This window comes from Flagellimonas lutaonensis (assembly GCF_000963865.1).
Classification (GTDB): Bacteria; Bacteroidota; Bacteroidia; order Flavobacteriales; family Flavobacteriaceae; genus Flagellimonas_A; species Flagellimonas_A lutaonensis.
On the sequence record NZ_CP011071.1, the window covers coordinates 747,552 to 862,894 of the forward strand.

A 115,343-nucleotide genomic window follows, 5' to 3' on the forward strand; every position below is an offset into this window, starting at 1 on the left:
ATTTTGCCGAGAATACCGTGCCCGGCGCCACAGTGGAAGTATTGGACAGCGACATTGCCCTTATCACAGATGAATCTGGCAACTTTCAAATAAATCAGGTTCCAAGAAATGGTACACTGAAAGTCCGTTTTTTAGGATATATCACAAAGTATATTCCCGTTGAGGATTTGGTGGGAAAAGGAGGTTGCCCTGAGATCATACTCGCACAGAACTTTGAAAAACTTGACGAAGTCATTGTCTATGAATTTCTTACCTCAGGAATCGTCAAGGAAAACGATGCCAGTATTACCCTGAACACGGGCGAATTGGGTATTCTTCCAGGGTTGATAGAACCCGATGTTTTGCAGACCGTACAGGCATTGCCCGGGATCAAAAGCATTGATGAAACGGTTTCAGACATCAACGTTCGTGGCGGCACCAACGACCAGAACCTTATTCTCTGGAACGGGATCAAAATGTACCAATCAGGGCACTTTTTCGGATTGATCTCCGCTTTCAATCCCTATTTGACCGATCAAGTCACCATTTATAAAAACGGTACCCCCGCCCGCTATGGCGATGGGGTCAGCAGTGTCATCAGCATGTGGACGAAAAATGATATCGATGGGGAGTTCTTCGGTGGAGCGGGGTTCAACCTCATCAGCGGCGATGTGTATGGGCAGTTTCCCATCAACGACCGAATGGCCTTTCAACTCTCGGCACGCCGTTCGACCACTGATTTTTTAGACACCCCCATTTACAACAGTTTTGAGAGTCGCGCCTTTCAAAACAGTGAGGTCAAAAACCAACAAAACCAGTCGGTCGACAGGGAATTTGACAGAGATATCACCTTTTTCTTCTGGGATGTCTCAGGAAAATTCCTCTATGACATCAACGATGACCACAAGCTACGCTTGAGCTTTATAGGTATCGACAACTACTTGCTCTTTACGGAAACCAATCGTGAGACCGATCAAACCTCGCAGAGTTTTTTAGACCAGATCAACATTTCTGGAGGCCTTCAAATGCAAAACCAGTGGACAGACAAACTGTCTACCAATCTCAATGTATATTATACACAATACCAACTAGAGGCACTGGGGGTCTCGCCCGATCCACGACAACAATTGACGCAACGAAACCGGATCATTGAAAGCTCGATCAAAATAAGCAGCCTCTATGAACTTTCAGAAGCCCTGACCTGGGGCAATGGCTATCAGTTTCTAGAGACCGGCATTAGAAATTTTACCAGGGTCACATCACCTCAGTTCGAAAGCAACATCAAGGGTGTCATAAGGGTACATGCGCCCTATTCTGAAATTACCTATCGTTCATTTGAAGATACTTTTGTGGCAAGCACGGGGGTTCGGGCAAACCACATTGCCAACTTGGGCACTTTCTCTAAATTGATTTTCGAGCCGAGGCTGAATTTGAATTTTAGGGTAGCAAATTATGTAAGGGCAGAGGTTTTGGGCGAATTTAAAAGCCAGTACACCAATCAGGTAATCGACCTTGAGCAAAATTTTCTCGGGGTTGAAAAAAGGCGTTGGGTGCTATCAGATGAAAGTACTTTGCCAGTTACCCAAAGCAAACAGGGTTCCATAGGATTGAATTATGCCAAGAATTCGCTGTATATAGGTCTGGAAGCCTTTTACAAGCAAGTTGATGGCATCAGTACCATAACCCAAGGTTTTCAAAACGAGAACCAATTTGATGGTGAAATCGGCAGTTATGAAGTCAAAGGGCTCGAATTCCTTATCAACAAAAAAGGCGACCATTACAGTACTTGGTTGAGCTATACCTACAACAAGAACGACTATACTTTTGAGGATATCGACCCGAATACCTTTCCGAACAACCTTGATGTGCGCCACGCGGTGACTGTTGCAGGCACCTACGACATCAACAACCTAAAACTGGGCGTGGGGCTCAACTACCGCACCGGCAAGCCCTATACCGAGCCTGACGAGCAAAATCCTTTGATTCCATTGGCATTTCCTGCAGAAATCAATTACCAGTCGCCGAACAGTAGCCGTTTGCCCGAATATTTTCGGTTGGATGCCTCGGCCACCTACAGTTTTGACCTCAGCAGAAGAATCAAGGCCAATGCAGGAGTATCGTTGTTGAACCTAACCGATAGGGAAAATGTCTTGAACCGCTATTATCAGGTCTCTGATGACAACGAGGTAGAACAGGTGGACAACATATCGTTGGGATTGACCCCAAATTTCAGTTTCAGGGTGCGTTTTTGATCTTTTACCCCCAAGTTTGTGAAAAGATGGAAAGCCCAGCAGACAATAGATTAGGCCAATATGCTCTCATGGCCCGAATCTTTTACAAAAAGACATGAGCTTGCTGTTTTTTCGGTCATTTCTTCAACAAATGCAATCTTGAAGTGCTCGTCCATACCAAAGATGTTCAAATCGGCCTTGGGGGCGTTCCCCACAATTTCTTTAAAATTGCCCACGTGCACCTCTATCAGGGTATCAGGCAATCGTGCAAGGTTTATCAACGATTTGAGAAAGTTCTTGGCGTTTTCTTCCTCATCTGCATCTGAAATTACGGTTATGATACGAATGCGCGCATCCCAATTCTTTTTTAGTTTATAGGCAATCAAGATAGAAAGATCCAAACTGCCGATATCCCAACCAAGTTCCCAATTGCCCCTTCTGTCACTTACCCATACGTTGATAACATTTCGTTGCCCCAAAAGGGCGGTCGGGTGTGCCGAGAACAACAAGATTCCCAGTTCTAAACGGATGCACTCTTTGATCACAGGGCGAATCTCCATTTCGTAATCATCGTGTTGTTGCAGGTTCAAAAACACGATGTTGGGCCTAAAAAAGGCACCTCGCAGCGCTTGGTTGCCATAATTGACACCCTTGGCAAAATCATCGCTGTAGATGACCGTCCACGACGAAAAAACACCTTTTTGACGAAATGCCTCAGAAACCGAGGACAATTCATTTATAAAAGCGTCATTTTCGGTATAGGGCTCAATGCCCAACAACTTTATGGATCCCTTTGGCGCGGCTATGTTCCTCAGAAACTGAAAATTGCCTTTTGCACCGTTGATATCGCGCACCGGCACCATTAGGTTTGGTTTCCAGGCCCGTTGTTGCATATTTTTCATGCCCCATGTATGTTTTGCGGCCCATTCGGCAAAAGAGACGAACAAACCTGACCGCACATCTTCAAATGGGGTCTCTAGGTTTTGCCGAGACAAAAACCAGTACACCACAAATACAATTACAATGGAAACCAGACTAATGGTCGGATTGATAATGAACATCGCCATGACCGAAGATAGCAGCCCCACCCAGGGTATCCATTTGTTCACCTTGAAAATGGGGCGGTAACTGATCAACCCCAACCGTTGCTCAATGATCACCACAATATTGATCATGGCATAGGTTATCAAAAAGAACAAGGTCACCAATGGGGCCACGGCATTGAGTTCGCGCAACAGCATAGTGGCAAATATCATGATGCCCGTAACGATCATGGCATTGCGCGGCTGCTCATTGGCACTTTGCCCCGCTAGAAACTTCGAATAGGGCAATACCTTATGCTCACCCATGGCAAAAAGAATACGGGAAGACCCCACAATAGAGGCCAAGGCCGATGAAAATGTAGCGCCCAATATACCGGCAATCACCAACGGCTCAAAATAAGACTTCTCAATAATGATATTATAGTTGGATATCAATTCTTCTTCGGACGCAGAGCGTGCCAACCAATAGGCCAATAGCATATAGATCACAAAGCTCACGCCAATGGCCCATAAGGTGCCCTGCGGAATACTCTTTTTGGGGTTCTTCAACTCGCCCGACATATTGGCCCCGGCCATGATACCCGTGGCAGCCGGAAAAAAGACGGCAAACACCACCCAAAAATCGGTGCCCGCAAAATTGTTCTCGGGCAATCCTTTAAAAGTGCCCCATCTGATGGCCTCTTCGGTCGGTATGTTCATAGACCCGTGATAAGCGGCCATGACAATCGAAATCAACGACAAGACGATAATTGCCATGATGATGAACTGGGTCTTTATCGCCAAATCTGCGCTGATATAGGCGATGCCGAACAAGAGGGCAAAGGCGATTAAATCGACCAAAAAGGGGTCGTGCCCGGGAAAGATGCCCAACCAGCCCTCTCTAAAACCAAAAATATACATGGTAACCGCCAACCCTTGCGAGATGTATCGTGGAATGCCAAGACTACCTCCGACCTCCAATCCAAGTGCCTGTGAAATGATGGCATACGCACCCCCTGCCCCAATTCGAATGTTGGTGGTAATCGCAGACATTGAAAGTGCCGTACACAAGGTGATCAAAAAAGAAATGACGATAATGAACCAAGCTCCCAAAAGCCCGGCGTTGCCAACGACCCAGCCCATTCGCAAATACATAATGACCCCTAAGATGGTCAAGAGGGTTGGCGTAAATACACCGCCGAAGGTTCCGAATTTTTTCAGATTTGATTTTTGCGTTTGCATGGCTATGACCAAATGGCCCTTACAAGATAGCCGATCTGGACCATTGTACTATAAAAAAGATAGATTGCCAGTCTACATCCGCTCAGGAACCTCAATTCCCAAAAGTTTAAAAGCCGATTGGATGACCTCGCCCACTTTCTTTGACAACAGGATCCTAAAAATTCTTTTGCTGTCATCGGTTTCGCCCAATATGGAAACCTGTTGGTAAAACGAATTGAACTCCTTCACCAAATCATAGGTATAGTTGGCTATCAGGGCAGGACTGTAGTTCTCTGCCGCCAATTGCACGGTTTCAGGAAACTGCTGTAGCTGTTTCAAGAGTTCTTTCTCTTTTTCGTGCAACTCTAAAGAGGTCTCGACAGCCCTTGGTCCAATATGCTCGGCTTTTCGGAGAATGGACTGTATTCGGGCATAGGTATACTGGATAAAAGGCCCGGTATTTCCCTGAAAATCGACCGACTCCTCAGGATTGAACAAAATGCGCTTCTTGGGATCTACCTTTAGGATAAAATACTTCAGGGCCCCCAGTCCGATGGTATGGTATAGCCGTTTCTTTTCTTCCTCGGAATAGCCTTCCAATTTGCCCAGTTCGCTTGAAATCTCCTCGGCGGTCTGCTCCATATCAGAGATTAGGTCATCTGCATCGACCACCGTGCCCTCTCGGCTCTTCATCTTTCCCGAGGGCAGATCGACCATTCCATAGCTCAGGTGGTAGAGTTTTTCTGCCCACGAATAGCCCAGTTTCTTCAAAATGATGAACAGCACCCTAAAATGGTAGTCTTGCTCGTTGCCCACGGTATAGACCATACCGTTGATGTCAGGAAAGTCTTTTACCCGTTGGATGGCGGTACCGATATCTTGTGTCATATAGACCGCAGTGCCATCGGCACGAAGTACAATCTTTTCGTCAAGGCCCTCATCGGTAAGATCGATCCAAACACTGCCATCATCCTTTCTATAAAAGACCCCTTTTTTAAGGCCTTCTTCAATAACGTCTTTTCCCAACAAATAGGTATCGCTCTCATAGTACAGCTTGTCAAAATCGACCCCCAGGTTTTGGTAGGTTTCGTTAAAGCCTTCGTACACCCAGTCGTTCATTTTCTTCCAGAGGGCCACAGTGTCTTGATCGCCCGCTTCCCACTTGCGCAGCATTTCTTGGGCTTCCAATAAAATGGGGGCTTCCTTTTCGGCGACTGCCTTTTCTTTTCCTTCGGAAACCAATTCCAAGACCTGTTCCTTATAGGCCCTGTCAAAGGCAACATAGTACTTACCGACCAAATGATCGCCCTTTGTCCCGGAAGATTCAGGTGTTTCACCCTTGCCGAACTTTTGCCAGGCAACCATACTTTTACAGATATGGATGCCGCGATCGTTGATGATCTGTGTTTTGTAGACCTTGTGGCCGGCAGCCTTCAATATCTCCGCGACCGAATACCCCAACAGGTTGTTGCGAATGTGCCCCAAGTGAAGGGGTTTGTTTGTATTGGGAGACGAGTACTCGACCATTATGGCATCTTTGGAAGCTGGTGCCGTAAACCCAAAATCGGCAATCTTCTGAATTTGGTTGAAAAAGTCAAGGTAATGGGCATCACTGATTACAAGGTTCAAAAATCCCTTGACAACATTGAACTTCGACACCTCGGCAACGTTTTTCTGAAGATACTCACCGATACGGGTTCCAATCTCAACCGGGTTGCCTTTTACAACCCGTAACATCGGAAAGACCACTACGGTCAGATCACCCTCAAAATCTTTACGGGTGGGTTGAAATTCCACTGATGGCAATTGGGTCCCGTACAGTTCTTTTACTGCATATCTTACCTTTTCTTCAATAACCTTTTGAATATCCATCAAAATGCCTTTATAAGCCTGCAAAACTACATTTTTTATCCCTTTTATAATAAGATTAAGAAACTGATATGGCGATTTTAGTACCTTTATTTTATGCTTTTGAACGTATCGTATACCGATAAAAAGATTGCCAAAAAAATCGATGCAGCGGTTGGCAAACCCTTTACCCTAAAACAGCGCTTAAAAATGGGCGGTATCGGTTCGCCAAAGCTTGAGATTGTCAAAGCGAGTATCGAAATCAGAAATCTTTTGATATTGGACAACAATCGAGACTGCTGCAACATCGAGATGCGCCCAAAAGGCATTATTGTCGGTTTTCGTTCATTGCTCGAATCATATGCCCTGGTGATACCCTATTACAAACTGTCTATCTACAAAGGTGACTTTGCCGTTTATTCCATCTTTAAAGACCATTATTTCATAAAAGTGCGTTCAGACACCAAGGCCATTCAAAAATTCTTCAAAAAAATATTGGACTACAAGGCAGACAACGCACCAACTTCGATTGATGACCTTTAACATGTTCAGAAAACAACCGCAAATAGAGGTAAAGCCAACTGAAACGGATAAAAAGATAATAATTGCCGGGTGGCTATTGACAGCTGTCCACCTGATCACAGTATTGTCGTTTTATGCAACCTTGCCAAAAACCATCCCAATTCATTTTAACCTTATGGGAGAGCCAGATGCCTATGGTCACAAGAGTACCTTATGGATAATTCCGGTGCTAAACCTCATTCTATATTACGGTATGACACAACTTGTGACCAAGCTCAAACCCTGGAAATTCAATTATCCCGTAAGAGTAACCGAGAAAAATGCCCCAAGGTTATACGGAATGAACATTCGAATGATGGTCTTGGTAAACTTGGGCATTTCGGCACTGTTCTTTGTTGTTACGTTGCACACCATTGCCGTGGCCAAATCGTTTGACCTTCTGAACCTGGGTTGGCTAATATTGGTTTTATTGGCCACTTTGACCCTGATGCCTTTTTGGTACATACTTAAAATGTTCAAACTCCCAAAAGAGTGAAGATACTTCTAACCGGTGCAAACGGCTATATCGGCATGCGCCTGTTGCCACAATTGTTGCAACAGGGGCACGAGGTGGTATGCGCTGTGCGCGACCGAAATCGTCTTTCAATCGACAAAGAGACCAAAGAGAAAGTAAGCGTCATCGAAATTGATTTTTTAGCGGATGTGCAAGAGAATCCGATTCCAAAAAACATTGACGCCGCCTACTATCTGATCCACTCCATGACCTCATCAGTTTCCGATTTCGATGAAAAAGAAGCCCGGGCAGCCAAAAAGTTCAATGATTTTTTGGGTCAAACCAATGTAAAACAAGTCATTTACCTAAGTGGCATTGTAAACGAGGAGAAGCTGTCGAAACATCTTTCCTCACGAAAAAATGTGGAAGAGATACTGTACAAAGGCCCTTTTGACCTGACCGTACTTCGGGCCGGTATTATCGTCGGTTCTGGCAGTTCATCATTTGAGATCATTCGCGACCTGTGCGAAAAGCTTCCGGTTATGATTACCCCTAAATGGGTGTTGACCAAAACCCAGCCCATTGCCATAAGGGATGTCATTAATTTTTTGACCGGCGTGCTCGGCAATAAAAAAACCTACAACCAATCTTTTGACATCGGTGGGCCCGATGTACTCACCTACAAAGAGATGCTCGAGCAATATGCAAAGGTTCGTGGGTTCAAGAACTCTATTATCACCGTGCCCGTAATGACTCCCAAACTATCATCTTACTGGCTATATTTTGTCACCTCTACCTCCTATAAATTGGCCGTAAACCTTGTTGACAGTATGAAGATGGAAGTAGTGGCCAAAGATAATCGGCTACAGGAACTTTTGAACCTTAAGACCCATACGTACCAAGAGGCCATTGAAATGGCCTTCAAAAAGATAGAGCAAAATTTGGTGGTCAGTAGCTGGAAAGACAGTATTGCCAGCGGCCAGGTCAAAAATGAACTTGAAAGATATATTCAAGTGCCAAAATATGGAGTGCTGAAAGATGAGCAAAAGATAAAGGTCGATAGCGCTGAGCGGGTAATGGACAATATTTGGAGAATTGGTGGGGAAAACGGCTGGTATTATGGTAACTGGCTTTGGAAAATTAGGGGGCTGCTCGACAAACTGAACGGAGGTGTTGGGCTGCGCCGGGGCCGCACGCATCCTGAAAAGCTATTTCCGGGCGATGCACTCGATTTTTGGCGCGTGCTCTTGGCCGATAAAAAGAAAAAACGACTGTTGCTATATGCAGAGATGCGGTTGCCAGGCGAAGCTTGGCTCGAATTTCGAATCGATGAAGCGAATGTATTGCACCAGGTAGCCACCTTTCGCCCAAAAGGTTTGAAAGGCCGCTTGTATTGGTACAGCATCCTCCCCTTCCACTATTTCATTTTTGGGGGAATGATCAGAAATATTGCAAAAAAGTGAGTACCGGCCCAAAGATTGAAACAAATCATATGGTTTTTCGTCATATACTTTCAGGGCAGGCAACCTTTTTCAGCCAGAAATCGTCTAAGACATATAAGATCCCAGCATGACAAATCCATTAAAAACCATTGGTTTTTCTTTTCTGTTAATGACCTGTGCCACGGTATCGGCCCAAACCATAACCTCTAAGGTAGTCGACAAAAAAACGGGCAAGCCCGTACCCTACGCCACGGTCGAGTATGGCGAAAACCAGGGGGTCATCACCAACGAAGAAGGACTTTTTAGTTTTGTTCTTGATGGTTCCTTTCAATTCGCCGATTCGGTCTACGTTTCGTCCATGGGTTATGCAAAGACGGGATTTAGCCTTGAACAACTACAAGACAGTATAGTCTTTGTCAAGCCCAAGGCAATTGAACTAAGTGGCGTCTATGTATTCGACAAACAGCTCGAAGCCGAGGAAATCGTGGAAAAAATGATTGAACGGCTTCCAAAAAATGTGAACAACGAACCTGTAAGGCAGCGCTATTTTCTACGCCAATCGGTTCTGGGAAACATACAAAAGGTTGATTTTGGTTTTGAGAAATCGACCATCGCAGAACTCAATAAAGAGCTGATCGATAGTATTGCCAGAGCCATACCGAGACACTCGCACCATTACACCGAAACCTTGGGCGATTTTCTTAAAACCTCTGACAGCTATAAAATCAACGTGCTAAAGGCTGCCGAACTGTACGACAAGAAGGATGTAAACTCCTTTGAAGACCTTGGAAAACGTATGGAGGCCATGTTCAAAAAAAATGTGAAGCCAGATTCTTATCTAAAAATCAAATCTGGCATCTTTAGCCAAAAAGTACAGGTCGAGGAAATTCTTGAGGAGGCCGATGCCGAAGAAGCCGAAATAGTTGAAAAAGAGATACAGCGTGATACCACCTCAGGACTTGTCGATAGCCAAAAGTGGATTTTTGATGAACTGCTCGGTGAGGTCTACCATGAAGAGGACACCAAACTCGACCTGATCGACAAAACCCGTAAATACGAGTTTGAACTAGTGGGCTATGCCGATATAGACGACATGGGGGTGTACGTTGTCGACTTCCGACCAAAAGGAAATGCCGACTTCAAGGGCCGCCTATACATCAATATAGATGACTTTGCCGTAATGCGCATCGACTTTGAAAACTTGAAGAACCTGCGAAACTTTAGGCTGTTGGGCATCTTTTATCGCGAAACCCTGTATAAGGGCACCATGCGTTTTGCCAAATTGCCGAATGGACGGTATGAGCTCAAGTTTGCCGATTTTAGCTTTGGGCGGTGGTTTCGTTTGGACCGGCCTTTGGATGTCATCGAAAAGAACAAAAATGTGAAAGGCCGCAGAAAACAGAACGAGCTTCGGCTAAATGTCGATTTTCGAATGCAGAACATAAACAAATGGGAGCTGGTGGTTTTTGAAAACCGGTTGATCGATAAATCTGAATTTGAATCTTTCACTGAAGACAAAAGTGTAAAGGCAACCTACCTGCCAAGCTACAATCCGGAATTCTGGAAGGGATACAATATTATGGAGCCCAATCAGGCCATTCGTGAGTTCAAGGCCGCTGAGGCCGAGTAGAACTGCCTTACTCCTTTGCGAGTTTCTTCCATTCCATCCATTTGGTGTGGGCAAGTCGTTTGTTCCCTTGGCCGTCCAACAGGCCATTGTCACGCCAAACCTTAAAAATGTCCGGTGGGTTCGGTGTACTGTTATACAGCAGGTCGTAGTCGCGATAAACGAACCATAGCACAAACTCGGCCCCAAGATCATTGGCCTGCCCAAAGAGTTTGCCCACATATTGTGCTTGCCAGTCTTCGGTGCCCCTTATATTGATTCCCAAATTTTCGATGACCAGGTCTTCTGCGCAAAAGCCAGTTTCTGAAATGGCAAAGGGCTTGGCAGTGTCAAGGTTCCTGAAATCTCGCAACCAATCGTCGGCAAATAGTTCAGGGTTCGCATCCCTGGCAACATCCCCATAGAATAAAAAAGGATAGGTGCTGACTGCAATAAAATCAGAATATTCAAGCAACATGGCGGTAAGCTCTAAAAGCTTGGCCTTTGAATTGTTGAACGACTGGTCTTGCACCGTCAAAAATATGGGAAGCCCGGGGTAATCTGCCTTTAGTGTGGTATAAACGGTGTCTGCCAAGGTCAAAAACCGCCCAAAAGCGGTATCATTTTTTCTAAAGGCCGCATTGGCTTCAATGGCATACGCAAAATAGTCGGGCCGTACCTCATCAATGATTCTACGGCAATAGTTGATATAAGCCGACACCACATCGGGGTCATCGAACATTTTATCTTGCCAAAAAGCCGGAAGGGGTTGATGCGAACCGTTGTCATTCCAGTACCGGGCAAGGTTTTCTCGGGTCTGGTCCGTTGGTGTGGCCGTCAGCAAAATTTTAGTGTTGGGCCCCAAACCTGTTCTGGTAGCGCTCAACGTATTCTGTACCTCTGGCGGAAAAGGCAAATCGTTCAAGGCCTCGTGCCAGGGTACACCGTGGTCGAGATGGTTCAAAAAAATGTCGCCATCAGCAATGACGTTATGATAGGTCTCTTGGTGAGCCGCCAAGCTGTCGTCGTAAGGAAAGGCCGTAAAGCCCATGTAAAAAGTGCGGGGCTTGGCATCAATGTTGGGAGAAGCACCATCATCTTTGGAACATGACAACAATACCAGCAGCAATAATAGTAAACAATTGGTTCTCATAGCCTTCCACTTCCAAAATCATAACGCAGCGAAGGCATTTGATATTGCCTACGCCCTTGGCAGGAAAACCTCTGCCATCATACACCTAGCAGAACCGCCCCCGCAGGTCTCAATGGTATCCAACGGGCTGTGTATAATGCCGCAATGCTTTTCAATGGCCTTTACCTGGTCGTCACGCAAGCTCTTATAGGCCTGGGTACTCATGACCATAAACCTTTGGTCATTGGCACCGATGACCTGCAACATGTTGCCTGCAAAATGGTGCATCTGCTCTTCAGTTATCTCAATTATTTCCCTACCGTCTTTTTTGATATGGTCAACTACGTTTTTCCGCTCTTTTTTGTCGTCGATACTATCTAGGCAGATGACGACAAAAGTTTCGGCCATGGCCATCATTACATTGGTATGGTAAATGGGTAGCCGTTGGCCGTCAACCGTTTGCTTGGCGGTAAAAATAACCGGGAAGCAATCGAAATCTTCGCAAAACTCTATAAATAGGTCTTCATGCGCCCTTTCCGATAAGGCACAATAGGCTTTTTGGTTGACACGGTCCATCAAAATACTTCCGGTACCTTCCAAAAACAGTCCGTCTTTTTCGGCCGAGGTGTAATCAATGACATTGTCTATGCGAAAGCCTTTTTCCTCCAGAATGTCAAAAAGGTCCTCACGCCGTTCGCGCCTTCTGTTTACGGCAAACATGGGGTAGATAACAACCGTACCGTTATCATGGAAAGACACCCAGTTGTTCGGAAAAATCGAATCGGGCGTATCGGTTTCCACCTTGTCATCTACCACTATTACGTTAACCCCCTTCCGGCGTAGGGTTTCGGCAAAGTTGTCGAACTCTTCTTGTGCCCGCTCGTTGATTTTTTGGTTTTGGATATCCAAATCCTCCATGAAATAATTGTTGACCGCCGTCTGCTCGTTCATACGAAAATTGACGGGTCTGATCATCAAAATGGTATCGGTTATCTGCATCTTTTCAATTGAATTCCCTTTTGGGCAGGTTCGTGGCCCTAACCCATAAGGTATGTTATTCGTTACGCTTTTCTCTAATCAATGGTAATGTACTGCACCTCAGTAAGCCTTCCTGCTTGGCAATTTCGGCATAGGGAACCTCTTCGACCGTAAAACCTTGGTCTCGGAGCCAATTGTTCAACCTTGTAAAACCCTTTTCAGAAACGACGACCTCTGGTGAAATAGAGAAGACATTGCTGAACATTTGGTACATTTCGTCTTTGGTTATCTCGAAAATATTGTCCCGACCAAAGAAATCGACCAACCAATTATATTCTTCTTCCACCAAGAAACCGTTTTTATGTAGAATGGCCTTGTTCTTTCCAACGGGTTGAAAACAGCAATCCAAATGTAGGGCATTCTCTCTTGGATCGGTATTGGATTTACGGAGTTCGAACGATTTTACCGTTTTCTCTGGAAATTGGTCTTTCAAGTATTCTACCGCCGCCGCATTGGTTCGGGCCGTTATAAAATCGGGGTAGTCAGGGGCGGTGTACGTACCCACAAAAATATAGTCGTGCCAGGGCATGACATCGCCGCCTTCAATATGTACCTCTTCAGGCGGCCGTATCACCTTATCGGGATCAATTAGGTCAAGCATATGCCGAATAGCCCCAAATTCCTTTTCACGATCGGGCAAAATGTTGGCATGAAACAATTTGTCTTCAATGACAAACGCGATGTCCCTTGAAAAAATTTGGTTGCAATCTTTCAATACGGTTGGTCTAAATACCTGAACCCCATGCTTCTTTAAAACTGCAGCAAAGGCCTCCATTTCTTTGACCATATCGGCCTCTTTCGGGTAAGTGCCCGCCAAAATATGTTCCAACGATTTGGGATCGTAGGCGTCTTCTGGCCTCGGCACGGGACCACAGCTCTCGGCAGTGCCCAATACCACTGCTTTCAACGGTGCTGTTTCGTCTGTTATATGCAACTTTAGCATAAGCTGTCGAACTTTGCGCAAATATAGAAATTGTAGGTGGTCAAAAAACAAAAAGCCCGTTGCTTTGTTCAAGAACGGGCTTCATCCACAATGTGGTTTTTTACCTTTTGCTCAAAGGAACAAACGGTCTAAGGTTTTCACCGATATAGACCTGTCTTGGCCTACCGATGGGCTCTTTTCGAAGGCGCATTTCACGCCATTGTGCGATCCAGCCCGGCAAGCGCCCCAGTGCGAACATCACGGTGAACATATCGACCGGAATGCCCATTGCCCGATAGATGATTCCCGAATAGAAATCAACATTCGGATATAGCTTCCGCTTTACGAAATAGTCATCTTCCAAGGCCTCTTTCTCAAGACCTTTGGCGATTTCAAGAATGGGGTCTTCAATACCCAGATCACCAAGCACCTCGTCTGCGGCCTTTTTGATGATACGGGCCCGTGGATCGAAATTTTTATAAACCCTATGGCCGAAGCCCATGAGTCTAAAGGGATCGTTCTTGTCTTTGGCCTTTGCCATATATTTTTTGGTGTCGCCCCCATCTTCTTGAATGGCCTGCAACATCTCTAAAACGGCTTGGTTGGCACCCCCGTGCAAGGGGCCCCAAAGTGCCGAGATACCGGCAGAAAGGGAAGCAAACAATCCGGCATGTGAAGAACCCACGATACGCACCGTGGAAGTAGAGCAGTTCTGCTCATGGTCGGCATGCAAGATCAATAGTTTGTCAAGGGCATCGATCACCACTTTGTTCTTGGTATACTCTTTGTTCGGCCTTTTGAACATCATCTTGTGGATGTTCTCGACATACCCAAGGGAATCATCGCCATAATCGAGTGGCAAGCCCATTTTCTTGCGCATGGTCCATGCCACCAATACGGGAAATTTGGCCAAGATGCGCACTATTGATCGGTACATGGCCTCTTCTGAAGACACATCGACCGAAGTGGGGTTAAAGGCCACCAGGGCACTGGTCAAAGAAGATAGTACCCCCATGGGGTGGGCCGACTTCGGAAAGCCATCCAATATCTTTTTCATTTCCTCATCGACATGCGATTCGGCCTTGATGTCTTGATCAAACTTTTCAAGCTGTTCTTTGTTTGGAAGCTCACCAAAGATCAAAAGATAGGCAACCTCTAAAAAATCGGCTTTCTCGGCCAGTTCTTCGATAGGATACCCGCGATACCTCAAAATTCCCTTCTCCCCATCCAAAAAGGTAATGGCGCTTTCGCACGAGCCGGTGTTCTTGTAGCCTGGGTCGAGGGTAATCATGCTACTTGATGAACGTAGTGTCTTGATATCAATTGCCAATTCATTCTCTGTACCTTTTACAACAGGAAACTCGTAGCGGTTTCCATCATATTCGAGTATCGCTTTATCTGACATTTTTTAGGTTGAATAGTTAATTATTTCGAACCCGAAAATTACGAAAAAGCAAGGGCTTTAACAATTTTACAAAGCCATTTAAGTATAATTTAAGACCGCTGATAATAAAAAGAAAACTTCTTAAAGTTTATAGAGCAGTTGGTAATATTTATCGACGGATTTCTTCCAAGTGAACCGCTTTCTTTTGGCATTCGTTTTTATCTTTTTCCAAGTTGTCGGGTCATTTTTCCAGATATCGAGCGCTTGGTCCAATGCTACCAACATATTCGCCAATTTTTCATCAAAGGTGGTGCCATCAAAACTGAAACCTGTCTTCATGTGTTCAACAGTATCTTTCAGCCCTCCGGTATGATGCACCAAACATGGTGTGCCGTTTCTCATAGCCAACATTTGACTGATTCCGCATGGCTCAAAAAGACTGGGCATTACATAGAGGTCAGATTCGAGGTACATCGAATCGATGAGGCTCTCAGATTGCCCGTTGGTAAAGATGAAGTTTTGGTGCTTGTAGCTCATCTCTCGAAAAAGTTCTTCATATTCAGGGGCTCCGGTACCGAGTAATATAAAGATGCCATCAACCGTTTTCAAGTGCTCCAATATTTCTTCAAAGGTCTCTGGCGATCTTTTGAAAAAGTAAAACTTCTGTTCGGTCAGCCGGGCAACGCTTGAGGCTATGAACTTTGGACGATTACCCACATATTGCATGATTTTCTCTCCCGTATGGGCCAAAAAATCGGCTTTGTATTTTTTTGACTCTTCTTGTAACCACTTGAAAATGGCCTTCACCGTGTTTCGGTAAATATGGCCTTTTGCCTCAGTGTTGACGTTCTTGTAGTTGCATCCATTAAGAATACCGTACAACCGACCTTCTTTATCGACTTGTTGCAAATCTTTTTCCAACCCTTCTCCCCCAATGAATTCAGGGGGCGAGCTGGGCAATAAAATATCTTCTTTATAAGAAGGCGAAACCGTATGCACGGCATCGGCCAACCGAATGCCCACAGCCATTAGATTGATACAGTCTTGGTAACGTGGATCTTTCAAACCCGCATAATCAATCGGTATGTCTGGAAACCAATTTTGGAGGGAGGAGTAATTGTCGGCAAACGGTCGTATGCCCTGAATGGCCAAGTTGTGGATGCTATAGACAAACCTTATCTTCTTCAGGTCTTCATAGTCTTTATGGTATTTTCTAAGAAACAGTACCAAACTCGAGTGCCAATCATGCAAGTGAACCACGTTCAGTTCTCCAAAGGCTTTCACCTTAATGGCCTCTGCTACCGCCGAACAAAACACCACATATTTTACAAAATCTGTAAAAAAGGGCTCGGTCGGGTCATCATGATAAATATGGGCAATGCCGCCTGCTTCAATCTCTGGATGGTGAATTACATAATGATGGATATTCGGAAACTCCCTTTTGGGCGGCACCTCGTATAATTCGGCCTTGTACTTTTGTCCTCGCAGGCCAAAATATAGGGTTGTCATTAACGTACCGTTTTGGTGAAGCCTACCATAAGAAGGCACCACCACATGAACGCGGTCTCCACGCTCAGCTATCTGCCTGGGCACATCACGAACCACATCACCCATGCCCCCTGCCTTGCAGTTGGGTATGGCATCATTTTCAGCGGCAACAAATAAGAAGTTGTTCATTCTCGGTGTCTGAATCTTTGGTTTTCTTAAAGTACTCAAACTATTGAACAAAAAAAAGCCTTTCTGGTGTTAGAAAGGCTTTGTTCATGTAATGAAAGGGTTATTTTTTCACCTTAAAGGCCTTCTCTTGTGGATAGTAGGCCACATCACCCAATTCCTCTTCGATTCGCAGTAATTGGTTGTACTTGGCCATACGGTCGCTACGGGAAGCCGAACCAGTCTTTATTTGGCCTGTGTTCAATGCCACTGCCAAATCGGCTATGGTATTGTCTTCTGTTTCGCCCGATCGGTGCGACATTACAGAGGTATAACCTGCATTCTTGGCCATGTTGACCGCAGCAATGGTCTCTGTCAACGTGCCAATTTGGTTCACCTTGATCAAAATAGAGTTGGCAATGCCGTTTTCAATGCCCCGTGATAAACGCTCTACATTGGTCACAAACAGGTCATCGCCCACCAATTGTACACTGTCGCCCACTTTTTCTGTCAATAACTTCCAACCATCCCAGTCATTTTCATCCATACCATCCTCGATGGAAATGATGGGATATTTCGAGCAAAGTTCAGCAAGGTACTCGGCCTGTTCTTTTGACGTTCTAACCGCCCCTTTATCCCCCTCGAATTTTGTGTAGTCATATTTTCCATCCACATAAAACTCCGCAGCGGCACAATCTAGGGCAATCATCACCTCTTCTCCCATTTTGTACCCTGCTTTTTCGACCGCTTTTGAAATTGTGTCCAGGGCATCTTCGGTGCCATCAAGGGTAGGTGCAAAACCACCTTCATCGCCAACTGCTGTGCTCAGCCCCCTGTCATGCAATACTTTCTTCAGATTGTGAAAAATCTCGGTTCCCATTTGCATGGCATGGCTAAAGTCTTTTGCCTTTACCGGCATTACCATAAATTCTTGAAAGGCAATGGGTGCATCGGAGTGCGACCCACCGTTGATAATGTTCATCATGGGTACTGGCAGCGTATTGGCACTCACTCCACCAACATAACGGTACAGGGGCATGTTCAATTCATTGGCGGCCGCTTTCGCCACGGCCAACGAAACGCCCAAAATAGCATTGGCGCCCAATTTCGATTTATTGGGGGTGCCATCCAAGGCAATCATGGTCTCATCAATATGGTTCTGCTCAAAAACTGAAACGCCCACCAACTCTTCCGCTATTACGGTATTGACATTCTCGACCGCTTTTTTGACTCCTTTTCCCATAAAATCATTCCCGCCATCGCGAAGCTCGACCGCCTCGTGCTCACCTGTTGAGGCACCTGATGGTACGGCAGCTCTTCCCAAGACCCCATTTTCGGTGATGACATCGACCTCAACGGTCGGGTTGCCCCGTGAATCTAGAATCTGCCTTGCGTGAATATTGATGATGATGCTCATTTTGCTGTTGTTTACGTTTACATTTGAATGCCACGAAGATACAAAAGGCCTCGTTTTTCACTCTATGATAATGCTCATAAAACGCTGAAAATACCCAAAAAATGAACTATAACGTTTTAGTTTTGGCTGGCCTTGATCGCTTCAAAAAATTGGTCGAACAGATAATCCGCGTCATGCGGCCCAGGGCTCGCTTCGGGGTGGTACTGTACCGAAAACACATTTTTGTATTTCATTTTAATGCCCGCTACGGTCTGGTCGTTTAAGTGGGTGTGCGTGATCTCAAGATCGGGGTGTGCCTCAGCTTCTTCCCTATTGATGGCAAAACCATGGTTTTGTGAAGTAATTTCACCCTTACCGGTCATCAAATTCAAGATAGGGTGATTGATGCCCCTGTGCCCGTGGTGCATTTTATAGGTCGATACCCCATTGGCCAAGGCCAGAACCTGATGGCCCAAACAGATACCGAACAAGGGTTTGTTGGTCTTCAGGATTTCTTTGGTGGTGTTGATGGCATCTTTTAGTGGTGAAGGGTCGCCCGGACCGTTGGAAATGAAGTACCCATCGGGGTCAAATGCCTGCATTTCTTCAATGGATGCATTGTATGGAAATACCTTGATGTAGGCATCCCTTTTGGCAAGATTTCTAAGAATATTTTTTTTGATGCCTATATCGAGTGCAGAGATTCGGTACTTGGCCTTTTCGTCACCATAAAAATAGGGCTCTTTGGTAGACACCTTTGACGCGAGTTCAAGGCCTTTCATACTAGGCACCTTTTTCAATTCTTCCTTTAATTTTGAGATATCGTCCACTTCGGTAGAAATCAGGGCGTTCATGGCACCGTTGTCTCGAATATAGCTGACCAGGGCACGGGTATCGACATCTGAAATGGCCAGTAGTCCGTTGTCGTTCAAAAAATCTTCCAAACTCTTATCAGCAGCAGGACGGGAATAATTGTAGCTGAAATTTTTACAGATCAATCCCGCAATCTTTATGGAGTCTGACTCGACCTCATCGACATGGGTACCGTAGTTGCCGATATGGGCATTGGTGGTTACCATCAACTGGCCAAAATACGAAGGGTCGGTAAAAATTTCTTGATAACCGGTCATGCCCGTATTGAAACAGACCTCGCCAAAGGCGGTTCCTTCTTTGTTGCCTACGGCCTTGCCATAAAAAATGGTGCCATCTTCTAACAGTACGAGCGCTTTTTTTCTTTCTTGGTATTTCATTTCTGCATCAAAATTTTACAAAAAAACATAAAAAAAGGATACGTTTTTGGCGTATCCTTTTTTCGTTATCAAAATATTCTTCAACATCTTATTCCTCTGAATCGTCCGTTTTGGTAGTTTCAGTTGCCGGGGCCACTGTTTCAGCCTTCTTTCCGCCACCTCTTCTACTTCTTCTGGTAGATTTCTTCTTGGGCTTACCAGCATTGTAAAGCTCATTGAAATCGACCAACTCGATCATGGCCATATCGGCGTTATCGCCCAATCGGTTGCCAAGCTTTATGATCCTGGTATAACCGCCCGGCCTATCACCCACTTTTTCAGCTACCGTACTGAACAGTTCGGTTACCGCATGTTTGTTTCTCAGGTTACTGAAAACAACACGACGATTGTGGGTGCCTTTCTCTGCAGTCTGGTTGTTCGAAACTTTTGATTTGGTGATCAAAGGTTCAACAAACTGCTTCAATGCCTTGGCCTTGGCTACAGTGGTATTGATTCGCTTGTGCTCAATTAGAGAACAGGCCATGTTGGCCAACATTGCTTTTCTATGGGCGGCCGTTCTTCCTAAGTGATTGAACTTTTTTCCGTGTCTCATTTTTCTAAGTTATCATCTTGCTACCAAATCCTGACAGATCCCGATAGCTATCGGAACAGGAGAGCAAAATATGATTATTAATTAAATTTATGATGTTAGATTTACGAGTTACGATTTGCTATTATTGCCTCAGAAATCTAAAATCCCTTAATCTTTATCTAATTTATACTTGCTAAGGTCCATGCCAAATTGCAACCCCTTGTTGATGACCAATTCTTCCAACTCGGTCAACGATTTTTTACCAAAGTTTCTGAACTTCATCAAATCGTTTTTGTTGAAAGATACCAAATCGCCCAAAGTATCGACCTCTGCTGCCTTCAAGCAATTAAGGGCACGAACCGAAAGGTCCATGTCGACCAATTTGGTCTTCAGCAACTGGCGCATGTGCAATGACTCCTCATCATAAGTCTCTGTCTGTGCAATTTCATCAGCTTCAAGGGTGATGCGCTCATCAGAGAACAGCATAAAGTGGTGTATCAAAACTTTTGCAGCCTCTGTCAAGGCGTCTTTTGGGTGGATCGAGCCATCGGTTGCTATCTCGAAAACCAATTTTTCGTAATCGGTCTTCTGCTCTACCCTAAAGTTCTCGATGCTGTACTTGACATTCTTCACTGGGGTAAATACCGAGTCGACCGCTATAGTGCCCAATGGGGCGTTTGACTTTTTGTTCTCTTCTGCAGGTACGTAGCCACGACCTTTTTCTATGACCACCTCAAGGTTTATAGCAACCTTAGGATCCATATTGCAGATGACCAAATCAGGATTCAACACTTGGTAACCTGAAATGAACTTTTGAAAATCACCAGCTGTCAATTGCTCTTTACCGCTTACGGAAACAGCTACGGTTTCACTTTCTACATCATCAATCTGTCGTTTGAACCGCACTTGTTTAAGGTTCAGGATAATTTCGGTTACGTCTTCAACAACACCGGGAATTACTGAAAACTCGTGCTCAACACCGTCGATTCGCACCGAGGTAATCGCAAAGCCTTCCAATGAGGAAAGCAACACCCGTCGAAGTGCATTGCCGACGGTAAGACCATAACCAGGCTCCAAGGGGCGAAATTCAAATTTCCCCTCGAAATCTGTTGAGTCTATCATTATAACTTTATCGGGCTTCTGAAAATTAAGTAATGCCATAATAGGATCCGTGTTGTATTATTTAGAGTATAACTCGACGATTAATTGTTCTTTGATGTTCTCAGGAATCTGGATTCTTTCAGGAACAGATACGAACGTTCCTTCCATTTTCTCAGAGTTCCAGGTAATCCATTCATAGACAGAACTATTGGCTTCCAAAGAGCTCTGGATTGACTGAACAGATTTAGACTTTTCGCGAACACCTACAACGTCACCGGGCTTAACTGAATAGGATGGAATGTTGACCACCTCTCCGTTAACGGTGATATGCCTGTGCGACACAAGCTGTCTTGCACCCCTTCTCGAGGGCGACAATCCCATTCTGTAAACTATGTTGTCCAATCGAGATTCGCACAGTTGCAACAGTACCTCACCGGTAACACCTTCACGTCGCTTTGCCTCTGCAAAAAGATTTCTAAACTGTCTTTCGAGTATGCCATAGGTGTACTTGGCCTTTTGCTTTTCCATCAACTGGATTGCATACTCTGATTTTTTACCTCGGCGACGGTTGTTACCGTGCTGGCCGGGAGGGTAGTTCTTTTTTTCGAATGACTTGTCGTCTCCGAAAATCGCTTCACCGAACTTACGTGCGATCTTTGTTTTTGGTCCTGTGTATCTTGCCATCTTCTTAGTTTTTGAAAGTGCGATTATGAATTAAGGCTTATCCTTCGATAATCTTCACTGCACCTTCCTTAGATATCCGCCTGCGGCGGACAGGTTATCAATAAATAAATTAAACTCTTCTTCTTTTTGGAGGTCTGCACCCGTTGTGTGGTAGTGGGGTAACATCGATGATCTCAGTCACCTCAATACCTGAGTTGTGAATGGTACGAATGGCAGATTCCCTACCATTGCCTGGACCTTTCACATACACCTTTACCTTTCTTAGACCTGCTTCATGTGCGGTTTTTGCACATTCTTCAGCGGCAATCTGGGCAGCATAGGGAGTATTCTTTTTAGAACCCCTGAAACCCATTTTACCGGCCGATGACCAAGCGATCACATCGCCCTTTTTGTTGGTCAAAGAAATGATGATATTGTTGAATGAAGCCGTGATATGTGCCTCACCGGTAGCGTCAACGACTACCTTTCTTTTCTTTGCTGTCTTGGTGTTTGCTTTTGCCATAATGCCCTAGCTATTATTTAGTCGCCTTTTTCTTGTTGGCAACCGTTTTACGCTTTCCTTTTCTTGTTCTGGAGTTGTTCTTGGTACGTTGACCTCTTAATGGCAGACCAGATCTGTGGCGGATGCCCCTGTAACATCCAATATCCATCAAACGTTTGATGTTCAATTGGGTCTCAGAGCGCAGCTCTCCTTCGATAGTATATGCTGAAACGGCCTCACGTATTCGACCGATCTCATCATCGTTCCAATCAGCTACTTTGGTGTCTTCGCTTACTTGGGCCTTTTCCAAAATCTCTTTTGCCCTGCTTTTACCAATACCGTAAATGTAAGTGAGCGAAATTACGCCACGCTTTTGTTTGGGTATGTCAACCCCTGCGATTCTTGCCATAATTACCCTTGTCTTTGTTTAAATCTAGGATTCTTTTTGTTGATCACGTACAATCTGCCCTTTCTTCGAACAATCTTGCACTCTGCACTTCTTTTCTTTACTGATGCTCTAACTTTCATAGCTTAGTATCTATACGTAATTCTTGCTTTGGTCAAATCATATGGGCTCATCTCTAACTTTACCTTGTCACCCGGAAGCAACTTGATGTAGTGCATCCGCATTTTGCCCGAAATATGAGCCGTTACAATATGACCGTTCTCCAATTCTACACGAAACATTGCATTTGACAATGCTTCGATGATTGTTCCGTCTTGTTCTATTGGCGGCTGTTTTGCCATTGTTCAGTTTTTAGTTTCAAGTTATAAGTTAGTTGTTATTCAATTTTTGATTTCAAAAACTACCATTTCTAACTTCTGACCTCTAACTTCTAACTTCTTCTTATGCTACTTTTCTGTTTTTACCGGTTTTCATCAAACCATCGTAATGCCTGTTCAACAGGTACGAATTTACTTGCTGTACAGTATCAATGGCCACACCCACCATAATCAACAAAGAGGTGCCGCCATAGAACAGGGCCCAGCCCGGTTGCACGTCCATCAATTTCACCACCACAGCGGGCAACACCGCCAAGGCCGCCAAAAATATGGATCCCGGAAACGTGATCAACGACATTATCTTGTCAAGATAGTCTCCAGTTTCCTTTCCGGGACGAATACCTGGAATAAACCCACCGCTCCTTTTTAAATCATCGGCCATTTTGTTCGTTGGAACGGTTATGGCCGTGTAGAAATAGGTAAATATGATGATCAATACCGCGAACAAGATGTTATAGGCCAACCCGAAGATATCGGCAAATTGGACCTCCATCCATTGTCCTACGGCAGTATTGTTAAATGTTTTGCCCAGCAAACTAGGAGCAAACATGATCGCTTGCGCAAAAATGATGGGCATTACCCCAGAAGCATTCAGCTTCAAGGGAATATATTGACGGGAGCCCATAATGTTTTTTTCGTATCCACCAGAAGCGGTTCTTCTCGCGTACTGCACCGGAATTCGGCGCACCGCCATCACCAACAACACACTGGCCAAAATCACCAAGAACCATATGATCAACTCGATTAGAATGAACATAAGCCCACCGGTATTGTTTGTGGTTCTAGAAATAAATTCTTGTACAAACGATTGCGGCATGGTGGCAATGATACCGATCATGATCAAGAGCGAAATACCGTTGCCGATACCTCTGTCGGTGATTTTCTCGCCCAGCCACATGGCGAACACACAACCGGTTACCAGAATTATGACCGCCGGAATGATAAAATCCAACCCTTTGCCCAGCACAAACGCACTATTGGGTACACCCAAGGCTTCCAGACCATATAGGTAGGCAGGTGCCTGAACGATACAGATACCGATGGTAAGCCATCGGGTAATCTGGTTTTTGGTCTTTCGGCCACTCTCGCCTTCCTTATCCAGCTTTTGTAGATAGGGAATGGCAATACTCATCAACTGTACCACAATCGATGCGGAAATATAGGGCATGATACCCAAGGCAAAAACCGAAGCGTTGGCAAAGGCCCCTCCGGTAAATGCGTTCAAAATGCCCAAAATACCCTGTTCGGTATTCGAGGTCAGTTCTGCCAATTGAGATGTGTCAATACCTGGAAGCACTACTTGTGCACCGAAACGGTACACCAACAATAGGCCCAAAGTAACGAGAATTCGTTGCCTTAGTTCATCAATTTTCCAGATATTCGATATGGTCTCAATAAATTTCTTCATGTACTCTTTCTTAAAGCGTGATGGCTTCTCCTCCTGCTTTTTCTATGGCCCCTTTTGCCGAAGCGCTGAACTTATGGGCCGAAACCTTAAGTTTGGCCTTTAGTTCGCCACCTCCCAAAATCTTTACCAAATCCTTCTTCTTGGCCAATCCGTTTTCGATCAAGGTATCAAAGGTCACTTCGTCCTTGATTCCTCTTTCATCAACCAAGTACTGTAGCCTATCAAGGTTGATGCCTTGATATTCTTTTCGGTTGATGTTGTTGAAACCGAATTTGGGTACCCGGCGCTGTAGGGGCATCTGGCCACCTTCAAAGCCAATCTTCTTAGAATAACCTGATCTTGATTTTGCACCTTTGTGGCCACGTGTGGCGGTACCGCCTTTACCAGAACCTTCGCCCCGGCCTATGCGCTTGCCTTTTCTATTTCGTGAACCTTCAGCTGGTTTAAGATTGCTCAAATCCATTTTTACCGATCGTTTAGGCTTCCTCAGTGGAAACCAAGTGTTTTACTTTATTTACCATTCCAAGGATATTGGGCGTGTCTTCATGCTCGACCACCTGGCCAATCCTTCTCAGCCCCAACGCCTCCAACGTTCTTTTTTGGTCTTTTGGCCTTTTAATGGCACTCTTTACCTGTTTTACCTTGATCTTAGCCATTTCCTTCTATATTATCCTTTGAATACTTTCTCTAAACTGATTCCCCTTTGCTTGGCCACCGTACCGGCATCTCTCAATTGCAATAGAGCATCAAATGTGGCTTTCACAACGTTGTGGGGGTTTGATGAGCCTTGGGACTTTGACAACACGTCATGTACCCCTACCGCTTCCAAAACGGCACGTACGGCGCCACCGGCTATAACCCCGGTACCTTCTGATGCTGGTTTGATATATACCCTTGCACCCCCATACTTACCTTTTTGCTCATGGGGTATGGTGCCTTTGTTTATCGGAATTCTGACCAAGTTCTTTTTGGCATCTTCGACAGCTTTGGCAATGGCCGTGGCAACTTCTTTCGATTTGCCAAGCCCGTGGCCCACAACACCATTTTCATCTCCCACTACAACAATGGCTGAAAAACCGAATGCACGGCCACCTTTGGTCACTTTCGTGACACGTTGCACACCAACAAGGCGGTCTTTCAATTCTAAACCTCCTGGTTTTACTATTTCTACGTTCTTGTATTTCTGGTACATATTGATTTAGAATTTAAGTCCTGCTTCCCTGGCACCTTCGGCCAATGATTTTACCCTACCGTGATAAAGGTTTCCGCCGCGGTCAAAGGCTGCGGTCTCAATACCAGCCTTTTTGGCTTTCTCGGCAATTGCTTTTCCAACTGCATGGGCGATTTCCGTCTTGGTTCCCTTTGCCTTTATGTCTTTGTCCCTTGATGAGGCAGCTACCAATGTAACCCCTTTATTATCATCTATCAACTGGGCGTAGATTTCTTTGTTGCTTCGGAAAACAGACAGGCGTGGCCTGGTCTCGGTACCAAAGGAGACCTTTCTGATCCTTCTGCGGATACGCAACTTTCTTTCGCTCTTAGATAATGCCATAATCTTATATTATTAAGCTGATTTACCTGCTTTTCTTCTGATTTGCTCGCCGACAAACTTGATTCCTTTTCCTTTGTAGGGCTCGGGCTTACGGAAAGAGCGGATTTTCGCCGCCACCTGTCCGACCAACTGTTTGTCGTGCGATGTCAATTTTACGATAGGGTTCTTACCTTTTTCTGAAGTGGTCTCTATTTTCACCTCAGGGGCAATATCCATTACGATATTGTGCGAGAAGCCCAAGGCAAGGTCCAGTTTTTGGCCTTGGTGGCTGGCTCGGTAACCAACACCCACAAGCTCCAATTCTTTGGTCCATCCCTTTGAGACTCCTTCGACCATGTTTACGATCAATGATCTGTACAGGCCGTGTTTCGCTTTGTGCTCTTTTGAGTCAGAAGGCCTTGTAACCACAATGGTGCCCTCTTCGCTCTTTACCTCGACACCCGAAAACTCTTGTTTCAGCTCACCCAATTTACCTTTTACAGTGATTACGTTGTCGTTGATCTCAACGGTAACACCTTCTGGAATCGCAATCGGATTATTACCTATTCTAGACATTTTTCTTTTGCTTAACTCTTAATTAATATACGTAACACAGTACCTCACCGCCCACATTCGCTTTTTGGGCCTGCTTGCCGGTCATTACCCCATGCGAGGTAGATACAATGGCTATGCCCAAACCGTTCAATACCCGTGGCAGCTTGTCTGAGGCTGAATATTTTCTTAGACCGGGCTTACTTACCCTCTCTAAATTCTTAATTACGGGCTCTTTGGTGACCTTATCGTACTTCAAGGCAATTTTAATGTTGCCTTGGGGACCTTCATCTTCAAACTTATAGCTCAAGATATAGCCTTGGTCGAACAATATCTTGGTCATTTCCTTTTTCAAGTTGGATGCCGGAATATTGACCACCCTATGACCAGCCATGCTGGCATTTCTTATTCGGGTCAAATAATCTGAAATTGGATCTGTTACCATCTTTTACTCTTAATTTTTATTACCAACTTGCTTTTTTAACACCAGGAATCAATCCTTTATTCGCCATTTCGCGAAACATGACCCTTGAAATACCGAAAGTTCTCATGTAGCCCCTTGGCCTACCGGTAAGCTTACAACGGTTTCTCATGCGTACCGGAGAAGCGTTCTTTGGCAATTTCTGCAATGCCTCATAATCGCCGGCCTCTTTCAAAGCTTTACGCTTTTCTGCATATTTGGCTACCATTTTTGCCCTTTTTCTTTCGCGGGCTTTCATTGATTCTTTGGCCATATTAATTCTTTTTAAAGGGTAACCCCAGTTCGGTTAACAATGATTTTGCTTCTTTGTCTGTCTCGGCACTTGTCACAAAGGTGATGTCCATACCGTTAATCCTGTTTATCCTGTCAATGTTTATTTCAGGAAAGATTATCTGTTCGGTAATTCCAAGGTTGTAATTGCCCCTACCATCAAAACCTGTGGCCCTTACACCCTGAAAATCGCGTACCCGCGGAAGCGCCGTTGTGATCAATCGGTCTAAAAACTCGTACATCCGCTCACCACGCAAGGTTACTTTGGCACCGATCGGCATACCTTTTCTGAGTTTGAAAGACGCAACGTCTTTCTTTGACATAGTGGCAATGGCCTTTTGACCGGTGATCATGGTCAGCTCATCCACAGCGTGGTCAATGAGCTTTTTATCAGCAACGGCGGCACCGACACCACGGCTTATAACAATCTTCTTAAGCCTTGGAACCTGCATTACGTTCTTGTAACCAAACTCCTCTGAAAGCGCTTTGACCACACGCTCATTGTACTCTTTCTTTAATCTTGGAATGTAGCCCATAACTATATTAATTCTCCAGATTTTTTTGAAACCCTAACTTTTTTGCCATCCCTTTCCTCAAAGCCAACCCTAGTGGCCTCACCCGATTTTGGGTCGATAAGGGCAAGGTTGGAAATATGTATGGGTGCCTCTTTTTTTGTAATGCCACCTTGCGGATTTTGGGCACTGGGCTTCTCATGTTTTGAGACCATGTTGACCCCCTCAATGATGGCTTTGTTCTTTTCACGGTCAACCCTCATCACTTTTCCTTCGGTGCCCTTGTGGTCACCAGCAATGACTTTTACCGTATCTCCTGTTTTTATCTTCAGTTTCATGATCTTACAAATTATAGCACCTCAGGGGCCAGTGAAACTATTTTCATAAACTGTTTGTCTCGCAACTCTCTAGCCACAGGACCAAATACCCTGGTACCCCTCATCTCACCCGTTGGGTTCAGCAGTACACAGGCATTGTCGTCAAACCGTATGTAAGAACCGTCGGGCCTTCTGACCTCTTTCTTGGTTCTAACCACGACTGCTGTAGACACAGCACCTTTTTTGATCGTACCGTTCGGAGCGGCCTCTTTTACGGTAACAACAATCTTGTCGCCCAAAGAAGCGTATCTTCTTTTTGTTCCTCCAAGCACGCGGATGGTCAGTACTTCTTTAGCACCGGTATTGTCCGCAACCTTTAATCTAGACTCTTGCTGTAACATAATTATTTAGCTCTTTCAAGAATTTCTACCAACCTCCAGCATTTGGTCTTGCTCAAGGGGCGGGTCTCCATGATTCTAACGGTATCGCCTTCGTTGCAATCGTTCTTCTCATCGTGGGCAACGTACTTCTTCGTCTTGAGGACGAACTTTCCGTACATAGGGTGCTTTACCCTTTTCACCTCTGATACAACAATGGACTTTTCCATTTTGTTGCTGGTGACCACGCCTATTCTTTCTTTTCTTAAATTTCTATTCTTATTCTCTTCCATAAGGCAGAAACCGTTATTGTAATTCCCTTTTTGTTAATTCAGTCGCCAACCTCGCCACCGTTCTTCTTGTTTTTCTGATCTGCAACGGATTTTCCAATGGTGTCACAGTGTGTGCCATTTTCAAATCGGCATATTCTTTTTTCAACTCAGCCAATTTCTGCTGAAGTTCTTCCACCGATAATTCTTTTATTTCAGCTTGTTTCATAATTGTTATCAGTTTAGACTACCCAGCGTAATCTCTGGCTACTATAAATTTTGTTTTCACAGGAAGCTTTTGGGCGGCCAAACGAAGTGCTTCTTTGGCAACATCCATTGGTACACCAGCCACTTCGAACATGATTCTTCCAGGCTTTACAACGGCCACCCAGTATTCCGGGGCACCCTTACCCTTACCCATACGAACCTCCAAGGGCTTCTTGGTTATGGGTTTGTCTGGAAAAATCTTGATCCACAATTGCCCTTGCCTCTTCATATAACGGGTAGCAGCGATACGAGCCGCCTCGATCTGACGAGACGTAATGAAATGGGAATCAAGCGATTTGATACCGAACATTCCGTTCGAGAGTTGGTGACCTCGTTGCGAAATGCCTTTCATTCTACCCTTCTGGGCCTTACGAAATTTTGTTCTTTTCGGCTGTAACATCTTACCTAATCTTTATCTATTACTTTCTACGACGTTGCCTTTTGGCTCCATCTTGCTTACCTCCCTTACCTTGTCCTTTTGATAGCCCTACCAAAGGTGACAGTTCTCTTTTGCCATAGACTTCACCTTTCATTATCCATACCTTGATGCCCAACCTACCGTAGGTGGTGTGGGCCTCGGCCAAAGCATAGTCAATATCGGCCCTAAAAGTCGACAAGGGTATTCTACCATCTTTGTACGACTCTGAACGTGCCATCTCAGCACCGTTCAAACGACCCGAAATCTGGATTTTGATACCTTCGGCATTCATTCTCATGGCTGCCGCGATGGCCATTTTAATGGCCCTTCTGTACGAGATTCGGCTCTCAATCTGACGGGCGATACTGGCTGCCACCAAATTGGCATCCAACTCAGGCCGCTTTATTTCGTGGATGTTGATCTGCACCTCTTTATTGGTGATCTTCTTCAACTCCTCCTTCAACTTGTCCACTTCTTGACCGCCCTTACCGATAATGATACCGGGCCTTGCCGTGGTAATGGTAATGGTGATCAGTTTAAGGGTTCTCTCAATAATTACACGAGAAACACTAGCCTTGGCCAATCGAGCGTTGATGTACTTTCTTATTTTGTCATCCTCGGCCAATTTGTCTCCATAATCGTTGCCTCCATACCAGTTGGATTCCCATCCCCTGATAATTCCTAAACGATTTCCTATCGGATTGGTTTTTTGTCCCATATTATAATCTAGCTTTCTACATTATTGTTAGAACCCAAGACCAACGTCACGTGGTTTGAGCGTTTTCTTATTCTGTGGGCCCGGCCTTGTGGCGCAGGTCTCAATCTTTTCAGCATTGTACCACCGTCGACCCGAATCTCTTTGATGAATAGGTCGGCGTCTTCGATGTTGGCATCTTCGTTCTTGGCTTCCCAATTGGCGATAGCAGACATCAAAAGCTTTTCAAGCCTTCTTGATGCCTCTTTCTGGTTGAATCGAAGAATGGCCAATGCCATCTCAATTTTTTTGCCCCTGATCAAATCAGCCACCAAACGCATTTTTCGGGGAGACGTTGGACAGTTGTTCAACTTGGCAAAAGCCAAATTTTTCTTTTCTGCCTTCAATCTTTCAGCCATTTCTCTTTTTCGAACTCCCATAGCTTACTTACTTTTTTCCTTTGTTTTTAGCACCAGCATGCCCCCTAAAAGAGCGTGTTGGCGAAAATTCGCCCAATTTATGGCCCACCATGTTCTCGGTCACATAGACAGGAACAAACTGACGGCCATTGTGCACCGCAATTGTCTGGCCCACGAAATCGGGGGTTATCATTGAAGCCCTTGACCAGGTTTTGATGACGGTCTTTTTGCCCGACTCAATGTTCTGTTGGACTTTCTTCTCTAAACTGTGGTGAACGTATGGTCCCTTTTTTAATGAACGTGCCATTTACTATGTTTTATTTCTTTCTACGTTCTACGATATATCTATTGCTGTCTTTGGTCTTCGAACGGGTTCTGAAGCCTTTGGCCGGAATTCCGTTTCTTGATCTTGGGTGACCACCAGAGGCGCGTCCTTCACCACCACCCATTGGGTGATCGACGGGGTTCATGGCCACTGGCCTTGTTCTTGGGCGCCTGCCCAACCATCTGCTGCGACCTGCCTTACCAGAAACCAACAATTGGTGGTCTGAGTTTGATACGGCACCAACGGTAGCCATACAAGTGGCCAGTATCATTCGGGTCTCGCCCGACGGTAGTTTAACGGTCACAAACTTGCCGTCTTTCGCCATAAGTTGTGCAAAGGTACCAGCACTTCTGGCCATGACCGCACCTTGACCCGGGCGTAGCTCTATACAAGATATGATGGTGCCCAGTGGAACCTGGCTCAACGGCATGGCATTGCCAATTTCTGGCGTGGCCTTTTCGCCGGCCATTACCTTTTGGCCTACTTGAAGACCGTTTTGGGCAACGATGTACCGCTTTTCGCCGTCTTTATACTCGACCAATGCAATGAACGCAGTTCTATTGGGATCGTACTGTATCGATTTTACCTCGGCCTCAATGCCTTGCTTGTCACGCTTGAAATCGATGATACGATACCTTCTTTTGTGACCGCCACCTCTATGGCGCATGGTCATCTTACCTTGACTGTTTCGACCCCCTGTCTTTTTTAACGGAGCGAGCAAGCTCTTCTCCGGCTTATCAGCAGTAATCGCGTCAAATCCGTTTACTACTCTAAAACGCTGACCAGGGGTTATGGGTTTTAATTTTCTAACTGACATTACCCTTACTTATATGTTACTATAAAAATCTATGATATCACCTTCTGCCACATCAACAATGGCTTTTTTCATGGCATTTGTCTTGCCATGTTGGATACCCGTTTTTGTGTACCGTGTTCTTCTTTTGGGCCCGTAATTCATGGTTCGCACCTTTTCAACAGAAACACCATAGGTAGCCTCGACCGCTTCTTTTATCTGCAACTTGTTGGCCTGCGGGTCAACATAGAAACCATAGCGATTAAAAAGTTCGCTGTCAGCAGTCATTTTTTCGGTTATGATGGGTCTTATTAACACACTCATCTTGTCTCTATTTACTTAGGTTCGACTGAATTCCTTCTACCGCGCTTTCAACCAATACAAGACTGTTTGCATTCAAAATCTTGTAAGTATTTAATTCTGAGCTTGTTACAACCTCAGAACGCTCGAAATTACGCGACGACAAATATACGTTATTATTCGTACCGCCCAATACGATCAAAGACTTTTTGTTTTCTAGCCCCAAGGACTTTAAAATCTGAACAAAATCTTTGGTTTTTGGGGTTTCAAGATTAAAGTCTTCGACCACCAAAAGCTCTTTTTGCCTAGACTTGAGGCTCAAGGCAGATTTTCTTGCCAATCGCTTCACATTCTTATTCAGCTTTTGACCGTAACTGCGCGGCCTTGGACCGAAGATACGCCCACCGCCCTTAAAAATGGGAGACTTTATGCTACCGGCCCTAGCGGTACCGGTACCTTTTTGTTTCTTGATCTTTCTAGTACTTCCGGCAATTTCGGCACGCTCTTTCGATTTGTGCGTACCCTGCCTTTGGTGGGCCAAATATTGCTTCACATCCAAATAAATGGCATGCTCGTTGGGCTCTATGGCGAAAACGTCGTCAGAAAGGTCTACCTTTCTACCGGTTTCTTTTCCCTTGATGTCTAATACTGCTACCTTCATTATTGCCACCTTTGAATAGTTACATATGAATTTTTATGGCCCGGCACACAACCTTTTACAACCAAAAGATTTTTTTCAGGAACCACTTTAAGTACCCTAAGGTTCTGTACGGTAACTCTTTCGTTGCCCATTCGGCCTGCCATTCTCATCCCTTTGAAAACTCTTGATGGATCAGAACCTGCACCGATGGAACCGGGCGCACGCAAACGGTTGTGCTGACCGTGGGTAGCCTGCCCGACACCGGCAAAACCGTGCCTTTTGACAACCCCTTGAAAGCCCTTTCCTTTTGAAGTGCCGACCACGTCGACAAATTCGTCTTCATCAAAAATGTCGACACTCACAGTATCGCCCAACTTATATTCACCTTCAAAACCTCGGAATTCAACGACTTTCTTTTTGGGCGAAGCACCTGCCTTTTTAAAATGGCCCATCTCGGCCTTGTTAGCACGTTTTTCTGCCTTGTCATCGAAACCGAGCTGAAGGGCACTGTACCCGTCTACCTCTTCGGTTCTGACTTGGGTAACCACGCATGGGCCAGCTTCTATGACGGTACACGGAATGTTCTTTCCGTTCTCGTCAAAAATGCTGGTCATGCCGATTTTTCTTCCTATTAACCCAGACATATTTATTAGTATTAATTGTTCTTTTCTTGTTGACCAGTAACCTGGCAAAAAAATAGGGTCAAGAAAAGCCTCTGACCCCAGATTTTTTTCTTTCTCCCGTTTTTCCTTCGCTCGCAGCTCCGGACATGTCTTGCCTTTTTTCTAAAAGGCGTGCAAATTTACACTTTTATCTCGACTTCTACACCACTTGGAAGCTCTAATTTCATCAAAGCATCGATGGTTTTTGAAGACGAGCTATATATATCCAACAATCGCTTGTAGGAACTTAGTTGAAATTGCTCTCTTGATTTTTTGTTCACGTGGGGTGAACGCAAAACTGTGAAAATTTTCTTGTGCGTCGGCAATGGAATCGGACCCGTTACCACAGCACCCGTTGTTTTTACCGTCTTCACGATTTTTTCAGCAGACTTGTCTACCAAGTTGTGGTCGTACGACTTCAGTTTTATTCTAATCTTTTGGCTCATCTTCTGAAATTTAAACGGTTGTCACTCCTTTAGCGGCCTTAATCACTTCTTCTGCAATGTTCGGAGGCGTTTCGGCATAATGCGAAAACTCCATGGTAGAGGTCGCACGACCCGAAGAAAGGGTCCTCAACGAGGTTACATAGCCAAACATTTCGGCCAAAGGAACTTCTGCCTTAATAACCTTAGAACCGGCACGATCGTCCATATTGTTGACCTGGCCCCTTCTACGGTTCAAATCGCCCACAATGTCACCCATGTTCTCTTCAGGGGTAAGCACTTCCAACTTCATAATGGGCTCCATAAGTACGGCCCGCGCTTTTTTGGCGGCCTCTTTGTAACCTAACTTTGCAGCCAACTCAAAAGATAGCGAGTCTGAATCCACGGGGTGGAAAGACCCATCTTTCAAGGTAACCTTCATGCTATCCATCTCAAAACCGGCCAATGGACCATTCTTCATGGCCTCCTTAAATCCTTTCTCAACAGATGGAATGTATTCTTTCGGAATGTTACCACCCTTGATCTCGTTGACGAACTCAAGACCTTGCTTACCTTCTTCGGCAGGCTCCATGGTAAATACAATATCGGCAAATTTACCGCGACCACCCGTTTGCTTTTTGTAGACCTCTCTGTGGTCTGCCGCAGTGGTTATGGCCTCTTTGTACTCAACCTGTGGCTGACCTTGGTTGACCTCAACCTTAAACTCACGCTTCAAACGGTCAACGATAATATCGAGGTGAAGCTCGCCCATACCGGAAATAATGGTCTGGCCCGATGCTTCATCAGTCTTCACTTGGAAGGTTGGATCCTCTTCGGCCAATTTTGAAAGGGCCATACCCAATTTATCGACATCCGCCTTGGTCTTGGGCTCAACAGCGATACCGATTACCGGATCAGGGAAAATCATACTTTCCAAAACAATCGGATGCTTTTCATCAGAAAGGGTATCCCCTGTTTTGATGTCTTTAAAACCAACCGCAGCACCGATGTCTCCAGCAGAAATAGAGTCAATGGCATTCTGCTTGTTCGAATGCATCTGATAAATTCTAGAGATACGCTCTTTGTTGCCTGTTCGGTTGTTCAATACATACGAACCGGCGTCAAGCTTACCTGAATATGCCCGGAAAAATGCCAATCTACCAACGAATGGGTCAGTGGCAATCTTAAAGGCCAAGGCTGCAAATGGTTCTTTTGGATCAGGTTTTCTTGCGATTTCCTCTCCGGTAGAAGGGTGCGTTCCAACAATCGCATCTTTGTCCAATGGCGATGGCAAGTACCTGCACACGGCATCCAACAAAAACTGCACGCCCTTGTTCTTGAAGGCAGAACCACAGATCATGGGTATGATGCTCATATCCATTACAGCGGCACGAAGCGCAGCGTGGATTTCATCTTCTGTGATGGAGTCTTCATCTTCGAAGAACTTCTCCATCAGGTTTTCATCATATTCGGCAACAGCCTCGATAAGGTTCGCACGATATTTCTTTACCTCATCTTGCATATCGGCAGGAATATCGATTACGTCGAAGGTAGAACCATAGTTCTCTTCGTGCCATACGATGGCCCTGTTCTTCACCAAATCAACAATCCCTTTAAAATCAGCCTCATCACCAATTGGCAAGACGATTGGAACTGCATTTGACTTCAACATATCTTTTACCTGCTGGCAAACGGCCAAAAAGTTGGAACCTTGGCGATCCATTTTGTTTACAAAGCCCATTCTTGGCACCTTGTAGTTATCAGCCAAGCGCCAGTTGGTCTCTGATTGGGGCTCTACGCCATCAACGGCGCTGAAAAGAAACACCAATCCGTCCAACACCCTTAGTGAACGGTTTACCTCTACGGTAAAGTCAACGTGGCCGGGGGTGTCGATTATATTGAAGTGGTATGGTTTTGAATCGTTTGTGAGCTGCCCGTTCTGGGTAGGAAAGTTCCAGGTACAGGTGGTTGCCGCAGAGGTAATGGTAATACCGCGCTCTTGCTCTTGCTCCATCCAGTCCATTGTAGCAGCACCATCGTGCACCTCACCAATTTTGTGGCTGACCCCTGTATAGAAAAGTATACGTTCTGTAGTGGTGGTCTTACCAGCATCAATGTGGGCCGCAATGCCTATATTTCTTGTATAACTTAAATCTCTTGCCATTTTTGTTCTAGAATCTAAAGTGAGAGAATGCTTTGTTGGCTTCTGCCATTTTATGGGTATCAACCCTTTTCTTAACGGCTGCGCCCTCTTCTTTTGCCGCAGCCAAAATCTCTGATGCCAACTTTTGGGCCATTGATTTCTCGTTTCGCTTGCGGGCAAAAGTTATCAACCACTTCATTGCAGTCGAGATTTTACGATCTGGTCGAATTTGCATGGGAATCTGGAATGTGGCGCCCCCTACACGACGGCTTCTCACCTCAACATGGGGCATTACATTTGAAAGGGCATCCTTCCAAATCTCCAATCCTGATTTTTCATCATCGGTCTTTTTTTCTTCCACGATATCGATGGCATCGTAAAAGATTTTGAAGGCCAATGATTTTTTACCGTCCCACATCATCATGTTGACGAATCGGGTCACTAGCTGGTCGTTGAACCTGGGATCTGGCAACAACGGCCTTTTCTTTGCCTGTCTTTTTCTCATTTCTTGCTAATAAATCAATTACTTTTTGGGCTGTTTTGCTCCGTACTTCGACCTACGCTGTGTTCTACCCGCAACACCTGCTGTGTCAAGGGCGCCACGCACGATATGATACCGAACACCTGGCAAATCTTTCACCCTTCCGCCCCTTACCAATACTATCGAGTGCTCTTGCAGATTGTGCCCCTCACCGGGAATGTAGGCGTTCACCTCTTTGCCATTGGTCAACCTAACCCTAGCCACTTTTCGCATGGCCGAGTTTGGTTTTTTTGGCGTGGTGGTGTACACACGGGTGCACACACCTCTTCGCTGTGGGCAAGAATCCAAAGCAGCCGATTTACTCTTCTTGGTAATTGTGGCCCTTCCTTTTCTTACTAATTGTGAAATTGTTGGCATTAAATTCTCTTGTTAAAAATCAAAAAACCCTCTTTTTGAGGGGTGCAAATGTAGTGATATTTCACAATAATTCAAATACTTGAAAAATTATTTTGGTAGAGGCAGGCAAGGCCTGGGCTGAAAAGCCATTTTTTATGCTTTCAATGAATCCGCCGAAACAACCAAGAAAACAATGGACATGCCAGATCGAAAAACACTGCTTGCAGCGATCAAATCTTGGCTTTTAGGCCACAATGTGTTTAAATGTGGCAACATCAAAGTGCATTTGCATAAGCGACCAACTTTACCATGTCATCAATATTGGAGAGACTTAATCGGTTTTCTTTGATAAACCGTTTAACCGCCCGCTCATTATTTTTGCCAAAGATTTCAAGTAGCTGGTTTTTTTGGGGCTTGGTAAAAGTTGGCACGCCATCAGCCAATTTGATGTAGAACTGCTCGTCGTCAACAAATCGGTGCGGAAAAGAACCTTGTAGAAATGTTTTCGCCTGCTTCGCCTCTTTGAAGATTTTTGCATGCTTAACATAAAATGAATAGAACGGCCCCTCAAAATATCTGAACAAGTATCCTTCTGATAGGGATCCATCCTTATTCTGATATTCAAGGTACACGACCCTCTGCCCTTTTATCTCACAAGAGATTGCTGGGCTTTTGTAAAATGCCTGCAGTTGGCGCGAGGCACTCCGTTTGATCTCAATCTCATCATTATAGGCATCATATCGCATCGGAAAGTTTTGATACTCCTCGTTCAGGTAATACACCGTTCCATTGTTAAATTCAACATCCAAATAAACCGAGCCTTCAATATCATCTAGGCTTATCGAGCGTTCTTGGCCAAGAGTCGAGGTTTTACGCCGCAACTCATTAAACCATTCTATGGCATGGGGATTGTTGCCCAAAGAACCTTCACCGGTTTTCAGCGCCGCCAACCTTGACCGGGTAAAAACACCCCCCTCACCTTGCGGATAGCAATAAATGACCAAAAGAAAAACCAGAAAGAACAACTTGTTTTTAACCAAGACCTTATACCTTATATTATGTACTACTTAAACAGGCATTGTAACAATAACCCAAAACAAGTAAATAACAATATTTTGAACAAAACGTACTTCTGAATCGGGATTTTTTCTCTTTTTAAGAAAAAGCAAAAAAAAATGACCTTCTTTTTGGCAAAAACATTGCGCAATTCACAATTTTTCCCTCTTTCGAGAACAACCGTCAAATGTGAAATTTTATTAAAATTAGTTTGGATTATTAACATGAAATTATGATTTTAGCGGCTAGCTAATTCAAATAATTTTAAAATGAGAACAAAACTTAATGGATTGTTAACGCTGTTATTGGCGTTCTTTGTGCACCTTTCTTTTGCGCAAGACAAGACGATTACAGGTACGGTGACAGACCAAAACGGCCTGCCGCTCCCTGGGGTGAACATCGTCGTTGAAGGAACGTCAACTGGTACGCAAACAGATTTTGATGGAAACTACTCGATTTCCGCCAGTACTGGCCAAACACTATTGTTTACGTACATCGGCCAAAAAGATGAAAGACGCACCGTTGGCGCAGGAAATGTGATCAATGTGCAAATGTCGGAAGATGCCCAGGCATTGGAAGAAGTGGTCGTAACGGCCCAAGGTATCAAACGTGAAAAGAAGGCCTTAGGATATGCGGTTACCTCTGTGGGTTCCGAGCAACTGGAGCAACGGGCCGAAGGTGATGTTGCCAGGGTACTCGCTGGTAAGGCCGCCGGTGTACAGATTACCGCTGCCGGTGGTGCCTCGGGTTCTGGTACAAACGTGACCATCAGGGGTCTAAGCTCCTTCAGTGGTAGCAACCAGGCGCTCTTTATTGTAGACGGGGTTCCTTTCAGTAATGACACCAACGCGCCCGGAAACTTTATTTCAGGCAATACAGGGTCGTCCCGTTTCTTGGACCTTGACCCGAACAACATTGCCAGTGTGGAGGTTTTGAAAGGTTTGGCAGCCGCCACCCTTTACGGTACACAGGGTAAGAACGGGGTCATCTTGATTACCACCAAGGCCGGTGCTGCTGGCAGCGGGGCAAAAAAGACCGAGATTACCGTGAGCCAGTCTGTCTTTACCAACGAAATGGCTTCTATACCTGATTATCAAGACAAATATGGTAACGGTTTTGACCAGTCTTTCGGATGGTTCTTCAGTAACTGGGGACCAAGTTTTGACCGTGATGGTGTATCAGGTTGGGGCAACCAATCAGCCATTGATGACAATGGTACGTTGGAGCACCCATATTCTACTACGTCAGTAGCCTCAACAAGAGCTGCTTTCCCAGAACTTCAAGGGGCAAGATATCCATGGAGACCATATGATTCTGTAGAGGAATTTTTCCGCCCAGGTGTGGTTACCAATACCTCTGTGAATGTTGCTGGTTCAACTGCCGATGGGTCGACCAACTATAACTTCAACCTTGGTTACTTGGACGATGAAGGTTTTACACCGGGCAACTCTTTAAACAGGTTGAATGTTTCTATGGGTGGCCGTTCACAACTTTCCAACAAGTTTACCATTAGTGGAACCATGAACTATGCAAGAACCGACTATCGTACACCTCCCATCGCATCAAGTAGGGGTAACGGTACAGATGGTCTTTCCGTTTATGGCAACGTATTGTTTACACCACGAAGTGTTGACTTGATGGGGCTTCCGTTTGAGAACCCAATCGACGGCTCAAGTGTTTACTACCGTAACGGTAATGACATCATCAACCCACGTTGGACCGCCAAAAACGTTACCTACCGACAGTTGACCAACCGTTTTTACTGGAACGCGCAGTTGAGCTATGAAATCAATGAGAACCTGAACCTCAACTGGAGGTCTGGTCTAGATTTCTACAACGAGCGCAACATTAACGGTTCAAACAAAGGGGGGGTAGAATTTACCAATGCCATTTTTGGTTTCTATCAAACATATGACAACAACAATACGATCTGGGAGCATTTCCTTTCTTTGAACGGTAATTACGATCTTTCAGAAAAACTGGGAATGACCTTCACGGTCGGTGCCACTTCAAGACAGGATTTCTTTGATAGACAAGGAGTCAACAGTACCGGCCAGATAGTATTTGGCATCAAGCGCCACTTCAACTTTGAAAACCAGACACCCATTCAGTTCTCCCAGAAGCGTAACATTGTCGGTATCTTGGGTCAAGCTACCTTGGATTACGACAATATGCTATTCTTGAACGTATCTGCCAGAACAGACTGGGTTTCTAACTTGACTTCAGAGAACAATAGCAAAACCTATCCCGGTGTCAGCTTGTCTTTCTTGCCTACAGCGGCCTTTGACGGTCTTCAGAGCGAGAATGGGATCAATTTCTTGAAATTGAGGGCTAGCTACGGTACTTCGGCTACCTTTCCTACCGGATATCCTACTGTCAACGTAGTAGAGCAAACCACCCAAAGGTTCGTAGATGCCCAGGGCAACTTGATGACTGCCAACCAAATCGACAACTTTAGGGCCAATCCTGATTTGAAGCCTGAGCTGTTGGAGGAATATGAATTCGGTATCGAATCGCGTCTTTGGAAAAACAGAATTTCTTTGGATTTCACCTACTTTAACAGGGTGACCAACGATTTGATCGTTACCGAGCCATTGTCGCCATCAACCGGTTTCTCTTTCACCCAAAGCAACGTTGGTGAAATACAGAACAAAGGATTTGAAGCGGATTTGGGAGTTGATATTTTTAAAGGAGAAAACTTCAGTTGGAACTCAAGGGTCAACTTCTTTACCAACAATGAGACCGTTACAGAACAAGAGCAAGATTTCATTGCCTACGCCGGTTCATTGGCGGTTGGCGGAGGCCTTTTCAGGGGTTCAAACGCCGCTATTGAAGGTGAATCTTTGGGTGCTATTGTAGGTACGGCGATTGGAAGGGATGAAAACGGTAATTTCTTGGTAAATGACGCAGGAAACTATGTAGTGGTTGAGCAAGACAATGACGGAAATGTACCCGTTATTGGAGACGCTATTCCTGATTATACCATGAACTTCATCAATACCTTGCGCTACAAGAACTGGAACCTGAACTTTCAGGTAAACCATGTCAAGGGTGGTGACATCCTTTCGAGTACGGTTGCCGTGCTGTTGGGTAGAGGTTTGATTGTTGAGACCCAAGACAGGGAAAACACCTATATTTTGCCAGGTGTTAACCAAACAACTGGAGAAGTCAACAACAAGCAGATAAACAACTCGACTTATTTCTTCAGTAACCTGTTGTTCGGTCCAACAGAGACTAGAATCTATGACGCCTCTGTAATCCGCTTACAAGAAGTTTCTTTGGGCTATACCTTCCCATCGAAGTTGCTCGAAAAGACCCCATTTGGTTCTTTGAGCATCACAGCCCAGGGCTTCAACCTATGGTATGATGCCTACAACACCCCAGATGGTGCAAACTTTGACCCGAATGTTCAGGGTGTGGGTATCGGTAACGGACGAGGATTCGACTTCATCAACGGGCCTAGTTCCAGAAGGTACGGTGTCAGTGTAAAGGCTTCATTCTAATAAAAAATTGTTAATGGATAATATCATGAAAAACATTTTTAAATACATAACAGTTGTTTTTATCGCAGGTGGGCTTTTTACCGCCTGTGAGACAACGGACTTGGACTTAAGGGTAAGTCCGAACGACCTAGCGGCAGACCAGGCAGACCCTAACCTGCTGCTCAACTCGATCCAACTGGCATACGGCACTAATATGCAAACTATCAGTGACCGTGGTGCCGAATTGACACGGATCGATTACATGTTTGGTAGAAACTACTTCAACAACTATCCCGGTAACACCTTTGACGGTATTTGGTCAAGAACCTACAGTAGTGGGGGTAATGGTGTAGGGGATGGTGTCAGTGTAGGTATTTCTACCAACGTGGCTGCCCTTGAGGATATCAACGCAAACAGTGAAGTGGATTATTCATTTCATGTTGGCGTGGGCAAGACCCTTCAGGCACACATGCTGTTCCTTTTAGTGGATTATATCGGAACGGCCGCTTGGAGCCAGGCATTGAACCCTTCTGAATTTCCCGCTCCCACTTTGGACAGTGGAGAGGAAATCTACAACGTGGCATTTGGCCTTTTGGATGAGGCCGAGAGCCTTTTGGCCTCGAATCCTCCAACACAAGGTGCCCAGGATATTTTCTATGAAGGGGATGCCTCTAAATGGGTAAAATTGATCAACACTTTGAGGTTGCGCGCATACAAGAACACTGGAAACACTTCAGCGTTCAACAACATTATCGCAGGCGGCAACTTTATTTCTAGCAATGAGGATGATTTCCAATTGCAATATGGTACAAGTGAATTACAACCTGATTCACGTCACCCAGACTATGCTGCTGATTATACGCCTTCTGGAGCCAACATTTACCAGTCAAACTGGTTGATGGAGACCATGCTAGACTACGGTGACCCAAGAATCCGTTACTACTTCTATCGTCAGGTGGATGCCACACCAGGTGCTGATGCTCCTGCAGATGAGGAAACCTTGGCCTGCTCATTGGTAGTACCTCCACAGCACTACCAAGATGGTGGTTTCACTTATTGTAGTGTGCCCAATGGTTATTGGGGTCGTTCTCACGGTAACGACGAAGGTACACCTCCTGACAACTTCCTGAGAGCTGCAGTTGGTGTTTACCCAGCAGGTGGGCGTTTCGATGACAATAGTTTTGATGTAGTAGGTTTAGGTCTTGGTGGCGGTGGTGCCGGTATTGAGCCCATCATCTTGGCTTCTTATGTTGATTTCTGGAGAGGTGAGATGGCTGCCAACGACACCGAGCGTGCCAACTTCTTGAGGGCGGGTCTTGAAAAGCATATCGCAAAAGTCCAATCGTTCGGATCTTTGGATAGTTCTGCTGATCTATCATTTGCACCTACAGCTGCAGAGGTTACGGCTTATATCGATGGTATTGTGAGCGACTTCAATGCTGCTACTGGTGATGACAAGGAGAACATCTTTGCGGAGCAATACTTCATCACCCTATACGGCGGTGCTACTGAAGCGTACAACTATTACAGAAAAACGGGATATCCTACTACCTTGCTTCCAAACTGGGAGCCAGATCCAGGACCTTTCCCACGTACGTTCTTGTTGCCACAGAACGAGGTCATTACGAATCCAAACTTGACCCAGAGGTCAGATTTGACAACACAGGTTTTTTGGGACACCAACCCTCCAAGTCCCACCTTCCCTCCAGCAAACTAAAAAATGATTAATGATGAAAAAGTTTGCTAAATATTTATTAGGAACCACATTGCTTGGAGCACTTTTGGTGTTCTCAGGATGTGAAGATGGGGATAAGGTCTTCGATGAAATACAAGCCAATGTTCAGAGAGGAGCCGTTTTAAGAACTATAAACCTCATTTCAAACGAACTGCCAATCGGGCAAGCCGATGCAGGATTTGAAGTGGAACTGGAAGTACAAGACCAAGAAAACGGAAACCTTGTACAGACAGTTGAGGTATATGTTGGTTTCAGGGACAATACTGAGGAAGTAGGACCTGGAACGAATGTAGAGGAATCACTATTCGACACTGTTGATAGCTCAACCTTTACTATAGGGGAGTTTGGTCTTCCGAGATTTAGTTACGCCATTACCCTGGCAGAGATGCTTTCTTTTGTGGGACGGAGTGAGTCTGATATCACGGGTGGTGATCAATTTGAAATCCGTTTCGAATTGGTTTTGACAGATGGACGTCGCTTTTCGTTCGCGGACAATTCAGGTACGCTAACAGGTTCGTTCTTTAGTTCGCCATTTTTGTATACCCCTACGGTGGTTTGTCCGATTGGAGAAGACCAATTTGTGGGAGACTATGTAGTCAACCAAGTGGTACCCGGAATATTCGCTTCCAACACTTGGGGGGATGGCACGACGGTAACGCTCATGATTGGGGAAACCTCCACACAAAGAGTTTTCGAAGCCGTATATCTTCCAGATTTCGGTATTGGAAATGGACCTAGAGCTTTTGCTTTTGATCTGGTATGTGGTTCTGTCAATCCTCTCCCTGGTCAGGCATCAGGTCTTCAATGTAGTGCAGGTATCACGTTAGGCCCTCCAGTTGAAGCTGCGCCAGGAACATATGACCCTGCAGATGACAGCGTCTTCAATATTGTGCTCAGAGACGATGAAAGCGATGATTGTGGCGGTGGTGTTGATGCAGAGGTTCGATTGACTAAACTTTAATAAGCAGTGATGAAAGAACCTTTTGATATCATTCAAAGAGTTTCTAGTCATAGCTAAGTTAACGATAAAACCACCTGCTATGTCGGGTGGTTTTATTGCAACTGACCTAAGTGTCTCAAAATGGCTAATAACAAAAAAGAAAAATTATCTTATGAAAATCTTTAGTAAAATACTCTCATTTATGGTGTTGTTCTTCTTCATCTCTTCTTGTGAAGAAGGAGACAAGGTCTTTGATGAGATTCAAGCCAACGTACAGCGGGGTGCGGTCTTAAGAACCATAAATGTTATATCCAACGAGATTCCTATCGGCAACAATGATTCAAATTTCAGTGTAGAAGTTGAAATTCAGGATCAAGAAAATGGTAAACTCGTGCAAGCAGTTGAAGTATATATCGGTTTTAGGGACAATACCGTTGCAGACGGTGAAACAGATTTGGATACCGAAGAGGTTCTAGTTGAAATCCTCGACCCTTCAACCTTTTCAATAGGTGAATTTGGTTTGCCCAGAACAACTTATACCATCACCCTACCAGAAATGGTTGCCGCACTTCCCATCTCTAACGACGACGTTGATGGATCTGACCAGTTTACCATTCGTTTTGAGCTGGTATTAGTGGATGGAAGAAGGTATTCTTTTGCCGACAACTCCGGCACATTGACAGGTTCGTTCTTTAGTTCACCATTTCTCTACACAGCCACTGTAGTATGCCCACCCAAACCACCTACACCAGGGGTTTGGACTGTGGAAATGCAAGATGCATTTGGCGATGGATGGCAACCAACCACTGCTGATGGTGGCGGCCCAGGCCTTGTTGTTACATTAAGTGATGGCACCGTTTATGAGATTGGCCTTTGCACGCCCTATGAAGATCCGGGGTATGATTGTACAGATGGGGCCAGTTCTGGTACTACCACATTTACTGTTCCTGCCGGATTAACGGAAGCTGCTGATTTTAATTTCAGGGGTGATTTTTGGGGTGAGATATCCTTTCAAATCATCACACCAAATGGAAATACGGTTGCAGACATTCCTGCAGGTACCGAGGCTGGCAGCATTGCCATTGATTACTGTAAAGACTAATTGAAGATTGGATTATAATTTTAATAGAGAAAAAGCCACCTTTCATAGGTGGCTTTTTTTATTCACCCTGTTAAAAAACTTCATTATACATCAATAAAATCAAGTATTCTTGTTAATCACAAAAGTTCGTAATAATTTGTGGGGCATTTTCGGCCACATACTAATTTTAATGCTTATAGAACATGTTTCGGAATAAATATCTTTTTTGCCTATTGTCGGTCTTTGCAGTCATTGCCTGTAAACAAAAGACAGCGGAGGTAGTGGACGAAGAAAAAAAAGACCGGATTGTTGAAAAGAAACAAATCTTCAAAAAATTGGAAGCCAATAGTACTGGCGTTAATTTTGAAAACAACATCACCGAAAACCTTGAAACCCTTGAAAATCTTTTCAATTTTGACTATTTCTACAACGGTGCAGGCGTTGGTGTTGAAGATATCAACAACGATGGTCTTTTGGATATCTTTTTTTGTGGCAACCAAGTACCGAACAGATTGTACTTGAACAAGGGTAATTTACAATTTGAAGACATAACAGAAACGGCCGGCATCAACCAAGGAAAGATTTGGTCCAATGGAGTGGCCTTTGTCGACATTAATAACGATGGGTGGATGGATATCTATGTCTCACAAGGTGGTCCCAATAATAGGCCAAATCGAAAGAACCTGCTATTTATCAATCAAAAAAACAATACTTTTCTAGAAAACGCAGATGAGTATGGACTAGCTGATATGGGTATCAGTACGCAATCGGCATTTTTCGACTATGACCGGGATGGTGACCTCGATTGCATCGTAATGAACGAAAATGAGTATTATGGGGTTGACCCTATTAATCTGTATCGGATGGTCGAGGGTAACCTAGAGGCACAATATTTCAATTCTTCCCATTTCTATAGAAACGACAACGGTCGTTTTGTCCATGTGACCAAAGAGGTCGGCATACAACGGCCTATTTTTGGATTGGGCCTTGCCATAAGTGACATAAACAACGATGGTTGGCTAGACTTTTACATTGCCAGTGATTACTACATTCCTGATGCCTTGTTCATCAACGAAAAGGGTGTTTTTGTCGATAAGATCAAAGAGTACACCAACCAGATTTCCTTTTACGGAATGGGTATTGACATTGCCGATGTCAACAACGATTCCAAGCAAGATATTTTCGTGCTCGATATGGCTTCAAGCGACCATAAGCGCTCAAAGACACTAATGGCATCTATGAGCACCGACCGTTTTGATTACCTGGTAAATAAGGCCAACTTCCATTACCAATATATGTACAATTCATTTCAGCTAAATATTGGTAACAATAAGTTCAATAATATCGCCCAAATGACCAAAACGGCCAATACCGATTGGAGTTGGTCAGTGCTAATGACAGATTTTGATCTTGACCAAGACAAGGATATTTATGTTACCAACGGATATAGGCGCTATGCCCTCGACAATGATGTTCAGAACAAGGTTTTTGAGGCCCGCATGAAATATGGTAAGAATGTACCTCTGGAAATAAAAAAACAACTTTATTATGACATGCCCTCTGAAAAATTGCAGAACATCCTGTATGAAAACCAAGGTAATCTAAAATTTGTAGACCGTGCTTCAGAATGGGGTCTGGAGGATTTTACTTTTAGCAACGGGGCTGCACAGGCAGACCTTGACAATGATGGTGATTACGATTTAGTGGTCAACAACATCGATGATAAAGCTCTGGTATATCAAAATGTTTCGGTCGAAAGAAACGAGGGCAACTACTTAAAGATAAAACTGAAGGGAGTAAATTCTGAGCCCTTTGCAAAGGTTTCCATCAAATATGGTGGTAAAGAACAGTACATTGAAAGTCGTAGGATCAAAGGCTACCGGTCATCACACGACAACTCAATCATTTTCGGGCTTGGAAACACAGAAAAAGTTGATACGCTGAAGGTTGAATGGAACAATGGCAGCGCCGAAATACGGTATGATATCCCTAAAAATTCCGTCATTACCTTAGACATTGTAAATGCGAAACCATTGAAGCCTGAGGCAGACAAAGTTATACCGTTCTTTAAGGAAAGTGCGGTGCTTGGCCAACCCATAGTTCACAAAGAAAATCCTTACGATGATTTTGAAGAAGAAATTCTTTTGCCCTACAAACAATCAACACTTGGTCCATTTATGAGTAAGGGCGATTTTAATGGCGATGGCCTAGAAGATGTTTTTATCGGCGGCGCGTCAGGCCAAGCGGGCCAATTACTTAAAAACATAGGCAGTGGTTTTGTGGCCGTGGCTTCAAAAGCATTGGATGATGACAAGGGCCATGAGGATATGGAGTCGGTATTCTTTGACTTCGACAATGATGGAGACCTAGATCTCTTCGTGGTAAGTGGCGGCAACGAATTCGATGAAAATTCCTCTTTCTTTACCGACCGGCTTTACATAAATGATGGCAAAGGCAACTTTACAAAGGCAAAGCAACCTGAGCTTGAAAAATATCCGAAAAATGGCAAAACAGTAACCCCCATAGATTTCGATAATGACGGAGACCTTGATTTGCTTGTTGGAAATCGAGTCATCCCAAGAAATTACCCGAAATTCCAACCCTCTACAATTTTCGAGAACAAAAAAGGCCGCTTGGTCGATGTAACCGAAAAAGTTGCTCCTGAATTAGCCAATTTTGGCATTATCAATGACTTTGTGGCCACCGATTTCGATAATGACGGGCAACAAGATTTTATTGCCGTGGGTGAATGGACAGGAATAGGCCTTTTCAAAAACCAAAATGGAAGCTTTCAGAACGTGGCAAAGGAAAAAGGCCTTGGCGAAGAGCGTGGCTGGTGGTTCTCCATTGCACAGACCGATGTGAACAATGATGGTCTCAAAGATTACGTGGTCGGCAATGTAGGCCTAAACATCAAATTCAAGGCCAACAAGAAAAAACCGTTCAAGGTGTTTGCAGACGATTTTGATGGAAATGGCACAAATGATATTGTTCTGAGTAAAGAATATAATGGCGCATACGTGCCCGTAAGAGGCCGTGAGTGTTCTTCACAACAAATGCCCTTTATCAAAGAAAAATTCGAAACCTACAACGAGTTTGCCAATGCAACCTTGGTAGACATTTATGGTGAAGACCTGTCGAACGCGTTTCAAAGTGAAGCCACAGAGTTTAATTCAATTGTTTTGGTGAACAGGGGTAGTGGCGATTTTGAAAAAATACTACTGCCGGTTGAAGCGCAAATGTTCCCTATTCTTTCAATTGATATTTATGATTTGAACGGTGACGGTTTTGAAGATTGCGTAATTGCCGGCAACCTATATGAAACAGAAGTCGAGACACCCCGTCTGGATGCGTTTTCAGGCTTGGCCCTGCTATCAAACCAAGAAAATGGCTATCAGGCGCTCACATATGAAGAAACAGGGCTTTACCTAGATGGCAACACAAAAGATGCCCTTTTTGTAGATTTGAACGGCACAAAGCATCTGTTGGTATCTAAAAACAATGATAGAGCGCAATCTTTTGTCTACCAACCCTAGATTGAAGGTCGTCGGCCATATGGGTTTTTAAGCTAATTATAACACATAATTTCACGATTTATTTAGGCAAATGGCTATTTTCGTGAAAATTTAAATTCTTATGAAAAAAACACATTTCCTGTTAGCACTACTATCTGTTTCAGCCCTTGTCGTAAATGGACAAACATCGGGACAAGTTGCCTCTTACACGGCAACAGGGGCAGATGGAGGCTTTACCGATGCCGCCTTGCAATACGTTACCGGTTCAATTTCTGGCGCAAAAGAAAAACTCTCCTATGAAAATAGAAGTGATATACAAGGTAGCCCATATACCTCCAATGCTTTTCAGTACACAACTTTATTCTATGACGGTGAGCCGGTGCAAAATATTTATTACCGATACAACGCCTACAACGAGGAAATAGAGATAAAGCAAAAAAACCTTGAAAACGAGCCTATCAGGGCTTTGGGAAAAGACAAGAAGATTTCAATCTTGGTAAATGGCCAACCTTTGAGTTTCAAGACATTTATTGACAAAAAGGGCAATACCTTAAATGGTTACCTGGTGACCTTGGTAGAAGGCGAAGAATATACGTTGTACAAACGTATAAACGTTAAGTTTACAGAAGGTCAAAAAGCCCAAAACTCTTTTGTCAAAGCAATTCCCGCTAAATTTTCAAAGTTTACGGAATATTACGTCGAGGCTAAAGGCATAAACCGAATAGACGAGATACAGCTCAAGAATAAAAAGCTATTGAAGCTTCTGCCCCCTGACAAAAAAGAAAATTTGGCTGGATATTTAAAGCAAAACAATCTTAATATTAAAGAAGAGCAAGATCTTAGACAGGTGTTTATGTACTTGAATAGCTAAATTTTGCTTAATAACATTCTAAAAACCCACTTCTTCAAGTGGGTTTTTTTGTAATTTGATTACAATGGTAAATTCTGAACAGATATATGGTATACATGCCGTAATGGAAGCCATAAAGGCCGACGAACCCATCAACAAGGTCTACCTGCAGAAAGGCCTGAAAGGTGGCCTGTTCAAGAGCCTTGAAACCTTGGCTCGAAAAAAACGGTTGATGGTCTCGTATGTGCCCATCGAAAGGCTCAACAAACTCACTAAAAACAACCATCAGGGTGCCGTGGCCCTGATATCACCCGTTGCCTTCCAAAATTTTGAAGATACTGTTGAAAAAATCCTGCAAAAACAAGAACTGCCATTCTTTCTTCTCTTGGATGGTATTTCCGATGTTCGAAACTTCGGGGCCATCATCAGAACCGCCGAATGTTGTGGAGTAGACGCCATTGTGGTGCCCAAAAACAACTCTGCCCCTATTAATGCCGATGCGGTAAAGACCTCAGCCGGCGCCGCCTTCAAAATTCCGATCACCAAGGTCGACCATTTAAAAGATGCCATATTCTACCTGCAATCATCCGGAGTGGAAATCGTTGCTGCCACCGAAAAGGCTGATACCTTTGTCTACGATGTTCCACTGAATAGGGCCTGTGCGGTCATTATGGGTTCAGAGGGTAGCGGAATATCACCCTCGCTGTTGAAGTTGGCGGATCACACTGCCAAATTGCCCATGTTGGGCGAAATAGAGTCGCTGAATGTATCGGTGGCCTGTGGGGTGTTTCTTTATGAGGTTGTGCGGCAGCGAAAGGGCTAGTCGTCCCTCTTTTTATACTGATAGTTGATTTTTGCCCCATCCCCTTCTACATCGGGTTTTCTTTCTATGAAATTTCCGTGTTCATCAAAATGCTTCATAAACTCATCTTCCTCCTCGTTATAATCTTCACGCTCCCATACATACCTCTTTTCAACGGGAACCTTTGTTCTTACCACCAAGGCCAAGAACAGCCCTGTTAAAAATCCTGAAAGATGTCCTTCCCAAGAAATTCCATCCTTTATCGAAAAAATATACCAAAGCATTCCTCCATAAATAAAGACAACCGTCAAAGACAGGGCAATCAATCGGTAATACTTGGCAAAGATTCCTTTAAAAAAAATAAAGCTTGCCAGTACGTAGATGATTCCGCTTGCCCCAATATGGTATGATGGCCGTCCGATGAGCCAAGTGAGCAACCCTGAAAGCAGCCCCCCGACCAACAATACCCAAACTGCCTCTCTCCTATAAAAATAGAACAGAAACGCCGTCAGCAATATCAGGGGCAACGTATTGTTGTATAGATGTTCTACCGAGCCATGGATGAACGGACTTAAAAGAACGCCCCGCAACCCCTTTAAGGTTCTCGGATATACCCCGTAATCGTTAAAATTGACCCCAAACCGAACCTCGAACCAGAACACCGACCAAATGGCCAGGGCCGCCAGAAGGGGTGCCAACAACACGGCATTTGAAAACTTAAATTGACTTGGTGTGGCCATATGCTTGTTACCTTGCAATTTAGTATCCAAAATTTTAAAATGGCACAAATTGTCAGGCCCTTTTGTCCTATTTTTATGCAATGAGTGAACCTTTGGCAGAAAGAATCAGACCGAAAACACTGGATGAATACATTAGCCAACAGCATTTGGTAGGCCCCACGGGGGCCCTATACAACCAAATAAAAAAAGGCATGGTGCCTTCTTTGATATTTTGGGGGCCGCCCGGTACGGGCAAGACTACTTTGGCCCAAATAATCGCAAATGAAAGTGGCCGTCCCTTCTATACCTTGAGTGCCATTAGCAGCGGAGTCAAAGAGGTGCGCGAGGTTATTGCCAAAGCGAAACAGAGCGACGGACTGTTCACTTCAAAAAACCCCATTTTATTCATCGATGAAATACACCGGTTCAGCAAATCACAACAAGACTCGCTTTTGGGGGCTGTTGAAAAAGGATGGGTAACGCTTATTGGCGCAACGACCGAAAATCCGAGTTTTGAAGTGATTCCCGCCCTGTTGTCACGATGTCAGGTATACATACTCAATGCCTTCGGAAAAGAAGATCTAGAAGCCCTATTGCTGCGTGCCATAAGAGAAGATGCACTGTTAAAAGCAAAAAAAATAACCCTTAACGAAACCGAGGCCCTACTGCGCCTTTCTGGAGGAGATGGTAGAAAGCTGCTGAACATCTTCGAACTCATTGTAAACTCTGAGGAAAGTGATCAAGTGATCATCACCAATACACTTGTACAGCAGAAAGTCCAGAAAAATACGGTGCTGTATGACAAGGCCGGGGGACAACATTATGATATCATATCGGCATTCATCAAGTCGATCAGGGGCAGCGACCCAAATGCCGCCGTATATTGGCTGGCCCGCATGATCGAGGGGGGCGAAGATGTAAAGTTCATTGCCCGTAGAATGGTCATTTTAGCCTCGGAAGATATCGGAAATGCGAACCCAACGGCCCTGGTACTGGCCAATGCCACTTTTCAAAGCGTCAATATTATCGGGTATCCAGAGGCGCGGATCATTTTGAGCCAGTGTGCCACCTATCTGGCCAGTTCACCAAAAAGCAACGCCAGCTACCTGGCCATTGGCAATGCGCAGCAAAAAGTACGTGAAACAGGTGACCTGCCCGTGCCCTTGCACATAAGAAACGCCCCCACCAAATTAATGAAAGACTTGGGCTATGGCAAAGAATATGCCTATGCCCATGACTATGAGGATAATTTTGTTCAATCAGAATTCTTACCCGAAGAACTATCAGGAACAACATTTTATAAACCCGGAAACAATCCTAGAGAAAACGCCTTTAGGGAATTTTTAAAAAAGCACTGGAAAGACAAGTACGATTTCTAAAATTTAATGTTCAACTCTTTCATCACATCTTGGTCATCGTCTTCATACTGCAAGAACCACTTGCCATCTTTTTTGAATACAATGCCGTTTTTGTCGTCATCGACCACCAAATAAACATCTGGCACCGATGTTTTTTGAAGTTTATAGCGAACCTTAGGGGTGGTATCAACCAATTGATATCCCTTTTCAATCGGCTGGGCATATAGAATATCTGCTTTTGAGGCGCTTTTGCCGGTATTTGATCCGGCCGTATCTTTTTTTACCATCGTTGAGGCCACTGGTTCTTTAGACTTGTATAGCTGCTCTTCTATGGTCGACTTTTGCTCGACAACCTGAGAAGATTTGTTCTCAAGGTCTTTGGCTGCTTCTTTCTCCAAACTTTTTACATCATTGTCAAAGTTAAGTGTTACCGCATCGGTACCTTCCTTTTTCTCTTTTGGTACATAATTGTGCGTCATTCCCTTTAAAGAAGCAAAAGCACCTCTGATGGCCTCCTCATAAGAAGCCCGGTATTCTTTTAGCTTGCTACGGCCCTGAGCCGTTTGAAATATGAGATTGTTCTCACAGTCTTCAAAAGCAAGGGTGGTTCGTGTAACAAAAAGGTTTGAATCATCCCAAAGCCGTACCCAAAGGCCCAGACATCTGTCGCGGTTCAAGTCATCGGGGAAATCGCCCTCATACACCACATTGAACCCCTGTTGGTCAAAGAGATACTTGACCAAGGTGCTAGTGGCATGCTGGTTCTCGTTTTTAAAGGCCGCAAATTTTTTGGGTACGACTATGTATTTGTAGTCACTGAACTGGGCAAAAGCCATTGCGCCACCCATTAAAAAAACCATTAAAACCAATGCAATGTTCCTCATGTTGAAACGATAATCAATTATCGTTCCAAGATATGATATTAAATCCGAATTGAAAAGATGCGTAGTGGCTGTCGGCCACATTTCGGTAGCCCAACAAATTATCGGCCAATATGTAAAAATTTACCGGCCCGGCCTGCAGATTAAGCCCCAAGCCAATATTGGAAAAAGAATACTTGTCAACCGTATAGGTCGTTTTCAGGGCCAGCACATTGCCCAGCCTTCTTTGATAGAAGGCCGTTAAGGCCGCCTGTGGACCCTTGGGGCGATTGATAACAAACAAATGGCCACCGACACTGTTCACATAATCAAAAAAATCTCTTGCGTTTACGGCATCATACCCGCAATAACATGGCGCCCCGCCCGAATTGCCTTCTCCAAAATTATAGCGTATCGAGGCATTCAGCTTTATTGGTCGTAAGGAAACAAAACTGTTTTGGTCCGTGCCAAAGGGTACCAGGCGCTCTAAGTCGTCGACCAGTTCTTGCCAAAGGTCATTGTTGCCCTGAAAAAGGTCTTCGGGCAAAATGATCTCAATACCCTCATTGGTTGCAGCCCCGTTAAGGGTATAGTTCTCAAGTCCGTTGCTATGGTATATAAAGCCCACGTCCAATATGCTTCCGGTCAAGAAAGTATTTTCGTTCAGCTGATAGGTAAATCCAAAATCGGCACCCAAGCCAAGGTTGCCGCCAAAAAAAGAGCGCCCCAGCAACCATTTCTGTAAATCTTTTTGTGTAGTGTTGTTGTCTTCATCCAGTATATCTATCAGTTCTTTAAAGCCCGATGTCTGCAATTCAAGTTCTGCCACCAAGGTGTTCTCCAAAATATTATCATCGCCGGGAGTGGTAACAAAGTAGCCAGAATTCCTTTTTGATTTAAACTCAAACACACTTGAATAAATCTTGGCACGCACCCCGAGGTTCAGTTTGTCGCTCATCTTGCGGTTTACCCCAAAGTGAAAAACGTTCACCGCCTCGCCCTGTAATGTCAGATGCCCTAGGTCAAACCGTCTGTTCAAATTATTGGCATTTCCCTCAAAGGCCAAAATCGCCAGATCTTTTGGCCAAAAAACGCTGGTAAAACCCTCGCCGTACATTCCAAAAGAGTAATAGTCGTCAGGTCTGTTCGCGCTTCTGAACCCCCCATAAAAAACCTCTATCTGTCCACTACCACTAAACTCGTCCCTTGGGCTCATGCTATATAGCGCCCTGTCGCGCACTTTCGTGGTGAAATCAATTCCGTCGTTGGCAAAAAGGTCGTTCACTGTTATACCGCTGCTACCGGCCTGAAAACCGATACCTGACAACACCGGTATGCCCACATGCCACTTGTAAGGAGTCTTGACACCTGGGTTCAACATCAATGATTGGGGAATTTCATAAAAGTCGTAGAGCAGTTGTTTGTTCTGCGCCGAGAGAAAAGCAGTGCCAAGAAGGCAGACCAAGATCAACAGTTTCCATTTCTTCATTTGAGGCGAAACCTAAATTCGGCGCTTGACCGGAGTATGATTTTTGGGTCGGGTTGCGAAGAGGTACTGCTGTTGTCACTTTGATTGATCGCCCCTACCCTTATATTTGTAGTATTTCTGAGAATATCGAGACTTCTCCCCCCATTGCCATAGGCAATTTGCCTTTCAAGCAAGGGAGCCGGATCGGCCTCTATGGTAAATGCCTCTGTATCGAGCACATTGCCCCCTTCATCCAAAAACTCAACGGTTATATCAATTTCTTTGCTTGTGGTATTCTCAACTTGGTAAGTAATGACGCCTTCAAGCACCCGTTCGGCCACAAACTCTTCGTTAAAGGCCTCGAAAGTAAATACCTCGGAGTAAAAACTGCCGCTGCTTGCCAAATTGATGGTGCTTTCATCAGACTCGAGATAAAAGATACTGGTGGCAAGTGTAGGGGTAACGCTCAGGTCGTCGAATTGGTCAAAGTTCTGCTCTTCAGAGCAGCCCACCACAAAAACCAGTGCCGAGATGGCAATTCCCAAACCAAAGACCCATTTCTTCATTTTGTATAGCAATTTTATTAGTAAACAACCAATGACCGTTGTACCCTACTATAACTCTACAAAATGCTTTTTATTTCACTCAAATGGGTGATGATCTTGCAAAAATCGTGGTTTGAATCTTGGGTGGGATTGAAGTGCAACGTATGGAAACCCACTGCTTGGGCCCCTAGAATGTCGGCCTCTAGATTGTCGCCGACCATCAGGCTGTTTTCTGGGGCCACCCTCGTTTTCGCCAAGGCCAGTTCAAAAATTCTCGGATGTGGCTTTTTGACCCCCGCCATCTCTGAATTTATAATGGCCTCGAAATAATGCAATATCTTGGCGTTTTTTAGTTTTTTGTGCTGAATTTCCCCAAAACCATTGGTAATGATGTGGAGCCTGTAATTGGGCCTCAAATAGTCCAACACCTCTTTTGTATGCGGAATGATGTGGTTAAAACTTGACAGGTAGCGTATATAATCATCTGACAAACGGTCGATCATTGAGCGGTCTATGGACATCCCAAGCGTATCAAATGTCTTTTTCAGCCGTTGGTAGCGTAGTTCCTCTTTGGTGACCTTTTCTTCACGGTACAGCTTCCAATATTCAAAATTGATGGGTACATAAACTTGCAAGAACATAGGAAGCGAAACATGGATGCCATTTTGAAGAAATATCTTTTCAAAGGTCAGCGCAGAGTTTCTTTCAAAATCCCACAGGGTATGGTCAAGATCAAAAAAAATATCGGTCACCTGCCCATTAAACATAATAGCGCTTTAAAAAGTTTTGGTACAGCTGGATCCAGTCAATCTGCTGTTTGCTTCCCAATAGTTCATTGGAAAATACCGTGATAAACTCCCCGTTCACAGTTTTGACCTGACGGTACATACCATCGACTTTCTCAAGGGCATCTGCGATGCTTTTATATCCCGTAAGGGCATAATCATGTACGGCAAACGGGTGTACCTTCAGCGGTTGCTGTTCTTCTAGGTTAATATCGTAAAAATAGAAAGGAGTGCAGGTGCCGGCGCGAAAGCCCAATTCGTGGGTGTAGCCCATGCTAAAATCATCGGTGAACTCTGCCTCTATCAAATTGCGATAGGTCGTAGGCACATTCACCTTGTTGTACCGTAGCCGAGAATAGTTTACGGGCCTGTTTATAAGCTTTGCCAACCGTTTCTTCTCTGTTTTTAACAACTCTAGATTACCGCCGGCATGAAAAGAGGTGCTCAATGCCACCACGCTGTAATCGGCAATGGCCTTTATCAGGTACCGAAATTTGTTATTGTTGGGCGAGATGTTCTTGTCATGGGTCGAATACTCGGCAAACTGAAAGAAAAACATGGTCTTTACCGGATATTTTTTGTGCAGTTCGATCAAGAGCGAAAAGTTGTCGTATGGGTCTTTTCTTAGACCCAACAGTACCATAAACCGCTGTGCCACCCTGCGCAGCCTAAACTTGCCCAGATCGAACAATAGGCCGCCCAAACTTCGGGCAAGGCCCCTTAGCGCAAAACTGTGCGAGGTGGTCACATTGATAATGGAGGTATAGCGATAGGCCCTGGTCTTTCGCTTGATATCGGGAAAACGCTGTTGGAGTACCCCAAACAATTTGTTTGCCCAAAGATTTACCACCGGCAACTCTAAAAAACCGTTTTTGTAAGCGAGGCTTTCTTTAGCCGGAAACCGGCCCAGGTCATCCTTCACGTGGGGCAGGTATTCTTCATAACGGCTCAAGAGAAAGAAACTCGCCGAAAAAATATCGAAGGGTATCGCACTCATGTCACCTGCTTCAAAAAAACAGGGCAGGCCATCCCAATCGCCCATGCGGATATCAAAATCGTTGATTCCCTGTTCGAAAAGCAAATCGTTGCTACGTACAAAAAATTCGTTCTGCAGGGGTTTTTTGGTATAGGTGATCTTAGGGCCCTTATGCTTTATAAAATCCTCTACCTTGGTGGTAAAGCCAATGTCCACGCCCAATATCTCCCTAAAAATATGCCGCATGGTATAGCGAAAGCGGGCCGTTATCTTATGGGTATAGATGAGCAACATAGGCTGTAAATATCAAGTTTCAAAACCCAAATTCCAAATAAGGCCATTCGTTTACCCCCGATTGGTCATAGAAGTTGTTCGTCGGCAAAGCTTAAATATGCTTTTTGGGCAATGATCAAATGGTCAAGCACTTTGATGTCCAATGCTTGGGCGGCACTCTTCAGCTTTTGGGTGATTGTTTTGTCGGCCTTGCTGGGAACAAGGGTACCCGAAGGGTGGTTGTGCGCCAAAATCAATGCCACGGCCCCCAGCTCAAGGGCCTGTTTCATCACAAGGCGAACATCGACCAAAGTACCTGTGATGCCCCCTTTGCTCAATTGGCCCTTATGTACCACCTTATTGGAGTTGTTGAGATACAGAATCCAGAACTCCTCGTGCTCCAACTCGCCTATCAAGGGCTGCAAAAGCTCAAAAGCATCCCCACTTGAGGCAATCTTGGTAATCTGTTGACCCGCCTCCCTTCGGCGACGTCGTCCGATCTCTAGGGCGGCGGCAATGGTCACGGCCTTTGCCTCTCCAATTCCCTTGAACTGCATCAGCTGTTTCACCGATAGCCGGCCCAAATCGTTCAAGTTGTTGCCGACCGAAGCCAAAATGCGCTTTGAAAGCTCAACAGCACTTTCGTTTTTGGAGCCCGAACCGATCAAAATAGCGATAAGCTCGGCATCTGACAACACCGAACGCCCCTTTTGTACCAATTTTTCCCTGGGTTTATCGTCATCGGCCCAGTCTTTGATGGACAAAGATGCCTTTTCTTCTTGCATGTTATAAATATAGCATTTTGGGCCCAACCATTTGTTGAGGATATGTGCCCATCGAATTCGCCTTTTTCGTATTTTGGGAATTCTGTTAAACCGAAGCCGATGAAATCACTTTTCGACAAAGAAGCGTACGAAGAAATTGTAGCGCGCATTGATAGTCTGTCACCTGACTCGCAACGGCAATGGGGTAAAATGAGCGTGGGACAAATGGCTTGGCACTGCCAGTTTCCACTGAAGATAGCCATCAAGAACGAAGACAAGGGCGTGCGCGGCAACCCTCTGGTTCGCTGGTTCTTTAAAAAATCGCTCTACAACGACAGGCCTTGGCGAAAGAACCTGCCCACCGCCCCCGCTTTAAAGGCAAAACAGGAAAAGGACTTTGAGACAGAAGTGAAAAAATTGAAAGAATTGGTAAAACAGTGCCATGATATCGGCAACCGTACCGAGTGGAACCCCCATCCCCTATTTGGGCGGTTTACCCCAGAGCAATGGGGACAGTTGCAGTACAAGCATCTTGACCACCACCTTCGGCAGTTTGGGGTATAGATATGGCCAACAACTACTAAAAACAAGTGTTCGCGCCCAAGGCCCGTAAAGGCCCCGGTAAGTGCTTTGGGCATTGTTGACCTACATTGCCATGGTTTATACCATTACGCTTTTTACTTGCCCAAAATCCAATCCGCCATAATTGCCAGAGCTCATCAACAAAAAATTGGCCGGTTCTTTGGCCTGTGAAAACAACCATTCCCTAAACGAACCTGCATCGGTAAAGACCTGCAGATCCTTCCTTTGAAAGGCATCGGATATCTGCTGTTCGGTCACCTGCTCCAACCCTTTGATCTCGACAGCCTCTGGTGAATAGTAGACTACCGCATAATCAGCGGTATCCAAGGCGCCTCGGTATTCTTTTAAGAATTCGGCATTGAGACTGCTATAGGTATGCAGTTCTAAACAGGCCACCAACTTACGGTCGGGATATTGTTCTTTTACCGCCCTGGTGGTAGCGGCCACTTTGCTCGGCGAATGGGCAAAATCTTTGAACACCACCGCATAATCTGACTCAGCTATTTTTTCAAGGCGCTTTGAGGCTCCTTTGAACGAGGCAATGGCCTCGTAAAAATCGGCCTCATCGACCCCCATGTTCTGGCAGATCCACTTGGCCCCTGCCAAATTGTTCAAATTATGCGCACCAAAAACCGCAATGGGCAATGGGCCCTCGGGAGTTTCAAGATAGGTGGTGCCCCCATCGACAAAATAATCGGGCGTGCCATAGGGCAGTTTGCGTATGCTGTTCTCCGATGCCTCGACCACTTTCTTGACCTCTTCGTCTTCTTCGTTATAGGCAATGCTTCCGCCCTCAACGATACTATCGACAAAAATCTTGAACTGCTCCACGTAGCCCTCATAGGTAGGGAACACATTGATATGGTCCCAGGCAATACCGCTCAGCAAGGCGATGTTCGGGCGATACAGGTGAAACTTGGGCCGACGATCAATGGGCGACGAAAGGTATTCATCTCCCTCCAAGACAATAAAATCGTTCTCTTTGGTAAGGTGTACCATACGGTCAAAACCTTCCAATTGTGCCCCAACCATATAATCGACCGCTATGCCATGGTAGTCGAGCACGTGTAAGATCATTGAGGTAATGGTGGTCTTGCCGTGGCTGCCACCTATCACCACCCTGGTCTTTTCTTTTGATTGCTCGTACAAAAACTCAGGATATGAATAAATTTTCAGTCCCAATTCCTGCGCCCTTAAAAGTTCGGGGTTGTCAGGTTTGGCATGCATGCCTAAGATAACGGCATCGAGATTTGCGGTGATTTTGTCTGGAAACCACCCAAATTCTTGGGGAAGCAGCCCCTTGTCGGCCAAGCGGCTTTTTGAAGGCTCATAAATGATATCGTCGCTTCCGGTTATCTCGTATCCTTTGTGTTGCAGGGCCAACGCCAAATTGTGCATGGCGCTGCCCCCAATGGCGATAAAATGAACTTTCATAATGGAATGTGTGGTTCAAAGATAGCCTTATTTTTTACTACCTTAAACCCGTGAAACAGAACATTGAAATATTTGAAACAGCCTTTGTAACTGCCGACTTTAGGGCCACAGACGTTGCCCTGAGCAAAGATCGCTATGCACATTTATGGCCGAGCGAGGGCACCAAAATATACCGCAAGGCGTATGTTGATTCCGTTTCACGGCACGAGCAGTTTGCACACTGTTTGCGCAACCGGTATTTCCTCGAGGCCATTGAGAACCTGTTCAACGAGCAAAAAATCGAGCTGCTCATCAATTTTGGGTGCGGCTTTAGCATGTACCCCTTTCTGTTGCCCAAAACCATGGCCCATATCGAAATTGACATGCCTCATTCGATAAATTACAAAAAGGAGAAAATAGCGGATTGGTGTGCATCAAAAAAACTGCCTGACAGAAACATATCCTTTCTGGAAGCCGATTTCACATCAAATTACGAACCGCAGTTACTAGAAAAAATAGCATCCATAAAGGAAAACAAACGTTCGTTCATATTTCTGGAAGGCGTGTTGTTTTTTATCGGCAGACCAGAAACTGAACGCCTTTTCAAACTCTTTTCAACGATTCAGGGCACTGACGAGTATGTCGGCAGTGTTTCGTTTCAAAAGGAAATCGAATCACGCACGGCCTTCAAAAAACTCATTCAATTCACTGAAGAACGATTGGTGGCCAACGAAAAGTTCTGCTATCAGACCGTGGAAGACCGTTATTATTTGAACTTGGACGACTATGCGATGGTCGACCACCAAAATACGTTCACGGTCGCCAATAAATATGCCCCTGCCACAATACTTGACCCCGATGAGGTATTGGACGAACATTTTTACGTCTTAAAGAAAAAATAATATGCCAAATTACAATCTAACCGATATCGAATCACGTGAGATCATGCCCGGTTATCACGGCAAAATGGTACACGCCAATAGCATGAGCTGGGTTTTTTGGGATGTAGATAAAGGTGCCGAAGTACCCGAACACCAACATGTAAATGAACAGATTATGCATGTGGTCGATGGTACGTTCGAATTTACGTTGGATGGAAAAACGGCCGTGTACCGAAAAGGCGACGTAATCGTTATTCCGCCAAACGTACCGCATGCCGGAAAGGCCCTTACCAAATGCAAGTTGATGGATGTTTTTTGCCCAGTAAGGGAGGAGTATAGATAGGTTTAGGTATTAGGTTTTAAAAAATATTGTTTTGAAAATTAGTTTGAAGGGAAAAAAAGCCCTGGTGGGCGGAAGCAGCCGCGGTATTGGCCGTGCCGTGGCCGAGCAATTGGCAGAAAGCGGTGCCGGTGTGACCCTAATGGCCAGCAGTGAAGATACCTTGAAAAAAGTGGTTGCCAACCTGCCCACAAACCAAGGCCAAGAACATTCATATTTGGTGGTTGATTTCACGGATTTTAACGCCTATAGTGAGCGAATTTCCAATTTCTTTGAAAAGAACTCTGTGGACATTTTGGTCAATAATACCCAAGGGCCAGCATCGGGAGGTGCCTTGGAGAAAACTGTGGAAGATTACCAGCAGGCCTTTGACCTGTTGTTCAAATCTGTAGTGTTTACAACCCAATTGGCAATCAAGGGCATGCAACAGAACAACTGGGGCCGCATTATCAATGTCGCCTCGGTATCCGTCAAAGAACCCCTTAACTATTTGGCACTCTCAAATTCTATTCGGGCGGCGGTGGTGACATGGGCCAAAAGTTTGGCCTTTGACATAGGCAAGAACGGAATTACCATAAACAATGTGCTCACGGGTTATTTTGATACCGATCGGATTGCCCAGCTCAATGCCAAAAAAGCCGAAAAAATGGGAATCGACACGGCAGCAGTACGTGCTGCAATGGAAGAACAAGTACCCATGAAGCGTATTGGCGACCCCAAAGAATATGGTTATTTGGCGGCGTTCTTGGCCTCTGAAAATGCCGGTTATATTACCGGCACCAATATACCCTTGGATGGTGGCCTATTGAAATCTCTTTAGCAATTACACAAATTACATTATTTCCATTAGAATACATTTTAAAATATGTAATTCATAATTTATACGTAATTTTATTGTTCACTTAACAACAATTACCTATGAATTCAAAAGTTTTTTTGGTAGTACGCATTCTATTGGGATTGATGCTACTGGTCTTCGGCCTGAACAAGTTTTTCCAATTTTTGCCAATGGGCGAAATGCCCGAAGCGGCAGGCAATTATTTTGCGGCTTTGTCGAGCACCCACACCATGACTTTGGTGGCCATTGTAGAAGTATTGGCGGGCCTCGCCCTGATACTGAATAAGTTTGGAGCCTTGATGTCTTTGATATTGATGAGTGTTTCAGTCAATGCTGTGTTGTTTCACATGGCCTTGGCCCCTGAGGGATTGCCACCCGCATTGGCCCTTTTGGTGTTGAACCTCTTGGCCTTGGTGGGCTATAAAGACAAATACAGAGACCTGCTCAAAGGGTAACGGGCACACCCCATTTATAAACGCTAAAAGGCTGCCCGATAAAGTTGTTACCCTACGGGAAAACGGTTTACCCTAAAACCCAATGGCTGAATGCAACTGCCCAAACCGACAATAGAATTGATTTTTCGGGCGGCTTTTATATGCTCATCCTATCTTTAAATTCATAGGACTGTCGACGGGAGACTTCAATTTCCTCGCCATTTTTCATCATCAACTTTAATTTGCCATTGAACCATGGCACCACCTCTTGAATAAAATTGATGTTGACGATCTGTTGCCTGTTCGCCCTAAAAAAAGAAGGTTCTGGTAATTTTTCCTCGATTTGGTTCAGCGATTTATAGAGCAGCGGTTTCTCATTACCAAAGTATACGCGGGTGTAGTTCCCCACAATTTCAAAATGGGAAATATCGCCTATCTTGACCAACCAACATTGGTCTCCCTCTTTAATAAAAATTTGGCTTCCCTCATTCAATTTTGGTTGCCCTTTCTCACTCTCGAGTCTGCCCTCAAGTTTGGCCTTGGCCTTCTCAATCGCTTGTGAAAACCGTTTTTTGTTAATGGGTTTCAAAAGATAATCAAGTGCGTTGTACTCAAAAGACTTAATGGCATATTCATCAAATGCGGTGGTAAAAATAGTGATGGGTACATCATCGAGCATTTCTAGCAGGGCAAAGCCATCTTTTTCCGGCATGTTGATGTCTAAAAACAATAGATCTGGCGCTTCTTTTTGTATTAGATCATACCCCATATCCACATTTTCGGCTTCCCCAACAAGTTCTATTTCTTGATATTCCGTGATAAGCTCTTTCAGCTCATTACGTGCCAATCGCGAATCTTCCACTATTACGGCACGGATCTTCATGGCAGGGGAATCTTTATGTCGGCGACTACTTCTTCTTTTTCTTCATAAATAGTAAAAGCGGCCTTTTCACCGTACAAGAGTTTTAGCCGCTGTTTGATGTTGCTAAGGCCCAATTCTGTTGAATTCTTAGAAATCTGCAACCTACCGGTATTCTTTACCCGAATCAAAAGTTGGTTGTGAGCTTTCTTTATTTCAAGCTCTATTTTGCCTCCTTGCTTCAAATTGGAAATACCATGCTTTGCCGCATTTTCGACCAACAATTGAATGATCATGGGCGGAATTTGAAGTGAAAGGGTATCGCTCTCGATGTTCTTTACAAATTCAAGCCTGTCCTCGAACTGTATCTTTGAAAGAGCGATGTAATTATCGACCATTTCTACCTCTTCTTCAACAGCAATGGCATTTACATCGTTCTTGGTAAGCGAATAGCGTAGCATTTCTGAAAGCTTGGTGAGCATTTCACGCGACTTCTCAACATCTTCCAACATCAACCCCCTGATATTGTTCAGGCTATTGAACATAAAATGTGGATTTATCTGGCCTTTTAGGGTATTGAGTTGGGCCTGCTTTAAGTTGGTATTGAGTTCTAACCGTTCTATTCGATTGGCGTTCATTTTCAGCAATAGCTTTACAATCAGATAGCAGACCGTCCAGACGCCGATCAAGAAAAGGGAGTTGACAATCAGTATCCAAACATTGTCGTACACCTCTAGAACATTTCTTTCAAGTTCGGTAAGCTCAGGGCCAAACTCAATATAGAGGTAGCCAAATACAAAGTTCAGAAAAGCGAACAAGGCAGAGGTGATCAGAAAAGCCCCTGATATTTTGATCAGTTCCTTTACCCCGAACGTATCAAAGAAGACATTCTTTTTAAGGTACCAACGTAATAATGAGGTTGAAAAAATACCAATAAATATTCCGGTAACCACCGAATACGTAACGAACTCGGCGCTGAACTTTTTTAAAACCAAAAAGGACACCGAGTTGATAAAGCCCCAGCCGAAAAGCTGTAGGGCCCAAAAAAGGGTATTTCTTCGTTTGTCTGAAAGATTCATATAACTGCGATGCTGCCCGAACGATGTGCGGCACTCGCCCCGGTCAAATTTCTTAATGGGTTCATTACAACCAAAGGTAGATAAGTTTTACCAATGAAAACCCAAACCCAAAGGCCAAAACCACAACTGACAGGATGACGACCATCGACTTCGTGCTGGTCGGGTTTTTAAGGATACAGCTGAGCGTTATTTTTTCCTTTTTAAAAGACAAAAACAAGACTACCGGAGCCAATAGCACCAGTAAGGTGGCAAACAGCAATTTGCCATTTTGAAACTGCGCTGCCACCAAAGAGACCAATAAGGTGGCCCCAGCAATCAAAAGCGCATTTCGTATACTTAACCGCATGGTCAATTGTTTAGAGGTTCGATTTCGCCGTTTTCTTGTCGTGCAATAACACGGTACCTGTCAAAGTAAGGCCTACATAGAGCGGAAAAAAATAGTTCGTGAGACTCATGTCTTTAAGGGCCCCAATAATCGAGAAAACGATTGCTGTTAACCCTATGGCCAATACCGTTAATTTCGTGCTGCCTAAATTCTTCATACCTGTCGTTTTAATGATTGATTTTTTGTTCTTCACCTCTTAAAATAAAACGGTGATCAAAATGTTCACTACAAATTTTACCACTGCTATCATATCGGTAGTCTTTAAAAGATTGATGCAACAAATGTAGCGTGCCAAGGCGCTAGCAGAAAGAAGATTATGACCAACGGTCATTTCTAGATACCGAACGGTAAAAAACGTTTGACCTGTTGAAACTACTATTAATTTTTAGGCGGGAATTTCGAGAAAACCTTGTTCACAATGGCCCTTAGCTTCTCTTCACGTTCGTAGGGAGAGGCTTCGTCGTTGTAACCGCTTTCAGAAACTGCCTGCCAAAAGAGCGTGTTCTTCTGAAAATCGACAAAATCGAACTGTATTCGACGTTCCAGTGCAGAACTGCCCAAGGGCACACCCACAGAAATGCCGCCCCCAACATTTCGCCCGGTACCCCCAACACCCACGCCTACCGTGTTACTGGGTGCCTTTCGATACTCTGAACTGATGATGTTGACCAAAAAATCAGGTTCTTCGGAAAGCAAAAAACCCTTTGCCTGTAAGGTTGAGTCCAAGATTTTCAACAATCGCCTTTCGTCGAGTTGGCTCAGACCTGTTTCCATATCATCGAAATAGTTGTAGGTGGAATAGTTCGAAAAATCGGTCGCCTTATCATAGTCATAGGTAACCCGCCCCCCAGCACAAGAGAACAATGCAAGCACTGCAATCAAACAAAATAACTTTTTCATAGCGGTCGATGTATCTTAAAAGTACTAAATATTCCGAAGAACACCTCATAGGGCAAATGCTTTATTCGTTCAAAAGCACCCAAAGTTTGTCTTTCAATTCTTGAAGGCCCTTTTGTGCCACCGAAGATATAAACAGGTACGGCACACCGCTAAGGTCTTTGTCCAATTCTTGACGTATTTCGTGTATCAACTCTTCGTCGAGCATATCGCTCTTTGAAATGGCCACAAGGCGTTTTTTGTGCAACAGTTCGGGGTTGTACCTTCTGAGCTCGTCCAATAAGATTTCATACTCCCTTGATATGTCGGCACTGTCGGCAGGTATCAAAAACAATAGCGTGGCATTACGCTCTATGTGCCGTAAAAAGTAATGGCCAAGGCCTTTGCCCTCGGCAGCGCCTTCAATAATACCGGGAATGTCGGCCATGACAAAACTTCTAAAGTCACGGTACTTAACAATGCCCAAATTTGGTTTGAGGGTGGTAAACTCGTAATCGGCAATTTTGGGCTTCGCCGAGGTCATCACCGATAAGAGGGTCGATTTGCCTGCATTGGGGAAACCCACTAGGCCCACATCGGCCAAAACCTTTAGTTCCAGGGTAAGCTGCTTTTCTTCTCCGGGCAGGCCTGGTTGGGCATAGCGCGGGGTCTGGTTGGTCGAAGATTTAAAGTGCCAGTTGCCACGGCCACCCAAACCGCCCTCTAGCACAATCTTTTCTTCGCCATCTTCCGTAATCTCGAAGAGCACTTGGTTGGTCTCGGTGTCGCGCACCACAGTGCCCAAGGGCACCTCAAGGTACACATCCTCGCCCTTGGCACCGGTGCTGCGCTGCTTGCCACCATGTTCACCATGGCCGGCCTTAAAATGTTTTTGAAACTTGTAATGGACCAGCGTCCACAGGTTTTTGTTGCCACGTACTATTACGTGGCCGCCACGGCCGCCATCACCGCCATCAGGGCCACCCTTGTCAACGTATTTTTCACGGCGCAAGTGGGCTGAACCTTGCCCCCCTTTGCCAGAGGCTACATGCACCTTTACATAATCGACAAAATTGCCTTCGGTCACTTTTAACGTTTACAGGTTTATTGGTTAAGGGTTTATATGTGGTTGCATAGAGAAGTGCACAAAACTTTCATTGGGATTATACGGAGATGGAACACCGCTTACAGCTGTACACTTGCTCCTTTGAACATATAAACGTCCAAAATTTATACTTCTTTAACTCTGAACCTTCAGCACCCCTTCTATCACCTCTCCCAAACGCTCGGTAATCTCAGAGATTTCCCCAATGCCATTGACAGCGTAAAACTTGCCCTGCTTTTGGTAATATTCTTTGAGTGGGGCGGTCTTTTCGTTGTATTCATCGAATCGGTTGCGAATCTTGGCCTCGTCTTGGTCGTCTGAACGGCCACTATCTTTACCGCGCTCCAACAAACGTGCCACCAATACATCGTCGTCGGCTTCCAATGCGATGGTAGCGTCAACCTTCATATCTCTCGACTCCAAAAAGTTGTCGAGCGCCTCGGCCTGGGCAACGGTACGCGGAAATCCGTCGAATATGAATCCTTCTGCATCCCCATTCTTTTCCACTTCGGCCTTGAGCATCTCAATGGTCACCTCATCGGGTACCAACTCGCCCCTATCAATATACGACTGGGCCAATTTGCCCAGCTCGGTACCGTTCTTCATATTGTAGCGGAACACATCGCCCGTAGAGATATGCTTGAGATTGTATTTTTCCTTCAAGAAACCCGCCTGTGTTCCCTTACCTGCTCCAGGCTTCCCAAAAAGCACTAGGTTAATCATATTATCTTGGTTTAGTTGATATACTTGCCTTAAATTTCTGCCCAGTTCGTTATAATCAAGCCCATAGCCCACGATAAAGCGGTTGGGTATTTCAATGCCCACATAATCGATGTTGTACTCGCCGTTGTACACTTCTGACTTGTAGAACAGCGAGGCAATCTTGAACTCTTTTACGTTCGAATTTGAAAAAAGATGCACCAGTTGTTGCAAGGTACGTCCCGTGTCTATGATATCTTCGAGAATGATCACGCTGCGCCCTTCCATATCGCCAGAAACGTCCAATAGGGTCTCAACGATACCCGTTGAGGTCAGGCCTTGGTACGAGCTCAATTTCACAAAGGTAACCTCGCAATCATACGGGTATTGCTTCAAAAAATCGGATACGAACATGAAGGCCCCGTTGAGCACGCCAACAAAAATGGGCACCTCATCTTCATAGTCACGGGCCACCTCTTCGGCCACCTTTTTGACCGCCTTTAGAATGGTAGCCTCATCCAAAAAAGGCTTGAACTGTTTATCGTGCAATTTGATCACCTGCGCTCGATTGAATTGGGTTGCCAAAGATAACATTTTAAAGACTTCTTTTTTAAGGGGTTTTCGGCACATTTTCTGAATTCGCCGTATTTTAGCAACCATTCTCTAGCAAACGATTGATGGATTACTTTTCTTCGGATTTTAAGCTCGGTATTTTGGGCGGAGGGCAACTGGGCAAGATGTTGCTCTACGAAACGCGTAAATGGGATATTTACACCAAAGTGATGGATGCCTCGCCACAAGCCCCCTGTAAGATTGCCTGCAACGAATTTGTGTTGGGCGACCTTATGGATTTTGATGCCGTACTTGCCTTTGGAAAGGATGTTGACGTATTGACCATAGAAATTGAAAATGTGAATGTCGATGCGCTTGAAAAGTTGGAAGAAGAGGGTGTCAAGGTGTACCCGCCCCCTAAAGCATTGCGTACCATTCAGAACAAGGCCCAGCAAAAACTGTTCTATGTGGACAATAACATACCGACGGCCAATTTTTCACGTTTTGCCTACGCCAGTGAAATAAAGGACAGTGTCGAAAATGGCGGATTGGAATTTCCCTTCGTGTGGAAAAGCGCCCAATTCGGTTACGACGGGCAGGGCGTAAAAATAGTGCGTAAAACGGATGACCTTGATGGGTTGCCACCGGGTGAGTGCATCACCGAAAAGATGGTCGATTTTAAGAATGAATTGGCCGTGATCGTGGCCAAGAGCAGTTCGGGCGAGGTAAAGACCTATCCCGTGGTTGAAATGGAGTTCCACCCAGAGGCCAATCAGGTAGAGTACGTCATTTGCCCTGCGAGAATCGATGAAAAGGTCGCGCAAAAGGCCCAACAGGTTGCCCTGAAGGTGTCTGAACATATTGGTCATGTCGGCCTGTTGGCCGTTGAGCTTTTTCAAACACTAGACGATACGATTTTGGTCAACGAAGTGGCTCCCCGCCCACATAATAGTGGACACTACAGTATAGAGGCCAGCTACACCAACCAATTTGAACAGCATATCAGGGCTATTTTGGGCTTGCCCTTGGGCAAGACCGATAGCAAGGTGGCCGGGGTCATGGTCAACTTGGTGGGCGCCGAAGGGCATCAAGGTGACGTGGTCTATGAAAATATCCAGGAGATTTTGGCCATGGAAGGGGTAACGCCCCATATCTATGGAAAAAAGCAGACCCGGCCTTTTCGAAAAATGGGCCATGTGACCATTGTCAATCAAAACATGGGCAAAGCCAGGGAAATGGCGCAAAAAGTCAAAGAAAAAATAAGCGTAATTTCAAAATGACAGTAACCAATCCCGATAGTTTTCGGGACCAAATTCCAATTGTTTATTTGGATTTTGGGATTTAAAATTTTGAATTTCATGAAGAAAGTAGCCGTTATCATGGGCAGCACCAGTGACCTGCCGGTCATGCAAGATGCCGTAGATGTTTTAAAAGAATTTGGCATTGAGGTCGATATCGATATTGTCTCGGCCCACCGCACTCCTGAAAAAATGGTCGATTTTGGTAAAAATGCCCATAAAAACGGTTATGCCGTCATCATTGCCGGTGCCGGTGGCGCAGCACACCTGCCGGGCATGGTTGCCTCGTTGTCTCCCCTGCCCGTAATCGGGGTGCCCGTAAAAAGCTCTAATTCCATTGATGGGTGGGATTCCGTGCTGTCCATCCTGCAGATGCCCGGGGGCGTACCGGTGGCCACGGTGGCACTGAACGGTGCCAAAAATGCAGGCATATTGGCGGCACAGATCATGGGCAGTTCAGATGCTTCCATCCAACAAAAAGTTGTTTCCTACAAAGAACGTTTGAAAGAAAAAGTCATCAAAGGAGCTGACGAAATACGAGGTACAAAGTTATAGTTACGAAGTACAAGAAGTGCAAATGAAATCTTTAACAAAGATTTTTTCCAGTAAGCTTTAAATTGTCAAAAACAGGTCGATAAAATCGGAGCACAGTCGGAACCTTTAACCTTTAACCTTTAACCTTTAACCTTTAACCTTTAACCTTTAACCTTTAACAAAGTAAGCATAACATCGTAGTATGTCTCAAACTGTCAAAAACAATCCACTGCTAGAACCTTTCGACACCGCCCCCTTTTCAAAAATCAAGAACGAGCATTTTAAACCTGCCTTTTTGCAGGCCATTGATGATGCCCGGGCAGAAGTCGAAGCCATAACGGCCAATGAAGAACCCCCGACCTTTGCGAACACCATTGAGGCCCTTGAATTTTCAGGTCAACAACTCGATCGTATCTCTAGTATCTTTTTTAACCTGAATTCGGCAGAGACCAACGATGAAATACAAAAAATCGCCCAAGAGGTTTCGCCCTTGCTCTCTGAGTTCAACAACGATATCACCCTGAACGAAGAATTGTTCAAAAGAATAAAAACAGTTTACGAACAAAGCGATGCGCTAGATCTGACGGTCGAGCAGAGAACGCTATTGGACAAAAAATACAAGAGCTTTAGCCGTAACGGCGCCAATCTTTCGAACGAGAAAAAGAAGCGCCTACGGGAAATCGATGCCGAGCTTGCCAAATTGAAATTGAAATTTGGTGAAAATGTACTTGCCGAGACCAACAAATTTGAAATGCACCTCACAGACAAATCGGATCTCGACGGACTGCCAGAAGGCGAAAAGGAAGCCGCCAGACAATTGGCAAAATCAAAAGGCAAGGAAGAAGGTTGGCTGGTAACGCTTGACTACCCAAGCTACATACCCTTTATGAAATACGCCAAGAACCGAGAATTGCGAAAAAAACTGGCACTGGCCTTTGGCAGTAGATGCTTTCATAATGACGAACTCGACAACCAAGAAAATGTGTTGAAAATAGCCCGTTTACGGCATGAGCGCGCCCAACTGCTGGGCTATGAGACCCATGCCCATTTTGTTCTTGAGGAACGTATGGCCGAGAAACCTGAAAAAGTAACCGGTTTTTTAAACGAACTGCTCGAAAAAGCCAAACCAGCCGCAACACGAGAATTTGAAGAACTGACTGCGTTTGCCAAAGAACTTGATGACATAGAACAATTACAGAAGTGGGACAGTGCCTATTACTCTGAAAAATTAAAACAGAAACTGTTTGACCTCGATGACGAAAAACTAAAGCCATACTTCAAACTTGAAAATGTTATCGAAGGGGTTTTTAAGGTGGCCGAAAAACTGTTTGGACTCAGGTTCAAGGAGGTTTTCAATGTTGACAAGTACCATGAAGAGGTCAAGACCTATGAAGTCTATGGCGAAAACGGTGAGTTCATCTCGCTTTTCTATGCCGATTTTCACCCACGCCCCGGTAAACGTGGGGGCGCATGGATGACCTCGTACAAACCCCAATATCAAAAAGATGGCCAAAATGTGCGTCCACATATTTCGAACGTCTGCAATTTTACGCGCTCTACGCCCAGTAAGCCCTCACTGTTGACCTTTAATGAGGTTACCACCCTTTTCCATGAATTTGGGCACGGTCTGCACGGTATGTTGGCCAATACCACCTACCCCAGCCTGTCGGGCACTTCGGTCTATTGGGATTTTGTGGAACTGCCCAGTCAGATAATGGAAAACTGGTGCTACGAAAAAGAGGCGTTACAACTATTTGCAACGCATTATGAGACCGGTGAACCCATTCCGATGGAATTGATACAGAAAATAAAGGAATCTGCCACCTTTCAACAGGGCATGCAGACCCTTCGCCAGTTGGGCTTCGGCTTTTTGGATATGGCATGGCACGGTGCCGACCCCACAGGGGTGAACAATGTCAAAGCCCATGAAACAAAAGCCTTTGGGGGGACACAGTTGTTTCCCGACACCCCCGAGACCTGTATGAGCACCTCCTTTTCACATATCTTTCAAGGGGGGTATTCCTCAGGTTACTACAGCTACAAATGGGCCGAGGTACTTGATGCCGATGCCTTTGCCTATTTTAAGGAAAAGGGAATATTCAACACAACCGTGGCCAACAAGTTCAAAGAACACATTCTCTCAAAAGGGGGCACTGAAAAGCCAATGGTATTGTACAAAAGGTTCCGTGGGGCCGAGCCCAAGTTAGAGGCCCTGCTTGAAAGGGCCGGATTGTTGAAAAAATCTGCTTAATACTTAGAGAAGCTGGTTTTAGCCGAAACTGTTCATCGACAGCATGGTCGCTGACCAAACAATGGCACAAGAAAGAAAAATACCCAGGGCATTTGCCCAAAAAGCTTTGTTTTTTTGCATGCCGAACAAATAGGCCGCTATACTTCCGGCATAGACACCGGTACCCGGTATGGGCAACATCACAAAAAATACAAGTCCCCAGAAACCATATTTCTGAATTTTATCCCCTGAACCTGTTTTGGCCCGCTTGGCAACAAATACCGCTGATTTTTTATAAAAACGCCAGCGCAGAAGGCCACGGTTCAATTTTTCAAGAAAAAATACCATAAAGGGAAAGACCAGAAGATTTGCCACAAAGCACACTATAAAGACCAAGTAGCTGTTAACACCGTTATAGAGCCCATACGGAATACCCACCTTTGCCTCACCAAAAGGCGAGAGGCTCCATAAAAAAGCAATAAGTACATCCAGTGCCAACAAAATAGTGGTTTTAAATTGCGAAATTATCCAAAGTGGCAGAATACACGGCAATTGAAAATCATAAATGTTACTTAAAACCATTTTTACCGAACATAGAGCAATACTGAATTCACTATTTTTACACGTTTTTCCAAACCCGATGGCAGCACATAAACTTCATCCTGAAAACTGGGTCGACCAATATGCCGACTACCTGTTCAATTATGCGGTAGCGCGGGTAAACGATGCTGAGATTGCCAAAGATCTGGTGCAGGAAACCTTTTTTGCAGGTCTAAAATCTGCCAAAAACTATAAGGGTGATGCCGCTGAACGCACATGGTTGATCGCCATACTCAAACGCAAGGTCATAGACCATTACCGAAAGATCAACTCCAAAAAGGGAAAGGCCGAGGTAAAGGTCAATTACAGTGCACAGAGCGATTCTGAGGGCGATTGGCTCGAAGAGCGGGTTGCCGACCCTTTTGGGCAAGGGGGCGATGGTGCGATCGAAAACGAAGAGTTGGGGCTGGCCATACAAGAATGTATCACCAAATTGCCAAAAAAACAGGCCCTGGTCTTCAAAATGAAAACGGTTCAGGGCATGGAAACCGAAGATATCTGTAATGAATTGGGTATAAATCCGTCAAATTTGTGGGTGATGATCCATAGAGCCAGAACGGCTTTGATGGGGTGTTTGAACGAAAATTGGTTTTAGCTATGATGATATCATGTGATGAGGCGGCCCATATTTGCAACAAAACGCAATACAAAGATGCCTCTTTATGGGAAAAGATCAAACTTAGGCTACATGTTGTGGTCTGTGCCACTTGTGCAAAATTTGCAAAGAAAAACAGGCAACTGACCAGTCTTTGCGAAAAGGCAAACCTTCATGTGCTATCGCAACCAGAGAAAGATCAGATGAAGAAAAGACTTGAAAAAGAATACTAGTACCGCCCGATAACCAATATCACCACTAACCAGAATAAGGGTATCGCCTCTACCCAAAATGCAGCGAAATACCGCGACTGCTCTTCTTTCGTTCTGTACATGGCCCAAATAAGCGCCAGAGCGACCAAAAACCTGCCCACCAATTCAAATTGGGCAACATCATCCTTTAGCAAAGTCAACAAAAAATACAGCGCGGTCAACACGTACCCGAGTTTTCTTGTCTTTTCAACCCCAAGTCTTTGTGGAACGGTCTTCATGGCAGGATGATCGTACCGCATATCACGAACCTCAAAGGGCAACATCAGCACCAAAACCATTAGAAAACGTTGCACCAACAATATAATGGCATCCCAACCAATCGCAAGGTCTGCGTCAAGTATTGGCAGCAACACGGTAAAGCCCGTCCACACCAACGCTACAACAACAATTTTCAGCACCCCCAAACTTCTCAAATTGTTCGAATTGGGCCACATTGGAAGCGCATAAAGTGCGGCCAAAACCGTTAAAACGGCAATAGCCCCCATGAGTACAAACGAAATATGGAGGGCACTATAGACCAGTATCCCGAAGCACACAAAACTGAAGCCTTGAATCAAACGGTGGTAGGGGTTCGATACGACCAAATATTTGTCTGCCTCAACCCCATACTTTACAAAATTATAGCAGACAATGGTGCTCATAAGTATAAATAGTGCCAAAAAGGAATTGCCCTGAACGCCCAAAATGTCCATGGTCACAAAATATAGGGCCCATACCGAAACGGCCACATGAACACTGGCATCCAGATAAAAATCGAACAGGGCTTTCAGGTACTTCACCCCACAAAGGTAACGGAAGTGGCTCTTGGTTAAATCCCATCAAAAAAATTGTATGCCCAGCAGCCAAATTAGGCCAATAATCATCAAATTAATGCCTAATTTTGTGCAACTTTTTTGATAGCTCATGAATACTGAAAAATTTGCCCTGCGCCATATTGGCATTCGTGAAAAAGACCTTGACAAGATGTTGGAAACAGTTGGGGTCGATTCTCTTGAACAGTTGATTTTTGAAACCATCCCAGATGATATTCGCCTCAAGCAAGACCTGAAACTGCCAAAGGCCATCAGCGAGCACGAGTTTCTAGATCATCTTCAAAAACTGGCTGCCAAGAACAAAGTATTCAAGAGTTACATCGGCTTGGGCTACCACGAGAGCATTACACCTTCGGTCATCAAGCGAAATATTTTGGAAAATCCGGGTTGGTACACAGCCTACACCCCGTACCAAGCAGAAATTGCACAGGGGAGGCTCGAGGCCCTTTTAAACTTCCAGACCATGGTCTGCGATCTAACGGGCATGGAAGTGGCCAATGCTTCCCTATTGGACGAAAGCACGGCTGCTGCCGAGGCCATGACCATGTTGTTCGACCTACGCTCGCGCCAGCAGAAAAAAGAGGGGATAGTCAAATTTTTTGTTTCCGAAGAAACCCTGCCTCAGACTTTGGCCCTATTGCAGACACGGTCGACCCCTTTGGACATCGAGTTGGTCATCGGCAATCATGAAGAGTTTGATTTTTCAGACGATTTCTTCGGGGTCCTTGTACAGTATCCCGGCAAGTATGGTCAAGTGAACGATTACGCTGAATTTGTCAATAAAGCCCAAGAAAGCAACATTAAAGTGGCCGTTGCCGCCGACATTCTAAGCCTGGTATTACTGACCCCTCCCGGGGAATGGGGCGCAGATGTAGTGGTGGGCACCACACAGCGCTTTGGCATACCATTGGGCTATGGCGGGCCACACGCTGCTTTTTTTGCTACCAAAGATACCTACAAGAGAAACATACCGGGTAGAATTATAGGTCTCACCAAAGATACCGATGGCAACCCTGCCCTTAGAATGGCACTACAGACGCGCGAACAGCATATCAAAAGAGACAAGGCCACCTCGAACATCTGCACGGCCCAAGTGCTATTGGCGGTCATGGCAGGCATGTATGCCGTATACCACGGCCCCAAGGGGCTACAATTTATTGCCAACAAAGTACACAACAATGCAAAACTGTTGTCGTCGCACTTAACGGAAATGGGCTACACGCAACAGAACACCTGTTTTTTTGATACACTTTTGATTACGGTAGACGACAACAGGGCCATCAAAGAAAAAGCTGAAAACCTCGAGATAAACTTCCATTATATTGATCGAGACAAGGTCTCAATAGCCATCAACGAGGCCACCAGCACAGCGGATTTACAAAAAATTGCGGCCTGTTTTGGCAGCACCAATGGTTTCGGAAAACCGGCAGAGGGTAAAACCCTTCAAATAATTTCGGGGCCACTACTACGGAAAATTCCTTTTCTAGAACACGAAGTCTTCAATTCGTACCATTCCGAGACCGAATTGATGCGCTACATTAAAAAATTGGAGCGGAAAGATTTGGCGTTGAACCATTCGATGATATCGTTGGGCAGCTGCACCATGAAACTGAATGCCGCCTCTGAAATGTTGCCCCTGAGTTGGAACAATTGGGCCAACCTGCACCCCTTCGTTCCTATAGAACAAGCTGAGGGGTATCAAATCATGTTAAAGGAACTTGAAGAATACCTCAACGAGATTACCGGTTTTGCCGCTACCTCGTTGCAGCCGAATTCGGGCGCCCAAGGCGAGTATGCCGGATTGATGACCATTCGGGCGTACCACGAGTCGCGGGGCGAAGGCCATCGAAACATCTGTATCATTCCTGCCTCGGCCCACGGTACCAATCCCGCTTCAGCGGTCATGGCCGGAATGAAGGTAGTGGTCACCAAAACCGACGAAAAGGGCAACATTGATGTTGCCGACCTAGAAGACAAGGTAAAACTGTATTCAGAAAACCTTGCTGCATTAATGGTCACCTACCCCTCTACCCATGGCGTTTTTGAATCTTCTATCAAGCACATTACAAAGTTGATTCACGACCATGGTGGACAGGTTTATATGGATGGGGCCAATATGAACGCCCAAGTTGGATTGACCAATCCGGCCACCATTGGTGCCGATGTGTGCCATTTGAATTTGCACAAGACCTTTGCCATACCGCATGGCGGTGGCGGACCCGGCGTGGGGCCCATCTGCGTGGCCGAACAGTTGAAGCCTTTTCTGCCTACGAATCCTGTGGTGGCCACCGGTGGTGAAAAAGGTATAACCGCAATTTCTGCAGCCCCTTGGGGCAGTGCTTTGGTATGCCTGATCTCATATGGCTATATCAAAATGTTGGGGGCCAAAGGGGTCACCGAAGCCACTAAAATTGCCATTCTCAATGCCAACTATATCAAAGAAAGGCTGAAGGGGAAATTCGATGTGCTCTACTCAGGTGAAAAGGGAAGAGCGGCCCACGAAATGATTCTTGATTGCAGGCCCTTTAAACAACATGGAATCGAGGTCACCGATATTGCAAAGAGGCTGATGGATTATGGTTTCCATGCACCCACCGTATCGTTCCCTGTGGCAGGCACCCTGATGATAGAACCTACCGAAAGTGAGAGTTTGGCCGAACTGGACAGGTTCTGCGATGCCATGCTGGCCATTCGAAATGAAATAGATAGTGTCTCGGCAGATGAACCGGACAATGTGCTAAAAAATGCACCCCACACCCTACAGATGGTCACCGCTGATGAATGGGACTACCCGTACACTAGGCAACAAGCGGCATTTCCCCTGCCATTCGTATCAGAAAACAAATTTTGGCCATCGGTGCGAAGAACAGATGAAGCCTTTGGGGATCGTAATTTGATTTGCACCTGTGCGCCGATAGAGGCCTATGCCGAAGAGGAAATGTCTTAAACCTTGCCGTATTATCGCACCATTTGGGGCATTTCTAGGCCTGTCCATCCATTTGTCAAAGCCACGGTCCAAATGGTTGAACATAGTAACCTGCAGCCCATTTCAATGGACTTTTTCACGAAAAAAGCCAATATTTGTGCTATAAACAATACCAAAAACAAATGAAAATAGGCATTACAGGTACGGGAAGTTATATTCCTCCGATTGTAACGAAAAATGACGATTTTCTTGACCACCACTTTCTCAGTGAAGATGGCAGCTCTTTTGGACATGACAATACTGTAATCATTGAAAAATTTAAATCGATAACCGGTATTGCGCAGCGTACCTACGCAAAACCAGAGCACAATACCTCCGATTTAGGTTTTTTTGCTTCGGAGAAAGCCATAAAGGATGCAAAAATTGATAAAGAAGAGCTAGACTATATCATCTTTGCCCATAATTTCGGTGACGTTTCCTACGGAAAAATACAGGGTGACACCTTGCCCAGTTTGGCGACCAGGGTAAAACACCGATTGGGCATCAAAAATCCGAGATGTGTGGCCTACGACGTATTGTTTGGTTGCCCAGGCTGGATAGAGGGCGTTATTCAAGCTCAGGCCTACATCAAGAGCGGCATGGCCAAAAAGTGTTTGGTAATCGGCGCAGAGACGCTATCAAGAGTAGTAGACCAGCACGACCGCGACAGTATGATCTATTCAGATGGTGCGGGCGCGACGATAATTGAGGCCACCACCCACAACGGCGAAATTTTGGCCCATGCCTCTGCCACCTATGCCAATGAAGAGGCCTACTACCTGTTTTTTGATAAGACCTACCATCAAGAGGGTTGTTCTGACACTCGCTACATAAAAATGCATGGTCGAAAAATATATGAATTTGCCGTAACCCATGTTCCACAAGCCTTGGCTGATTGTCTCGACAAGAGCGGTGTGGGCATTGATGAGGTAAAAAAAGTGATCATCCACCAGGCAAACGAAAAAATGGACGAGGCCATCGTAAAGCGCTTTTATCGAATTTACGGCAAAGAGATGCCCAAAGATGTTATGCCGATGATCATACAGGACACGGGTAACAACTCGGTGGCCACAGTACCCACGCTGTACGATATGATCTGCAAGGGAGCGTTGCCAGAACATAGGCTCAGTAAAGGTGATGTTGTTATATTTGCCAGTGTTGGTGCGGGCATGAACATCAATGCCATTGTATATCGATATTAAATGTACGAGAACAACTATCCGAGTAAACGCTACAGGCACACCCTCGAATTCTTAAAAAAACACATTGACCCCCAAGAGTCGATACTCGACCTTGGGGTGGCCAATCCTTTTTCTGAAATCATGAAAGCAGAAGGGTACCAAGTGGAAAACACCAAGGGAGAAGACCTTGACTTGGATTTCAACACCGTGGCCGACTCAGATGCCGAGGTGGTTACCGCATTTGAGATTTTTGAGCACATGGTGGCACCTTTCAACGTACTTCAAAAAATAAAGGCCCGAAAATTGGTCGCCAGTATTCCACTGCGGCTTTGGTTTGCCCCGGCCTATCGCAGCAAGACCGACCCATGGGACCGCCATTACCACGAATTTGAAGATTGGCAGTTCGATTGGTTGCTCGAAAAAGCCGGATGGACCATCAAAGATTCAGCCAAATGGACAAATCCGACAAAAAAGATAGGTGTCAGGCCTTTGTTGCGTCTTTTTACCCCTCGCTATTATATTGTATATGCGGAAAGAAATAACTAATTCCTCCCTGTCATTTCAAACGCAGTGAAAAATCAAAAATCGAATCAGATTTTTCAATCCCCCGAATATTCGGTGTCATTTAGAAATGACAAAAAACAAGTATTGGGATTTGTAATTTGTTTTTTGGTATTTTAGCAAATGCGAATTTGCATCATCATTCCCGCCCATAACGAAGAAAAGTACATCCGTGACTGCTTGGATTCCTTCGTCAAGCAGACACATCAGGTAGATGATCTGATCGTTGTTGATGACCATTCCACTGACAACACCTATGGCATTGCCACTGATTATGCCGAAAAACACCATTGGATCCGGGTTCTAAAACATGAATCATCAGACGAGCATGTTCCCGGAGGCAAAGTGGTACGGGCCTTCAACTACGGTCTTCAACATGCCCCTGACTTTGATATACTGGGAAAATTCGATGCTGATATCATTTTGCCAAAGAACTATTTTGAGACCATGCTCAACCATTTTCAGTCCAATTGGAAATTGGGTATGTGTGCAGGCCTCATCCATATCAAAAAAGGAAACGACTGGGTGTATGAAAACATTGCCGGCAAAAACCACATCAGGGGCCCCGTAAAACTATACCACCGGGCTTGTTTTGAGAAAATGGGTGGTCTGAGGACTGGCGTCGGCTGGGACACTGTTGACGTTCTTTTGGCCCAATATCATGGCTTTGAAACAAAGGTCGACCAAAGTCTTATGGTAAAACACCTACGACCAACGGGGCATGGTTACAGCCGAAAAAATTACCGTGCCAAAGGTGAGGCCCTTTACAAAATGCACTACGGAATCGTATTGGCCAAATTGGCAGCGCTTAAAATGGCTTGGCAGGCGCGAAGCCCCAGATTGTACCTACAGGCTGTATTCGGTTATCTAGAGGCCATGTTAAAAAAAGTGCCTCGATACGTAACGGCCGAGCAAGGTGCCTATATCCGAAAATATCGCTGGAGGGGAATTTTCGAAAAGCTCAAGCCATGAGCACATAACACCTCCACGAAAAAAGGGCAAAAAAACTATCAGTTTTTTAACGCCTCTGAAATGGGTTCGCCGGTCACCCCATTCGGAAAAGCCATCCCCAATAAAACAGAAATGGTCGGGGCAATATCGGGTATCTCGGTGCGTTCGGCAGTGTTTCCTTTTTTAATTCCCTTTCCGAAGAGCAGCAGGGGCACATGGGTGTCATAAACCATGGGAGACCCGTGTGTAGAGCCCGTGCGCGAGTACGATGCGAACCCCGGGGGCGGCACCAACAGAATATCGCCCGAGCGCTTTTGGTTCCATCCGTTCTGCAAGATATTGGGTAGACCCGAAGTGTAATTTGTGCGCCACATCTGATGCGCCGTGTACACCTTATAGACGTTGTCATAACCCAGCAGTTCCATGGCAATCTCCTCCTGTACATCATCCAAATCCATATCGAGGTTTCCGATTACCTTGTGGTCTAGAAAAACCTGGTTGTTCGATATGTCTTTTACGATATTGGTGGTACCATATCGGTACTTCAAAAATGCCTCAAAGCGCTGCTTCTGGGCATTGTTGTTCAAATACCCGGCAGGTATCTTTTGGTCGAAAAGGTAGGCCGGCACATTAATGGCCCCGTGGTCAGCCGTCAAAAAAACCGTATACTCGCCTTCGCCAACATCCTTATCAAGCGTGTTGAAGAGGCGTTCCAAATCATTGTCCAATCGCAGGTAGGTGTCCTGCACTTCCTTGCTGTTCACCCCAAAAAAGTGCCCCACATAATCGGTGCTCGAATAGCTTATGGCCAAAAAATCAGTGATGTCGTCTTTGCCCAAATCTTCACCTTCCAATGCGGCCAAGGCAAAGTCGGTGGTCATACTATTACCATAGGCCGTTATGCGAAGTAGGTTGAATTTTCCATTTTCATCCCATAATTTCGGCAGATCATGTGGAAATACGGTGCTGGTCTCTCCCTGAAACTTGCCCTCATATGAGTTGGCATCGGGGCCACTTTCCAAATATGTATTGATAGGCTTTAAAGTTGTCCATGGTTTTTTGTAGGCCTCAACGGCATCTGAACTATTGAAATCGCTCACCCATTGTGGCAGGGCATCCATATAATAGGAACTGGTTATCCAATTTCCGGTGGATCCGCCCTCAAACCAGTAGGCAGCGTTTGCGGTATGCCCCCCTGGAAGCACCGCTCCCCTATCTTTGAGGGCAACGGCTATTACCTTGCCCCTCATTTGGGTATGTAGGCGCAACTGATCGGTCATAGTGGTCGTCAACATGCGATGGGGCGACATTTTGCCGGCATCGCCACTGGTACCCACAGATTCAAAAGCGTCATCAGAGGCACAATAAACAGATTCACCCTGCACCTTGTCATACCAATTATTGCCAATAATACCATGCATTGAGGGTGTTGCACCCGTATATACAGAGGCATGGCCCGGGCCGGTACTGGTGGGCGCATAGTTAAAATGGTGGTTTTTACAGTTAAAGCCCTGGCTTACCATTCGTTTGAACCCTCCCTCGCTGTAATGGTTCCAAAAGCGAGTTAAATAATCATAGCGCATCTGGTCCACTACAATGCCCACAATCAACTTTGGAGAGGCGGTGCTATCACTTACCGGTTTCCTTTTTTTTCCATTTCGTTGAGCAATACCAACACACATACCCGCCACTAAAAAGAGGGCCATAAAAGATAGAATTCGTTTCATTTTACAAATGGTTCTGAAGTGAGCAAATCTATTTAAATATCCCTATAAATTATAGAAAGTACGGTTAAATGAATGCAATATTCTTATTTTTACCCTATAAGTCTATTGCATACATGAACTACCTTGCATCTATTGGCAAGTACTTTATTATGATTTGGGAGGTTTTCAAAAAACCGACCAAATGGCCCATCATGAGAAATCTGATCTTGAAGGAAATCGATGAGCTGATCTACAACTCATTGGGCATTATCATTTTTATTTCTTTCTTTATCGGAGGTGTTGTAACCATTCAAACGGCACTGAACCTGACCAGTCCTTTTTTACCAAAAAGCCTGATAGGTTTTGCAACTCGGCAGTCGGTCATATTAGAGTTTGCCCCCACCTTTACTTCCATTATCATGGTCGGCAAAGTGGGGTCGTACATCACCTCGAGCATCGGCACCATGCGGGTGACCGAGCAAATCGACGCACTTGAGGTTATGGGTGTCAATGCCCTCAATTATTTGGTTTTCCCAAAAATAATCGCCATGCTCTTTTATCCGTTTGCAGTGGCCATAGCCATGTACGTGGGCATTTTGGGCGGATGGGTCGCAGCGGTGTTCGGGGGCTTCGCGCCCAGTGGCGAGTTTATACAGGGCCTGCAAGAAGAATTTATACCCTTTCATGTGACCTATGCCTTTATAAAAAGCTTGATCTTTGCCTTTGTAATAGCTACGGTGCCCTCGTTTCACGGATTTTATATGAAGGGAGGCGCTTTAGAGGTGGGCAAGGCCAGCACAACTTCTTTTGTGTGGACCAGTGTGGCCATTATAATACTTAATTATGTTCTGACACAACTTTTGCTAGGCTGATGATAGAGATAGAGAACATACACAAATCGTTTGGCGGCACGCATGTGCTAAAGGGCATCAGTACCGTTTTTGAGCAGGGCAAGACCAATCTGGTCATCGGGCAAAGTGGATCGGGCAAAACAGTGTTGATGAAATGTATGTTGGGCCTAATAGAACCTGATGAGGGAAGCATTTGTTACAGCGGCCAACGTTATTCTGAACTCTCTTTGGATGAGCGACGAAACCTGCGCCAAGAAATGGGCATGGTTTTTCAAAGCAGCGCGCTGTTCGACTCCATGACCGTGGAGGGCAATGTGATGTTTCCTTTGGATATGTTCACCAAACAATCAAAAAGTGAAATGCAAGATCGGGTAGATTTCGTTCTCAAAAGGGTAAATTTGGTAGATGCCCACAAAAAATACCCATCGGAAATATCAGGCGGCATGCAAAAACGGGTGGCCATTGCCAGGGCCATTGTCATGAACCCCAAGTATCTCTTCTGCGACGAGCCCAATTCTGGCCTAGACCCAAAAACAGCCATTCTTATCGACAATCTGATCCAAGAGATTACGCGCGAGTACGGTATTACTACCATTATCAATACCCACGACATGAACTCGGTGATGGAAATCGGCGAAAAAATCGTTTTTCTCAAAAACGGTTATAAAGAGTGGGAAGGCACCAACAAAGAAATCTTCAAGACCGACAATGAGGCCGTTACCAATTTTGTGTATTCATCGGAATTGTTCAAAAAGGTAAGGCAGATGTATATCGAAGAACGTAATTAATTTTTTTATTGAAAAATGTCAAGCTGAGCGTTTATAAAAGGGCACATTCGCCAATTAATCATTCACCGTTTTTACTTGAATCTTGTTGTTCTGCAACCGTATTTTCAGCCAGTTTGTCAACTTGGCTTCCTCTTTTTGAACCTGGTCAGCAGAAATGCCATCTTTCCATTTAACCTCAAATAGTGGAATAGTGTCCAATTTATTGAAGTCGGTCTGGATTCTATAGGAGAATCCCAATGCGGACAAGTTCTCATAATTTGCCCGGGCCTCGGCACTGATATCTTGGAAGGGAATCTGCAGGGCAGCATTTTTGCTTAGGTTGGCAATTTCTTCCTCAAGTACCCTTATTCGTTCGTCTTTGGTCAACAACTCGGCCTTTTTCGACTCGTAGAGCTCGCTGATGTAGTTGAACTTTTCCTCGGAATCATCTTTACCGCCCTGAAGTACTCGCAGTTCGGCATTTTTTAGACGGCTGTAATTATTCTTCCGATTGCGCCATGAATTGATGACATTCTCGGGTATTTCTTCGTTGCCCATGCACACTATCTCGATATAGGCGTTATCATCGTTCACGTACACCAGCTCGGTCAGGTTATCAACATACCGACCATTGTTCTTGAACTCGTAGAGTTCAATGGTCTCGCTCAAAAACTCCTGCGCTTGTTTTTTAAAGAGCGACTCTTTAAAAACCTTGTAAAATGTGAACCCGGCCGGAATCATGACCGCCAAGCCCACGATTGAAGCGACCCTTGCAATAAAACGGCGTCTCTTCGAATTGGCATAGCGTACCATGGGAAAACGCAAGTATTTGATGACCAAAAAAGTAGCCAGACCAATAAAAATGGTGTTAATGATAAAGAGGTACATGGCCCCTGCGGCGTAGCCTACATTGCCAATGGCCAGACCAAACCCCACGGTACAGAGTGGTGGCATCAGGGCCGTGGCAATTGCGACACCAAAAATGACACTTGCAATGGTTCCTTTCTTGGCTCGGGCAATCACCAGCGCGAGCCCACCGAAAAAGGCAATCAACACATCACGAATGTCTGGTTGTGTTCGCGCCAGCAATTCTGAGGACTCATCCCGCAAAGGGAAAAAGTAGAAAAACAGAAAGGCCGTCACCGCACTCAGCACCACCATCACCACGAAGTTTTTGACCGAACGCCGAAGAGTATCGATATCATTGATCGCCAATGACATGCCCATGCCTAAAATCGGACCCATAAGAGGCGAAATAAGCATTGCACCGATAACAACCGCTGTGGAATTTGCATTCAGCCCCACAGATGCAATAAAAATAGAGCAGACCAAAATCCAAGAGGTATGGCCTTTGAACGGAATATCGGCAATGATGGCTTCTTTTGCGGCCACTGGATCCGTGTTGCTACGGATTTCCAAAACCTCCACTAAAAATTTTTTGGTGCTTCCCAAAAAACCCTTAAAGTCTTTTTTCGTTTCCTCCCCACTACCCTCATTGGAAGTAGGGCTCACATTGTCTTGGTCAAATTTGTTTTCCATAGTTATTAGGCAAACGTATCCCCAAATTTTTTCTGAACCTCGGCACGTACTTCTTTGATTCCCTGTTGTTTCGATTTGGGAAAAATCAACAGAACATCATCTTTATCAACTATGATATAATCTTTCAATCCATCGACAACGATCACTTTTCCCTTACCGGCATGAATCATGTTTCCAGTGGCATCATTCAACATGGCCCGTGCATTGACCACTGCGTTGTCGCCGCCGTCTTTTGGTAGTTTTTCATAGAGTGCGCCCCAAGTGCCCAAATCGTTCCAGCCAAAGGATGCAGGTAGGGTATAGATAGCCTCTGATCTCTCCAAAATAGCGTAATCAATCGAAATGTTTTCTGCCTTGGGATAATTTTTTTCAATAAAGTCTTTCTCTTTTGGAGTGTTGTAACATGCCACACCTTTTTCAAATAACTCGTATTGCACCTTTTGATGTTCTTTAAACGCCTCGATAATGGTTTTGACACCCCACATGAATATACCGGCATTCCATAAGAAATTACCCTGTGCAAGAAATTGCCTGGCCGTATCCACATCAGGTTTTTCCCTGAATTGGACCACCTTTTTTAACTGTTCGCCGCTGCGCTTATCAAATTCAATGTACCCAAAGCCCGTGTTGGGGTGGGTCGGCTGAATGCCCAAAGTGCACAGTACCCTTTCTTGGCTACACTTGTCAAAGCATTTCGTCACATCACTCTCAAAGGCCTCCTCATCCTCGATCCAGTGGTCGCTGGGGGCCACGATCATCACTGCATCTGGATTCATTTTCTGAATTTTCAATGCCGCATATAGAATGCAGGGGGCCGTGTTGCGCATGGCGGGTTCGAGCACCACCTGTTCTTGTTTGACCGTGGGTAACTGCTCGAGTACCAAATCATTATAGCGTTCGTTGGTCAAAATCAGGATGTTCTCAGTGGGAATAAACCTGTTCAATCGAGAAAACGTGCTCTGTAACAGTGTTTTGCCCACACCGAGCATATCGTGAAATTGCTTCGGGTAGGCTTCTGTACTTACGGGCCAAAAGCGCGAACCTACGCCTCCGGCCATCAATACGGCATAATAGTTTTTGTTCATATTACATTCTGCTTCAAATTGTCATTTTGAACATAGTGAGAAATTTAAAACCCCGATGTAGAGATTTCTCAATCGTCCCATTAATTATCAGGTCTAATATGTTCACATAATGCTCAATAATAAACTGTTTTAGCATTTAGCTGATTAATTCCACCTCAGCATTTGGTTGGAACAAATATAGTTTACCCGTCGCCAATTCAATGCATTCGTAACGTTTTACCCGTTTTTTTCCTTTTTTGAAAAGTTTGCCGTTGTAGAGGCGAAAGGTACTGCCTGTGGGCAGTTCAAACACGTAGCTTTTGGTACGCTCTATGGGGTCGAATTCTTTCAGTGCTACGGATAGTTGCGCATCAGTACTGCTGCTCGCCTTCGGATTTTTAAAATGCCGGGCGATCAAAGGCAACAATTGAGCGGGAAATATTTCGGGCCGAATGAAGGGCAGCATTAACTGTTGAAAGGTATGTTTCCACTCCGCCCCGTGGGGTTTTATACGCCTGCCATACCGTTCAAAGGCCACCAAGTGGGCTATTTCATGCACCAAGGTGATAAAAAAGCGGTATTTGTTGAGCGAGGCATTAACGGTAATCTGGTGCCCGCCATTGGGCATTTTACGGTAATCACCGTGCCGTGTCACCCTATGGTTCACAATCTTGAGGTGCACCCCATAGGTTTTGATGAGTTCAAAACAAGGGCCAACGGCCCGTTCGGGCAGGTATTTTTGCAGTGTTTTGTTCACTGGGCAAAAATAGGGGTTTTGGCTTTAGATAGATACACCGCCATATATTGTAATACGGTTGTTTTGTGCTAAATTGGCTGTACAACACTGTGTTTTACATACATATATGACCAACATCACGAATGAAAGAAATCTACGAACCAAAATTTGTTGAAAAGCTTTTTGACAAAATGAGTAGTTCATATTCAAAAATGAATTACATAACCTCATTTGGATTTAGCGAAAGATGGAGAAGAAAATGCGTTGAAGAAATTGAAATCGAAAAAGGAAAAACAGTTGTAGATTTAATGACTGGAATGGGAGAATGTTGGAAATATATTTTAAAGAAATCGGACGGAAACGCAAAATTAGTCGGACTTGACTTCTCAACCGAAATGATAAATCGTGCGAAAAAAAATAAAGGAAAGTTCGAAAAATCAAAAATTGTAATTCTTAAAGAAAACGTCTTTGAGAACTCAATAGCAAATGAAACAGCGGATTATATCATTTCGGGTTTTGGATTAAAAACATTTAATGATAAACAGCTTGAAAAATTAGCAAACGAAATTGATCGAATTCTAAAACCAAACGGAAAATTTTCGTTGATTGATATTTCTGTTCCAAACAGTAAATGTCTAAAACCATTTTATATGTTTTACTTGAAAAATATTATTCCGATTTTAGGTAAATTATTTCTTGGAAGTCCAGAGACCTATAGAATGTTAGGAGTTTACGCAGAAGAATTTGGAAACTCAAAAAACGTATATCGGATTTTTAACAAACGGGAATTTGAAGTTGAATATGTGGAATATTTTTATGGTTGTGCAAGCGGAATTAAAGGACGGAAAATAAAATAACTATTGCCAACATTGAATAACCGCAATTATGGCGAATTCGACTACCCTTCGACTTCGCTCTGGGCAGACTCACGAATCTGTTCGGAATTGCTAAAGCCAGTGACTAAACCAGAAAATTAACGCATAAAAACCCTTAACTGACGCTTACTCAAAACCGCTAACTTCAAACCTAAATTTTCACTATCTTTAACCTCCTTGAAATCAGTGCTTTTTAAGCAGTTCCCTCCGTGACGGAAATTTTTCCGTCCTTACAAACGATAACACTTTACACCTATCGTCATGAAAAAAAGACAAATGATGTTGCTAGGGCTATTGGCCCTGTTGGCAGTTGCTGCTTTTATCTTTTCAAAGACGCAACAAAAAACCGAACCACAGCCACAGATGGCCTCGATGAACTTTATCAAATGTACAGTTGCCAAATTCATGCTCACCGATGTCGATACCACCCAAAGTTGCTGACAAGGCTTCACCCAAAGAGCGGGCACTCATCAAGGCGCTGTCTTCACGTTATAGTGATGATATGGGCAAAGACATTACCGAGCTGAACATGGCCTACATGGACGCGATGGCCAAATTGGCCAAGCAGTTCACTGATGATGCCGATGTGCAGACCCTATATGCAGCAGCCATTATGAACACCATGCCGTGGAACTATTGGAACAATGATGGCAGTCCTGCCCCCAATACCCTGAAGGGAAAGGCCGCTCTTGAAAAGGCCGTTGAGATCAATCCGGATCACCCTGGGTCACACCACTACTACATTCACATGGTGGAACTGTCCCAACCCGACTTGGCGGTGCCCAGTGCCGACAGATTGGGTGCACTCATGCCCGCAGCGGGCCATTTGGTGCACATACCCTCGCACATCTACATTCGTGTGGGCCGTTATCTAGATGCCGTGGAATCAAACCAGAAGGCGATTTTGGCCGATGAGGATTATATCTCACAGTGCTACTCGCAAGGCATGTACCCACTAGGATACTACCCCCACAACCTGCATTTTTTATGGTCGGCCGCGAGCCTATTGGGCGATAGTAAGACAGCTATCGATGCCGCAAAAAAAACGGCTGAAAAAGTGCCCACTGCAGAATTGGCGACCTTACCCTTTTTGCAGGATTTCGCCTCCACACCCCTTTTGGCCTACACCCGTTTTGGAAAGTGGAACGAGATTTTGACCATTCCCTACCAAGGGGATGACTTTAAACATCTGAAATTGATATGGCATTATGCTCGAAGTATTGCTTTTTTGAGGAAGAACAACCTCAAGGAAGCCAAAGAAGAACTGCAAGCCATTACTGCCATGAAAGATGACCCCGAACTCGAAAATGTAATTGCGAATTACACCAATCCTACATCCATTATCGCCAAAGTGGCCTACGAAGTAGTATCAGGTGAAGTAGCTGCTACGGAAGAAAATCTTTCCAAAGCCATCGAACATCTTGAAAAAGCTGTTGAGTTGGAAGATCAATTGATCTACAGTGAGCCTGCTCCATGGCACATTCCTTCACGGCAAAGCTTGGGAGCCATTTTGATAAAAGCCGAAAAATATGGGGAAGCCGAAAAAATCTATAAGGAGGATTTAGAGCAACTCAGACAGAACGGTTGGTCACTGATGGGACTTTATCAAAGTCTCAAGGCTCAAAACAAAATGGATGAAGCCAAAAAAATAAAAGAGGAATTTGACAAAGCGTGGGAACATGCCGATTTTGAGATAGAAAGTTCTGTCTTATAAATACTAAGGCGTACTATTGCTTACAGGCAGCAGTTTGCCATTGTAATATTGCTGTCCTGTTAGGGCAAAATCTTTAATGTATTGGGCCATCTCAAGAGCCGTTACAGGGGCTTGGTAACCAGGAAAGGCCTCTTCGAGCATTTCGGTCTGTACGGCCCCCAGGGCCAGTACGTTGAACGAGGGACCACTTTCCTTGAATTCCTCGGCAAGCAATTCGGTAAGTGTGATTACCGCCCCCTTGCTGGAACTGTAGGCCGAGAGGCCGGGAAATTTCATGCTGCCCTGTACGCCCCCCATCGAACTGATGGTGACCACATGGCCTTTTTTGTCCATTTTGGGCAACACGGTACGGGTAAGTTCGGCCACACCGAAGACATTTACCTCATAGACCTTTTTAAACTCTTCTGTAGAGGTTTCCAAAAAAGGCTTGTTCAACAAGCTTCCGGCATTGTTTATCAGTACATCCACCTTTTTCCACCCCTCCAGAAAATCAGAAACTTTTTGGTAGTCGGCAACATTGCCCAAATCGAAAGAAAAGGCGGTGACTCCCTTCAAATTCAAATCTTTGATGGGTCTTTTATTTCTCGAAAGGGCCAGTACCTGATGGCCGTCTTTGACAAACAGTTTTACCAATTCGAAGCCGATGCCACGGCTGGTTCCCGTGATGATGATGTTTTTGTGCATTTCTACATTTGTAATTCCCGCTACCGATAGCCATCGGGAGGCGGGAATTTTTTTACCAGATGGATTCCTGCTTTCACAGGAATGACAATCTCCTTCTATTTTATTTTAATCTCTTGCAACGCGGCGTTTGCAATACCTTCCAGTACAGGAATCATCTTATTCACCATGCTGGCCATGTGGCCGAAATCCATTTCACTGTTTTCGTCATCGGGCTTATGGTAATAGGCAAAGTTTTCGAAATCGAACGTGCAGTAGGTGTGCGATGGCACCCCGAACACTTTGTAAAAAGGATAATTGTCTGACCGTTTAAACAGGTCGTACTCCTTGGCCGTGGGCAAATACCCGACCAAGTTTTCGCCTGCATATTTGTTGCTGACCTCGGCCAAATTAGACATTTCGTATCCAGTAATGTACAAATCATATTTCTTGCCGTGCAAGGGCACGCCGGTCATCTCAAAATTGAGCATGGTGTAGAGGTCCACATCCAACTCCTTCAATTTTCTGGCCAAGTGTTCAGACCCCAAGAGTCCCTTTTCCTCAGCACTGAAGAGGGCAAAGATGATACTTCTCTTATTGGTTTTGTTAGAGCCGAAATATCGTGCCAACTCAAGTATGGTTGCCGTGCCGGAAGCATTGTCGTTGGCGCCATTGGCAATGTAATCGCCGTTTACTGGTTTTACCACCCCAATATGGTCGTAATGGGCCCCTATTAGAATATATTCGTTCTTAAGCGCTGGGTCGTTCCCCTCCACTAACCCTACCACATTGTACGCGGGTTTCTTAAAGTTGGAGAGGGTATCCCTAAAGGTTTTGAAATAAGGACGTACCCCATAGCTTTTAAAATGGTCCTCGATATAGCGAGCGGCCATTTCAATACCCTCACTGCCGGTATCCCTTCCCTTTAAATCGTCCGATGCCAGAAAGTCCATATGCGCCCCTATGATTTCTGCATCGGTGAAGGCCATTTTTTTGGAAGTGCCGGAAAAACCGCTGGTACCAGCCTTCAACCCATCAGGACCTGTAGGAGGCGTGGGGGTCGAAGGTGCGGAGGTGTTATTGGGTGTCTGTACCATTTTGGTCGTTCCGCAGGCCAAAAACAACAGTGACAAAAGTACTAGGATGTTCCTTTTCATATTCTTTGTGTAACGTTTTAAAGATAAAAAAAGCATCCTGATTAGAGGATGCTTTTATATTGAGATTCCCGCTTTCACAGGAATATTATGCCAACATGGTCACCGGGTTCTCTAAATAGGCCCTTAAGGTCTGTAAGAACTGTGCTCCGGTGGCACCATCGACAGTTCTGTGGTCACAGGCCAAGGTAATCTTCATGGTGCTTCCAGCCACAATCTGCCCATTTTTGACAACGGGCTTGTCCACAATGGCCCCGACCGATAAGATGGCCGAATTGGGCTGATTGATAATCGAGGTAAACTCCAATATACCGAACATGCCCAAGTTAGAGACAGTGAACGTGCTACCCTCCATTTCGTCGGGCTTAATTTTCTTGTTTCGTGCCCTGCCGGCCAGATCCTTTACCGCCGAACCGATTTGGGTAAGGCTCATCTGGTCTGCAAACTTCAATACGGGCACCACCAAACCATCATCTACGGCAACGGCCACCCCCATATGAACATGGTGGTTGTAAATGGTGGTATCACCATTCCAAGAGGTATTCACCTGTGGATGTTTTTTCAAGGCCATGGCACAGGCCTTCAACACCATATCGTTGAACGACACCTTGGTATCGGGCAACTCGTTGATCTGGGCCCGTGAGGCCTTGGCATTGTCCATATCGACCTCAATGGTAAGGTAATAATGGGGTGCCGTAAATTTCGATTCGCTGAGACGCTTGGCAATAACCTTTCGCATCTGCGAATTTTTGACCTCTTCCGTACTCTCTTCGCCAACGGGCAGTTGCACCGGTGCGACCGAGGTGGTCGAAGCTTCTTGTACTTGGGTTTCCAAAGAAGCCGCTTTTTGTTCAGAAGGTTGGTAATTTTCAACATCTCGCTTGATGATACGGCCATGGTCGCCGGTACCTTTGACCTGAGACAAGTCTATGCCCTTTTCAGAAGCGATTTTTTTGGCCAAGGGTGATACAAAAATGCGCTGTCCGTTTTGGCCAGACGTCTGCATGCTCTCGGCCGGCTTGTCCTCTTTGGGAGCCTGTTGTTGTTTTTCTTCCGTAGGTTGTTGGGCACTCTCATCGGAAGCGCCGCTCCCAGCGTGTGCACTTAAAACGGCATCGACATCAGTGCCCTCAGGACCGATAACGGCCAAAAGTGAATCTACGGGTGCCCCTTCGCCTTCTTGAATACCGATATGGAGCAAGGTTCCTGAGTAGAATGATTCAAACTCCATTGTGGCCTTGTCGGTCTCGATTTCCGCTAGAATATCACCTTCTTCCACACTATCCCCCACTTTTTTGAGCCATTTGGCAACAGTACCTTCTTCCATGGTATCGCTCAACCGGGGCATGGTAATGATTTCAACGCCCTCTGGTATCTCTGCAGAACCTGTGGCAGCTGTTTGATTTGCATCCGTATCAGATGCAGATGTATCTTTTGCTGCAGGGGTTTCCTCACCTGAACCAGACGCATCTTGACCGTTCAGAAGCCCTGAAATATCCTCACCTTCTTCACCAATTATGGCAAGCAATGAATCTACTGGTGCCCCTTCGCCTTCTTGAATACCAATATGCAAAAGTGTACCCTCATGAAAAGACTCGAACTCCATAGTGGCCTTGTCGGTCTCGATTTCGGCCAGAATATCGCCTTCCTCCACCTTGTCTCCCACTTTTTTGAGCCATTTGGCAACGGTACCTTCTTCCATGGTATCGCTCAACCGGGGCATATTGATCACTTCTGCCATAGTGCCTATAATTTATGTTGTAAAAATGGATAATCTTCTTGTGCGTACACCACATCGTACAGCTGTTCTTTTGGAGGAAAATCAGACTCTTCAGCAAACTTTTCGCACTCGTTCACCAGGTCTTTGACCCTTTTGTCAATTTCCTTCAATTCTTCTGCGGTGGCATAATTCTTTTCAAGAATGACATCTTTAACTTGGGTAATGGGGTCAATTTTCTTGTACTCCTCTACCTCCTCTTTGGTTCTATAATGCTGTGCATCTGACATGGAGTGACCACGGTAACGATAGGTCTTCATCTCTAAAAAGGTAGGGCCACCGCCTGTTCTTGCGCGTTCAATGGCAGTGTGTACCTCTTTGGCCACAGCGGCCGGGTCCATCCCGTCCACATCGCCGCAGGGCATTTCATAACCAAGACCGAGTTTCCAAATCTCGGTGGTGTGGGCAGTACGCGCCACTGAGGTTCCCATGGCATATCCATTGTTCTCACAAATGAATACCACGGGCAATTGCCACAACATGGCCAGGTTAAAGGTCTCGTGCAATGAGCCTTGACGCACCGCACCATCGCCCATGTAACAAAGGGTCACAGAATCGCGTTTAAAATATTTATCGGCAAAGGCCAAACCAGCCCCAAGGGGAATTTGCCCCCCTACGATGCCGTGCCCACCGTAAAAACGATGCTCTTTTGAGAAAATGTGCATAGATCCGCCCATACCCTTCGAGGTGCCGGTCACCTTGCCATACAGCTCGGCCATGACCTTTCTGGGGTCAACCCCCATACCAATGGGCTGCACATGGTTTCGGTAAGCCGTGATCATGCGGTCTTTGGTAAGGTCCATAGCGTGCAAAGAACCTGCCAAAACTGCTTCTTGACCGTTGTATAGGTGCAAAAAGCCCCTTACTTTTTGTTGAATGTAAACTGCTGCCAGCTTGTCTTCAAACTTTCGCCAGAACAGCATATCTTCATACCATTTAAGATAGACCTCTTTCGTAATTTTCTTCATCAAACAACGTATTATATCATGGATGCCCTGAAATAGGGAAAACAAAAATACATATATATCCGTTCACGAAAAAAATTTGGTTCAAGAATTGCCAAGAAAGGTACTGTCAAAGGCCAATGGCAACAAATCTGCAATGGACCCGCACTTATAAATAGGTCCGCTCTCGCCCCTAAAAAGGATGGTTATGGGCGATTTTTGGCGTTGTTCATATTCCGCAATCGACTGCCTGCAATTGCCACAGGGCGCTGCGGGGGTCATCAGTTGGGTATCTTTTGATGAAGCACATATCGCTATTGATTTTATGGTTTTTTTAGGATGTTGTGCCCCTGCTTGAAAAATTGCCACGCGCTCGGCACACAGACCCGATGGGTAAGAGGCGTTCTCTTGGTTGTTGCCCATTATAATTTCCCCGGTTTCCATCATCACTGCCGCTCCCACTGAAAATCTGGAATAAGGGGCGTAGGCCTTGGCCCGTGCCTTTTCCGCTTCTTTTATCAGCAATAGTTCTTCGGGCGACAACTCGCTCTCAGAGTCCAAGATTGTCAGTTCAAAGCCAATATGTCTCTTCTCCATAAAAAATAAGGTATTGCCTAAAAATAAGAAAACCTGTCAATCGACAGGTTTTAAAATTGTTTGTTGGGTCTTAACTAGTCGTTATAGAATTCCTCACCCAAATTAAACGTGAGTGAAAAACGCAAAGTGTTCTCCAGCGGATTTCTGACCTGCGAGGTCGAGAACAGGTATGACAAGTCTATCTGTGCCGCCTTGAACTTAAACCCGGCACCCAATGTGAAAAATTGTCGGGAACCTTTTTCTTCGCTCTCGTTGAAATAACCCGTTCGCAACATAAACACATCTTGATAGCTATACTCGGCACCCAATGCCCATGTAATCTCTTTCAGCTCTTCACTGAAACCGTCGGGGGCATCTCCCAGCGATTCAAAAACTCCGTTGAAGAAACTGATCTGTTGGTACTCATTGTTATCTTCGGCATCAATGTCTCCATCACCATCAAAATCGCGTGGTGTAGGCACCATTAACTTGTTGAACTCTGTGTGCAGCCCCAAGGTGTTGTCGGCATCAAAAATAAAGTCAAAGCCAGCACCAAATTTTAAATTGGTGGGCAAGAAATTTTCTTGGCCCCCTTCGTCATATTGTATTTTTCCACCTAGGTTCGAAAGATTGAAACCGGCCCTCCATCGACCGTCAAAACTGTTATAGGCAATTTCACGCGAACGGTAAAAACCGGCCACATCTACCGCAAAGGCGTTGGCTGCTTGAGAATCTACATTCTGTACCTCTTGAAACCTCAGATTGGAACTGATGAAACGACCACCGACTGCCATCGAAAAGGTCTCGCTCAACTTCAAGGAATACGATCCATCAATGGCAAATTCATTTGGCTTGACCAAGGTTGCCTCTTGGTCTATGGTCTGTCGGAGTTCGATCTCACCAAGGCCAAAATACCTCAAGCTCACGGCAAAAGCGCTTCTTTCGTTGATTTTGTTGAAATAGTTCGCGTTGAGTAGCGAAACGTCGTTCACGATACTTTCTAGATACGGGGTATAACTAATGCCAATTCCCATTTTTCGTTCGGCAAATGCAAACTTGGCAGGATTCCATTGTTGCGAAAAGGCATCCACGCTTGTGGCCACCCCCATATCCCCCATACCTGACGCCCGGGCATCAGAGGCGATATTCAAAAAGGGAACGGCCGTGGTAATTACCCTTTCTTGCTGGCCAAAAGATTTGAAAAGGCCTACGAATAGAAAGCAAATCAGTAATTTTTTCATTATTCTCATTTAGTTACAATAATCGTAAAAGTCAAAAAAACACCTCGAAAGATAAAATAAATTAGATGTATTACCTGTAAACGGGGGTTTTAACAAATTCTTGTGCATGGCTACACTTTTTTTTGAACTTTTCACCCTGTGATTTATCCATTCGAGGAAGTTTACTTTGCCAAAATTCCGTAGCTCCATTTTTAGTACAGTGGCTATACTAATTTGGTGTTTGCACCGTTATCAATGTAGCCTTAGTCGGAATAGCAAGGTTTTTTGTGAACAATTAGCAGTACCACAAAATATCTTGCATTTTTATTCGTTCTAATGGCGAAACCGAATGTAAACACTAATTGAATTATTAAAGAAAAACGGGTTATGCCCCGATTTCTAAGTACTCAAGCCCAAATTATGAAAAAACACTCGATAAAGGTCGTACTTTCTTGTGCAGCAATAATGGTAGGCATCACGGGCTGTAAAAACTCGTCGTTGTCTTCGTCAAAAAACATTTCTCGAGCCACAGGATGGAAGATCAATGCCAAAGAAGGCGGTTTTCAGTACAACTCTGATTTTAAAGAGCAAGAGACCCCTCCGGGAACCGTGTTCATCGAAGGCGGAACCTTTACCAAAGGTAGGGTGCAAGACGATGTGATGCATGACTGGAACAATACTCCCACCCAACAGCACGTGCAATCGTTCTACATGGATGAGACCGAGGTGACCAACAAAATGTACATGGAGTACCTTGACTACCTAAAAAAGGTATATCCACCCGAAAATCCGAGGTACGAAAACATTTATAAGGGAGCGTTGCCAGATACATTGGTCTGGCGAAACAGGCTTGGTTTCAACGAAACGATGACCAACAACTACCTAAGGCATCCTGCCTACGCAGAATACCCGGTTGTGGGCGTAAACTGGGTCCAGGCCACCCAATTCGCCGAATGGAGAACCGATAGGGTAAACGAATTGATGTTGGCCAAAGAGGGCTACCTTCAAGAAGAGGCCCTTTACAGCGCCTTGAACGGTGAGGTTGAAGGCACCTTTAGCACAGAGGCTTATTTGAACAACCCCGAATCTGTATATGGGGGGCAAATTGACTCTCTGCAAGGCAAAAAGAAAAAAGATTCTATTCCCGTCTTTGCAAAAAGAAGCAGTGGTGTTTTGATGCCTGAATATCGATTGCCCACTGAAACCGAATGGGAATATGCGGCCCAAGCCCTCGTAGGCACAAGGGAATACAACAATTATAGAGGAAGGAAAAAATATCCTTGGGAAGGTGACTATACCCGTAATGGCCAACGTGTGGGCCGTGGCGATCAGTTGGCGAACTTCAAACAAGGAAAAGGCGATTATGGTGGAATTGCAGGTTGGTCAGATGATGGTGCCGATATCACGGCCCCGGTAAAATCATACAAACCAAACGATTTTGGTCTTTACGATATGGCCGGAAACGTCTCTGAGTGGGTGGCCGATGTTTACCGACCCATAGTCGACGATGAAATCAGTGATTTTAATTACTTCAGGGGCAACATCTATACGAAAAAAGCCATTGGCGAAGATGGTAAGGTCAAGATATTGAAAGATTCAATCGTCTATGATACCTTGCCAAACGGAAGGATTGTTGCAATCAATCTTCCTGGCGAGATCAAAGAAGAACCCGTTGGAGAGGAAGAAACCTACTTGAGGATCAACTTCTCAAAAAGTGACAACAGAGGGTATCGCGATGGTGATCCAGGCTCGTCAAGATTTTTCGAACGCTTCAGCGATGACGAAGACGATGCCAGAAGAATGTACGACTCGCCACAGCACAAGGTTGAGCGCGACTCGACCGGCAAAATCTTGCGACAGTACGATACCTCGAACTTCAGAACCTCTTTGATAAACGACGAGGTAAGGGTCTACAAAGGTGGTTCTTGGCGCGATAGGGCCTACTGGCTAGATCCTGCGCAGCGTAGATACCTACCACAGTACATGGCTACAGATGATATAGGCTTTAGATGTGCCATGTCACGGGTCGGTTCAAAATCAAAGACAAAAAACAAGAGTGTACGGCACAAAAAAGCCAAATAAAAACAACATGTTTTGATATAAAAACCCTGATTGAAAAGTCAGGGTTTTTTTTATCTTCGACCCATGACTTTAACCGCACTTCACAAGCTGTTTTTAGAGCATCCGAAAATCTGTACCGATACACGTAAAATTGAAAAGGGCTGTCTCTTTTTTGCCCTGAAGGGCCCAAACTTCAATGGCAATGCATTTGCATCTAATGCAATAGAAAAAGGGGCCGTCCACGCGGTCATCGATGAAAAAGAATTCCATGTAGAAGGGAAGACCATTCTTGTAGAGAATGCTTTGGAAACATTGCAGAAACTTTCTATCTACCATCGTAATTACAGCAATGCGAAGGTGATTTCGCTCACGGGAAGCAATGGAAAAACGACCACCAAAGAGCTGATCCATGCCGTGCTTTCAAAAAAATACAAGACCATCGCCACCAAGGGCAACCTCAACAACCACATCGGGGTTCCACTGACGTTGCTTTCAATTCAACCAGATACCGAGATGGCCATTGTTGAAATGGGTGCCAACCATCAGGGCGAAATCGCCTTTCTCTCTGGCATTTCTCAGCCCGACTATGGCTATATCACCAATTTTGGCAAAGCCCATCTTGAAGGTTTCGGTGGTGTCGAAGGGGTTATTAAAGGAAAAAGCGAGCTTTACAATTACCTATTGGCCAATGACCGGTATGTTTTCATGAATGCCGATGACCCCATACAAAGGCAAAAGCTGGCATCGTACACCAAAAAAATAGGCTTTAGCACACACGACCCTCAATACTACATCATACGGCCCATAATGACCAATCCTTTTCTGGAAGTGGCTTTTGACGACCTTCAGGTAAAAACCCAATTGATCGGTGAATATAACTTTACAAACTGTGCCATTGCCATAACCATGGGCAAGTATTTCAATGTACCCGTTGAAGACATCAAAAAGGCCATAGAAGCATATAGGCCACAGAACAACCGCTCAGAGGTAATCGAAAAAAACGGCCACCGAATCATCTTGGATGCCTACAATGCCAATCCTACCAGCATGATGGCGGCATTGAACAGCTTCAAGGCCATCGAAGGCGAGAACAAGGTGCTTTTTTTGGGAGATATGTTCGAATTGGGTGATGCGGCCCACGAAGAACACCAAAAAATATCGGAAGCCATTGGCAATCTCGGTTTTGAAACAGCCTATTTGATCGGCGACAATTTTGGCAAAACGGAGAATGGTTATCCCAAGTTTGAAAGCTTTGATGAGATCAGGGATTATCTGACCAAACATCCTTTACCGCCTTCCACCATTCTTATAAAGGGATCACGGGGAATGGCATTGGAACGTTTGTTGGAAATTCTGTAGAAAAATTGTGGAGTATACTGGATTCGAACCAGTGACCTCTGCCCTGTCAAGGCAGCGCTCTAAACCAACTGAGCTAATACTCCTAAAAGGGGGTGCAATATCGGAAATTTATCACCAATCTCCATACTCTGCAGAATTCTTTTGTGTTTCGTGCAGCGTTATGCGCAGTTTTTGCCCGGGCTTCAGTTCAGGCTTCAATATATCATAGATGACCTTCACAAAATTTTCGGTCGAAGGTAGAATATGCTCAAACTCCGGGCAATCTTCATTTAGGTTCTTATGGTCAAACCTGTCTTCTACTTTTTCCTTGATCAACTGCCCCAACTGCGCTAAATCCATTACAAAACCGGTGTCTTGGTCCACTTCGCCCCTGATTCTCACCTCAAGGTCAAAATTGTGTCCGTGATAATTCGGACTGTTACATTTTCCAAACACCTCAACATTTTTCTCTTGGCTCCATTTGGGGTTGTGCAGCCTGTGTGCAGCATTGAAATGGGCCTTTCTGCAAATTGTCGCAATCATGCTGCGAAGTAAAGAAAAAAACCGGTAATAACCAGTAGACAATTACCAACAAAAAAAGGCCGCCCGATGGGGCGGCCCTTTAAAATTTGCTGCTTATAGATTGTTCAAACAGTAATCGAGCAGTTCTGCATCTACCGGTGGGTTTGGACTAATGTCGACCACCGTATTTCCGTTGGCTGAAATTACCGTGGCGGAAACCTCTTCATCAAAAGCTCCTGATGTAAACACGATTGAAATCTCTTGTGCACCATCGGGCACTGTAAAGGTTGTGGTTCCCGAAGCCCCATTGTCCAATGTGTAGCTTGTTGCCTCCCCGTCTATGGTTACGACAAGGGCGGCATCGTTCCAGCCATCCCCAAAGGAATCCTGAAAATTGATGGTCCACACCCCTGGTGTTGGCACTGTTGGTGGACAAACCACTGTGGACACATATGCAAATGGTGAGCTAAAGAAAGACCCGCTGGCCACAGTGCCCGCGGCATTGTTTGTGAAAACACGACCATCTGTCAATTGGGCCTCAAGCCTAAAACTGAACTGATCACCACCTTCCACATCATCAAAATCAATGCCTGTTGCGGCAAGTGCCTCTGCATAACTTATGGTGAGGTCACCTCTAGGCAACCCAAATGGCCCAGTGGTAAAATCGGCAGGAGTAAGGGTCACTATCAAATTCTCACCAGTGCTTAGATCGCCTCCAGCTGTTGTATTGTCAACAAATGATACAAACACCCGCACTTCTTGAAGTAGGTTTCCATTTTCTTTGTCTTGGACTTCAAGCGTAACACCCCATTCAGAGCTGGTATCAAAAATATTGAAGCTCGAGCTGATGGTATTGACCGTTCTTAATATCAACCCTCTTTCGACTGTGTCGAAAACTTGGTCTATTATTTTATCATCGGCGCTGCAGGCCATCATTAAAACCCCAATCGCAATCGCCAAATATCTTTTTATGTTTTTCATAAATCTCAATTTTAAATTTTAGTTAGCTGGAGGGAATGAAGGTCCTGCAGGGTTGTTGTCCCAGAATACCTGTACCGTATGGTCAGACTTTTGGGTTATGTTCGGATTTGCCGTAACCGCCTGGTTCGGATAGAACATTGACCTAGGGAACGCCCCTGGACTTGGCTCCCTGTTGGGTTGCAAAGTGGTGGGAAAACCCGTTCTTCTATAGAAATTATAGCTCTCGATTCCGTTGCCATAATGGCTCACCAAGAACTGCTCAGCAAAAACATTCCACTTGTCATCGCCGGTGGCCGCATTGAAATCTGCAATCACATCTGCCACAAAATCGTTTACATCAGCTGCGGAAGGGGCAAATGAAAGATCTGCAGCGGGATCGTTGCTGCCGAACGATTGAACCTTAGTAATCTGCTTGTTGAGGGCTCTTTCAAGTGCAACCGCAGCCGCCCCTGTATCACCGGATGCCAATGCCATTTCTGCAATCCAAAAATCGACCATATAAGCGTTCAGTATTGGAGTTATGCCCAGACCTCCGGCCCCAAATGAATTCGGATTGCTGTTCTGTGCAATGGCCTCAAAGCTATTGTCGTCAAAACGGCCGCCTGCAGGATAGACCCCATAGGTACTTCTCAAGAGCCCATCAGGAGGTGTTCCTTCGTCATCACCATGGTCCCTACCCCAATAACCGTTTGGCAGATTGCAGAAAGTAAAGCCGCCAGAAACATAGTGCGCAGGTGGCGTTTGCAGTGAGCACCTCAGAACCTCTTCATTTGGTGGGTCTTCTTGCCCTGGAGAGGTGGGTGACTGTCGATAGAAATAATAGCGTATTCTGGGATCATCATTGGTCTGCATCTGGTTCATGAGCCAATTGGAGTTGTAGTCACCCGCACCGGCCGAAGCATAGTTCAAGCCATATCGAGGGTGCCGTGTATCTGGCTGTGAAGCGCTGGTTCCGGTCCAAGTCCAATCCAAATCATCGGCGTTGTCTTGAATATAGTCACCAGAAGCTACGATGGCATTGAAACTTGCCATGGCCGATGGATCTACCAGCCTTCGTTGGTTATAAATCTTCAGTTTCAATGTATTGGCCGCCTTGGTCCATTTTGAGTAATCGTTCCCATAGAAGTAATCAGTACTCGGATTGGTGGAAGCGGTATTGTTGAAATTCACAATTGCTTGGTCCAACAGGGCCAAGGCCGCATCGTAAACCGAGGCTCCATCATCCAACGAAGGGTTCAATATCTCTGGTGCCTGAACTGCTTCAGTGTAGGGAACATCCCCAAAGAAATCAACCAAAGACACCATGACATAGGCTTCGATAAACTGGGAAATCCCTAAGTGCCTGGTCAATCCGGTCTCTTCTGCCACCGGGGTCAGATTTCTGATATCGAATAGGATACCCCTATAGGCATTGTCCCATTCATCATCTGTATCGATATCTTGATAACCACTTTGATAATCACGGCTATTGTACGCCTGCAGTCTGGTAAGCTCCATTCCCAAAACAGAGAGTCCATCGCCATTTACGTTACCTCCCGTTTGAAAATTGTCTTGTGGGTCGCCCGTGGCATCACCATCGATGTGCCTTGCAAAATCTTCTTGAATGGAGTTCAAGAAGAAATCTGGACTTGCCTGGGCAGGTGTCAAAAAGTTTGGGTCTTCGGTAAGGTCGAGCTCGTTGGTCTCGCATGAAGCCATTACCAACAGTGCCGAACTAAAAGCCAGTTTGAAATATGTCTGTAGTCTTTTCATTTTTCTGTCAATTTTTTTCATCTTAAAAAGTTGCTTTTACGCTTAGACCGTATCTTCTAGAGCTGGGCCCGTTCAAGAAATCAAAGCCAAAGCCATTTCCAACACCAGTACCTGAAACATTGGGGTCAAAATTGGCCCCATCAGGAGTGTTCACGGCATCCCACCAGAGGTTCTGCCCCGAAATTGTCAGCGACAACGTTCCAAAAGGTGTTTTGTCCAAAAATTTCTTTGGCAGTGAATACCCCAAAGAGACCTCTTGAAGCCTTATAACCGTGGCATCGTAAACCTGCAATTCGCTCGGACCGAACAAGACGTTGTTGAAATAGTAGTCAGAGTTGTTGATCTGTACGTCATTGGGGGTACCATCACTTTGTTTGACACCCGGCAAAACAAATGTGTTCTCCCTATCAAGGGTCTCGGTAATAAGCCCCCTGCCCAAAAGCGTGGCAATGGTACTTGAATAGATATCGCCCCCTTGGGTGTAGTTCAACTGAAAGCCAAAGCTGAAATTCTTGTAAGACAAGCTATTGATCAAGTTGGCGGTCCAGTCAGGGTTCGGATCACCGATTACCCCATCCTGTGAATCTTGCACAAAATCACCGACTGCATTGGTGACAAAATTTCCATTGGCATCGCGTAATATTCTACTGCCATAGATGACGCCCAAAGGTTGGCCCTCAATGGCCGCATTACCCAGGTTTCCAAATCCGGAGTAAACAATCAAGTCAGTATCTTGGCCAAGATCGGTAACCTCAGTTTCGTTGGCCGTGAAGTTGATATTGGAGTTCCAATTGAACCCATCGCTTTCTTGACTTCTGAACCAATTTACGCCAAGGTCAACTTCGATACCCTCACCCTTGATCTCGCCAACGTTGGTATTTGTTTGAAAAAAGCCCGAAGAGGGGTCCAAAGGTTGCGTAACAATAAGGTCAGTGGTCGTTCTTTGAAAGAGCGATACATCCAAGGTAATTCTGCTGTCCCACCATCTCGACTCAATACCTACCTCTATCTCAGAGACCTGTTCTGGCTTTAAGTCGGGATTGCCCAAGGTAAGCCCAGTAGTGTTGGTCACAATATTGGTGCCGGTGTTGTCTTGAAAATCTTGGGTGTCAAGAGACAACCGGTTCGCCACGGGGTATGAATCGGAGTTCTGGTCTGGGAAACCCGCCGAAGTTCCATATCCGGCCCTTAGTTTTAGATAACTGAGTGCATCTCCCTTCAACCCTTCAAAGGCCGTGGTCGGTACAAACGATACACTTGCACTGGGATAGAAAAGCGTTCTGTTGTCTTTGTCAAGATTGGACACCCAATCGTTTCTGCCCGCCAGTGTCAAGAAAATTATATTGTCATAATCGACCTCAACCTGCCCGTACAGTCCAATTACATTTCTTTCAAATGTTCGTTGTATTTCGTTTTGGTTCAAAAAGTTAAAATGCCTCAACACCCCAAACACTTGTTGACCATCACTTGAGACACCTTGCTGGGTAAAGGTCTCACGCCTACCGTTGAAACCAATATTAAAAGTGGCCCCAATTTGTTCGGTCAAGTCGTAATCTCCGTTCAGGGCTATGTTATGGTCCCAAATGGTATTGTTGTTGTTCCAAGTCTCATAAATACCGCTCTGAAGCCGAATATCGTTACTGTTGCTGTTGACACCACCCTTGTTCTGGAAATTGACATTTGCCTCATTATAATTATCGAGGCCCAACCGGTATATGACATTCAGGTTTTCGTTGAAATCGTACTGAAGTCCGATGTTACCAAAAACCCTATTTGTTTCCTGTCTGGTACCCGAGTTGGCGACTGTCCATAGAGGGTGTTGTATCGAATTGTTTTGTCTATAGTAAACACTACTGCCATCAATAGGGTTTTGAAAGGGAAGCCCGGCCACATCAACCGATCGTGGCGTAAAGAAAAGGTCGCCAAAAACTGAGGAACCGCTACCTGTTGCACCATTGCCCTGGCTCAGTGCCACCGGTGGTGAAATGAACTTGGTTCTGGCGTAGTTCAGGGTGCCCGATACAGTAAACTTATTGCTTAATACAGCTCGGCCACCAATTCCGAAATTGTTTCGGTTAAGCGAGTTGCCCGGTGTAAAACCGACATCTTTTAAGTAGCCATAATTGGCGTTATAGCTAATCTTTCCGTCATCGGATGCACCGGTAATATTGATTGAGGTATTGCTCACCGTGCCGGTTTTGAAGAAATTTCCAAAGTTGTCGTAAGGTTGCCATTTGTATCTCGCATTGGCAAACTCAGGAAATGCCGATGAAAATGATGCGGTAGAATATGGGTGGGGTAAGGTGCCCTGATCATCAAAGGCCGAACTATTGCCCCAACCTGCTACGCCATCACGGTCAAAACTAGGCCCCCAGTTACTGAAGAACCATCCGAAGGCCTGGTCGAAACCGTTACCATATTGGTCTTGGTACTCGGGCTCTGAGGCCAATTCGTTAAAGAAAAACGATGAGGTAACCGTAATCTCGGTCTTTTTGGCTCCTTGGCCTCCTGAACCAGCTTTGGTGGTTATCAAAATAACACCGTTTCGCCCTAAAGACCCGTACAAAGTAGAAGCCGCCAGACCCTTTAAAACATTGACACTCTCAATACTGTTAGGGTCAAGGTCCAAGAAACGGCTAGAACCGTTGTTTCCATTTATAAAGTCTTGTCGAGAACCCTGACGCCCCGAAGGATTGGTATCGGCATTGAAAGGCACCCCATCGACAATGAACAACGGCTGGTTGCTCTGGCTGAAAGAATTAAAACCCCTAATGATGATATTGGTACCGGAACCCGAAAGACCACTCTGCTGGGTGATGTTCACCCCAGAGGCCTTGCCGGTCAATACTCGGCCAATATCGCCCTCAGGCCTTTCCTCTAGTTGTTCGGTACCCACCTCGGCAACGGCATACCCAAGGGCTTGCTTTTCCCTTTTTATACCAAGGGCCGTAACCACCACCTCTTCAAGGGCCTGTGTATCTTCCTGCATTTGGACGTTTATCACATTTTGCGCCCCAACTGTTCTTCTCTCGTCTTTTTGCCCAATGTAGGAGTACACCAGAACTTGCCCTGTGCTTGCATTGATGGCATAATTACCATCAAAATCGGTCTGGGTACCAACACTGGTGCCCTCAACAACAATGTTGACCCCCGGCAACGGTATGCCACCTTCGTCGGTGACCGTACCAGTAATTGTTTTTTCTTGGGAATGGACAGTTGTCAAGCTGAGCAGCATGACCATCAACGCCCCAAACAGTTTCTTTACTTTCATAGAGTTAAAGTTTTGTTAGTAAATCGTAATTGAGTCAGGCAATTGAGAAAGGCGGGCGGAAGAAGTGTGTTGATAGCTAATTCAAATAATACCTCTAAATGAAAACAAAACTTAATGGAATGCTGTTTTGGTTTTAAAGAAGTAAGGCCTCTCACCGCCCTACCTTTACAATTGCACTACAAAACAACCAAAGGCGCCTATAGCTCGGGTACTTTTAAAACGGGGAGTACCTCAAAAAAAACCTTGCCCATCGGAGAATACCCTTTTTAACATTTTATAGGTAGCACCTTACATTGAAAGGGGTTTGTGAAAGAATTGCCAAAGTGGGCCAGTTGGTAGGTTTAATAAAGAACAGGATAGCCCACCGCAAAAAAAAGAAGCATCTTTAAAGCTCCTTTTTCTTTAGAATATATAAACAGATATATCGACTACTATGTACCCGAACTTGAAGAAAATGGGAATTTACTCCACAGGTGTACCCAAACCTTTTGTTCTTAGGCCAAAGTAACCCCCATGTTAAAGTTCAATGGAATTGAAACTGCTGTGGGCTATTTTCGGTATAGGCCCATAGGTTTCTGAAGTCGTTTGGACTTAGGCCCGTGTCTTTCTTAAAGGCATTGTAGAAACTATTCTTGCTATTGAAGCCCACTTCGTACATAACCGATTTAACACTGGAAAAAGGTTTTGATACCAACAATTCCTTGGCTTCATTAATACGGTAAAAATTCAGCAAGGCATAGAAGTTCATCGCATAATATTTGTTGATCACTTCTGAAACCTTATATCTGTCATAACCGATGTGGTTAGAAAGCTCGACCAAACCAATATCGTTTTGTCGATAAATCTTTTCTTCTTCGAACGCCGATTCTATGCTGTTCTTAATCGCGACCGCCTGCTCTAGGGTCAACCCAGATTTTTTATACTTTTCTTGGGTGTAAGCACTTGTTTCTACATCGTATTCCATTAGATACCTCTTGGCCCAGACCTTTAAAAACTTTTTCATTTTTGAACTGATTATTTTTTGATTGATGAACTACTAGTTACCCAGAAATGAAGAAAAGTGGGGTTTGCCCGATAAGAATTTACCTGCAAAACCATAAAAGCCGATAGGGGATTACTGTTTAAAAAGTGAATTCAAGCAATTGTCATCAGCCAAACAAAAAAAGCCCCCGATTTCTCGGAGGCCTTGTCTTTAACTGTGTGGGCCCTACTGGATTCGAACCAGTGACCCCCTGCTTGTAAGGCAGGTGCTCTGAACCAACTGAGCTAAGAGCCCGTACCATTTCTGTAAATGGAGTGCAAATATAGCATGATTTTTTTTGTAACCAAGAAGAAAATTGGCAAAAAAATCAGACTACCTCAGCTACGACGAAAGTGCTTCCGCCCACAAAAATAAAATCCCCTTTCTGGGCCGCTTTTTGTGCAGCCTCAAGCCCCAATGACACCGTTTTGAAAGATGTGCCGGCCAAACCCACTTCATTTGCCATAAGGGCGAGTTCGTCTTGATCGAGCCCCCTTGGCACAGAAGGTTTTACAAAATAATATTCGGCCTGTTTCGGAAATAGGGGCAAAATGGCATCAAGATCTTTATCGGCGACAAACCCCAATACCATATGCAGTTTTCTAAAGTCATTTTGGCCAATCTGTTCCAACACGGCGTTTATTCCTTCCCTATTATGTGCCGTATCGCAAACCACGGTTGGGTTGTTCTGTAAAACATGCCATCGCCCCATGAATTGTGTGTTCTCGATTACCTTTTTTAAACCGTTTGCCATGTTCTTCTCAGTAATCTCAAAGCCTTCCAGCATATTCAAACAGGCTACCACCGCTGCTTGGTTCTTCTTCTGGTAAGACCCCAACAAATCGGTTTCATATACCTGTATGGCCATTTGGTCGGCAAAAACAATGTCCGACTTCTTTTGGGCGGCCATCAACCTAAACACAGCTTCGGTCTCTGGTTGGGTTTCGCCAATTACAACAGGTACTCGCCTTTTGATGATACCTGCTTTCTCAAGTGCTATTTTCTCTAAGGTATTGCCCAAAAACTGCATATGGTCGTAACCTATGTTGGTAATTAGGGAAACCTCTGGCTTTATGATATTGGTAGAATCAAGCCTGCCGCCCAATCCCACTTCTATTATGGCAATATCAACCCCCTCATTGGCAAAGTTATCAAAGGCCATTCCCACGGTCATCTCAAAAAAAGAGAGCTTATTTTTGTCCAAAAAAGCCCTGTTCCGTTCTATAAACCGTATAACATCGCTTTTGGAAATGGGAGCCCCATTTATTTTGATTCGCTCTCTAAAGTCTTTTAAATGTGGTGAAGTGTAGAGTCCGACCTTGTACCCCGCTTCTTGCAAAACCGAGGCGAGCATATGGCTACAGGAGCCTTTTCCGTTGGTTCCTCCGACATGGATGCTCTTGAACTTTCTTTCTGGGGAGCCCAATTTTTCTGCGAAGGCCTTTATGTTGTCTAGTTTGGCATTGAGCGCAGAAGGCCCTTTTTGCTGGTACATAGGAAGCTGGGCAAACATCCACTCCACCGTTTTCTCGTAGGTCACTACTGCCCAAGTTTAAAATTCACGACCACAAAGCCTATTTGCTGTGCAGGTGCGTCAGAATCCAGATTCCACTTGTGGAGAAAAGCGGTCTTTTTGGCCGGCTCCAACAAACATGGTGCATTGTTTGTGGTGCCCTTTACACCAGGGGTTGCCTGAACCACCTTGCCTGTTCTGTCGACAACGATGCGCACCACCACCCGGCCCTCTTCATTACATTGTTGCTGTACTTTGCCCTTACTGACCAAAGAACGTCCGCTAAGGCCATAACCACCCGTGCCACTGCCACTACCGGGGGCACCATAATAAGTGGTAGCGTACGGGTCGCCATCGGGTTGCCCCTTGTCGCCCGGCCGGTCGTCATCGCCTTCGCTGCCAGAGGCGTTTCCGTCAGATTTGCCAATGCCCCCGATAAGGGCATCCAATTTTTTCTTCTTGGCTTCCTCTTGTTGCCGTCTGCGCTCTTCGGCCTCTAACCGTTCGCGCTCTTTACGTTCGGCCTCGGCCTTGGCTTTCTCTGCGGCCTCTTCCGCTTTTCGCTTGGCCTCGCGCTGTTGCTTGATCTTTATCGATTCTTCAGATTCTTGGGTCAGCACCTTTTCAGTGGGCTGTTCTTTTTCTGCGACCTCCCCCTCTTCGACTTCCGGTTTCTGGACCGGCTGTTCGACCTGTTCCTGAATTTCTTCGGGCGGATTGGGCGGTTCGGGTATCTCCCTGGGCTGGGATTGTATTTTTTGTTTTGGTTGTAGGTTGCCACTGCCGAAATCCATAGTTCCAAAATTTACGGCAATTCCGTTCTCAATGGGTGGATCTAAATAGGTAAGCCCTATATAAAAAAGCAATAGCAGTAGCAGGCTTAACAAAAAAGTGGTAAGCGCGAATGATTTTTTCTTGTGTCTCGTGTCTAAAAATGACATTACTTGGGCCGCACGGCCAAGATGACCTTGTAATTGTTGCGGTTTGCGATATCCATCACATTCACCGCTTCCCTAATGGCAACGCTTTCTTCTGCCCGTAGGATGATTGTTGGCTTTTCTTGGCCTTCAAGTGCTTTTTTTAATTCAATTTCAATGTATTCTCCGTTGATCTGCTCGTTGTTCACGTAGTATCTCAAATCCTTATCGATGGTAACCGAAACGTTCTGTGTATTGGTCGACTTGCCCTTGGCCTTTGGCAGTAAAAGATCTAGGGCATTGGGGGCGTTTGAGGTCAGCATAAAGAAAATCAGCAAAAGAAATACAATGTCTGTCATCGACGACATGCTGAACTCTGGACTGACCTTGTTTCTACCTTTCAGTTTCATATGGTGCTATTAAACGGGTTCGTTCAATAAATCTAAAAACTCGACCGCGTTGGCCTCCATCTTGTGTACCACCTTATCGGTTCGGTTCACCAAGTGGTTGTAGCCGATATAGGCAATAATGCCCACAATCAAACCGGCTACCGTAGTGGTCATGGCAGTATAGATACCAGAGGCCAATAGCCCCATTTCTGCCTGCCCGCCACTACTGGCCATTTGGTGAAATGCCAAAATCATGCCAATAACAGTCCCCAAGAAACCTATCATGGGTGCTGCACCGGCCACAGTAGCCAATATGCTCACGTTCTTTTCAAGCTTGTACACTTCCAGTGTGCCAGCGTTCTCTATGGCCACATTGATGTCTTCCAAGGGCTTTCCTATGCGCGAAATCCCTTTCTCCGTCAAACGGGCCACCGGTGAGTCGGTCTGTGCACAAAGTAATTTGGCCGCTTCAAGTTTGCCGCTCATCACATGGTCGCGAATCTGGTTCATGAAATTCTTGTCGATCTTTGAAGCCGCCTTGATGGCCAAAAGCCTTTCGAAATAAATGTACAAAGCCACGGCCAGCATAGCGAACAGCACAGAAATAATCACTATGCTCCCTGTACCGCCGTTAAAGATAAGATCGATAACTGACAGTGTTTTTTCTTCTGAAATGGATACGCCCAATTCAGCCCCTTCTTCCAAATCTTGAAATAATAGCATAAAAATCCCCAATTTTTGTTGCAATAATAACGGAGATTTTTTGAAATAAGTATGCCTAGAACATAAAATCGCGCATCAAAATGAATACGAGTGCCCCTGCGACAAATCCTACGAATGCCAACCAGGCAATTTTTCTCAGGTACCAAAAGAAATCGATTTTCTCCATTCCCATGGCCACCACACCGGCAGCTGAACCTATGATCAGCATACTTCCACCGGTACCGGCCGAATAGGCTATAAAGTGCCACAATGGATGGTCCGTCGGCTCAGAGAACATACCCATACTGGCGGCCACCAACGGCACATTGTCGATAACGGCCGATCCAATACCCAATAACATGACCACTATATCGGTCTGCGGAATGGCTTCGTTCAGGCTCTCGGCATAGTTGAATAGAATGCCCAGTGATTCCAATGCGGCTACCGCCAACAATATTCCCAAGAAAAACAGGATACTGGGGAGCTCTATCTTGGTCAAGGCCGTATGTACGGGGCTATGGTGCGAAGATTCGGCATGGCCTTCGTCAATGGCAGAACTGATACTGAACTTGGCATTACTGTATATCTCAGCAAAAGTCGCCACTATGGCCAATGAGAGCATCATGCCCACATAAGGGGGCAAATGTGTAATGGTCTTGAAGAAGGGCACAAAAACAATAGACCCCAGCCCCAAATACAGCATGGTAGGGCCAAATTTTGATTTTGGTGCCTCAGTTTCTTCAACATCTGCATCAATGTGCCCTCTAAACACTTTGAACCTACTGGCAATCAATGTAGGCACTACCGTGCAGAAGACAGCTGGCAAAAGCACCCGTTTTACCAAAGAGGCCGCCTCGACCTTCTCGGCAATCCAGAGCATTGTAGTCGTTACGTCACCGATGGGCGACCAAGCACCCCCTGCATTTGCATTGATAATAATAAGGCCTGCAAACCATAGGCGTGTTTCCCTATCCCTGATAACTTTTTGTAAAATGGTCACCAAAACAATGGTAGCGGTAAGGTTATCGATAATGGCTGATAATATAAAGGCCAAAATGGAAAATATCCATAACAGCTTTGTTTTGCTCCGTGTCTTTATATAGCCCTTAATGGTGGCAAAACCATCAAAATAATCAATTATTTCCACAATGGTCATGGCCCCTAACAAGAAGACCAAAATCTCAGCAGTCTTGCCCAAATGATGAAGCAATATTTCATCGATATGGGTGGGTTCCAGCTCTTTGAGCTGGGCGTTTACCTCAAACACATCGAGATGGGCAAGGGCAATTATGGCCCAAAGAATTGCCATCATCGCCAGTGCAGGAATCAGTTTATCAATTTTTAGATTGTGCTCTAGGGTAATGGCCAAATAGCCTGCAAGAAAAACAATTATGATTATGGTTTCCATGGTATAGTTGGTTTTATGGTAAAAGGTTGACCAAGTTCAACACGCCTAAAGATATTCAAAAAACTTTTTTGATCACAAGGCAAAAGGGGCTAAATAATCGATATGTTTTTTTTGCGCAATTCAAATTGGACAGAACTCTACATGGTTTTGCATAATTCTCATTTTTGCCCCTTTATCGATAAAAAAGATGCAGTGAAACCTTATATTTGCACTGTTATTTTGTTCATACTACAACTATCATGAATTTTACACTTTCCGAAGAACAATTGATGATACAGCAGGCCGCGCGCGATTTCGCGCAGACCGAATTGCTACCGGGTGTCATCGAACGCGACGAAAAACAAGAGTTCCCCAAAGAACAAGTAAGAAAAATGGGGGAACTGGGCTTTATGGGTATGATGGTCGACCCTAAATATGGCGGCAGTGGACTGGATACCCTCTCTTATGTATTGGTAATGGAAGAGCTTTCAAAAATCGATGCATCGGCCTCAGTAATCGTGTCGGTGAACAACTCATTGGTCTGCTGGGGATTGGAAGCCTTCGGAACAGAAGAACAAAAACAAAAATACCTCACCCGCCTGGCCACTGGCGAGGTAATCGGGGCATTCTGCCTCTCTGAACCTGAAGCGGGCAGTGATGCCACCTCACAAAAGACCACCGCTATTGACAAAGGCGACCATTATATCTTGAACGGCACCAAAAACTGGATCACCAATGGCGGATCGGCCGATATATATCTGGTCATGGCCCAGACCGATGTTGATAAAGGGCACAAGGGCATCAACGCCCTGATCGTGGAAAAGGGCATGGAGGGTTTTGAAATAGGCCCTAAAGAGAACAAATTGGGCATTCGCGGCAGTGACACCCATTCGTTGATCTTTAACGATGTAAAAGTGCCCAAAGAAAACCGGATCGGTGAAGATGGTTTCGGTTTCAAATTTGCCATGAAAACATTGGAAGGGGGCCGAATAGGTATTGCGGCACAAGCCTTGGGCATTGCTGCGGGCGCTTATGAGCTTTCCTTAAAATATTCAAAAGAACGCAAAGCGTTCGGCACCGAGATTGCCAACCACCAGGCCATTGCCTTTAAATTGGCCGATATGCAAACCAAAATTCAAGCGGCCCGCTACTTGGTCTACAAGGCCGCATGCGATAAAGACAATGGTGAAAATTATGGGCTCTCGAGTGCCATGGCCAAGTTGAATGCTTCAGAAGTGGCCATGCACACGACCGTTGAGGCGGTGCAGATACATGGTGGTAATGGGTATGTAAAAGAATATCACGTGGAACGGTTGATGCGCGATGCCAAGATCACACAGATCTATGAAGGCACTTCTGAAATTCAGAAAATCGTTATTTCAAGGAATATTCTGAGGGACTAAATAATCTTTAGACTTATGCAAGCTAATTCAAAGACTGAAAGTAGGATTAGACATAATTTTTAAACCAGCAGATTCAAAAAAGGGTGATGGCCAAACCAAAGTTAACAGCAATCACCCTTTCTTTTGATTTTCTACAATGTTATTCATTTTTTTATCTTCCTATTGTCGGTAACAACTACATTTTTTCGAGTACCAGTATAAATTAAAGGGTATACATAATAAAGGTTTTTACTTACCATGAGGTGCTCCGATTGCCCTTCGATATCCGTGACGAGATAAATCTTTCTCTTTAAACTGAGTTCGTTATGAATTTCCCAAAACGCCTTGCCTTTTGTGAAAATTTCTATTGTTCTCAGTTTGGAAGGGTTCAGTGCTTTTTTTTTCCTTATTTCGGCATTGGTATGATATTCTACCTCACCTTCTGGGGAAAGCCCTTTGAGATTGGGAATATCAAACTTAAAATAGTCAGTGTCAAAATTTGTATCCGCACTTGAAATCGCAAATCCGAAAGAAAGACTTTGTTCACAGGAGTATGATAGCAAAGGGGCATCCACATATAAGTAGAGGGTGTCATTTTGACCCTGCATATAAAAAGAGCAAATCAATGCTGTCAATGCGAAAAATTTAGATTTCATTAATTACAATTTTTGGTGTATTCCGTTTTTGCAGCATTTTCAACAAATTCTTTTTTACCTTGAAGGTATGCATTGTTGCCGATTGTGTTTTTATACTCATCTGTTTCCTCCAATCCTATCCATCCGATAAATTCCATCAACTCTTGCAAGGTAAAGTTATTGTATAAAAGGTTATTTTGCCCATTAACATTGGACAAAAAGTCATTATTGCTATCATTCAGCAACGGATGCAATGACATCAAATTCTGTACCATTTCATCCCTTAAGCCGGTTGTGTTAAACGAATTGTGATTCCATTGGGGATTGGATTGAGCATAATTTTTGTAAAGATTAATCATCAGGGCAGTCAGGCCAATATACGAATTGTAAATCACGTTGTTACTAATGAAAATAGGATAACCATCAGAATCGAAACCTGTTATTGCGCCCATCTCAACCAATCTGTCAAGGAGTTCGGCATGTATACTTTCATGAATCAACATTAGGGCTATCTCAATGTTGGAAGCACTGGCCACCGCCTCGGGATCTAATAATATATCATAAAGTCTAAAAGTTGTACCATTTGCAGAGCCTTTGGTGAAAGCATCTTCTCCACCAGGGGTTTGCGCAATCTTAAATCGTATGTTAGCAATTTTATCAGATGCGAACCGAGTGTTGATCACATTCTTAAAAAATGTATTTGATTGAGATTTTAGTTTATCATATACACACTTTACCTTCTGATTGGACAGCACGGATTTATCCAAAATAATTTGGTCATCGAAATCCACCTCTGCATCTTGGCTCATTGCAATCATAGCCTCTAATGCAAATGCCTTTTCAAATGAGGCATCTTCACATTGCACATTGTTCTGGATAAGATAGTCGCTTAATGCCTGAGCATGTGCAGGATTGGTAAACATATCCGTATAAGCTTCAGAAGCAATGTCTGGGCAAAGTCTATTTACAATACTTGAGAAATGGTTTAGATTAATGGTAACAGTTTGTCCTGGACCATTATCACAACCTGATTTACTACCAATATTACTTATGTCTCTTTTGCTAATGGGCGCTGTGGCCTCACAATTGGTATAATATTCAAAAGTGGTTGTAGTGCCATCTGACCATTTTATGACTATATTGATTCTAGTGGTACAAATATCGGGGCCAAGACTAAAGGCATTGCCATCTGGCGCGTGGTTGGCTGTAATGTTGAAAGTTGTAGCACTATAAAGGTGGTGGGTAACGGTCGGAGCAGTAGGATTATTGTTTCCCAACCAAACTATCCCCTGTGCCGAAGTCGAAACGGTTTCTTCATATTGGCTGCTTGAACCGGTATTCTGATAGGCCCCGGCTTGGTACGCCGTATAACTCTCCCAAAGACTTGAAAAACTAATCGATCCTGTGGGTATATCTGTTGAGGGGCCCCATAACTGATGCCAATCGGTTTGGATTAAGTCTGGATTTTCAATCGGTGAGCTAGAGGTTGAACCTATTGCAGAGCCGTCTTCGTTGCAATCGGGCATGCCCATGGCCAGCTTTCCTGATTTAAAATTTATGGCATTAAAAAAGCGGTCAAAATTATAAGTGTAATACTTACCCTGAAATTTTGCAAAGTCATAACCGCTTCCCCGATATGCCTCAAGGGCGTGAGGCGCCACGACATACCTCCTTATTTTCGGACTTAGAACATTGCCATTCTCATCTACTGGGACTATTAGATTGTAAAACTCATCATCTGATGCACCATCGACAAATATTGGAAAGGTATAGTTCTTATTACCAGTAGTACTTTCTTTAATCCATTTTATGATGTTCATATCTATGACCGCTTTTTTATAGGACAAACTTTTCGAAGCCCGTGTAGACTTTCCTGTGATATTTTCCAATACCTCTACAATATGGGGCACTTCTTCTACTTTCGTAGAACCCATTTCAATTCTTTGGGGTAGTTCTATGCTATCATTTTCAGGAGAATCGATACCTTCACCCCCTAATTAATCTGTTAGATTTTCATTGCTGCAGGAGAAAAGGACAAAAATAAATAGTAAGTATTTTAACTTAAAAACATAAGTTTTCATTTTATTTAATTAAAGTTTAATCCTGTTAAAAATATAAAATATTCTAAAAAAATATTCAATACAATAATTTTTATGAGTATGACCCTACAGCCGAAATATGCTACACTCATATATTTAGAAA

General features: G+C 44.9%; 116 protein-coding genes and 2 tRNA genes (1 of these 118 only partly in view). 35 read left to right on the forward strand and 83 right to left on the reverse strand.

The features are described 5' to 3' along the window. Window positions 1–2,231, forward strand: partial view of a TonB-dependent receptor gene (locus tag VC82_RS03595; RefSeq protein ID WP_045801159.1) — the 3' portion only. Its footprint begins 328 nt before the window's first position; the window shows 2,231 of its 2,559 coding nt (coding positions 329–2,559); its start codon lies beyond the left edge, outside the window; the stop codon is at window positions 2,229–2,231. Between the two features lie 50 nt (window positions 2,232–2,281). Here the strand turns inward: VC82_RS03595 and VC82_RS03600 are convergent, their stop codons facing one another. Both VC82_RS03600 and argS read right to left on the reverse strand, forming a co-directional pair. After that, on the reverse strand, window positions 2,282–4,474 hold the full coding sequence (locus VC82_RS03600) for an amino acid permease (RefSeq protein ID WP_045801160.1): 2,193 nt from the start codon (window positions 4,472–4,474) through the stop codon (window positions 2,282–2,284). Window positions 4,475–4,546: 72 nt separating this feature from the next. Then, window positions 4,547–6,325: an arginine--tRNA ligase gene (gene argS, locus VC82_RS03605; RefSeq protein ID WP_045801161.1), complete on the reverse strand. Its 1,779-nt coding sequence runs from the start codon at window positions 6,323–6,325 to the stop codon at window positions 4,547–4,549. A 93-nt stretch (window positions 6,326–6,418) separates the two neighbouring features. Here argS and VC82_RS03610 point away from each other — a divergent pair, with 93 nt between their 5' ends. The 4 genes from VC82_RS03610 to VC82_RS03625 all read left to right on the forward strand — a co-directional run bounded on the left by VC82_RS03610 (window position 6,419) and on the right by VC82_RS03625 (window position 10,388). Then, a complete protein-coding gene (locus VC82_RS03610; RefSeq protein WP_045801162.1) occupies window positions 6,419–6,844 on the forward strand; it encodes a hypothetical protein in 426 nt (141 codons plus the stop codon). Further along, a complete protein-coding gene (locus tag VC82_RS03615; RefSeq protein ID WP_045801163.1) occupies window positions 6,834–7,358 on the forward strand; it encodes a DUF1648 domain-containing protein in 525 nt (174 codons plus the stop codon). Before VC82_RS03610 ends, VC82_RS03615 begins: the two co-directional genes overlap by 11 nt. Further along, on the forward strand, window positions 7,355–8,779 hold the full coding sequence (locus VC82_RS03620) for an SDR family oxidoreductase (protein WP_045801164.1): 1,425 nt from the start codon (window positions 7,355–7,357) through the stop codon (window positions 8,777–8,779). Before VC82_RS03615 ends, VC82_RS03620 begins: the two co-directional genes overlap by 4 nt. 106 nt (window positions 8,780–8,885) lie before the next feature. After that, window positions 8,886–10,388 carry a peptidase associated/transthyretin-like domain-containing protein gene (locus VC82_RS03625; RefSeq protein WP_045801165.1) on the forward strand — a complete coding sequence of 501 codons (1,503 nt, stop codon included), beginning with the start codon at window positions 8,886–8,888 and terminating at the stop codon, window positions 10,386–10,388. Between the two features lie 7 nt (window positions 10,389–10,395). Here VC82_RS03625 and VC82_RS03630 read toward each other — a convergent pair whose 3' ends face one another. The 40 genes from VC82_RS03630 to VC82_RS03820 all read right to left on the reverse strand — a co-directional run bounded on the left by VC82_RS03630 (window position 10,396) and on the right by VC82_RS03820 (window position 37,476). Then, the gene (locus tag VC82_RS03630) at window positions 10,396–11,517 is read right to left on the reverse strand and encodes a hypothetical protein (RefSeq protein WP_045801166.1); all 1,122 of its coding nucleotides are present in this window, start codon (window positions 11,515–11,517) and stop codon (window positions 10,396–10,398) included. 48 nt (window positions 11,518–11,565) lie between these two features. Next, the gene (gene ctlX / locus VC82_RS03635) at window positions 11,566–12,495 is read right to left on the reverse strand and encodes a citrulline utilization hydrolase CtlX (RefSeq protein WP_045801167.1); all 930 of its coding nucleotides are present in this window, start codon (window positions 12,493–12,495) and stop codon (window positions 11,566–11,568) included. Window positions 12,496–12,550: 55 nt separating this feature from the next. Further along, complete coding sequence (locus tag VC82_RS03640) at window positions 12,551–13,477, reverse strand: dimethylarginine dimethylaminohydrolase family protein (RefSeq protein WP_045803228.1); 927 nt, start codon at window positions 13,475–13,477, stop codon at window positions 12,551–12,553. A gap of 100 nt (window positions 13,478–13,577) precedes the next feature. After that, window positions 13,578–14,861 carry a citrate synthase gene (locus tag VC82_RS03645; protein ID WP_045801168.1) on the reverse strand — a complete coding sequence of 428 codons (1,284 nt, stop codon included), beginning with the start codon at window positions 14,859–14,861 and terminating at the stop codon, window positions 13,578–13,580. 120 nt (window positions 14,862–14,981) lie between these two features. Further along, window positions 14,982–16,517, reverse strand: a complete 1,536-nt coding sequence (locus VC82_RS03650; RefSeq protein WP_045801169.1) for a glycogen synthase — start codon at window positions 16,515–16,517, stop codon at window positions 14,982–14,984. Between the two features lie 100 nt (window positions 16,518–16,617). After that, complete coding sequence (gene eno / locus VC82_RS03655) at window positions 16,618–17,910, reverse strand: phosphopyruvate hydratase (RefSeq protein ID WP_045801170.1); 1,293 nt, start codon at window positions 17,908–17,910, stop codon at window positions 16,618–16,620. A 116-nt stretch (window positions 17,911–18,026) separates the two neighbouring features. Beyond that, window positions 18,027–19,139, reverse strand: coding sequence for a glutamine-hydrolyzing carbamoyl-phosphate synthase small subunit (gene carA / locus VC82_RS03660; protein ID WP_045801171.1), 1,113 nt, complete (start codon window positions 19,137–19,139; stop codon window positions 18,027–18,029). An 88-nt stretch (window positions 19,140–19,227) separates the two neighbouring features. Continuing rightward, window positions 19,228–19,731, reverse strand: a complete 504-nt coding sequence (rplQ, locus tag VC82_RS03665) for a 50S ribosomal protein L17 (RefSeq protein WP_045801172.1) — start codon at window positions 19,729–19,731, stop codon at window positions 19,228–19,230. Window positions 19,732–19,878: 147 nt separating this feature from the next. Continuing rightward, the gene (locus tag VC82_RS03670; RefSeq protein ID WP_045801173.1) at window positions 19,879–20,871 is read right to left on the reverse strand and encodes a DNA-directed RNA polymerase subunit alpha; all 993 of its coding nucleotides are present in this window, start codon (window positions 20,869–20,871) and stop codon (window positions 19,879–19,881) included. 18 nt (window positions 20,872–20,889) lie between these two features. Further along, window positions 20,890–21,495, reverse strand: coding sequence for a 30S ribosomal protein S4 (rpsD, locus tag VC82_RS03675; RefSeq protein WP_045801174.1), 606 nt, complete (start codon window positions 21,493–21,495; stop codon window positions 20,890–20,892). 109 nt (window positions 21,496–21,604) lie between these two features. Continuing rightward, window positions 21,605–21,997 (reverse strand): 30S ribosomal protein S11, encoded by a 393-nt coding sequence (rpsK, locus tag VC82_RS03680; protein WP_045801175.1) that lies wholly within the window; start codon window positions 21,995–21,997, stop codon window positions 21,605–21,607. Between the two features lie 13 nt (window positions 21,998–22,010). Beyond that, window positions 22,011–22,385: a 30S ribosomal protein S13 gene (gene rpsM / locus VC82_RS03685; RefSeq protein ID WP_045801176.1), complete on the reverse strand. Its 375-nt coding sequence runs from the start codon at window positions 22,383–22,385 to the stop codon at window positions 22,011–22,013. Window positions 22,386–22,387: 2 nt separating this feature from the next. After that, window positions 22,388–22,504 (reverse strand): type B 50S ribosomal protein L36, encoded by a 117-nt coding sequence (ykgO, locus tag VC82_RS15385; protein ID WP_073370549.1) that lies wholly within the window; start codon window positions 22,502–22,504, stop codon window positions 22,388–22,390. Between the two features lie 3 nt (window positions 22,505–22,507). Next, window positions 22,508–22,723, reverse strand: a complete 216-nt coding sequence (gene infA / locus VC82_RS03690; RefSeq protein ID WP_045801177.1) for a translation initiation factor IF-1 — start codon at window positions 22,721–22,723, stop codon at window positions 22,508–22,510. A gap of 100 nt (window positions 22,724–22,823) precedes the next feature. Continuing rightward, window positions 22,824–24,167 carry a preprotein translocase subunit SecY gene (gene secY, locus VC82_RS03695; RefSeq protein ID WP_045801178.1) on the reverse strand — a complete coding sequence of 448 codons (1,344 nt, stop codon included), beginning with the start codon at window positions 24,165–24,167 and terminating at the stop codon, window positions 22,824–22,826. Between the two features lie 10 nt (window positions 24,168–24,177). Continuing rightward, window positions 24,178–24,630: a 50S ribosomal protein L15 gene (gene rplO / locus VC82_RS03700; RefSeq protein WP_045801179.1), complete on the reverse strand. Its 453-nt coding sequence runs from the start codon at window positions 24,628–24,630 to the stop codon at window positions 24,178–24,180. A 13-nt stretch (window positions 24,631–24,643) separates the two neighbouring features. After that, entirely contained in the window at window positions 24,644–24,823 is a 180-nt protein-coding gene (gene rpmD, locus VC82_RS03705) for a 50S ribosomal protein L30 (protein ID WP_045801180.1), read from the reverse strand. Between the two features lie 11 nt (window positions 24,824–24,834). Next, window positions 24,835–25,359, reverse strand: a complete 525-nt coding sequence (gene rpsE, locus VC82_RS03710; RefSeq protein ID WP_045801181.1) for a 30S ribosomal protein S5 — start codon at window positions 25,357–25,359, stop codon at window positions 24,835–24,837. 6 nt (window positions 25,360–25,365) lie between these two features. Then, complete coding sequence (gene rplR / locus VC82_RS03715) at window positions 25,366–25,719, reverse strand: 50S ribosomal protein L18 (protein WP_045801182.1); 354 nt, start codon at window positions 25,717–25,719, stop codon at window positions 25,366–25,368. A gap of 12 nt (window positions 25,720–25,731) precedes the next feature. Then, window positions 25,732–26,274: a 50S ribosomal protein L6 gene (gene rplF / locus VC82_RS03720; RefSeq protein WP_045801183.1), complete on the reverse strand. Its 543-nt coding sequence runs from the start codon at window positions 26,272–26,274 to the stop codon at window positions 25,732–25,734. Between the two features lie 22 nt (window positions 26,275–26,296). After that, on the reverse strand, window positions 26,297–26,695 hold the full coding sequence (gene rpsH / locus VC82_RS03725) for a 30S ribosomal protein S8 (protein ID WP_045801184.1): 399 nt from the start codon (window positions 26,693–26,695) through the stop codon (window positions 26,297–26,299). 19 nt (window positions 26,696–26,714) lie between these two features. Then, window positions 26,715–26,984, reverse strand: coding sequence for a 30S ribosomal protein S14 (gene rpsN, locus VC82_RS03730; RefSeq protein WP_045801185.1), 270 nt, complete (start codon window positions 26,982–26,984; stop codon window positions 26,715–26,717). Between the two features lies 1 nt (window position 26,985). After that, window positions 26,986–27,537, reverse strand: coding sequence for a 50S ribosomal protein L5 (rplE, locus tag VC82_RS03735; protein WP_045801186.1), 552 nt, complete (start codon window positions 27,535–27,537; stop codon window positions 26,986–26,988). A 2-nt stretch (window positions 27,538–27,539) separates the two neighbouring features. Continuing rightward, window positions 27,540–27,854 carry a 50S ribosomal protein L24 gene (rplX, locus tag VC82_RS03740; protein ID WP_218917642.1) on the reverse strand — a complete coding sequence of 105 codons (315 nt, stop codon included), beginning with the start codon at window positions 27,852–27,854 and terminating at the stop codon, window positions 27,540–27,542. A gap of 8 nt (window positions 27,855–27,862) precedes the next feature. Further along, on the reverse strand, window positions 27,863–28,231 hold the full coding sequence (gene rplN, locus VC82_RS03745; RefSeq protein WP_045801188.1) for a 50S ribosomal protein L14: 369 nt from the start codon (window positions 28,229–28,231) through the stop codon (window positions 27,863–27,865). A 2-nt stretch (window positions 28,232–28,233) separates the two neighbouring features. Then, a complete protein-coding gene (gene rpsQ, locus VC82_RS03750) occupies window positions 28,234–28,500 on the reverse strand; it encodes a 30S ribosomal protein S17 (RefSeq protein ID WP_045801189.1) in 267 nt (88 codons plus the stop codon). Window positions 28,501–28,513: 13 nt separating this feature from the next. Next, entirely contained in the window at window positions 28,514–28,705 is a 192-nt protein-coding gene (rpmC, locus tag VC82_RS03755) for a 50S ribosomal protein L29 (RefSeq protein ID WP_045801190.1), read from the reverse strand. A gap of 18 nt (window positions 28,706–28,723) precedes the next feature. Continuing rightward, complete coding sequence (rplP, locus tag VC82_RS03760; RefSeq protein WP_045801191.1) at window positions 28,724–29,143, reverse strand: 50S ribosomal protein L16; 420 nt, start codon at window positions 29,141–29,143, stop codon at window positions 28,724–28,726. A gap of 19 nt (window positions 29,144–29,162) precedes the next feature. After that, window positions 29,163–29,879 carry a 30S ribosomal protein S3 gene (rpsC, locus tag VC82_RS03765; RefSeq protein WP_045801192.1) on the reverse strand — a complete coding sequence of 239 codons (717 nt, stop codon included), beginning with the start codon at window positions 29,877–29,879 and terminating at the stop codon, window positions 29,163–29,165. 8 nt (window positions 29,880–29,887) lie between these two features. Next, window positions 29,888–30,295, reverse strand: a complete 408-nt coding sequence (gene rplV / locus VC82_RS03770) for a 50S ribosomal protein L22 (RefSeq protein ID WP_045801193.1) — start codon at window positions 30,293–30,295, stop codon at window positions 29,888–29,890. A gap of 7 nt (window positions 30,296–30,302) precedes the next feature. Further along, window positions 30,303–30,581: a 30S ribosomal protein S19 gene (rpsS, locus tag VC82_RS03775; protein ID WP_045801194.1), complete on the reverse strand. Its 279-nt coding sequence runs from the start codon at window positions 30,579–30,581 to the stop codon at window positions 30,303–30,305. Window positions 30,582–30,591: 10 nt separating this feature from the next. Further along, window positions 30,592–31,416, reverse strand: coding sequence for a 50S ribosomal protein L2 (gene rplB / locus VC82_RS03780; RefSeq protein WP_045801195.1), 825 nt, complete (start codon window positions 31,414–31,416; stop codon window positions 30,592–30,594). A gap of 9 nt (window positions 31,417–31,425) precedes the next feature. After that, window positions 31,426–31,716, reverse strand: a complete 291-nt coding sequence (gene rplW, locus VC82_RS03785; protein ID WP_045801196.1) for a 50S ribosomal protein L23 — start codon at window positions 31,714–31,716, stop codon at window positions 31,426–31,428. Between the two features lie 7 nt (window positions 31,717–31,723). Continuing rightward, a complete protein-coding gene (gene rplD, locus VC82_RS03790; protein ID WP_045801197.1) occupies window positions 31,724–32,353 on the reverse strand; it encodes a 50S ribosomal protein L4 in 630 nt (209 codons plus the stop codon). Continuing rightward, window positions 32,353–32,976 carry a 50S ribosomal protein L3 gene (gene rplC / locus VC82_RS03795; RefSeq protein ID WP_045801198.1) on the reverse strand — a complete coding sequence of 208 codons (624 nt, stop codon included), beginning with the start codon at window positions 32,974–32,976 and terminating at the stop codon, window positions 32,353–32,355. The genes rplD and rplC overlap by 1 nt, the downstream gene beginning before the upstream one ends. Before the next feature lie 158 nt (window positions 32,977–33,134). Continuing rightward, window positions 33,135–33,440, reverse strand: a complete 306-nt coding sequence (rpsJ, locus tag VC82_RS03800; RefSeq protein ID WP_007094989.1) for a 30S ribosomal protein S10 — start codon at window positions 33,438–33,440, stop codon at window positions 33,135–33,137. 10 nt (window positions 33,441–33,450) lie between these two features. Then, window positions 33,451–35,580, reverse strand: coding sequence for an elongation factor G (gene fusA, locus VC82_RS03805; protein ID WP_045801199.1), 2,130 nt, complete (start codon window positions 35,578–35,580; stop codon window positions 33,451–33,453). 7 nt (window positions 35,581–35,587) lie between these two features. Further along, window positions 35,588–36,064, reverse strand: a complete 477-nt coding sequence (gene rpsG, locus VC82_RS03810) for a 30S ribosomal protein S7 (protein ID WP_045801200.1) — start codon at window positions 36,062–36,064, stop codon at window positions 35,588–35,590. An 18-nt stretch (window positions 36,065–36,082) separates the two neighbouring features. Beyond that, the gene (gene rpsL / locus VC82_RS03815) at window positions 36,083–36,457 is read right to left on the reverse strand and encodes a 30S ribosomal protein S12 (RefSeq protein ID WP_045801201.1); all 375 of its coding nucleotides are present in this window, start codon (window positions 36,455–36,457) and stop codon (window positions 36,083–36,085) included. Between the two features lie 254 nt (window positions 36,458–36,711). Continuing rightward, window positions 36,712–37,476, reverse strand: coding sequence for a hypothetical protein (locus VC82_RS03820; RefSeq protein ID WP_045801202.1), 765 nt, complete (start codon window positions 37,474–37,476; stop codon window positions 36,712–36,714). A gap of 285 nt (window positions 37,477–37,761) precedes the next feature. Between VC82_RS03820 and VC82_RS03830 the strand changes: the two genes are divergently transcribed. The 7 genes from VC82_RS03830 (at window position 37,762) to rlmB (ending at window position 49,918) form a co-directional block, all read left to right on the forward strand. Then, entirely contained in the window at window positions 37,762–40,995 is a 3,234-nt protein-coding gene (locus tag VC82_RS03830) for a SusC/RagA family TonB-linked outer membrane protein (protein ID WP_045801204.1), read from the forward strand. Window positions 40,996–41,020: 25 nt separating this feature from the next. Then, the gene (locus VC82_RS03835) at window positions 41,021–42,691 is read left to right on the forward strand and encodes a SusD/RagB family nutrient-binding outer membrane lipoprotein (RefSeq protein WP_045803229.1); all 1,671 of its coding nucleotides are present in this window, start codon (window positions 41,021–41,023) and stop codon (window positions 42,689–42,691) included. Window positions 42,692–42,701: 10 nt separating this feature from the next. Continuing rightward, window positions 42,702–43,670, forward strand: coding sequence for a hypothetical protein (locus VC82_RS15200; RefSeq protein ID WP_157517971.1), 969 nt, complete (start codon window positions 42,702–42,704; stop codon window positions 43,668–43,670). Between the two features lie 151 nt (window positions 43,671–43,821). Next, window positions 43,822–44,751 carry a hypothetical protein gene (locus VC82_RS03845; RefSeq protein ID WP_045803231.1) on the forward strand — a complete coding sequence of 310 codons (930 nt, stop codon included), beginning with the start codon at window positions 43,822–43,824 and terminating at the stop codon, window positions 44,749–44,751. Between the two features lie 182 nt (window positions 44,752–44,933). Beyond that, window positions 44,934–48,266 carry a VCBS repeat-containing protein gene (locus VC82_RS03850; protein ID WP_052698900.1) on the forward strand — a complete coding sequence of 1,111 codons (3,333 nt, stop codon included), beginning with the start codon at window positions 44,934–44,936 and terminating at the stop codon, window positions 48,264–48,266. Window positions 48,267–48,366: 100 nt separating this feature from the next. Then, window positions 48,367–49,116, forward strand: coding sequence for a hypothetical protein (locus VC82_RS03855; protein ID WP_045801205.1), 750 nt, complete (start codon window positions 48,367–48,369; stop codon window positions 49,114–49,116). Between the two features lie 64 nt (window positions 49,117–49,180). Continuing rightward, complete coding sequence (rlmB, locus tag VC82_RS03860; RefSeq protein WP_045801206.1) at window positions 49,181–49,918, forward strand: 23S rRNA (guanosine(2251)-2'-O)-methyltransferase RlmB; 738 nt, start codon at window positions 49,181–49,183, stop codon at window positions 49,916–49,918. Here rlmB and VC82_RS03865 read toward each other — a convergent pair. After that, window positions 49,915–50,637 (reverse strand): rhomboid family intramembrane serine protease, encoded by a 723-nt coding sequence (locus tag VC82_RS03865; RefSeq protein WP_045801207.1) that lies wholly within the window; start codon window positions 50,635–50,637, stop codon window positions 49,915–49,917. The two genes, rlmB and VC82_RS03865, sit on opposite strands and share 4 nt — an antisense overlap. Window positions 50,638–50,717: 80 nt before the next feature. Between VC82_RS03865 and VC82_RS03870 the strand changes: the two genes are divergently transcribed. Further along, window positions 50,718–51,995, forward strand: coding sequence for a replication-associated recombination protein A (locus VC82_RS03870; RefSeq protein ID WP_045801208.1), 1,278 nt, complete (start codon window positions 50,718–50,720; stop codon window positions 51,993–51,995). On the opposite strand, the gene VC82_RS03875 is transcribed toward VC82_RS03870, so the two are convergent. From VC82_RS03875 to radC, 6 genes are all read right to left on the reverse strand, one after another. Next, entirely contained in the window at window positions 51,992–52,858 is an 867-nt protein-coding gene (locus tag VC82_RS03875) for a hypothetical protein (RefSeq protein WP_157517973.1), read from the reverse strand. The two genes, VC82_RS03870 and VC82_RS03875, sit on opposite strands and share 4 nt — an antisense overlap. Window positions 52,859–52,871: 13 nt before the next feature. After that, complete coding sequence (locus VC82_RS03880; protein ID WP_045801210.1) at window positions 52,872–54,323, reverse strand: DUF5723 family protein; 1,452 nt, start codon at window positions 54,321–54,323, stop codon at window positions 52,872–52,874. Beyond that, window positions 54,320–54,868 carry a hypothetical protein gene (locus VC82_RS03885; protein ID WP_045801211.1) on the reverse strand — a complete coding sequence of 183 codons (549 nt, stop codon included), beginning with the start codon at window positions 54,866–54,868 and terminating at the stop codon, window positions 54,320–54,322. The genes VC82_RS03880 and VC82_RS03885 overlap by 4 nt, the downstream gene beginning before the upstream one ends. Before the next feature lie 56 nt (window positions 54,869–54,924). After that, the gene (locus VC82_RS03890) at window positions 54,925–55,614 is read right to left on the reverse strand and encodes a YjjG family noncanonical pyrimidine nucleotidase (RefSeq protein ID WP_045801212.1); all 690 of its coding nucleotides are present in this window, start codon (window positions 55,612–55,614) and stop codon (window positions 54,925–54,927) included. Further along, complete coding sequence (locus tag VC82_RS03895) at window positions 55,607–56,902, reverse strand: polysaccharide deacetylase family protein (RefSeq protein ID WP_045801213.1); 1,296 nt, start codon at window positions 56,900–56,902, stop codon at window positions 55,607–55,609. The genes VC82_RS03890 and VC82_RS03895 overlap by 8 nt, the downstream gene beginning before the upstream one ends. A 65-nt stretch (window positions 56,903–56,967) precedes the next feature. Next, entirely contained in the window at window positions 56,968–57,666 is a 699-nt protein-coding gene (gene radC, locus VC82_RS03900; protein WP_045801214.1) for a RadC family protein, read from the reverse strand. A 99-nt stretch (window positions 57,667–57,765) separates the two neighbouring features. On the opposite strand from radC, the gene VC82_RS03905 reads away from it, so the two are divergent. Beyond that, window positions 57,766–58,209, forward strand: a complete 444-nt coding sequence (locus VC82_RS03905) for a DUF1569 domain-containing protein (protein WP_045801215.1) — start codon at window positions 57,766–57,768, stop codon at window positions 58,207–58,209. A 96-nt stretch (window positions 58,210–58,305) separates the two neighbouring features. Here the strand turns inward: VC82_RS03905 and VC82_RS03910 are convergent, their stop codons facing one another. Further along, window positions 58,306–59,661 carry a UDP-N-acetylmuramate--L-alanine ligase gene (locus VC82_RS03910; protein WP_045801216.1) on the reverse strand — a complete coding sequence of 452 codons (1,356 nt, stop codon included), beginning with the start codon at window positions 59,659–59,661 and terminating at the stop codon, window positions 58,306–58,308. Between the two features lie 50 nt (window positions 59,662–59,711). Here VC82_RS03910 and VC82_RS03915 point away from each other — a divergent pair, with 50 nt between their 5' ends. The 4 genes from VC82_RS03915 to VC82_RS03930 all read left to right on the forward strand — a co-directional run bounded on the left by VC82_RS03915 (window position 59,712) and on the right by VC82_RS03930 (window position 62,154). Next, window positions 59,712–60,542 carry a class I SAM-dependent methyltransferase gene (locus VC82_RS03915; RefSeq protein WP_045803233.1) on the forward strand — a complete coding sequence of 277 codons (831 nt, stop codon included), beginning with the start codon at window positions 59,712–59,714 and terminating at the stop codon, window positions 60,540–60,542. 1 nt (window position 60,543) lies between these two features. Further along, window positions 60,544–60,864 (forward strand): cupin domain-containing protein, encoded by a 321-nt coding sequence (locus tag VC82_RS03920; protein WP_045801217.1) that lies wholly within the window; start codon window positions 60,544–60,546, stop codon window positions 60,862–60,864. A 31-nt stretch (window positions 60,865–60,895) separates the two neighbouring features. Continuing rightward, window positions 60,896–61,681 (forward strand): SDR family oxidoreductase, encoded by a 786-nt coding sequence (locus VC82_RS03925; protein ID WP_045801218.1) that lies wholly within the window; start codon window positions 60,896–60,898, stop codon window positions 61,679–61,681. A 98-nt stretch (window positions 61,682–61,779) separates the two neighbouring features. Further along, the gene (locus VC82_RS03930) at window positions 61,780–62,154 is read left to right on the forward strand and encodes a DoxX family protein (protein ID WP_045801219.1); all 375 of its coding nucleotides are present in this window, start codon (window positions 61,780–61,782) and stop codon (window positions 62,152–62,154) included. A gap of 136 nt (window positions 62,155–62,290) precedes the next feature. Here VC82_RS03930 and VC82_RS03935 read toward each other — a convergent pair whose 3' ends face one another. From VC82_RS03935 to VC82_RS15390, 7 genes are all read right to left on the reverse strand, one after another. Beyond that, entirely contained in the window at window positions 62,291–63,016 is a 726-nt protein-coding gene (locus tag VC82_RS03935; RefSeq protein WP_045801220.1) for a LytR/AlgR family response regulator transcription factor, read from the reverse strand. Next, window positions 63,013–64,071, reverse strand: coding sequence for a sensor histidine kinase (locus tag VC82_RS03940; protein ID WP_045801221.1), 1,059 nt, complete (start codon window positions 64,069–64,071; stop codon window positions 63,013–63,015). Before VC82_RS03940 ends, VC82_RS03935 begins: the two co-directional genes overlap by 4 nt. Window positions 64,072–64,135: 64 nt before the next feature. Beyond that, a complete protein-coding gene (locus VC82_RS03945; protein ID WP_045801222.1) occupies window positions 64,136–64,417 on the reverse strand; it encodes a hypothetical protein in 282 nt (93 codons plus the stop codon). 10 nt (window positions 64,418–64,427) lie between these two features. Further along, window positions 64,428–64,613, reverse strand: coding sequence for a hypothetical protein (locus VC82_RS03950; RefSeq protein WP_157517975.1), 186 nt, complete (start codon window positions 64,611–64,613; stop codon window positions 64,428–64,430). A 221-nt stretch (window positions 64,614–64,834) separates the two neighbouring features. Continuing rightward, window positions 64,835–65,356, reverse strand: coding sequence for a DUF4136 domain-containing protein (locus tag VC82_RS03955; RefSeq protein WP_045801224.1), 522 nt, complete (start codon window positions 65,354–65,356; stop codon window positions 64,835–64,837). Between the two features lie 61 nt (window positions 65,357–65,417). After that, window positions 65,418–66,419 (reverse strand): GTPase ObgE, encoded by a 1,002-nt coding sequence (gene obgE / locus VC82_RS03960; protein WP_045801225.1) that lies wholly within the window; start codon window positions 66,417–66,419, stop codon window positions 65,418–65,420. A gap of 153 nt (window positions 66,420–66,572) precedes the next feature. Beyond that, window positions 66,573–67,694, reverse strand: coding sequence for an adenylate kinase (locus VC82_RS15390; RefSeq protein ID WP_084598260.1), 1,122 nt, complete (start codon window positions 67,692–67,694; stop codon window positions 66,573–66,575). 119 nt (window positions 67,695–67,813) lie between these two features. On the opposite strand from VC82_RS15390, the gene VC82_RS03970 reads away from it, so the two are divergent. From VC82_RS03970 to VC82_RS03980, 3 genes are all read left to right on the forward strand, one after another. Continuing rightward, window positions 67,814–68,968: a 5-(carboxyamino)imidazole ribonucleotide synthase gene (locus VC82_RS03970; RefSeq protein ID WP_045801226.1), complete on the forward strand. Its 1,155-nt coding sequence runs from the start codon at window positions 67,814–67,816 to the stop codon at window positions 68,966–68,968. Between the two features lie 78 nt (window positions 68,969–69,046). Then, window positions 69,047–69,541 (forward strand): 5-(carboxyamino)imidazole ribonucleotide mutase, encoded by a 495-nt coding sequence (gene purE / locus VC82_RS03975; protein WP_045801227.1) that lies wholly within the window; start codon window positions 69,047–69,049, stop codon window positions 69,539–69,541. A 181-nt stretch (window positions 69,542–69,722) separates the two neighbouring features. After that, on the forward strand, window positions 69,723–71,771 hold the full coding sequence (locus VC82_RS03980; protein ID WP_045801228.1) for a M3 family metallopeptidase: 2,049 nt from the start codon (window positions 69,723–69,725) through the stop codon (window positions 71,769–71,771). A gap of 18 nt (window positions 71,772–71,789) precedes the next feature. On the opposite strand, the gene VC82_RS03985 is transcribed toward VC82_RS03980, so the two are convergent. Then, entirely contained in the window at window positions 71,790–72,248 is a 459-nt protein-coding gene (locus tag VC82_RS03985) for a COG2426 family protein (RefSeq protein WP_045803235.1), read from the reverse strand. A gap of 142 nt (window positions 72,249–72,390) precedes the next feature. Between VC82_RS03985 and VC82_RS03990 the strand changes: the two genes are divergently transcribed. Next, window positions 72,391–72,945 carry a sigma-70 family RNA polymerase sigma factor gene (locus VC82_RS03990; RefSeq protein ID WP_045801229.1) on the forward strand — a complete coding sequence of 185 codons (555 nt, stop codon included), beginning with the start codon at window positions 72,391–72,393 and terminating at the stop codon, window positions 72,943–72,945. Window positions 72,946–72,947: 2 nt separating this feature from the next. Beyond that, on the forward strand, window positions 72,948–73,178 hold the full coding sequence (locus VC82_RS03995) for a hypothetical protein (RefSeq protein WP_313777712.1): 231 nt from the start codon (window positions 72,948–72,950) through the stop codon (window positions 73,176–73,178). On the opposite strand, the gene VC82_RS04000 is transcribed toward VC82_RS03995, so the two are convergent. Next, window positions 73,175–73,996, reverse strand: coding sequence for a UbiA prenyltransferase family protein (locus tag VC82_RS04000; RefSeq protein ID WP_045801230.1), 822 nt, complete (start codon window positions 73,994–73,996; stop codon window positions 73,175–73,177). The genes VC82_RS03995 and VC82_RS04000 overlap by 4 nt on opposite strands. Before the next feature lie 124 nt (window positions 73,997–74,120). Here VC82_RS04000 and gcvP point away from each other — a divergent pair, with 124 nt between their 5' ends. From gcvP to VC82_RS04020, 4 genes are all read left to right on the forward strand, one after another. After that, window positions 74,121–76,976: an aminomethyl-transferring glycine dehydrogenase gene (gene gcvP / locus VC82_RS04005; protein ID WP_045801231.1), complete on the forward strand. Its 2,856-nt coding sequence runs from the start codon at window positions 74,121–74,123 to the stop codon at window positions 76,974–76,976. 161 nt (window positions 76,977–77,137) lie between these two features. After that, a complete protein-coding gene (locus VC82_RS04010; RefSeq protein ID WP_045801232.1) occupies window positions 77,138–78,196 on the forward strand; it encodes a 3-oxoacyl-ACP synthase III family protein in 1,059 nt (352 codons plus the stop codon). After that, window positions 78,197–78,721: a class I SAM-dependent methyltransferase gene (locus VC82_RS04015; protein WP_045801233.1), complete on the forward strand. Its 525-nt coding sequence runs from the start codon at window positions 78,197–78,199 to the stop codon at window positions 78,719–78,721. It abuts the gene before it with no gap. A 138-nt stretch (window positions 78,722–78,859) separates the two neighbouring features. Then, entirely contained in the window at window positions 78,860–79,708 is an 849-nt protein-coding gene (locus VC82_RS04020) for a glycosyltransferase family 2 protein (RefSeq protein ID WP_045801234.1), read from the forward strand. Between the two features lie 38 nt (window positions 79,709–79,746). On the opposite strand, the gene pafA is transcribed toward VC82_RS04020, so the two are convergent. Continuing rightward, the gene (gene pafA / locus VC82_RS04025) at window positions 79,747–81,414 is read right to left on the reverse strand and encodes an alkaline phosphatase PafA (RefSeq protein WP_045801235.1); all 1,668 of its coding nucleotides are present in this window, start codon (window positions 81,412–81,414) and stop codon (window positions 79,747–79,749) included. A gap of 113 nt (window positions 81,415–81,527) precedes the next feature. Here pafA and VC82_RS04030 point away from each other — a divergent pair, with 113 nt between their 5' ends. Both VC82_RS04030 and VC82_RS04035 read left to right on the forward strand, forming a co-directional pair. Further along, window positions 81,528–82,265, forward strand: a complete 738-nt coding sequence (locus VC82_RS04030) for an MlaE family ABC transporter permease (protein WP_045801236.1) — start codon at window positions 81,528–81,530, stop codon at window positions 82,263–82,265. Continuing rightward, window positions 82,265–83,032: an ABC transporter ATP-binding protein gene (locus VC82_RS04035; RefSeq protein ID WP_045801237.1), complete on the forward strand. Its 768-nt coding sequence runs from the start codon at window positions 82,265–82,267 to the stop codon at window positions 83,030–83,032. The genes VC82_RS04030 and VC82_RS04035 overlap by 1 nt, the downstream gene beginning before the upstream one ends. A gap of 54 nt (window positions 83,033–83,086) precedes the next feature. Here VC82_RS04035 and VC82_RS04040 read toward each other — a convergent pair whose 3' ends face one another. The 3 genes from VC82_RS04040 to VC82_RS04050 form a co-directional block, all read right to left on the reverse strand. After that, entirely contained in the window at window positions 83,087–84,550 is a 1,464-nt protein-coding gene (locus VC82_RS04040; protein ID WP_045801238.1) for a DUF389 domain-containing protein, read from the reverse strand. A gap of 5 nt (window positions 84,551–84,555) precedes the next feature. Further along, on the reverse strand, window positions 84,556–85,635 hold the full coding sequence (locus tag VC82_RS04045) for a mannose-1-phosphate guanylyltransferase (RefSeq protein ID WP_045801239.1): 1,080 nt from the start codon (window positions 85,633–85,635) through the stop codon (window positions 84,556–84,558). Window positions 85,636–85,771: 136 nt separating this feature from the next. Next, entirely contained in the window at window positions 85,772–86,371 is a 600-nt protein-coding gene (locus tag VC82_RS04050) for a SprT-like domain-containing protein (protein WP_045801240.1), read from the reverse strand. 122 nt (window positions 86,372–86,493) lie between these two features. Between VC82_RS04050 and VC82_RS04055 the strand changes: the two genes are divergently transcribed. From VC82_RS04055 to VC82_RS04065, 3 genes are all read left to right on the forward strand, one after another. After that, window positions 86,494–87,207 carry a class I SAM-dependent methyltransferase gene (locus VC82_RS04055; RefSeq protein WP_045801241.1) on the forward strand — a complete coding sequence of 238 codons (714 nt, stop codon included), beginning with the start codon at window positions 86,494–86,496 and terminating at the stop codon, window positions 87,205–87,207. A gap of 279 nt (window positions 87,208–87,486) precedes the next feature. Further along, entirely contained in the window at window positions 87,487–87,666 is a 180-nt protein-coding gene (locus VC82_RS15785; protein WP_045801242.1) for a hypothetical protein, read from the forward strand. Continuing rightward, window positions 87,641–88,939, forward strand: a complete 1,299-nt coding sequence (locus VC82_RS04065; RefSeq protein WP_245615974.1) for a tetratricopeptide repeat protein — start codon at window positions 87,641–87,643, stop codon at window positions 88,937–88,939. The genes VC82_RS15785 and VC82_RS04065 overlap by 26 nt, the downstream gene beginning before the upstream one ends. 3 nt (window positions 88,940–88,942) lie before the next feature. On the opposite strand, the gene VC82_RS04070 is transcribed toward VC82_RS04065, so the two are convergent. From VC82_RS04070 to porV, 6 genes are all read right to left on the reverse strand, one after another. Continuing rightward, window positions 88,943–89,623, reverse strand: coding sequence for an SDR family NAD(P)-dependent oxidoreductase (locus tag VC82_RS04070; RefSeq protein ID WP_045801243.1), 681 nt, complete (start codon window positions 89,621–89,623; stop codon window positions 88,943–88,945). 95 nt (window positions 89,624–89,718) lie between these two features. Beyond that, window positions 89,719–90,756 (reverse strand): M28 family metallopeptidase, encoded by a 1,038-nt coding sequence (locus VC82_RS04075; protein ID WP_045801244.1) that lies wholly within the window; start codon window positions 90,754–90,756, stop codon window positions 89,719–89,721. A gap of 85 nt (window positions 90,757–90,841) precedes the next feature. Continuing rightward, entirely contained in the window at window positions 90,842–92,494 is a 1,653-nt protein-coding gene (locus VC82_RS04080) for a pyruvate dehydrogenase complex dihydrolipoamide acetyltransferase (RefSeq protein WP_045801245.1), read from the reverse strand. 5 nt (window positions 92,495–92,499) lie between these two features. Beyond that, window positions 92,500–93,498, reverse strand: a complete 999-nt coding sequence (gene pdhA, locus VC82_RS04085) for a pyruvate dehydrogenase (acetyl-transferring) E1 component subunit alpha (protein ID WP_045801246.1) — start codon at window positions 93,496–93,498, stop codon at window positions 92,500–92,502. 81 nt (window positions 93,499–93,579) lie between these two features. Continuing rightward, window positions 93,580–94,071 carry a cytidine deaminase gene (gene cdd, locus VC82_RS04090; protein ID WP_045801247.1) on the reverse strand — a complete coding sequence of 164 codons (492 nt, stop codon included), beginning with the start codon at window positions 94,069–94,071 and terminating at the stop codon, window positions 93,580–93,582. A gap of 74 nt (window positions 94,072–94,145) precedes the next feature. Then, window positions 94,146–95,291, reverse strand: a complete 1,146-nt coding sequence (gene porV, locus VC82_RS04095; protein WP_045801248.1) for a type IX secretion system outer membrane channel protein PorV — start codon at window positions 95,289–95,291, stop codon at window positions 94,146–94,148. Window positions 95,292–95,690: 399 nt separating this feature from the next. Between porV and gldJ the strand changes: the two genes are divergently transcribed. Together gldJ and VC82_RS04105 are read left to right on the forward strand one after the other, a co-directional pair. Next, entirely contained in the window at window positions 95,691–97,352 is a 1,662-nt protein-coding gene (gene gldJ, locus VC82_RS04100; RefSeq protein WP_045801249.1) for a gliding motility lipoprotein GldJ, read from the forward strand. Window positions 97,353–97,415: 63 nt separating this feature from the next. Then, complete coding sequence (locus tag VC82_RS04105; RefSeq protein WP_045801250.1) at window positions 97,416–98,690, forward strand: UDP-N-acetylmuramoyl-tripeptide--D-alanyl-D-alanine ligase; 1,275 nt, start codon at window positions 97,416–97,418, stop codon at window positions 98,688–98,690. 8 nt (window positions 98,691–98,698) lie between these two features. Here the strand turns inward: VC82_RS04105 and VC82_RS04110 are convergent. The 12 genes from VC82_RS04110 to nhaD all read right to left on the reverse strand — a co-directional run bounded on the left by VC82_RS04110 (window position 98,699) and on the right by nhaD (window position 111,145). Beyond that, window positions 98,699–98,773 (reverse strand) — tRNA-Val (locus VC82_RS04110). Window positions 98,774–98,801: 28 nt separating this feature from the next. Continuing rightward, complete coding sequence (locus tag VC82_RS04115) at window positions 98,802–99,212, reverse strand: 6-pyruvoyl trahydropterin synthase family protein (RefSeq protein WP_045801251.1); 411 nt, start codon at window positions 99,210–99,212, stop codon at window positions 98,802–98,804. Between the two features lie 93 nt (window positions 99,213–99,305). Further along, complete coding sequence (locus tag VC82_RS04120; protein ID WP_045801252.1) at window positions 99,306–100,172, reverse strand: hypothetical protein; 867 nt, start codon at window positions 100,170–100,172, stop codon at window positions 99,306–99,308. 18 nt (window positions 100,173–100,190) lie between these two features. Beyond that, window positions 100,191–101,924, reverse strand: a complete 1,734-nt coding sequence (locus VC82_RS04125; RefSeq protein WP_045803238.1) for a SusD/RagB family nutrient-binding outer membrane lipoprotein — start codon at window positions 101,922–101,924, stop codon at window positions 100,191–100,193. Between the two features lie 22 nt (window positions 101,925–101,946). After that, window positions 101,947–105,195, reverse strand: a complete 3,249-nt coding sequence (locus VC82_RS04130) for a SusC/RagA family TonB-linked outer membrane protein (RefSeq protein WP_045801253.1) — start codon at window positions 105,193–105,195, stop codon at window positions 101,947–101,949. 523 nt (window positions 105,196–105,718) lie between these two features. Further along, window positions 105,719–106,198, reverse strand: coding sequence for a helix-turn-helix domain-containing protein (locus tag VC82_RS04135; protein ID WP_084598156.1), 480 nt, complete (start codon window positions 106,196–106,198; stop codon window positions 105,719–105,721). Window positions 106,199–106,396: 198 nt separating this feature from the next. Further along, window positions 106,397–106,471 (reverse strand) — tRNA-Val (locus VC82_RS04140). Window positions 106,472–106,544: 73 nt separating this feature from the next. Then, window positions 106,545–107,756 carry a bifunctional folylpolyglutamate synthase/dihydrofolate synthase gene (locus VC82_RS04145; RefSeq protein ID WP_045801255.1) on the reverse strand — a complete coding sequence of 404 codons (1,212 nt, stop codon included), beginning with the start codon at window positions 107,754–107,756 and terminating at the stop codon, window positions 106,545–106,547. After that, entirely contained in the window at window positions 107,756–108,670 is a 915-nt protein-coding gene (locus VC82_RS04150) for a hypothetical protein (RefSeq protein WP_045801256.1), read from the reverse strand. The genes VC82_RS04145 and VC82_RS04150 overlap by 1 nt, the downstream gene beginning before the upstream one ends. Next, entirely contained in the window at window positions 108,670–109,056 is a 387-nt protein-coding gene (locus VC82_RS04155; protein WP_045801257.1) for an ExbD/TolR family protein, read from the reverse strand. Before VC82_RS04155 ends, VC82_RS04150 begins: the two co-directional genes overlap by 1 nt. A gap of 9 nt (window positions 109,057–109,065) precedes the next feature. Further along, window positions 109,066–109,758 (reverse strand): MotA/TolQ/ExbB proton channel family protein, encoded by a 693-nt coding sequence (locus tag VC82_RS04160; protein WP_045801258.1) that lies wholly within the window; start codon window positions 109,756–109,758, stop codon window positions 109,066–109,068. A gap of 55 nt (window positions 109,759–109,813) precedes the next feature. Further along, window positions 109,814–111,145 carry a sodium:proton antiporter NhaD gene (gene nhaD, locus VC82_RS04165; RefSeq protein ID WP_045801259.1) on the reverse strand — a complete coding sequence of 444 codons (1,332 nt, stop codon included), beginning with the start codon at window positions 111,143–111,145 and terminating at the stop codon, window positions 109,814–109,816. A 239-nt stretch (window positions 111,146–111,384) separates the two neighbouring features. Here nhaD and VC82_RS04170 point away from each other — a divergent pair, with 239 nt between their 5' ends. Beyond that, window positions 111,385–112,527, forward strand: coding sequence for an acyl-CoA dehydrogenase (locus VC82_RS04170; RefSeq protein WP_045801260.1), 1,143 nt, complete (start codon window positions 111,385–111,387; stop codon window positions 112,525–112,527). 143 nt (window positions 112,528–112,670) lie between these two features. On the opposite strand, the gene VC82_RS04175 is transcribed toward VC82_RS04170, so the two are convergent. Further along, entirely contained in the window at window positions 112,671–113,162 is a 492-nt protein-coding gene (locus tag VC82_RS04175) for a hypothetical protein (protein ID WP_157517977.1), read from the reverse strand. Further along, window positions 113,162–115,075 (reverse strand): hypothetical protein, encoded by a 1,914-nt coding sequence (locus VC82_RS04180; protein ID WP_045801262.1) that lies wholly within the window; start codon window positions 115,073–115,075, stop codon window positions 113,162–113,164. Before VC82_RS04180 ends, VC82_RS04175 begins: the two co-directional genes overlap by 1 nt. Window positions 115,076–115,343: the final 268 nt, after the last annotated feature.

What these genes read in the sequence shown, in the direction of transcription:
- VC82_RS03600 (WP_045801160.1), bottom strand. Translation starts at nt 4,474, where the DNA reads ATGCAAACGCAAAAATCAAATCTGAAAAAATTCGGAACCTTCGGCGGT.
- argS (WP_045801161.1), bottom strand. Translation starts at nt 6,325, where the DNA reads ATGGATATTCAAAAGGTTATTGAAGAAAAGGTAAGATATGCAGTAAAA.
- VC82_RS03610 (WP_045801162.1), top strand. Translation starts at nt 6,419, where the DNA reads ATGCTTTTGAACGTATCGTATACCGATAAAAAGATTGCCAAAAAAATC.
- VC82_RS03615 (WP_045801163.1), top strand. Translation starts at nt 6,834, where the DNA reads ATGACCTTTAACATGTTCAGAAAACAACCGCAAATAGAGGTAAAGCCA.
- VC82_RS03625 (WP_045801165.1), top strand. Translation starts at nt 8,886, where the DNA reads ATGACAAATCCATTAAAAACCATTGGTTTTTCTTTTCTGTTAATGACC.
- VC82_RS03630 (WP_045801166.1), bottom strand. Translation starts at nt 11,517, where the DNA reads ATGAGAACCAATTGTTTACTATTATTGCTGCTGGTATTGTTGTCATGT.
- ctlX (WP_045801167.1), bottom strand. Translation starts at nt 12,495, where the DNA reads ATGCAGATAACCGATACCATTTTGATGATCAGACCCGTCAATTTTCGT.
- VC82_RS03640 (WP_045803228.1), bottom strand. Translation starts at nt 13,477, where the DNA reads ATGCTAAAGTTGCATATAACAGACGAAACAGCACCGTTGAAAGCAGTG.
- VC82_RS03645 (WP_045801168.1), bottom strand. Translation starts at nt 14,861, where the DNA reads ATGTCAGATAAAGCGATACTCGAATATGATGGAAACCGCTACGAGTTT.
- VC82_RS03650 (WP_045801169.1), bottom strand. Translation starts at nt 16,517, where the DNA reads ATGAACAACTTCTTATTTGTTGCCGCTGAAAATGATGCCATACCCAAC.
- eno (WP_045801170.1), bottom strand. Translation starts at nt 17,910, where the DNA reads ATGAGCATCATCATCAATATTCACGCAAGGCAGATTCTAGATTCACGG.
- carA (WP_045801171.1), bottom strand. Translation starts at nt 19,139, where the DNA reads ATGAAATACCAAGAAAGAAAAAAAGCGCTCGTACTGTTAGAAGATGGC.
- rplQ (WP_045801172.1), bottom strand. Translation starts at nt 19,731, where the DNA reads ATGAGACACGGAAAAAAGTTCAATCACTTAGGAAGAACGGCCGCCCAT.
- VC82_RS03670 (WP_045801173.1), bottom strand. Translation starts at nt 20,871, where the DNA reads ATGGCATTACTTAATTTTCAGAAGCCCGATAAAGTTATAATGATAGAC.
- rpsD (WP_045801174.1), bottom strand. Translation starts at nt 21,495, where the DNA reads ATGGCAAGATACACAGGACCAAAAACAAAGATCGCACGTAAGTTCGGT.
- rpsK (WP_045801175.1), bottom strand. Translation starts at nt 21,997, where the DNA reads ATGGCAAAAGCAAACACCAAGACAGCAAAGAAAAGAAAGGTAGTCGTT.
- rpsM (WP_045801176.1), bottom strand. Translation starts at nt 22,385, where the DNA reads ATGGCAAGAATCGCAGGGGTTGACATACCCAAACAAAAGCGTGGCGTA.
- ykgO (WP_073370549.1), bottom strand. Translation starts at nt 22,504, where the DNA reads ATGAAAGTTAGAGCATCAGTAAAGAAAAGAAGTGCAGAGTGCAAGATT.
- infA (WP_045801177.1), bottom strand. Translation starts at nt 22,723, where the DNA reads ATGGCAAAACAGCCGCCAATAGAACAAGACGGAACAATCATCGAAGCA.
- secY (WP_045801178.1), bottom strand. Translation starts at nt 24,167, where the DNA reads ATGAAGAAATTTATTGAGACCATATCGAATATCTGGAAAATTGATGAA.
- rplO (WP_045801179.1), bottom strand. Translation starts at nt 24,630, where the DNA reads ATGGATTTGAGCAATCTTAAACCAGCTGAAGGTTCACGAAATAGAAAA.
- rpmD (WP_045801180.1), bottom strand. Translation starts at nt 24,823, where the DNA reads ATGGCTAAGATCAAGGTAAAACAGGTAAAGAGTGCCATTAAAAGGCCA.
- rpsE (WP_045801181.1), bottom strand. Translation starts at nt 25,359, where the DNA reads ATGTACCAGAAATACAAGAACGTAGAAATAGTAAAACCAGGAGGTTTA.
- rplR (WP_045801182.1), bottom strand. Translation starts at nt 25,719, where the DNA reads ATGGCATTATCTAAGAGCGAAAGAAAGTTGCGTATCCGCAGAAGGATC.
- rplF (WP_045801183.1), bottom strand. Translation starts at nt 26,274, where the DNA reads ATGTCTAGAATAGGTAATAATCCGATTGCGATTCCAGAAGGTGTTACC.
- rpsH (WP_045801184.1), bottom strand. Translation starts at nt 26,695, where the DNA reads ATGGTAACAGATCCAATTTCAGATTATTTGACCCGAATAAGAAATGCC.
- rpsN (WP_045801185.1), bottom strand. Translation starts at nt 26,984, where the DNA reads ATGGCCAAAGAATCAATGAAAGCCCGCGAAAGAAAAAGGGCAAAAATG.
- rplE (WP_045801186.1), bottom strand. Translation starts at nt 27,537, where the DNA reads ATGGGCTACATTCCAAGATTAAAGAAAGAGTACAATGAGCGTGTGGTC.
- rplN (WP_045801188.1), bottom strand. Translation starts at nt 28,231, where the DNA reads ATGTTACAGCAAGAGTCTAGATTAAAGGTTGCGGACAATACCGGTGCT.
- rpsQ (WP_045801189.1), bottom strand. Translation starts at nt 28,500, where the DNA reads ATGGAAGAGAATAAGAATAGAAATTTAAGAAAAGAAAGAATAGGCGTG.
- rpmC (WP_045801190.1), bottom strand. Translation starts at nt 28,705, where the DNA reads ATGAAACAAGCTGAAATAAAAGAATTATCGGTGGAAGAACTTCAGCAG.
- rplP (WP_045801191.1), bottom strand. Translation starts at nt 29,143, where the DNA reads ATGTTACAGCCGAAAAGAACAAAATTTCGTAAGGCCCAGAAGGGTAGA.
- rpsC (WP_045801192.1), bottom strand. Translation starts at nt 29,879, where the DNA reads ATGGGACAAAAAACCAATCCGATAGGAAATCGTTTAGGAATTATCAGG.
- rplV (WP_045801193.1), bottom strand. Translation starts at nt 30,295, where the DNA reads ATGGGAGTTCGAAAAAGAGAAATGGCTGAAAGATTGAAGGCAGAAAAG.
- rpsS (WP_045801194.1), bottom strand. Translation starts at nt 30,581, where the DNA reads ATGGCACGTTCATTAAAAAAGGGACCATACGTTCACCACAGTTTAGAG.
- rplB (WP_045801195.1), bottom strand. Translation starts at nt 31,416, where the DNA reads ATGTCAGTTAGAAAATTAAAACCCATAACCCCTGGTCAGCGTTTTAGA.
- rplW (WP_045801196.1), bottom strand. Translation starts at nt 31,716, where the DNA reads ATGAGTGTGTTAATAAGACCCATCATAACCGAAAAAATGACTGCTGAC.
- rplD (WP_045801197.1), bottom strand. Translation starts at nt 32,353, where the DNA reads ATGAAGGTAGCAGTATTAGACATCAAGGGAAAAGAAACCGGTAGAAAG.
- rplC (WP_045801198.1), bottom strand. Translation starts at nt 32,976, where the DNA reads ATGTCTGGGTTAATAGGAAGAAAAATCGGCATGACCAGCATTTTTGAC.
- rpsJ (WP_007094989.1), bottom strand. Translation starts at nt 33,440, where the DNA reads ATGAGCCAAAAGATTAGAATAAAACTGAAGTCGTACGACCACAACTTG.
- fusA (WP_045801199.1), bottom strand. Translation starts at nt 35,580, where the DNA reads ATGGCAAGAGATTTAAGTTATACAAGAAATATAGGCATTGCGGCCCAC.
- rpsG (WP_045801200.1), bottom strand. Translation starts at nt 36,064, where the DNA reads ATGAGAAAAAGACAGGCAAAGAAAAGGCCGTTGTTGCCAGATCCCAGG.
- rpsL (WP_045801201.1), bottom strand. Translation starts at nt 36,457, where the DNA reads ATGCCAACAATTTCACAATTAGTAAGAAAAGGAAGGGCCACAATTACC.
- VC82_RS03830 (WP_045801204.1), top strand. Translation starts at nt 37,762, where the DNA reads ATGAGAACAAAACTTAATGGATTGTTAACGCTGTTATTGGCGTTCTTT.
- VC82_RS03835 (WP_045803229.1), top strand. Translation starts at nt 41,021, where the DNA reads ATGAAAAACATTTTTAAATACATAACAGTTGTTTTTATCGCAGGTGGG.
- VC82_RS15200 (WP_157517971.1), top strand. Translation starts at nt 42,702, where the DNA reads ATGATGAAAAAGTTTGCTAAATATTTATTAGGAACCACATTGCTTGGA.
- VC82_RS03845 (WP_045803231.1), top strand. Translation starts at nt 43,822, where the DNA reads ATGAAAATCTTTAGTAAAATACTCTCATTTATGGTGTTGTTCTTCTTC.
- VC82_RS03850 (WP_052698900.1), top strand. Translation starts at nt 44,934, where the DNA reads ATGTTTCGGAATAAATATCTTTTTTGCCTATTGTCGGTCTTTGCAGTC.
- VC82_RS03855 (WP_045801205.1), top strand. Translation starts at nt 48,367, where the DNA reads ATGAAAAAAACACATTTCCTGTTAGCACTACTATCTGTTTCAGCCCTT.
- rlmB (WP_045801206.1), top strand. Translation starts at nt 49,181, where the DNA reads ATGGTAAATTCTGAACAGATATATGGTATACATGCCGTAATGGAAGCC.
- VC82_RS03865 (WP_045801207.1), bottom strand. Translation starts at nt 50,637, where the DNA reads ATGGCCACACCAAGTCAATTTAAGTTTTCAAATGCCGTGTTGTTGGCA.
- VC82_RS03870 (WP_045801208.1), top strand. Translation starts at nt 50,718, where the DNA reads ATGAGTGAACCTTTGGCAGAAAGAATCAGACCGAAAACACTGGATGAA.
- VC82_RS03875 (WP_157517973.1), bottom strand. Translation starts at nt 52,858, where the DNA reads ATGAGGAACATTGCATTGGTTTTAATGGTTTTTTTAATGGGTGGCGCA.
- VC82_RS03880 (WP_045801210.1), bottom strand. Translation starts at nt 54,323, where the DNA reads ATGAAGAAATGGAAACTGTTGATCTTGGTCTGCCTTCTTGGCACTGCT.
- VC82_RS03885 (WP_045801211.1), bottom strand. Translation starts at nt 54,868, where the DNA reads ATGAAGAAATGGGTCTTTGGTTTGGGAATTGCCATCTCGGCACTGGTT.
- VC82_RS03890 (WP_045801212.1), bottom strand. Translation starts at nt 55,614, where the DNA reads ATGTTTAATGGGCAGGTGACCGATATTTTTTTTGATCTTGACCATACC.
- VC82_RS03895 (WP_045801213.1), bottom strand. Translation starts at nt 56,902, where the DNA reads ATGTTGCTCATCTATACCCATAAGATAACGGCCCGCTTTCGCTATACC.
- radC (WP_045801214.1), bottom strand. Translation starts at nt 57,666, where the DNA reads ATGCAAGAAGAAAAGGCATCTTTGTCCATCAAAGACTGGGCCGATGAC.
- VC82_RS03905 (WP_045801215.1), top strand. Translation starts at nt 57,766, where the DNA reads ATGAAATCACTTTTCGACAAAGAAGCGTACGAAGAAATTGTAGCGCGC.
- VC82_RS03910 (WP_045801216.1), bottom strand. Translation starts at nt 59,661, where the DNA reads ATGAAAGTTCATTTTATCGCCATTGGGGGCAGCGCCATGCACAATTTG.
- VC82_RS03920 (WP_045801217.1), top strand. Translation starts at nt 60,544, where the DNA reads ATGCCAAATTACAATCTAACCGATATCGAATCACGTGAGATCATGCCC.
- VC82_RS03930 (WP_045801219.1), top strand. Translation starts at nt 61,780, where the DNA reads ATGAATTCAAAAGTTTTTTTGGTAGTACGCATTCTATTGGGATTGATG.
- VC82_RS03935 (WP_045801220.1), bottom strand. Translation starts at nt 63,016, where the DNA reads ATGAAGATCCGTGCCGTAATAGTGGAAGATTCGCGATTGGCACGTAAT.
- VC82_RS03940 (WP_045801221.1), bottom strand. Translation starts at nt 64,071, where the DNA reads ATGAATCTTTCAGACAAACGAAGAAATACCCTTTTTTGGGCCCTACAG.
- VC82_RS03945 (WP_045801222.1), bottom strand. Translation starts at nt 64,417, where the DNA reads ATGCGGTTAAGTATACGAAATGCGCTTTTGATTGCTGGGGCCACCTTA.
- VC82_RS03950 (WP_157517975.1), bottom strand. Translation starts at nt 64,613, where the DNA reads ATGAAGAATTTAGGCAGCACGAAATTAACGGTATTGGCCATAGGGTTA.
- VC82_RS03955 (WP_045801224.1), bottom strand. Translation starts at nt 65,356, where the DNA reads ATGAAAAAGTTATTTTGTTTGATTGCAGTGCTTGCATTGTTCTCTTGT.
- VC82_RS03970 (WP_045801226.1), top strand. Translation starts at nt 67,814, where the DNA reads ATGGATTACTTTTCTTCGGATTTTAAGCTCGGTATTTTGGGCGGAGGG.
- purE (WP_045801227.1), top strand. Translation starts at nt 69,047, where the DNA reads ATGAAGAAAGTAGCCGTTATCATGGGCAGCACCAGTGACCTGCCGGTC.
- VC82_RS03980 (WP_045801228.1), top strand. Translation starts at nt 69,723, where the DNA reads ATGTCTCAAACTGTCAAAAACAATCCACTGCTAGAACCTTTCGACACC.
- VC82_RS03990 (WP_045801229.1), top strand. Translation starts at nt 72,391, where the DNA reads ATGGCAGCACATAAACTTCATCCTGAAAACTGGGTCGACCAATATGCC.
- VC82_RS03995 (WP_313777712.1), top strand. Translation starts at nt 72,948, where the DNA reads ATGATGATATCATGTGATGAGGCGGCCCATATTTGCAACAAAACGCAA.
- gcvP (WP_045801231.1), top strand. Translation starts at nt 74,121, where the DNA reads ATGAATACTGAAAAATTTGCCCTGCGCCATATTGGCATTCGTGAAAAA.
- VC82_RS04010 (WP_045801232.1), top strand. Translation starts at nt 77,138, where the DNA reads ATGAAAATAGGCATTACAGGTACGGGAAGTTATATTCCTCCGATTGTA.
- VC82_RS04015 (WP_045801233.1), top strand. Translation starts at nt 78,197, where the DNA reads ATGTACGAGAACAACTATCCGAGTAAACGCTACAGGCACACCCTCGAA.
- VC82_RS04020 (WP_045801234.1), top strand. Translation starts at nt 78,860, where the DNA reads ATGCGAATTTGCATCATCATTCCCGCCCATAACGAAGAAAAGTACATC.
- pafA (WP_045801235.1), bottom strand. Translation starts at nt 81,414, where the DNA reads ATGAAACGAATTCTATCTTTTATGGCCCTCTTTTTAGTGGCGGGTATG.
- VC82_RS04030 (WP_045801236.1), top strand. Translation starts at nt 81,528, where the DNA reads ATGAACTACCTTGCATCTATTGGCAAGTACTTTATTATGATTTGGGAG.
- VC82_RS04035 (WP_045801237.1), top strand. Translation starts at nt 82,265, where the DNA reads ATGATAGAGATAGAGAACATACACAAATCGTTTGGCGGCACGCATGTG.
- VC82_RS04040 (WP_045801238.1), bottom strand. Translation starts at nt 84,550, where the DNA reads ATGGAAAACAAATTTGACCAAGACAATGTGAGCCCTACTTCCAATGAG.
- VC82_RS04045 (WP_045801239.1), bottom strand. Translation starts at nt 85,635, where the DNA reads ATGAACAAAAACTATTATGCCGTATTGATGGCCGGAGGCGTAGGTTCG.
- VC82_RS04055 (WP_045801241.1), top strand. Translation starts at nt 86,494, where the DNA reads ATGAAAGAAATCTACGAACCAAAATTTGTTGAAAAGCTTTTTGACAAA.
- VC82_RS15785 (WP_045801242.1), top strand. Translation starts at nt 87,487, where the DNA reads ATGAAAAAAAGACAAATGATGTTGCTAGGGCTATTGGCCCTGTTGGCA.
- VC82_RS04065 (WP_245615974.1), top strand. Translation starts at nt 87,641, where the DNA reads ATGTCGATACCACCCAAAGTTGCTGACAAGGCTTCACCCAAAGAGCGG.
- VC82_RS04070 (WP_045801243.1), bottom strand. Translation starts at nt 89,623, where the DNA reads ATGCACAAAAACATCATCATCACGGGAACCAGCCGTGGCATCGGCTTC.
- VC82_RS04075 (WP_045801244.1), bottom strand. Translation starts at nt 90,756, where the DNA reads ATGAAAAGGAACATCCTAGTACTTTTGTCACTGTTGTTTTTGGCCTGC.
- VC82_RS04080 (WP_045801245.1), bottom strand. Translation starts at nt 92,494, where the DNA reads ATGGCAGAAGTGATCAATATGCCCCGGTTGAGCGATACCATGGAAGAA.
- pdhA (WP_045801246.1), bottom strand. Translation starts at nt 93,498, where the DNA reads ATGAAGAAAATTACGAAAGAGGTCTATCTTAAATGGTATGAAGATATG.
- cdd (WP_045801247.1), bottom strand. Translation starts at nt 94,071, where the DNA reads ATGGAGAAGAGACATATTGGCTTTGAACTGACAATCTTGGACTCTGAG.
- porV (WP_045801248.1), bottom strand. Translation starts at nt 95,291, where the DNA reads ATGAAAAAATTACTGATTTGCTTTCTATTCGTAGGCCTTTTCAAATCT.
- gldJ (WP_045801249.1), top strand. Translation starts at nt 95,691, where the DNA reads ATGAAAAAACACTCGATAAAGGTCGTACTTTCTTGTGCAGCAATAATG.
- VC82_RS04105 (WP_045801250.1), top strand. Translation starts at nt 97,416, where the DNA reads ATGACTTTAACCGCACTTCACAAGCTGTTTTTAGAGCATCCGAAAATC.
- VC82_RS04115 (WP_045801251.1), bottom strand. Translation starts at nt 99,212, where the DNA reads ATGATTGCGACAATTTGCAGAAAGGCCCATTTCAATGCTGCACACAGG.
- VC82_RS04120 (WP_045801252.1), bottom strand. Translation starts at nt 100,172, where the DNA reads ATGAAAAACATAAAAAGATATTTGGCGATTGCGATTGGGGTTTTAATG.
- VC82_RS04125 (WP_045803238.1), bottom strand. Translation starts at nt 101,924, where the DNA reads ATGAAAAGACTACAGACATATTTCAAACTGGCTTTTAGTTCGGCACTG.
- VC82_RS04130 (WP_045801253.1), bottom strand. Translation starts at nt 105,195, where the DNA reads ATGAAAGTAAAGAAACTGTTTGGGGCGTTGATGGTCATGCTGCTCAGC.
- VC82_RS04135 (WP_084598156.1), bottom strand. Translation starts at nt 106,198, where the DNA reads ATGAAAAAGTTTTTAAAGGTCTGGGCCAAGAGGTATCTAATGGAATAC.
- VC82_RS04150 (WP_045801256.1), bottom strand. Translation starts at nt 108,670, where the DNA reads ATGTCATTTTTAGACACGAGACACAAGAAAAAATCATTCGCGCTTACC.
- VC82_RS04155 (WP_045801257.1), bottom strand. Translation starts at nt 109,056, where the DNA reads ATGAAACTGAAAGGTAGAAACAAGGTCAGTCCAGAGTTCAGCATGTCG.
- VC82_RS04160 (WP_045801258.1), bottom strand. Translation starts at nt 109,758, where the DNA reads ATGCTATTATTTCAAGATTTGGAAGAAGGGGCTGAATTGGGCGTATCC.
- nhaD (WP_045801259.1), bottom strand. Translation starts at nt 111,145, where the DNA reads ATGGAAACCATAATCATAATTGTTTTTCTTGCAGGCTATTTGGCCATT.
- VC82_RS04170 (WP_045801260.1), top strand. Translation starts at nt 111,385, where the DNA reads ATGAATTTTACACTTTCCGAAGAACAATTGATGATACAGCAGGCCGCG.
- VC82_RS04175 (WP_157517977.1), bottom strand. Translation starts at nt 113,162, where the DNA reads ATGAAATCTAAATTTTTCGCATTGACAGCATTGATTTGCTCTTTTTAT.
- VC82_RS04180 (WP_045801262.1), bottom strand. Translation starts at nt 115,075, where the DNA reads ATGGGTTCTACGAAAGTAGAAGAAGTGCCCCATATTGTAGAGGTATTG.